This is a genomic window from Ulvibacterium sp. (assembly GCF_965248315.1).
In the GTDB taxonomy this organism is placed as follows: Bacteria; Bacteroidota; Bacteroidia; order Flavobacteriales; family Flavobacteriaceae; genus Ulvibacterium.
Genome location: NZ_CBDFIX010000002.1, coordinates 3,422,573 through 3,537,915 on the forward strand (window position 1 = coordinate 3,422,573; position 115,343 = coordinate 3,537,915).

Genomic DNA, 115,343 nt, shown 5'->3' on the forward strand with positions numbered 1-115,343 from the left:
TAGTATCAGAATATTATCTGGAGTACCGAAAAAAGACTTTTGAAGTACAATTGGATGCCAGCAAGCCCAACGATCTCTTTCTTTATGCCCACAATCTAGGTAAATTTCCACCTAATACGGTTTCTATTGAAATAGTGGATGGGGAGGACTCCGAAAATATTGTTCTCAATTCGGATTTAAAAAGTTGTGAAGCTGTTTTGATCAATGTGGAAAAGTAGGCCAGTTATTCAAAATCTAACTTGATTTTAGATCCGCATTTTCATAGGTTCTTCAAAATAATAGCGCAAATCACTAGTAAGGTACTGATTTACAGGTATTTTAATCAATTTTCAATGTATTGCTAGTAGAGTATTTAGGGTTCGATTTTAACAAAATAGGGGTTAAAACAGCACAAAACCTATGAATTTTTGTTAAGTAAGGGGTCGAGACATTTTGTGAACTTTGTCGGAGATTATTAACCCTTTATCGATCCACTATGAAAAATTCTACAACCCACAGCCGCATCTTAGGATGCATTCTACTCTTCTTATGTTGTTCATTATCCGCTCAACATTCCAACAAACCCAATTCTAACGTTCTGGACCTTTATAGTACCTATAAGCAGCTGGACAGTTATCTAGAAATGAAAAAAATGGGATATGATGACCAAGCGATTTTTGAAGACTTGGGAAACGCCAATTTTTTGGCCGAGAACTATGAGAATGCCGTTTTTTGGTACACCAAATTAAAGGATGTTAGCAAAAACGGCTCACTTAAAACGAGTTATCAAAAAAGGTACGAGCATGCACTCGTGAAGACCTCTGGAATTGCTACATCAGATCGGTCAGATAATGACGACTGGGTAGCTGATGTTAAGGCAGACTATCAATTGGAGGACAAATCGACCAGCAAATACTGGGATTTTGAATTCGGTCCGAACGGAGAGCTTATCACAAGTGCCGAAAAGCCTATGGACCATAGCCTTGAAGCTTTGTTGGACAATACAACAAACGATCCAAATACCTACAAGGCGCCCGTGGCCTTAACGGCCAATGGCACCGTTGCTTATTTCACCAAAGCCGTTTTAATAAAGCCAGAGTATGGTATTTTCTCCAAAAAAGAAAGTGTACAGAAAATATTTAAGGCAGAGAAAATAAATGGTCAATGGAAAAACATAGAGGAAGTCGCTTTATGTCCTAAGCATTACTCCGCAACGCATCCCACTGTTTCAGAGGATGGTAAACGTTTATTCTTTGCCTCAAACATGCCGGGAACCTATGGAAAATATGATATTTACGTTTCCACGATACACGAAGACGGCACATTTGGAGTTGCCAAAAACCTAGGGGAAAAAGTGAACTCCAAAAAGAACGACCTGTATCCTAACTTGGCAGCCGACAACACGTTGTTCTTTGCCTCCGACGGACGAAACGGTTATGGTGGCCTGGATTTGCATATGGCCCAAGTAGGTAGCAAAAAAGTCGATTGGTCCGTGAACCTTGGTAGCGATATCAATAGTAAGGAAGATGATTTTTCCCTGGTTCTTCCAACTCGGGATCGACAAGGCTATGTAGTATCCAATCGCGGAAAGGACAAGGACAATGTACAACGTATCGCTTTTACGTTAGACCATAAAAAATACAGATCGCATCTAAAAAGTGAAAATGATATTCTTGAGGCATTGTACAGCGAAAACAACATCGATTACTCTTCCACTGTTTTTGAAGACGAATAATAAATAAATTTTTTAACCCCTGCTATCCCCGATTATATATCGCGTTCAACGAGAATACCAGTACATGAACAAATCCATAAGATATATAGGGGATAGTAATTAAGCAATTGGATTTCACGGGTCCACTACCCAAACTCCAACTGTAGTAAACAAAGAAGGTATATCGGAACCTTATCCGATAGCACAACCATAATATTAGTCAAGATGAGCCGTATTATTAATTTGACAAATAAAATAGGTCTTCTGATTCTATTTTCCACAGTAATACAAATTCAGGCTGCCTACGGCCAGGAGGAAGAATCCACTCTGAGCTCCAGCAGTACTTATCACAATCAATTGTTTTTTAATAGGTTCCTGATCAATCCTACATTTTCATTGGTGAGGGAAAACAAGTCCTATATAAACTTGTTACATAGAAATCAATACGCCACTTTTGAGGATAACAGCCAAAATTACTTTCTTGGTTTTAGCAACAAGTTGAACGAGAATACCGCTTTGGGCATCAGTGCCTATACCCAATGGCTAGGTGTAGTGCAAGAGTTCGGTTTTAATGCCAACTATGCTACTTCAGTACGATTGAGCCCTTCGAGCAGACTTAGTTTTGGAACCAATATTACGTATTTTAACAAAGGACTGGATCAAAATCGAATTGTTGCAACGGAATCGGATGAAAGAATCAACGAGTCCAGAAAGGAGAGTAATCTGGCCATTCAGCCTGGAATCACACTTTCCCTTGGCAAGTTCGATTTTGGCCTATATGCCACAGATTTATTACGTTACAATCAGACTACCAATACTTTTTTAACCAGTCTTAATGATAAGAGCCTTAAGGCTTCCTTACAATACACACATTCATTTGATGCAACACGTGGATTATTTGAAGACGCCCGTTTAATGCCACTGGCACAATTGGGTAAAAACCCGGATGGAAGCTTAGCCTACGTGGGTTCCCTATTACTTGATTTGCCAAACTATGGCTGGTTGCAGACCAACTATGATAACACCTACGGATTAGCAATGGGGTTCGGGGTAAATCTGAACAAAAAAATGTCCATAGGCTATTTGGTGGAAAAAGATATCACCACCCAAGAAACGGATTTGGGCTGGAACCATGAAGTATCCTTGGCTTACACCTTTCAGGATCGCACTACCAGTCTTGGCGGTTTGGTAGATGCTTCCGAAGACCATAAGATAGACGGCATTGTTAGAAACTATGAAGAGCAGATTCTAAAACTGATCGAAGAGAACAAAAAATTGGCTCAAGGGAACACTCAGGATTTAACAAACCAGCTATCGAAGAGGAATAAATTAGCCAAGAAAGATAGGGCAAAGTCAAAAACCAAAGAGGAAGCGCATATAAGTTCGGCAGAGGAGTATACGGGCTCCTTGGCCTACGAAAACCGATTGATCTTGGATGAACTCATCCTAAGGCAAGATTCCATTGAGACAGCACGTACCGCGGCATTCGAGAAACGGTTCGAGACTATGGTACGCTTGTTGCGAAATGATGTAAAAAATAGTATAAAGGCCCTTTCACCGGAACCTAACAGTCCTGTACATACACAACTGGCTTCGACAACAAAGACTGAGAATCCGGTCAAGAAGAGTTTGAAAAACAAGGAAATCGTACGCCCTGTTAAAAATAAGATTACAAGAAATTACAATGACCCCATTGCTGTTTTGGAAAATACAAAACGGAAGGATTTTGAAGAGCTGCCTATAAAGGTATTGGATCAATCCGATGTAGTAGGTGTAAAATCCGGTTATTATGTAATAGCTAATGTTTATAAGAACAAGAAATACTTAAATGCCTTTATGAAGCGTTTAAAAGACCAAGGTCTGGATGCTAGGCATTTTTACAATAAGGAAAATGAACTGCACTATGTGTATTTAGCCGATTTCAATTTCAAGGATGAGGCGAGAACGGCCTTTGTATCTGATCTGGATGGAAAATACCAAGATGAGAAATGGATAATGGAGGTAGCCGATAACAATTCTGCCATAGTTTACAATTCATATTCGGAGTGAAATAAAGAGATTAAAAGAAATTATGATTAGTGGGTCCTAGTTTTTGTGGTTGGAAACTGGGTAAAAAAATAGCGGGGCTTGTCCCCGCTATTTTCTATTTAGGCCCACCAAATTTTTATCTCCTTTAGCACAATATATAGATCAAACCTACCGTTTGCATTATATAACAATACGTAACCCCCGAATTATGATTTCCTTACCCAATTTTGTGACCTTGCCCAGAGGCTGGTCCCTGCCAGATGCGATGGAATCGTTTTTAATGTAACTATTTTTCATCCACAAACCAATCGGTCGGTTCCTCGACCAACTGCATAAAAAACCCTATAAAGTGTGCATTTGAACGAAAATACGCACATCCTATATGTTTTTTTTAATTTTTTTATCTAGGTTTAGAATCAGATAAAAGCATAGAAAACTATTGTCTAACCCAAATCCCACTAAATGAAAACACGTCTACATTTTAGTTTCAGCCAAAAAAGTAGCGTTGGCCACCACCCAAAGACAAGGAGATATCCTAAAGTCTGTACAAAGGATGAACCGGCGCATTTGTAATCCCATTTATGTGCTTTAAGCATAGCTTATTGCACAAAGCACATTGATTCTTTTAGTGCAAAAAGGGATACTATTCCATTTAGGCTTTATGCCCTATTAAAGGAAAAGTCCACATTACAAGGTTCTATAGTATACCTTGGTCATGGACGTTACCCATAATTCGTATGGATTATAGGGCCATATCTACTTGTGCTATATTATTTTACGATTAAATATGATGTTACCAAGATTTTCAACCACAATTTCCCCACAACCACGGCTGCCCATGGCTGTAACAAGTTTCACGGGTATGTCACAAAACCCAAATCATTATGAACCAGGACCCACTAAAAATTGTTATTATAGACCATGAACAATTATTTCACAACACCTATGAAACCTACTTTGACTCGTTTCTGGAATATGCGTTAAAGGGCGTCTACCCCACCATAAAAGATGCCCTATGCGCATATGATCACATATTTCCAGATGTTATCTTTTCGGAAATAGCATTACCGGACCGGTGTGGAATTGAAAGTATTCCGTTATTTAGGGAAAAGGACCCCGATGTCAAAATTATAATGTTGAGTTCCAGTAATGATTTTGAGCTAATCAAGAAAGCATTTAAGTTTGGAGCCAATGGCTATGTAACCAAACCTTTAAATGAAAGAAGTCTATTCAATTCCCTGGACGCCGTAGAGCGTGAAGGCGCAACTTTAAGTAGCGACATTGCCAAAATGATTATTTCCATCTTCCAAAGAAAATCAAGGCAGTATTTCTCGGAACGGGAAAACCAGGTTATCGATTACCTTTGCCAAGGTGCCACATATAAGACTATAGCGGAAAAACTATTCGTTACGACCAGTGCGGTAAATTTTCATATACAGAACATCTACTTAAAACTGGATGTCAATTCCAAATCGGAAGCGCTTTCCAAGTTACAAGAATTGGAGTATGCATAAAAAAGACAAGTGAAAATGCAAACTCAAGTATCAAGCTCAAGTTTGATAGTTCAAAATTCTAAATCTTAAATTCAAATCTCAAGAAAATAACTACAATTCATCCCGATTGACATTTGAGGTTTGGTGCCTTCAATCGGCCATATGAACTTTTAAGCATCAACTATCAAAGGAGAAACGACTAATGGTGCCTTCCTTTATTTTTTCGTGACCTCTTTTTTATGTTTGTCCGCACCTTCTTTGGATACCACTAATATTTCCGGTTTGTCCTTTCTAAGGCTTACTTGCCAATCATGGAACACTTCCCAGGTATCGTTTACGAAAATCGGGGTTCCGTAGGCTTTAATTAAGGCTTTCCTGACTCTACTTTCCTCCTGTTTTGCCGTAAGGATCCAAAGTAAGTAAAGCTTACCCTCGGCATTGAATTTTGCCTCTATCTTCCTAGGGAAGCCGGCATATTCCATTCCAAAACAGTTGAACTGGGTTTCGCCATTGGGAAATTCCCTTTCATCTAAAAGAGTGGTCATCTTCTCAAGCCGAGGTTTAAGCTCTTGTATCGATGCCCCAAATTTGAAAATCTCTGGAATCTTACCCGACGCCGTATACTTTGTGACCATTTTCTCTGTAGTCAGGTATGGGTTTTTCCAGGCAAATAGATTGGTATGTAGCCCCTCCTCTGTAAGGAAAAAAGCTTCGTTTTCCTTTTCATTTACCACCATGTTATCCTTTCCCGTATAGAATTTGTATCCTTTGTAAAACTCAATATCGGAAATCTTGGAAACGCCATCCCCTTTTGCCGAAATGAAATTCAATTGGCCATCCGAAAAAGTAAACACTATCTTATCAAAAAAGTAGTAGTCGTACCTACTACAATCCGAACATACGAGATGTTGTTCGGTAAATTGGGCCAAAGGAAAAGCAATTTCTTCGGTGTTTATGTCTATTTGATATGCCGATTTACAAAGTTTATCCATACTCCTCTTTACCATTTCCGGACTATCGGACATTTTTACGCCATCAAAAAGTTCATTCATTTGCCCTAAGCAATCCAAAGGGGTTAAACTCATAACAATTGTCCCTATTACTACCATTCCTCGAAGAAAAAAATGGTATTTCTCTTTTTTATCTATCATTCTTTATGCTTTGGCATAAAGAGTATGGTAAAAAGCAATTGTTACAAAATTGTGGAAACCAGGTTTCTCTCTATTCCGTAGAAGTCGCGAAAATGGCAGAGCTAAGGGTCATTATATTGAGTTTTTGTATTATTTGATCAAGGCCTTCACCTTCTGCACGGTTCCCAAACTAACATCGCATAACCTGCTCGTATTTCGCATGGTATGGCCTTCCCTTAGTCGCCTAATGACGTGACTGTACTTGGCTAGAATCTCTTCCTTGGATTTCTTGGAACCTTTGGTTCTACCTTTATAGACGCCTTTGGCCTTTGCCAGTTCAATACCTGCCCTCTGGCGTTCCTGCAGGTTTCTGCGTTCCATTTCCGCAATATTGGTCAATACGCTTATTATGAGTTTAAAGGTGGGATCGGGCTTTCCAACAACTAGGGATTCCAAGTCAAGGTCATCCACTTTAAGGATAATCCCGTTGTCGTCAAAATACCGTAAGGTGGATAGAATATCCATTAGGTTGCGCCCTAACCTATCGATAGCACGGACACTGACATAGGTAATGTTTTTATCTTCCAAAAGTTCCTTTCCCCTCGGTCGCTTATGAAACGGAACCGAACCGCTGCAGATGTCTAGATACAGCTTTTCATGGCAGTACTTATTGTGCAACCAATGTTCCATCTGCTGGTCCGGGGCATCGATACGGATATACCTTGCATTCATAGAAATTGCTTTTCCAATCCCCGAATATCGCGATAAAAATAGAAGGGGCACTTCTAATACGGTTCTAAGGCGCATATTTTCGATTTACGGAAGGCGCTAATGCCCGAAGTGGGAAGTGAAAATATTTATTTACCCGTACTTGGTATTTTATGGAAATTCAAGAATCAAATTCCACGAATATGGTTCAAGTTCAAATGTTAGGTTGCGGGTTTCGAGTTTAAGTTGTTTTATTTTCCATACTTCATACTTCCAATTTCGTATTTCGTACTTCTAGTTTTGTGCTTGGAATTTGGGATTTCTTACGGAAGAAGGATTACATTCCTGTCTGTGATTAAGTTCACGTCCCTGCTGATCCAGAGGGTTGGGAGCTGACCACCGACTGATTCGGAGGTGTTTCGCCAGCGTGGACCCCAATAATCTCCTGAACGATATTGTAAAGGTCAGTAATCACGTGCTGGGCTATCCTGGATTGGTTATTCAACAGAACGCAAATACCCAGATCTTCATCAGGAAAGACCGCTATTTCATTGCGGAAGCGGTTAACACTTCCCCCATGGTGCCACATGGTGTTTTCGATCCCTGGATTACCTGATCTGTAGGTATGAATCCTCCAGCCAAAACCGTAATACGAGGCCATATGTCCGGGCCAGCGTTGATAGTACTTCAGTCTCCCAGGTATCTCAACAAATGGCGTAAAGGTTTCCTGTAATGCCTCGCTTGTCATTACATCGGGACGATGACCCAGCAAAAACTGCATCCATTTGGCCATATCCTCGGCATTAGAGTTAATACCTCCGGCAGCAACGGCATTAAAGTAGGAGTCGGTTAGCTTGCCGGATTTCCACCCACGCCTTGCTTTAACATGTGGTTTGGCCTTGTTCCCTGTCTTCCCGAGGGCTTCAAAGTCCATAGTGGTCGCGCACATTTCCAACGGTTTGAAAAAACGTTCTTCCAAGGATGTGGTAATCTCCTGTCCAGTAACCTTCTTCATCATTTCCCCGGAAAGCGCAAAAAGCGCATTTTGATAGCTATACATTTCCCCAGGCTTGCTTATAGGCTCTACCTCAGCAAATCTGCCTGCGATTTCGTCCAGGGATAGCCCAGCCTCCACCAGATTTGTGTAGCTGTGATAGGGTGCCCCTGAGGTATGTGATAATAAATGGGCCAAGGTGATGTTTTCAGTATTCTCGCGATCCCCTAACTCAAATTCGGGAATGTAGTCACTGACCCTGTCCTCCCAGGTCAACTTTCCTTCACTTTTTAGATCTGAAGCAAGCACTCCTGTAAATCCTTTTGAAAGCGAACCCAATCGGAAGACCGTTTGCCCGTCTACCTTTTTGCCTGTAAGGCTATTCTTTATTCCGAATCCGTCCGCCAAGAGTACTTGTTCCCCATTTACAATACTTACGCCGGCACCCACAACTTCCCCGGCGGCTATGGCCTCACTAAAATAGGAGTCAACGGCCGTTTGCAAGGCGGTCTGTAGTTCTTTATCAAAAACTGTATTGTCCTGTTTTATAGATATATAGATATTTTTATTCGAAGTTTCTATTGAAGAGTTTGTGGCTGTAAAGGAATTATTGCTGCATAACGTCAGAACAAATAAGAAAAGAAACAAAGTCGCCAAACCGGCGAAGATTTTAAATCGGTTCATGTGCAAAAATAGCTTTTGTCTTGATTTGGTAAGACATAGGACTTATGAATATTAAACCCATTAATTTGTTGATTATTATACGTTGCGGTATTTTTTTCGGGAACAGCCTAAAAATAAAGAAAATCTTTTTAATTAATACATAGGTAGAAATTCCAAATCTCAAAATCCAAAATACAAGGTTGAAATTCAAGCTCAGGCTCAAGTTCAAACACAAGGATTAAATGTTAAGTTTTGATTTTTTGGTTCTTGACGTTTAGCGTTTAGCGTTTAGCGTTTAGCGTTTGTAAAAAAGCTATTTTTTCAGCAATTCAAACTTCCAATTTCGTATTTCGTACTTCTAGTTTTGGACTTGTGATTTCGAATTTGTCATTTGGAGTTTGTTATTTTACAACTGGCCCAGCCAACTCTCTTAAACCAACCACCCGTATTGGATAGCTCAAAGGTGTAATTGGTGTTAATAGCTGACTTGTTTTAAATTATTTCAACGGTTTCAGAAAATTTTGACATGCGTATTCGCCTATTTTCACCCCTAACCTATTCCCCTCTTCTGAATCGTATCTAAAGTGGATTCCCAAATAAAGTCGAGACATGGCACCTTCAAGACCCGCCTTGGAGAAACTATTGAATGAACGTTCTGGCGGATCCATTTTCATTTTATCGGACATCGGCCCGGAGCTATCCACTTCCGGGACTACCATGGTGAAGGCATAATCATCGCCAAATCCCAACGTTTTTGCCAACACAGTCATGCCAGAACCACTTCCCGAGCCGTGCGCAGAAGGATATGAAGGAAACGGATAGGTGTGATTATGAAGCGTATTCCACGTTGTATCTGGATCCGTATTTGGGTTGCCATCATTTGCAGCCCAACGTATAGCGGTATATGGCCTCCAATGATTATAGAAAAACTTGTTATCAAAAACACATACATAGGCATCGTAAATAGTCATATTTAATAGAGCAAATGACCTTGTCGCCGTCCAAAGGTCAATTCCTTCCTTTTGTACAAGATCACCGGCTAATCTATTTAAGGATATTTCAATGAACTCCTTCCACCACATGGCAAAATGAGCCTGATCTTTAGTTCTCGTCGTGCTTACGGAGGCACCAACTTCTTTTACTTCATTGAAAGCTTTGGTATAATCATTACTAGTAATTTCTGGAGGTGGAGGAGACCTGAAATGATCAGAGCTCTTCAATAAAAATGTTTTTGCTTTTGACCAACCCGCACCAAATATGAACCCTTCGGGGGTGCCGCTATGCTCATTGAACTCAGCATAAACACCAGGAGCCATGGGATGCCACGTGTATTCTGACTGTTCATTCCAGGTATCATTATTGCGTATTTTTAAGATGGCATTCGCTGAAGCCTTACCCAGACTTATACCATCCTTCTGCGAATCTCCGTCTTCAACCATACTCAACCAGTAGTCTAACTCTTGGTCCAATTCATCCTTCCGATCAGGGAATTGATCGACAGCCACATCATAGGCTGCCTGTGCAACTGCTGCAATCGGATTGGCATCCGGCGCATTTCCCTTATAAGCATAAGTGGTATATTTGGGCGCTATAGCATTAAGTGCATCATGCATTGCTACATGCATCATTGATGTGGTTCGGACACCTTTTAGAGTAAATAAATTATCTTCGGCAATAGCAAAATCAATGACCTTCTTGTTCCAAATCGTTACAATCTCTCCAGAATAAACTGAAATATCCTTTTTTTGTGGTGCACAGCCCTGCAAAAATGAGAGAATCAATATAATTGCCAATAGGGTATTTTTCTGTAGTCTGCGTATAATTTCCATATCGCTTCTTATTAGATGAGAATACAATATTAGGAAATAGCTAAAAGTCAAAATATGCTCAGAATATCAAATGATATACTGAAAATCTCAGTCGAATGCCAGTTCAGACTTTGATTAGCCGTTGCTTTTTGAACGCCAATGGTGCACTGTGGAAGCGTTCTCTGAACGTGCGTATGAAATGTGATGTATTCTCGAAACCCGACTCAATGGTTATTTCGCTAATATTGAGGTCGGTTGTTTCCAATAGATATTTGGCGTAATCGAGTCGTTTCCCTTTCAACCATTTCCCAGGTGTTGTTCTGTATGTCTTTACAAAATCCCTATTAAAACTTGCTAGACTTCGGTTAGACAATTTGGCAAAATCCTTTAATTTCAAATTAAAAATAAAATTCTCCTCCATAACCAATTTCAACGATTTCTTTCCTGAGGCGGCAATTTCTTTGAAGCACTTTGTGGCAAGAGGGTTATGACCACTAGTCGCGATATTGACAATAAGCTCTTTGAACTTTACCTTGAGTAAGCTTTTTGAGGGTGGGGAAGCTTGTGAAAAGTAACCCATTAATGAATTGAAATAATGTATCAGGCTTTGATTCAACGCCAAAGGAATTACCGAATCTGTTTGCTCCTCAAGGGTTTCATTAATGAACAAATTAGTTTCATTCCTGAGAACCGAACTTATGAACTCATCTGGCATAAAAATTAGCAGGGCACAGAAATCGCCATTGAGTATTTTAAATACGCGATGCACTCCCTTTTTCAGAAACGCAGCATCTCCAGCCTTTAAAATATACTCATCGGTTGGGGTTTTCCATCTTCCTCCACCAACAAAAACATAACAGAAATAATTCTTTTCCGTGGAGTAGTCCACAGGTGATCCCTCTAGGGGGCAATCATATGCGGTAAACAAAACGTCATCCACTGACATCTGCCTAAAAAGAGGGTTCCCTTCAACGAATTTATAAAAGTTGATTATCTCCATAACCAAAGAATATTTTTGTTATCCAACAAGTATACTATGTTGGATGTTCAATATGAAGCATTTACCTCTCTAAGATAACAAATCTTAAATATTCATAAAGGGTTTTATGTACTGAAAACTATCCTAGCCAGCCCTCTCTATCCAAACTCCGATATTGAATTGCCTCTCCAATATGGTTGCCGTTGACATTGCTTTTGTTTTCCAAATCAGCTATGGTATGGGCTACCTTAGTTACTCATTTTCATTGTACGTAGATTAAACTACGGTTACTTAAAAGCAAGATACTTATACTCAACTGTGGACCAGCATATTAACCACACAGAATTAACAACTAATTATAAAGTGTTTAGGTAAGACACCAAGGAGTTTATTTCGTCTTCGTCCAAGCCGTTAAGCAATCCTGTATACATTAACGATTCCTCTAGCTGTTCCATTGCTTTAATATCATTTACAGGGATTGTTTTAATACTATTGCCGATCAATATTATTTTCACTTCAAATTCGCTTCGCGCTAAAACCCTTCCCAAAAACACAGTATTGTTTACGGTTGTTATTTTTGTCGGGAAGTCTCCGGGTTTCAATCTTTTCGAGGGATACTTGATTTCTTCAACCAGTTCTTCCCTATCATATACGCTAGAAATGTCCTTTAAATCCGGCCCCAACATTTCTGAGACTCCATCAATAGAATGGCAAGAACTACAGGCCCTTTCGGCAAATATAAAAGCCCCTTTTTCTATGGTACTTTTATCTACATTTTTTTGATTCAAATCTTTGTTCGCAATGGTTTTCGGCTTAATCCAATCTTGTCTGATAAGTTTATATATCGTTCCATCTTCCTCTTCTTTAGAAATGTACCAGTAATCCGTTTCGCCAACAGAGCTCACATAGATTTCACCTTTATCATTGATGGCCAATCCGGCAGCTTTAGGAATATCGGCAATAGGAGATTCTTGTATTTGAATCGAATCAGTGCCTAGCTTATTCACTTTTATCCTAGTTACACCTCCTCTTTTCCAATATTCTCCTGGGCCATAGTATGCAACGTATAAGTATTCTTCACCTCCATCTTGAACAAACTGCATTTCGGCAGGTGCGACTTCATAATTGAGATTTGCCAGGTGTTGTCTTACAGATACCTTACCATATTTTTCCTCATTGTGACCATAAAAACTGCCCTCTTTAAGTATGTGCAATTCCTCAGTTTGATTTTGGCCTCCTTCGTTATCAGAAAAAAAAAGTTCACCTTCTTTATCGTAAGCCATGCCAAAAACCGATCTTATGCCAGTAGCTACAATTTTGGCCGTTTTGCCATCTGGCGAAGCTTTTAATATGGCCCCTCTATATTTCAAAGGGTCTGGGCTTGCTCCAGCGTTCCACGAATCGGTAGTAAGTGTAAAATACAGCCAGCCGGCATCGTCAAATTTTAATCCAGTGGTGTATTCATAGGGATGGTCGCTAAAAGGTATTTGATCAAAGTACACAAAACTGGTATCGGCAACGTCATCATTATCCAAATCCCTATAAACTCTTATTTGTTGGGGCAATCCAACATATAAATCCCTTCCTTTAAACGCCAGACCTGTTGGGCTTCTGAACCCGTCTTTTTTAACATCACAAAATAGTTTGGCCTTGTCCTCTATTCCATCTCCGTTGGTGTCATGTAAGCTATAAATCTCACCTGTCAAATTAGCTGCGAAAAGGATATTGTCAGACCGAAGTTCCAAAACACCGGGATTCCAAACTTTTTGACCTTTATCCAGCGGCAACTTTACTATGGCATAACGATCATATACTGGAATGGTGGTATCCATATGCTTCCGAATGGTCTTTATGGCAATTGAATTAGAACTTGATCTGTGTTCACCTAAACAACCCATCAGCAATAGAACGAAGCAGTAGAACACCAATCTTATCAATTTCATTTTTTTCTTATTTAGTATCAAGTCAAGTCTAGAGCTGTGGCATATAATTTTGAGGGATTTTGAAGCGGTAAAATGTGGAAAGCACAATATGACAATATCTGCTCGGAATGTTTCTAAGACTATAGAGTGTAATATCCCAAACATGAATTATTACCAAACTTTGGGCTTAACTTGCCCTTAAAGCCTACTTTAAATATAATCTTATATTTGGAACGACCCTAATCAATACGAGTTTTAATTTTTTATAGATTGTTACTAATCAAATCCCAAGTTACATAAATATGGTTTTCAAGAAGTGATAATGTGAAGAAACCTTTAGGCTTCAGATATGGTAATAGCGTTTACAGATAAAAACAGGGGAATGTTCTAGAATCATCCTCTATTCAGGAATTTATCAACCCTGATTAGGGGTTTGCTGCTTTTGTGGGCCATTTCAGTATAACAAGAACCTTCTCCCATAAAGTAGGGCACAATTTTGGATATAAACATGATGCTGCTGACTTTTCCAGTAAGTTCATTAGATTCGCACTTGGTATGAATGTCACAGTAGTACCTATCAACCCAACCACCCTTCGCGGTCTAAGCTCCGGTATTGTATGGCCTCTCCAATATGGTTGCCGTTGACATTGCTTTTGTTTTCCAAATCGGCAATCGTTCGGGCGACCTTTAAGATACGATCATAGGCCCTGGCAGAAAGGTTCAATCGCTCCATTGCTTTTTTGAGCAGTTCCTTTGAGGCCTCATCCAACCTACAGAATTCCCGGATCTGTTTGGTATTCATCTGGGCATTATAATGTACATTGTCCAATTCCTCAAAACGCCGGGTCTGGATTTCCCGTGCTGCCGTTACCCTTTTCCGGATTTCTACACTACCCTCCCCTTTCCGGTCCTCGGACAATTTTTCGAAGGGTACGGGTGTCACTTCAATATGGATATCGATACGGTCCAGCAGCGGACCGGAAATTTTTCCCAAATACCGTTGCATCTCTGCCGGGGAAGAGGTGACCGGGGCATCCGGGTCGTTAAAATAGCCTCCGGGACTTGGGTTCATGCTGGCGACCAACATAAAACTGCTGGGATAGGTTACCGTAAACTTGGCCCGGGAGATGGTTACTTCCCGATCTTCCAGGGGTTGCCGCATCACCTCCAAAACGCCTCTTTTAAACTCGGGCAATTCATCCAGGAACAATACGCCATTGTGCGAAAGGGATATTTCCCCAGGCTGTGGATAGGCCCCACCACCAACCAAGGCTACATCCGAAATGGTATGGTGGGGACTCCGGAAAGGGCGTTGGCTCATAAGCCCCATATTCTTAATCTTGCCCACCACACTGTGGATTTTGGTGGTTTCCAAGGCCTCATGCAGCGTCATAGGCGGAAGAATGGAGGGCAAACGTTTGGCCAGCATGGTTTTTCCTGCACCAGGTGGGCCGATCAAGATAATATTATGCCCACCAGCAGCTGCAATTTCCATACAGCGTTTTATACTTTCCTGACCTTTGACATCCGAAAAATCAAATTCGGGAAAATCAAGGTTTTTATAAAACTCCTCACGGGTATCCACAATTACCTGCTCCAAAGGTTTTCCTGTGTCAAAAAAATCAATGACCGTTTTGATGTTGTCCACCCCAAAGACCCTTAAATCGGATACTATGGCCGCTTCCTTAGCATTTTCCATGGGAAGGATAAATCCGGTAAACCCTTCCTCCCTAGCCTTTATGGCAATGGGAAGAGCACCTTTTATAGGTTGTAGGCTGCCATCCAAAGACAGTTCGCCCATGATGATATACTTCTCTAAGTTTTCGGACTGGATCTGCCCGGAAGCGGTCAATATCCCAACAGCCAGCGTAAGATCGTAGGCCGAGCCCTCTTTTCGTAAGTCGGCCGGAGCCATATTGATGGTAATCTTTTTGCCTGGAATCTTGTAACCGTTATTGAGCAAGGCAGCCGCGATTCGGTAATTGCTTTCCTTAATGGCATTGTCCGGAAGGCCTACCAAGTGATACCCCACTCCCCTATCTACATTGACTTCCACTGTTATGGTCGTGGCCTCAACCCCAAAAACGGCACTCCCATAAACCTTTGTAAGCATATATGTTAATCTTGTGTAGGCTTAAATGTAAGTAAAGATTTTGAAGTTGCTTCTATTTCTTCCCGATTCATCATCATTTTTCGGAATTCACCATTAATGTACATTTGGGCCTGGTCTTCATAGTAGGGACTAAATGGATTCCCGGATTGACCGGTAGGCAGTATACTGATGCTATTCTCGATATCTGAAAAATCGATTATCCTGCGAGTGGAAGGCCCGGAACCCACATTATAACGTCCGGTTTCGTCAAAGTTGAACTTCATATTGTTTATGACCTCCCTTGTGCCATCTACAGGAAAAGGGCCTACATTGAAGAAGGAACGAAAAATTGCCACTTGGCCGATAGGATGACCATGCTCCACCGTATGCACCTTATCCCATGACCAGTTTCTTCTGTCGGAGCCAAATTCTTCTTCCAAGGATTCCAGTGCCTGTGCGAAGGACTGTTGTACAATCTCTTTTTTTGTCTCCAAGACCTCGGGTGTCCCGATATCATCCCACCAGACTGAATTTGATTTTGCCGCCATAGGGGCAATCAACCTTTTAAGGAAATGGGTCTCCAAAACCTGTTGGAATAATTCGTCCCCCAATTCATCGGCAAATGTATTTTTAAGGAAATGATAGATCCATAGTGTAAAAACAGTAGCCTCAGTGCTTTCCAAGGGATAGTCACCCTGCCAGGCAACCAATGCGTCCAACTCCTTAGTTTGCAGGTTATTTAGCTGTTTTAAATCCAAGGATTTTACCAAATTATCCACAATCTCGGGATGTGCCGGGGATGTGACATCGGTAATCATTTCGGCTACCGCTTCCCTGTCCCAATCATCTTTTTGTTCCAACAATTGAACAATTCTTCGTGCACGATTCTCGGGCAGGTAATATCCAGGGTATAACATCCCTGCAATGGAATCCGGTTGATTGTTGGCAGAGTACACATAATTCCATGGTGGGTTTATTGCCTGGGGGTTTTGCGAAAAATCCAAATATTCCCTTTCCAGAGGCAACCCGGCAAGGGGTTCATAAATCAATTTGGTCTGCAGGCCGTCAGGAATTTGATACAACTTGGCCGTAGCCCACCAAGCCACGTTTCCTTTTGCATCGCCATACATGATATTGAGACCAGGCGCATGGATATTGGTTAGGGCAGACTGAAACTCCTGAATATTGGAGGCGTGGATCATATCATACAGGGCATGCATTACTTTATTCTCTTCTTTTGTGTAAATCCAATACATGCTTATGGGGCGTTCGCCGGTTATTTGGTCAGCTATTCCGTTGAGTATTGGGCCATGGACCGTTTTTTTAAAATGAAAGGAAACATCGGAGGAATCCTTCACTTTTATGGTTTTGGAAACCTTTTCATAATCGGACCATCCATCGGACGTTTTGTATTTTGAGCTATCAGAGGGATGTGGTTCCTCAAAATAAAAATCCACATCGTCATTTTCGAACATGGTCATCCCATAGGCCAATTCGCGATTATGTCCCAAAATTGGGAAGGGAATACCGGCCATATGATAGCCGTACTTTTCATAGGTAGGTGTTACTACATGGGCCTCAAACCATACGGCGGGTTGCGCGAAACCAATATGGGGGTCATTGGCAAAAATGACTTTTCCGTTCTTGGTCTTCGTGGGTGAAATTACCCAGCCATTGCTTCCCTCAAAAAACGGAAGTGCTACTTGTTCCAGAGCATCCGAAACCATAGCAGTAATGGTGTTTTGCACAGAATCATTAGGAAATCCCATGTGATTTTTAATCCAAGTAGTACTGGTATCCACATCAATTTCCAAGTCTTTGAGGTATTCCGGGCCTAGCTGGTTTTTTATATTCGTTAATAAGGGATCTGTCTTATGGGCCATTGCAAAGCTAAAAGCCATATACCCAACGGTATTATAGATGTCCCTCAACGTAAAAGGCTCTTTTTTAAGCCCTGTAAGATAAAATTCCAAGGGCGTGGGCCCGCTTAAAATAAATTGGTTTACGCCTTCCAAATAGGCCTGGGCAAGCTGAACCATTTCATGGTCCATATCAAGCGAAGCCACAGTTTTCAAAGAGGCATCATCAATTCCTAGGGACAAAAAAAATTGATCGGTTTTTACCAAATCCCTTCCAAAGATTTCCGAAAGACCTCCCCTGCCTACCCTTCGTAATAATTCCATTTGCCATAATCGGTCTTGCGCATGTACATAACCCAATGCTTTAATGGCATCCTTTTTGGTATTGCCGTAGATATGTGGAATGCCGTAGGTATCGTAGTATACGTCTACTTCTTTGGAAAGACCAGAAAGTTGCTGCTCTCCTTCGTAGGTAGGGGTAAGTGAATTAATGAATATCCCTCCGCATAAAATGAAAATACCCAGGACTGTCAAAAGAATCCATCCAAGTATTTTAAATTTTCCCATCCGTACCATTTTTACAGTTAAGATAGGGGTATTCCCAACAATAAAAAACACCTTTAGAGGTTCATTTTGTTGTATCCATCAAAAGCAAGAATGATTTCAGAGCTGTGGAACTTTGGCAATAGCCCCTTTTGTTTGTTCAAAATTTCTCAACCCTTTCTGTAGCCAATTGCGATAGGTATTCTTATCGGTATATTGTACCGCCGAATTGAGTACTTCCAAATCTGAAGTCATAAGAACGTAATATGGCTGGGAGGCAGCGTTGAAGTTTATCGTCTGAAACGTACCCCATTTCTGACCTATGGTCTTTATGGACTTCACCCGGCCAGAATCGAATTTAAAATTGAACTGTTCCGATACCGGAAGCTCCTTACGGTCATCCACGTACAAGGAAATAAGGACGTAATCCTCCTTTAAAACGGAATATATATTCGGTTCGCTCCATACCTTTTCTTCCATCCTACGGCAGTTTACACAGGCCCAACCCGTAAAATCCAATAGTATGGGCTTATTGACCTCTTTGGCATAGGAAAGACCTTCCTCAAAATCCTTAAAACAATCAATGCCCAAGGGACAATCACTCTCGATGGACTTTACACTATAAAAATCCGGAGGTGGAAAACCACTAAGCAATTTTAAACTGGAGGCATTGAACAAGCCTAAAATTAGATACAAGGAAAATCCCACGCTTACCACTCCTGTGCTTATTCGTAAAGGCGATAATTTCTGCCTAGGTCCGTCATGGGAAAAGCGAAAAATTCCAAAAAGATAAAGTGCTAAGAGCAGGAACAATACAATCCAAATGCCCAAGAAAATCTCTCTTTTAAAGATTCCCCAATTCCCAACCAAATCGGCATTGGAAAGGAATTTAAAGGCTAGGGCCAACTCCAAAAAGCCCAATACCACTTTCACCGTGGTCATCCATCCCCCAGATTTGGGCAGCGAATGCAGCCATGCCGGAAAAAGGGCAAAAAGGGCAAAGGGCAAGGCCAGAGCCATTCCAAAGCCCAACATTCCTGCGGATAGATTGGTGGCCACATCACCTTCGGCCAAAGTGGTACTTCCCAATAATCCACCTAAAATGGGGCCTGTACAGGAAAAAGAGACAATAGCCAAGGTAACCGCCATAAAGAAAATCCCCAATCCACCACCCACCTTGTTGGAAGCAGAATCCATGGCATTGGCCCATGAACTCGGTAAGGTAAGCTCATAATAACCAAAAAATGAAAAGGCAAAGAACACAAATACCAAGAAGAGAAAGAGGTTGAGCCAAATATTAGTGGCTATGGTATTCAATATTTGGGAATCGATGGAATCAAAAAGATGAAAAGGAACGCTCAATAAAAAGTAAATCAATATGATAAAAAAACCATACAATAATGCATTGGCCACTCCCTTGGATTTTTTTTGGGACTGTTTTGTAAAAAATGAGACCGTAAGCGGTATCATGGGAAAAACACAAGGGGTCAACAGCGCAATTAGTCCACCCAAGAAACCGAGACCAAAAATAGTCCATAGGCCGGATTTGGATTCCGAAGTCCCAATCTCGACATCTCGCAGAAGCTCTTTGTTCTTTAAATTCAATCGTAGCGAAGCACTTAAGGCTTCACTTTTTTCGTCAATTATCTTCTCTTCAGTAGTGACGGCACCTCCATCCAAAGGAAATGAAAAGTCCGCTTCAGCAGGAATACAAACTTCCTTGCAGACTTGATACCAGAGGTTTACATCAATTTGTCGAACATCTGGATTTAACAATCGAATTCTTTGGGTAAATACAACTATTTCCTTAAAAAAGGTTTCGTCGACCTCAAAAATATCACTGTATTCGGTAATTGTTTCGCTCTCCTCGGTTTCTCCGACGAGTTCATAAGCTTTGCCGGACCCTTCATATTTGAATTCGCTAGGAAATGCACCCCCTTCAGCTGTATGTTGGGAATATACATGCCAGCCCTCATGGATTTTTCCCGTAAACACAAGCTCATATTCGGTATCCGAGATTTTGTTGGCTTCATGGGACCAAAGCACAGGGTTTTCGTCATCCTGTGCAAAGGACAATAAACCGTTAAAAACCAATACTATAAAAAGTACTATGTTTTTCATGTCTTCAATTCGAATTTTACAATCTCACAGGTATTTTGCACAACCTTAAAACGTTCGTCAGCTCTTTTTCCAACCACCCAAACAATAGCGTCCCCAGAACACAGCAACCACTGTTTTTCTTTGGAAATGGCATCCATTTTCTCATCCTTGAAGAATTTGGAGACTTTTTTTTTGCCCTTCATTCCCAAAGGATAAAAATAGTCGCCTTTTTGCCATTTCCTTAAGGTCAGTGGATACTTTAACGTTTCCTTGGCCACATATAGTACATTCTTTGAGGTTTCCTTAACATGCAGTACTTGGCTTACCTTTAAGTGGATCGGGGTATGGATTTCCTCTACATCATTCGAAATGTTATAATCCTTTGTATTTTCTTCCTTGATTTCAGCCAACAAAAGAAAATCCCGGTCCTTTACCATTCTATGCGTCTTAGAGCGTACTTCTTTTCCACTCATGGCGGTAAGCAAGGATTTTACATCGTTCCATTCCGTAAAACCATATCCCTTGAAGAGAGCGAACAAATGGGTGTCCAAAGGCTCTAATTCCAATACGGAGGCCACACTGATCCGAGTTATCCCATCTTCATGCTGAAAAATAGCCCTCCTGATCTGATCTATGTATAACGCGGCCAACTTGGAGGTACCTTTGATATATTGTTGGGTATTTTTGAAGTTTTCCAAAAAAGTTGGGTGCAACTCTTTTAGTTTGTGTACAATTTCATGCCGGATTTTATTCCGTAAATATTTGGTGTCCGAATTGCTATTATCTTCACGCCATGCCAAGTTTTCAACTTTGGCATATGCTAGAATCTGGGATCTGGTAAAAGGCAATAAAGGTCGTGCCAAGGTATCCGTCTTTTCGGGAATACCGGTAAGACCATCAATTCCCGTACCTCTGGAAAGGTTGATCATAAAGGTCTCCAAATTATCATCCGCTTGATGGGCCGTCATCAAAATTTCAATATGGTTTTCCTGCATTACCTCAGCAAACCATTGATACCGAAGTTCACGTGCAGCTATTTGAACTGATACTTTATTTTTTTCAACATAATCCATTGTTTTAAAACGAGTTGAAAAAAAAGATTTAGATATTCCAAAAGCCAAATCCCTTACAAATACTTCATCTAGGTCACTTTCCGGGCCCCGTAGCTGAAAATTACAATGGCCTATGGCAAAATCCAATTCGGCATGGTGACAGAGATGGGTCAATACAATACTATCCACTCCCCCGCTACAAGCCAGAAGAAATGGTTTCCCTAGCAACTCAGGAAATTTTCTTTTGATATGTTTCTTGAATTTTGCTAACACAAAACAAAGGTAGCGGAAAAGTTTATAGTTGAGATTTACCGCAAACAAAGGCTACTATTCACCTTTGCCAGACTTTTTTTATAGCTTGGCCTAATCCTCTAGCACTTCCCGCATGGCTTTGGCCTTAACAAGGCACTCCTCATATTCTTTTTCAGGGTCCGCCATAGCCGTAATGGCACTGCCTACGGAAAAAGACACATATTGCTTCGAAGCATTGTACAAAATGCTACGTATGACTACATTAAAATCAAAATCCCCCTTTGGTGTAAAATAACCCACTGCACCGCTGTAGAGACCTCTCTTAAAGGACTCCAACTCCTCTATAATCTTCATGGCCGAAATTTTAGGCGCCCCGGTCATACTACCCATTGGAAAGGTTTCCTTAATGATTTCCACAGCATTTTTAACAGAATCCACTCTTGCTGTTATTGTTGAAATCATTTGATGTACTTGCTTGAAGGTGTATACTTTACCAAGCTCTTCTACGGTAACACTACTTTTTTTTGCGCTCTTGGACATGTCGTTCCGGACCAAGTCTACGATCATAACGTTTTCAGCGCGTTCTTTTTTATCATGAACCAAGGAAACTCTTAGGTTTTCATCTTCGGTCATGTCCTCAGAACGCCTAGCGGTACCTTTAATGGGTTGGGAAATAATTTTGGTTCCCAACTTTTTAAGATAGCGTTCCGGCGAAGCCGAGAGCAAATACTTATCGTTAAGCTTTAGATACACCGAAAAGGGAGCGTTAGAAATATAATTTAGCTTTTGATAGGTACGCAAGGGGTCAATTTGTGTGTCCGTTGCATAAAACTCCTGGCAAAAATTGGCTTCATAGATATCACCTCTATGAATATGGCCCAACATCTTCTCCACTCTCCTAAAATACTCATCCTTGAAAATGCGCATACGTATATGGATATTCTCGGTAGTTTGGATAGCCTTGCTATTTGCAAAGCCCCAATCGGATATTGCGTTAAAATCTTGCTCAATTTCATCATCCAATATATTCAGGTAGATGAAATCTGCTACACTTCCATTTAATCGGATAATCTTCTTGGGCTGGAAAAAAAACAATTCCGGAAAATCCAATCCGTCCGGATTATCGGAACTAAGTTGTTCCACATCATTTTTAAGGTCGTAGGCCAGATACCCGAACAGCCAATCCTTTGTTTGGGATTGGTATTCCTGTAGCTCTTGAAATGCATTGTTAAAATCACTTTGGATAGAAGTAAAGGCGTCAACCGCGAGGATTGCATCGAAAGATCCGTACGCATCAGGATGATCATTGCCTTCCAGCCAAACGGCCTCCCTAAACTGCTGAGACCAACGTAACAGGGAGTCCTTAAATTTTTGGATGTTGGATACCGCGTAGGAAACCTTTTTTCTCAAGCTTGAATTTTGGATAAGAATTCCGCTATTTTCTCTTGGTGTAATTTTGCAAGCCCGTCGTTTACAATGCCTTTGCTTTTGTCAAAATTAGCCTTAAAACTGGGCAGGGAAAAGGTCAAAACCTCGGAAGCACCAAACCTGACCAAGGTTTTTTCCGCAATCTCCAAGGCTCCCAGGCCTCCCCTTTTACCTCCCGAAGTAGACATGAGCAATATAACCTTGTCCTGCAAAAACTTGCGCTCCAAACGGGACAGCCAATCAAGTAAGTTCTTAAAATAGGCGGATATATTACCATTATGCTCATTTGCGGAGATAATAAGTCCGTCCGCTTTATTGATATCGTTCTTTAGTTCAACCAGGGAATTGGAAAACCCCTTCTCCCTTTCATGGTCAATGCTATACATTGGAAAAGGAAAATACGCCATATTCAATAATTGAACGGCCTGATCGCCCACAATTGAGGCGCTATATTTTACCAATTGAAAATTAATGGAAGTTGAAGAATTGCTCCCAGCAAATGCCAATATTGTAGCCATTTAAGCGTTTTAATCGTTATTTGGCGAAAATAGGGCAAATGCAATTGAATTGCGAGTATTTTACCTAATTTTGCGTCGCAAAACATCCAAACCCACTGTTGCACAAGTATATAGACTTAGGTATTGAGGGTTCAATGTGTACAAAGGGGCTATAAATAGATATGGAAAAGAAGTCCGCTAGATTATATTTCATCGACGCTATGAGGGCCTGGGCCATCCTAATGATGCTCCAAGGACATTTTGTAGATGGCCTCTTGGATATGGGGTACAGGGATAATTCCGTTGAAGGTTATACTATTTGGAAATATTTTAGGGGCATTACCGCCCCTGTATTTTTTACGGTATCGGGATTTATCTTTACATACCTTTTTATTCGGGCGCCACAAAAAGGCTTTGACAACCCGAGAATAAGAAAAGGTATAAAACGTGGATTGCAGTTGTTGCTTATTGGTTATCTACTTCGCTTGAATTTATCCGGACTGTTGCAAGGCCAAATCTATGATACATTTTATTTGGTAGATGTATTGCATTGTATTGGCCTGTCTCTTTTGGGGATAGTAGGCATTTACTTATTGACTTACAACAGAAAAAGGTGGTTATTTCCTGTGACTTTGGTTGCTATCAGCTTCCTGCTATTCTTGTTTGAACCTTTTTACAAACAGTTTACGTATTCGTTTTTACCGGATGCCCTGTCCAATTACTTCACCAAAACCAATGGCTCTGTCTTTACGATTTTTCCTTGGTTCGGTTACGCAGCTTTCGGAGGGTTTTTATCCCTATTGTTTACCCGATTTAAAGACTTTAAGTATTTATATCCAGTAGCCATTGTAGCAGCTACGGTTTTTGGAATTTCACTTATTTTTTATTCATCAGATTTATTTTTATTTATATCAAAATTAACTGAAATACAGTTATTTGCAGATATTTATTTTAATAATTACTTATTCATTCGATTGGGTGATGTTTTTCTGGTATTTGCTGTATTTATGCTTTTTAGAAGTTTCCTGACCCATAACGCTTTAATAAAAATCGGACAAAGTACATTATCCATTTATGTGATTCATTTCATTATTCTTTATGGAAGCTTTACCGGGCTGGGATTATACCGATTTTTCCATCACTCTTTAACACCTCAGGTGGTCATTCCCAGTGCATTGATCTTTATGGGCATTTGTACGTATACCGCTTTATTGTATGAAAGGCATAAGGCGACCTTAAAGCCGAATCTTCTTTTGGCCGCCGGGTATGTAAGGACCAAGGTTGAGCCTTCTTATCTTAATGCAAGTAAGCTAGTTAGGGTCTCTTTAGGCCGATTACTTCGGCTATTTGGATTGGTTAAAAATTAAGACCTCTCTTTTCCTCTAATATCCTATTACGTATTTTCGTTTAAAAACAATTGGATATGAGCGATACTAAATACTCCCCTATTCCTGTAAATCTTGAATCTGGAAAGCGCTATTCATGGTGTAGCTGTAGCTTCAGTAGCGAACAGCCCTTTTGTGATGGATCCCATAGGGCCAATAAGGCTACGCCTCCTTTGGTCTTTGAAGCGGAGGAGACCAAGGAAGCATGGTTATGTACTTGCAAACAGACCGGCACCCCGCCCTTTTGCGATGGCTCCCACAATGGATAATTCTTTTCCGGATACCCTTAATGGTACTGTAGATACGGCAAATGACATATAGGTGACACCTAAATGTCGTGATAAAGACCGGATTTGGCAGGTAGTTTTGTAGTGAACTAAAATCAGAATTATGGAAAACAATTCACTGGCCAAAAATCTAACCTATCAACGTAAGCTTAAAGGGTATTCACAAGAGGACTTGTCCGAAAAGACCAATGTGGCCGTACGGACCATACAACGTATTGAGAAAGGCGACACCAATCCGCACCTGCAAACCATAAAGTTGCTGGCCGCAGCCCTTGAAATAGAGGTTGAAGATCTTCTTGAACTTGAAAACCCCAAGACAGAAAATCTACAAAAAAAATGGTTGTTGTTATTACATGGCACGCCTATTTTGGGCTTAGTGCTTCCGCTGTGCAACATACTGTTTCCCTTATTTCTTTGGATTCATAAACGGGAAGACAATCCTATTTATGAGATGCATGGTAGATCGGTCATAAATTTTCAGATAACGATGACCTTTTTGTTCATCTTATCGTTTATCGCACTTGTTACCATAGAAGGTTTGGGCTTTTTCTTTTTTGTCGCCGTAATTCCTTTTACCATAATCGTTACGGCGTTCAATATTGTACTTGCGATAAACTCACAAAAGTGTTACTATCCATTAGCTATTCCCTTTTTAAAGAATAAACGCAATAGAAATTCTAAAAATTTGGGAATCGTGTTAGCTTTTGGCCTTATTGGCTTAATGGGTTGTAACTCTAGTATTTCCCAGGACATATCCCGCTTATCCGAAACTACCATCGCGAAGGACTCCTTAGATAGCAAAATTGAACAATTAATGTCCGATGCCCAAGTCCATGGTATGGCAGTATCCGTCTTCAATGGTGATACCACCACTTACCAAAAGACTTTTGGCTACAAGGATTTTAAAAATAAATTGCCATTGACGGATTCTACGAATATCTATGGGGCTTCCTTTAGCAAAGCTGTTTTTGCGGTGTTGGTCATGAAGCTGGTTGAAGAAGGTATCATTAATTTGGATACACCGTTGGAATCCTATCTGCCTAAAAAAATCTATGGGTACGAACCTTTAACGCGATGGCATGATAATTTTTCAGATTTAGCCTCGGATACCTTATACCATAAAATCACCGCTCGAATGTGCCTGGCCCATACTACAGGTTTTCCCAATTGGAGATGGTTTGAGGCCGACAAGAAATTGAAGGTAAAGTTTGAACCCGGCAGTCGTTACCAATACTCGGGAGAAGGAATGGTGTATCTACAAGTGGTTTTGGAGAAAATCCTCAATAAAAACCTAGAGTCTTTAGCAGAAGAACATATTTTTAAACCACTTGGTATGAAAAACTCAGGTTATCAGTGGTATGAGCGTTTTGAAAAAGATTTTGCCTATGGCCATTCCAGTTCTGGAGAACTATACCACAAGGATACTGATAATGAGCCCCGGGGGCCTAGCACCCTGGAGACTACTGCATCGGATTATACGCAATTTTTGGAAGCCGTATTAAGGGGAGAACTTATTTCCAAGGCATCTTGGGCAGCGTTGTTCACGCCACAAATCCGGATACGTTCCACAAGGCAATTTGGACCGTTATCCAATGAAGAGACCACACGTTATGATGCCATCCAATTAAGCTATGGGTTGGGTTGGGGTCTATTTAAGACTCCATACGGTTTTGGGGCCTTCAAAGAAGGGCATGGTGATGGATTTCAGCACTACTCGGTCATTTTTCCACAGGTTGGAAAGGGTATTATGATTATGACCAATAGTGATAACGGGGAAGGTATTTTCAAGGAGTTATTGGAAGTTGCACTTGGTGATACCTATACTCCCTGGGAATGGGAAAATTATATGCCGTACAATCAAAAATGAAAATGGAGTGAAATCCTTTTTGGATTATTAAATTTTCAAAATAGTAATTCAATTCTTTTGTTATATTTTCGTCCATAAGGTCGAATACAATGAGAATTGGAACACTGATTATTTACATTCTTTTTTTATCAAGTTTTTACCTTAGGGCCCAATCCAAGGTAGAAAAATGGGATGTTTTCGAATTGCGGTTGAAAGGTAAGAGGGAAGGCAATCCGTTTGTTGAAGTTGATTTGACCGCCAAGTTTTACCAAGGTCGAGACACCCTAAAGATATCCGGGTTCTATGATGGGGATGGTATTTACAAGCTACGTTTTATGCCCTATAAGGAAGGAAACTGGCAGTATTTAACCGCAAGTAACGACTCCAAGCTTCACCAGCAAAAAGGTACATTTGAATGCATCCAGGCCAAGAAAGGAAATCATGGGCCTGTGATGGTAAAGGATACATTTTATTTGGCCTACTCGGATGGGAAACCTTTTTACCCATTGGGCACTACAGCCTACGGATGGATACAACAAAACAAGGAAACCCGTGAACGAACCTTGGAATCACTTAAAAAATCCCCGTTCAATAAAATTAGGGTAGCGCTACTCCCCCATGCCCCGAGCGGTACCAATTACGATCTCTATCCCTTTGAAGGCGACGGGAAAGACTGGAATTTTTCCCGATTCAACGTAGCTTATTTTGCCCGATATGAGCATTACATTAAGGAAATGCAGAAGTTGGGCATTCAGGTAGATTTATTTGTTTTCCATCCCTATGATAAAGGGGTATGGGGATTTGACGCTATGAACAAAGAAGAGCAATACCTGTTTTTAAAATATGTAAATGCCCGGTTCGGTGCATTCCGTAACATTTGGTGGTCCATGGCCAATGAATTCGATTTAATGCCCGAAAGAACAACCGAGGATTGGGACGGGTATTTTCGTTTTTTCCAAGAAAACGACCCGTACAGCCACTTGCGATCTATTCACAATGCTGCAAACTGGTACGATCATAGCAAGCAATGGGTAACTCATGTAAGCGCTCAGAGCGAAGCCTGGTGGAAAAGCAGTGCACTCCGTGATACATTTAAAAAGCCAGTAATATTTGATGAATTCTGCTATGAAGGCAACGGGGACAATCGCACCGTAGCGCTCAATGGGGATATGATTCGACATCGTTTTTGGCTTATGACCATTCTTGGGGCCTATGCCACACATGGTGAAGCATTCAAACAAAAGGATACAGGTTACCAATTTTTCCGTCAAGGAGGTACTTTTAAAGGCAGTTCGGCCAAAGAGCTCCATGTATTAAAAAAAGTACTCGATGGTATCCCGGGGCACTTGAAACCCTTGGGAACGGATTGGCGATTGAATTGGATTCGCGCTGGAGTAGATGAGCACTATTTTTTATATTACTTCGGTGAATATCAAAATAACAGTTGGACCTTTATGGAGTTGCCCGAAAACCTCAAATATCAAGTCGATATTATTGATACCAAAAACGGTACAATCGTTAGGCAGGAAAACACTTTGGGCAAGGGAGATACATTAGCTCTACCCGGAAAACCCTATATGGCCGCGGTACTCCAACTAGTTGCGCAATAAATGATGCTGATGACGTACCTTAAGACCTTTTTTCATCTATTTATGACCATCTCGTTTTTTCTGATGATACTTGGCTGTTCGGAGAACAAATGGACTCCGATCTATCAGGGAGAGGATACGCTAACGTTTAAACATTACTTGGGCATTCCGGACTCCTCAGTAAATGTTCAAGGGATTAAGAAGGACAGCTTGGGTAACTATACGGAGGGATTGGGATATAATGACCCCTTGAACGTATTTACCATTGACACCCTTGATCAAGAAAACGTAATTCGCATATCGGGCGAGGTAATCGGCGGATTAATTCTTAAGGATAGTTTGGCCAACTATCATCTTAAATTGAAGTTTAAATGGGGTGACCTAAAGTGGAAATGGATGGAAGGTCGGCCCAAAGACGGGGGCATACTATACCATCAGGGAAAGGTTCGGCATGAATTGCAAATCCATGAAGGGGACGTAGGCAGCTATTGGGCAAAAAATGTGATTTTAGATATTCCAGCCACTTCAACCACGGCTATTCCCAAGGCCATCAAAAAGGCCAAACCCTATTTAGAACATTTGGTGAGCACCTTAAAGGACACGATGTTGCTATTTGATGAAAATGGAGGGCTGCATCACTTTGAAGGTAAGAACGAATGGCAAATTGTAATAGCAAATCCGTACAACGAAAAACCGCATGGGGAATGGAACACCCTAGAGCTCATCTGTTGGAGAAATCATGCCGTTCACATGATCAATGGGGAAGTAAATTTGGTGGTTCTAAATTCGTTTTACAGAAACGGCTCGGAGTTGGAGCCTTTAATTTCTGGTAGACTAACACTCCAATCCGAGGGTGCCGTTGTTTATTTTAAGGATATAGTATATCGGAAATTGGAAAAAACTCCGGAGGTTTTATCCAAATATCTGGAATAGGACTTTTGTGCTTTGGAATATACCACTAGAACAAATACGAATATTTGATGGAAGAAAACAAAAAGAATGCGATAGCCTTTTATAAAATGGCCTACGAAGGAAATCCACGAAAAGCGGTTGAATTGTATATAGGCAAAACCTATATTCAACACAATCCGGATGTAGCCGATGGTACGGAAGGGTTTATTACCTACTTTGAAAGAATGCAGGCAGAGTATCCGGACAAGTCCATCGAGTTTGTCCGATGCATCGCCGAAGGTAATCTGGTGGCGCTACATACGCATCAGGTTTGGCCAGGGAACGATGAATATGTCACCATGGATTTTTTTAGATTCGATGCTGAAGGAAAAATATGTGAGCACTGGGATGCCATACAACAGATTCCGGAGGTTTCCGCCAATCCAAATACGATGTATTGATGCCCAACAGCTCCTATTGAATAGTGTCGGATACATCAAACACATGTCACTGAAATCAAATTATTTTAAATACGCCTCATATTCTAGTAACCCCTTAACCGTAAGGTAAGGCATTAGCAGATTGTTTACATAGGTAGTATACTTGGTCTTCAGTTCCAGATCTGCAAAATTTTCCGGACGAAGGTTAAGAAAAAAGAAAGTCCTCATGGCACCGCTTAAATCCATTAGGTAATTCAAGTCATCATGTGTTAGTTCCTCTCGCAATATTCCTTGAATTTGTAATTGTTCTAAAATCTTCATGAAATTCATTTTTCTAAAGGCATTATTTTCTTCGGCCTTTAAATAAACGGCAGTATAACTCCTCCTGATCTCAACATAATCTACATAGAAGAATAGGTATTTCATTGAAATGTCAAATGTTTTCTGGGGCGCATCCAAAATTCCATAAAGCAAATTTTGAAACTGAAATGATTTCATAATTTCTGTGGTTTCAATCGTCATGTCCTCGAACAATTCAAGAATAAGGTCATTTTTAGTTTTGTAGTGATAGGTAACATTTCCATAGCTCTTTTCCAGAGCTGAAGCCACCTCTCTCAACGTGACATTTTTAACGCCCTTCTCGTTGAACAGATCCGTTGCTTTACGCTTTATTCTTTCTTTGGTATCCATGTTATTTCCAAAAATAGGCCAAATGGACTAAACTTAGGATTTTTATTCTATATTTGATGCACAATTTAATAGTATGGGAACCATATACAAGAGTGAGCAGGCCAAAAATGGTCTGATGAAACTGTACGAAGAAAAATTGGAAAGCTTACACATCGAGTATTTGGAAGTGGATGTCGATACCCAATTTGGAAGAACCCGGATAATCCAAACCGGCAATCCAAATGGCAAACCAATTGTTCTGTTTCATGGGTTCAATGCTGGGGCGCCGCTTACCTTGGAAGCTATTAAGGAATTAGGCAACCTATATTCCCTTTTTGCAATTGACACCGTAGGACAGGTTACAAAAAGTGAAGAAACATTAATGAATACAAAGGATAACTCCTACGCCATTTGGGCGGATGAAGTTTTGGAAAAACTGAACATTGAAAAAGGAAATATTATTGGGATTTCTTATGGTGCATTCATTGTTCAAAAACTAATTACCCATAAACCCGAAAGAGTAAAAAAATGCATTTTTGTAGTTCCCAGTGGCATTGTAAATGGTGATATTTGGGATTCGATTACGAAACTTACCATCCCCCTTTTACGCTTTAAGATAACCAGAACAGATAAGCACCTTAGGGCCTTTACGAATGCCTTTGCGCCAGAGGAGGACAAGTTTTTATTTCAACTGTTAAAGTCCCTGATGTTGGGCGTGAAGCTCGATACAAAAATACCAACTTTGCTAAAAAGAAGAGACATAGCTCATTTTAACAAACCGGTCTATGTAATTGCAGCTTCGGATGATGTTTTCTTTCCAGGTAAAAAAGTGGCGAAAAAAAGCAAGTTGCTTTTTAGCAATTTGAAAGGGGTACATTTTTTAAATGGCTCAAAACATATGCCTCCCAAAAATTCATATCCCGAAATACAATTAAAAATCAAGGAATGGGTTAATTGAGGCTATTAATACTACTCGTCTTAAATACTAGTGCTAAAGCAAACACACAAATGCGCTTACCACACCAGCCTTCGGTAAGTACAAAAAACACTCAATAACACGCTCTAAATATGCAAAGCACGATCCGCCGTGGCTGCCAAAGCAGCTTCCTTAACGGCTTCTGCATAAGTGGGGTGTGCATGACTCATCCTCGCGATGTCCTCTGCAGAAGCACGGAATTCCATAGCGGTTACAGCCTCTGTTATCAAATCTGCACAACGTGCTCCGATCATATGTACACCTAATACTTCGTCCGTTTTTGCATCGGCCAAAATCTTTACAAATCCATCGATGTCCATACTGGCCCTGGCACGTCCCAAAGCACGCATCGGAAATTGACCAGCTTTGTAGTCCACTCCAGCTTCCTTTAACTCTTCTTCGGTCTTGCCTACGGCAGCCACCTCTGGCCATGTGTAGACTACCCCTGGAATAAGGTTGTAATTGATATGTGGTTTTTGACCTGCCAAAATTTCCGCGACCAATGTTCCTTCCTCTTCCGCTTTATGGGCCAACATGGCGCCACGGATAACATCGCCAATGGCATAGATGTTCGCTGCGCTCGTCTGCAAATGTTCATTTACCTCTACTCTACCCCTATCGTCAATCTTAACTCCGGCCGCCTCGGCGTTTAGTCCATCCGTGTAGGGGCGCCGGCCAACGGAAACAAGACAGTAATCACCCTTAAATTCAACTTCCTGCCCTTTTTTATCATCGGCCTTTACAATCACTTCATTGCCTTTACGCTCAACGGCCTTGACCTTATGGGATAGGTAAAACTTTGTCTTTTGCTTTTTCATCACCTTCATAAGTTCCTTGGAGAGGGCACCGTCCATTGTGGGAATAATTCGATCCATATATTCTATAACAGAAACCTCCGCCCCTAGGCGTTTGTATACCTGGCCTAATTCCAATCCAATAACACCCCCTCCGATAATAATCAAATGTTTTGGGATTTCCTTTAGTTTCAGGGCTTCCGTAGAGGTAATAATACGCTCCTTATCAATTTTGATAAAAGGCAGGGTAGAAGGTTTGGATCCCGTAGCTATAATGCTATTCTTGGTTTCTATGGTCTCTGTTTTTCCATCACTCTTCTTGATAGTAATATGGGTGTTGTCCTTAAAGCTACCGAGACCCTCATAAACATCAATCTTGTTCTTGTTCATTAAAAACTCGATGCCTTTGGTGGTCTGGTCTACCACACCCTGTTTTCGGGCAATCATCTGTTCCAGGTTCACCTTTACTTCCCCAGGAATCTCTATCCCATGTTCCTCAAAATGCTTAACGGCATCCTCATAATGATGGCTTGAATCCAATAGGGCCTTTGAAGGTATGCAACCTACATTAAGGCAAGTTCCACCCAAGGTGGAATACTTTTCAATAATCGCGGTCTTCATTCCTAATTGTGCGCAGCGGATGGCCGCAACATAACCTCCGGGTCCAGAGCCGATAACGGCCACATCATATGAATTCATAAAGTAATCTGCTTTGATTTGAAGTACAAAAATACCACGATTTTTTGGGTTGACCATAGCCCGGAAACAGATACTCTAGCACATTTAGAACAGGACATCCATGCCCCAACTTGCATAGCCCTTTGTAAAGTCGTAATATTACCTGACTACTCAAACATAAAGTATGAAGGACCCGAAATCCGGTAAGCGTAAAAAAGATGCACGAATTCTTGAAAATAAGGAACTTAACATTTGGGAGGCCCTAATTCCAGTTATAGCCTTGGTAGGTATGCTGGCCTACAATGTCTATGTTTTTGGAGACGATGCACTTAGCGGTTCCAATCAATTTATCCTTTTGCTGGGTGGCGCAGTGGCCGCCATTGTAGGTTTCTTCAATAAAGTCTCCTACAAGACCATGTTGACCGAAGTTGCGGAGAATGTAAAATCCACCACGGGAGCCCTACTCATTCTTTTAATGGTAGGTGCTTTGGCAGGGACCTGGCTGATAAGTGGAATAATCCCTGCTATGATATATTATGGATTACAAATATTGAATCCCACTATATTTTTGGCGGCGTGTGTAATTATTTGCGCTATTATCTCCATTGCCACAGGGAGTAGTTGGACAACTGCGGCCACGGTGGGTATAGCCCTTATTGGTATCGGGGATGCTTTAGGTATTTCCTTGGGGATGACCGCCGGCGCAGTACTTTCGGGCGCCTATTTTGGAGACAAGCTTTCGCCCTTGAGCGACACCACCAATCTGGCCCCGGCCATGGCAGGTGGCGAACTATTTGACCATATCCGATATATGTTGTTTACAACGGTACCCACTATAAGCGTCACTTTGATCGTATTTATTATTATCGGGCTAACTTTAGATACCAGTGGAACCGCTGATATCGATTCAATTCTAACCTCCATTGATGCTACATTTAATATCAATGGATGGTTGTTCCTAGTACCTCTGATAGTCATTTTCCTTATTGTAAAAAAGACCCCGCCCTTGGCAGCCTTGTTGATCGGAACACTTTTAGGGGCTCTTTTCGCACTTTTGTTTCAGCCTGAAATAGTGGCCGGGATTACAAATGCAAAGAGCTTATCATTTCAATCGGGTTATAAAGGAATTTTAAAAGCGATTACGGTACAAACTTCCGTTCCTACGGATAATCCCGCACTTAATGATCTCTTTTCGGCCAAAGGCATGTCGGGCATGTTGGGTACAATTTGGCTTATTGTTTGTGCCATGGTCTTTGGGGGTATTATGGATGGTATTGGAGCCTTATCCCGTATCAGTAGTTCGTTATTGGCCATGGCCAAATCTGTTTTTGGGCTTTTTGCCAGTACGGTAGCCAGTTGTTTGGCATTGAACGTCACTGCTTCCGATCAATACTTGGCAATTGTTGTGCCCGGAAAAATGTTTGCCAAGGCCTATAGGGATCGGGGATTGGCCCCGGAAAATCTGAGTAGGACCCTTGAGGATTCCGGTACGGTAACTTCGGTTTTAATTCCTTGGAACACCTGTGGCGCCTATCATAGTGGAGTACTTGGTGTGGGTGTGGGTGAATATTTCTTCTATGCCATATTCAACTGGTTAAGTCCGTTTATGACCTTGTTTTTTGCATTATTCCGAATTAAAATAAAGCAATTGACCACTTCTCCAGTCTAATAAGGCGCTTTTGGAATCACTTTTTTTGTCCTTAGAAAATTTCGATATTTTCTGTAGATATCGTTTACATTTCATTTCAATATTTCATAATTTCACACAAAATTAAAATCGACAAATTCATGGCAACAGTAACGCTTAAAGGAAATGAAATACATACTATCGGCAACCTACCTTCCAACGGAAGCAAAGCTCCCGATTTCAACTTGACAAAAACGGACCTATCCGATGCTTCTTTGTCCGACTACTCCGGAAAAAAGGTGGTATTGAATATATTTCCCAGTATTGACACGGGAACATGTGCACAATCCGTACGGCAATTCAACGAGGAAGCAGCGGAATTGGAAAACACCGTAGTGCTATGCATTTCCAAGGACCTTCCTTTTGCCCAAAACCGTTTTTGTGGTGCCGAAGGTATTGAAAATGTTGTAATGTTATCCGATTTCAGGGATGGGGATTTTGGCAAGGACTATCAGGTAGAGTTCACCGATGGCCCTCTACGTTCTCTACACTCCAGATCGGTGGTAGTGCTAGATGAAGGCGGAAATATCCTTTATACGGAACAGGTACCGGAAACCGTGGACGAACCAAACTATAAAGCGGCACTTGAAGCCTTAATGGATGCCTAAGGAGTCCTTTCTGCGCAATCGGTTGAATGGAGTGGGTTATGCTCTAAAAGGGGCTTTGCTTCTAATCCGGACAGAGGCCAGTATTAAAATCCAAATATTTTTAACCCTAGTAGTAACCGCAGCGGGATTCTACTTTGAGATTTCCGCTACGGAATGGATTTTACAAATTCTGGCCGTTGGACTAGTCTTGGGTATTGAAGGTCTTAACACCGCCGTCGAAAAACTTGCGGATTATATACAACCGGAGTTCGATCCTAAAATCGGTTTTATCAAGGATATTTCGGCAGGAGCGGTCATGTTGGTTTCCATAGCGGCTTCCATCGTTGGGCTTATCATTTATGTACCCAAGCTTTTTTGACTCCAGAATTGGAAAGCCTTCGCTTCTAAATTTGTATTTTAGCCCCTAGAATTAAAGATTTCATGGCAAAAAAGGGAAGAAAATCCAAGCCCAAATCGGTTAAAAAAAGAATATCCCTAAGGCTCTCCAAGCAAAACAAGATTATCCTGGGAAGTTTGTTGATTCTTCTCAGTATAGCCCTATGTTTTTCATTCATTTCATTCTATTTTACTTGGCAGGACGATCAAAGCCTTTTGACCGAGTTTGCCGATCGCAATGAACAGGCCAAAAATCTGTTGAACAAATTTGGCGCCAGCACAAGTCACTTTTTTATGTATAAAGGTTTTGGGGTGGCCACTTTTGTGTTCCCTTTCCTTCTTTGTATTACCGGCCTGTATCTGTTCTTGGGAATTAAAGGGCAAGGACTTTTAAAAAAATGGATCTGGGGGTTTATCTTCCTTATTTGGTTTTCAATAGCGTTGGGCTTCTTTGCTAATGAGAAGCCTCTGTTAGCAGGTCTTGTGGGGTATGAAATGAACGATTTTCTGCAAGACTATACGGGAAAAATCGGTGTACTTCTTCTCCTACTTTTTGGTCTGGTCTTTATTTTAGTTCGTCTTTTTAATTTCTCCCCTGAGGAGATTGGCATTTTTTTTCGAACAAAGACAGCTTCCATAGCTTCGGAATTTAAGAGCAAAAAGAATGACGATACTGTAGAGATGCAATTGAGTGTGGAAGATGAGAAACCCATAGTTATAGACACCTATACCCATAAAGAAAACATTCCCCATTTGGAAAAGGAACCCGTGGACGATTTTGAAGTAGCCATTCCGGTTGAGGAAGATCTAAAGGATAACCTTGCCATGGAAGTGGAAAAAATTGTTGAGGAAAAGGAGGAGAAGAAAAACATAGCCGAAAAATTAGTGGACGATTTCGGAGAATTCGACCCTACCTTGGAATTAGGCAACTATAAATTCCCTACAATTGAGCTTTTGGACCAACATGGGGTAACTGGAGGCATTACCATAAACCAAAAAGAGCTTGAGGAGAACAAAAACAAAATTGTTGAAACACTAAAGAATTATAAAATTGGCATTGCTCAAATAAAAGCGACCATCGGCCCCACGGTTACCCTGTATGAAATCGTACCGGAGGCCGGAGTTCGAATTTCCAAAATAAAGAATTTGGAAGACGATATTGCCCTTTCGTTGGCGGCCTTGGGTATTCGGATCATTGCCCCTATTCCAGGAAAGGGCACTATTGGAATTGAGGTTCCCAATAAGAATGCCACCATAGTCTCCATGCGTTCAGTAATCGCATCCAGTAAATTTCAGAAGGCGGAGATGCAACTTCCCATCGCTTTTGGCAAGACCATTAGTAATGAGACCTTTGTGGTAGATTTGGCAAAGATGCCCCACTTGCTTATGGCCGGTGCCACAGGGCAAGGTAAATCAGTTGGACTCAATGCAGTTCTTACTTCCCTGCTATATAAGAAGCACCCTGCCGAGGTGAAATTTATTCTTGTGGATCCCAAAAAAGTTGAACTTACCCTTTACAATAAAATAGAGCGGCATTTTTTGGCGAAATTACCGGACTCGGAAGAAGCTATTATAACGGACAATACCAAGGTAATCAACACCTTGAACTCCCTCTGTATTGAAATGGACAACCGGTATGAATTGTTGAAGTCCGCCATGGTACGAAATATCAAGGAATACAACACCAAGTTTAAAACACGGAAATTGAATCCGAACGACGGCCATAAATTTTTACCCTACATTGTTTTGGTCATTGATGAGTTTGCCGATCTGATTATGACTGCCGGCAAGGAAGTAGAGACTCCTATTGCCCGTCTGGCCCAATTGGCGAGGGCCATTGGCATTCATTTGATCATCGCCACACAACGACCCTCCGTAAATGTAATAACCGGTATCATTAAGGCCAATTTCCCGGCGCGTATTGCTTTTAGGGTGACCTCCAAGATAGATTCACGTACCATTTTGGATGCCCAGGGCGCGGATCAATTGATAGGACGGGGAGACATGTTGTTTACCCAGGGAAATGATGTTACACGCTTGCAATGTGCATTTGTGGACACTCCGGAAGTAGCTAAAATAACGGAATACATCGGTTCACAACGTGCTTACCCGCATGCTCATGAACTTCCCGAATACGTAGGCGAGGATTCTGGCACAAGTATTGATTACGATATCCAAGATCGGGATGCCATGTTCCGCGAGGCCGCGGAGGTTATTGTAACCGCACAGCAGGGCTCCGCCTCGTTGATACAACGAAAGTTGAAATTGGGCTATAATAGGGCGGGGCGTATTATAGATCAATTGGAGGCTGCGGGCATTGTAGGTCCCTTTGAGGGTAGTAAGGCCAGACAAGTGTTGGTTTCCGATATGTATGCCCTAGACCAATTATTGAACAATGAATAAAATTAAGGTAGCATGAAGAAGTTTTTTTTGTTTGCGATAACCATTTTAATATGTACTGCTGGTTTTTCCCAGAATTCAGATAAAGCAAAGACTTTGTTGGATGAAGTATATACAAAGGTTAAGGGCTATGGAAATATCCATGTGGATTTTAAGTATGTATTGGACAATACCGAAGCTGCCATTAACCAGGAGACCCGGGGCGATGTTACCTTGGAAGGAGACAAATACCTGATCAATTTTATGGGCTCCCAACAATTGTACGATGGCAAAAAAGTATATACCATTGTTCCCGAGAACGAGGAAATAACTATTGAGAACCGAATTGATGATGAAAATACGGTGACTCCCTCAAAAATGCTTACGTTCTACAAACAAGGACATAATTATGAATGGGATATACTTCAGAATGTCCAGGGCAAAAAAATACAATATGTGCGGTTAATCCCCATTGATACCAATACGGAGATAAAATCCATCTTACTAGGTATAGATATAGAGACCAAACATATCTATAAATTAATAGAGACCGGTAAAAATGGCACCACCACTACCTTCATTGTTAATTCTTTTAAAACAGATCAGCCATTATCAAAAACCTTATTTACCTTTGACGAGGACAAATACGAAAACGAGGGATACTACATAATAAGGGAATAACACATTGAGAATTCTAGACGGATACATCTTATCGAGGTTCCTATTCAATTTTTTTAGTTCGTTTGTCATATTGATGTTTATCTTCATTTTTCAGACGATATGGCTCTTTATTGATGATTTTGCGGGTAAAGGCCTGGACTTGGTCATTATAGGAAAGTTTTTCTTCTACATGATGCCCAATCTTACGGAAAAGGTACTGCCCCTTACCGTTCTTTTGTCTTCCATTTTAACTTTTGGAACTTTTGCCGAGAACTACGAGTTTGCTGCGATGAAGGCTTCCGGTATTTCTCTACAACGATCCATGTTGAGTCTTGTTGTGTTTATGGTCATACTAGGAGGGGTTACCTTCTACTTTGCCAATAGCGTCATTCCGGCATCGGAACAGAAAATCTACAATATGCGAAGAAATATAGCAAAGGTAAAGCCTGCGGTTGCCATTGCAGAAGGTGTTTTTAGTGATTTTGAAGGAGCTGATATGAATATCAAGGTTGAGAAAAAATTTGGCGAAAACGACCGGTTTCTTGAAAATGTAATCATCCATAAAAAAACAAAGACCAGCGTTAATAATACGGTTATTAAGGCCGAGACCGGGGAACTTAAGAGTAACGAAAATTCTGACATCCTTCAATTGGTACTTAAGGACGGCCATTACTACGAGAATGTTGTCAAAAAGAAAAGTGAAGAAAAACGGAAATATCCCTTTGCCCAGGCTGAATTTGAGACCTATGTTATGAATATTGACCTTTCAGAATTCAATAATGTGGATTTGGAGGAGGATCTCAATACCACTACGGACAAGATGAAGAACGTTTCGCGTTTGATCAAGGACATAGATTCCCTGGAGGAAAACAACCTGCGTATTGTGCAATCGTTTTCCAAAAGTATTTCCAATAGAGTCGGGGCCTTTGTTCCTCTGCAGCCTGTAGATACCAATTTGCATAAATCCAGGGCGAAAAATAGTGTGGACACCCTGACCCTATCAAAAATGGAAGAAATTCCGAAAAAAATAAATGATTCAATGTATTCCATTGATATTGTTGGCCTATTCGAGAATTGGCAGAAAGTACAATTGATCAACAGCGCAAAGAATAATGCGTCGAATATTTTAACCTCTGTACAGGGTAAGAAAAAGGAATTGCAAAAGCGATATGAAATCTATAACCGTCATATCCTTTCCCTTCATAAAAAATATGCCCTGGCCCTTTCCTGTATCATTTTATTTTTTGTAGGTGCCCCATTGGGGGCTATTATTCGGAAAGGGGGTATTGGACTTCCTATGGTCATAGCCATTATGCTCTTTTTGGTGTATTATTTTATTGGGGTGTTCGCGGATAACTATTCCAAGAAAAATGAAATTCATCCTATATTAGGGGCATGGTTGTCTACCATGATAATGTTACCTTTAAGCATATGGTTGACCAAAAGGGCCACCGCGGATAAGGGGCTTATGAATTTTGCCAGTATTTTGGACAGGGTCAAAGATTTTTTCAAGAAGAAGACCTCAAAACCTAGTACCTCATGATAACGACAATGGAAAAAAATATTCAACTCAATACGATAGAAGAAGCCATTGAAGAAATTCAAAACGGAAAGGTAATTATAGTAGTGGATGATGAAAACCGGGAAAATGAGGGGGATTTCATTGCCGCTGCAGAAATGGTGACTCCGGAGATGATAAATTTTATGGCCCAACACGGCCGTGGACTTATCTGTGCTCCCCTGACCGAGGAACGCTGTGATCGTCTTCAATTGGACATGATGGTACAGAACAATACCGTACTCCATCAGACCCAGTTCACGGTATCTGTAGATTTGATAGGACATGGTTGTACCACAGGGATTTCGGTCCAGGATCGTGCAAAGACTATCTTGGCCTTGACCGATGAAAACACAAAGCCCCATGACCTGGGTAGACCTGGGCACATATTTCCTTTGCGATCCAAGAGCGGTGGTGTTCTAAGACGTACCGGACACACGGAAGCGGCCATAGATTTGGCCCGTTTGGCCGGTCTAAAACCTGCAGGGATTTTGGTAGAAATCCTGAACGAAGACGGTACCATGGCCCGCTTACCAGAATTGATTGGAGTTGCCAAAAAATTTGACCTGAAGATTATCTCAATCGAGGATTTGGTGGCCTATCGCATGCAGCATGATTCCCTAATTGAAAAAAAGGAGGATTTTCAGCTAAAGACCCGTTTTGGGGATTTTAGGCTTAGAGCCTACAAGCAAACCACGAACAATCATGTACATATTGCATTGACCAAAGGGACTTGGAAAGAAGGCGAACCTGTATTAACCCGTATCAACGCGACCTTGGTGAACAGTGATATTTTGGGGACTCTTACCGACAAACCTGAGAAAAAATTGGAGGATATGTTCCATGCCATCAATTCCGAAGGAAAGGGTGCCTTTGTCTTCATCAATCAGGAGTCCCAATCGCTTAACCTGATCAAACGTTTAAGCGAGATGAAGGAATTGCAAAAAAAGAATATTTATCAAGCTCCTAGAATACGCATGGATAATAAGGATTTTGGTATTGGGGCCCAAATCTTACATCACTTGGGTATCAGTAAATTAAGGCTGCTAACAAATTCCGAACACTCTCAACGGCGCGTTGGCATGGTGGGTTATGGTCTCGAAATTGTGGAGTATGTTCCCTATTAAGACTACTTTAAAAAGCGCCCAATAATTTTGGCGATTTTTTGGGCTCTGGCCTGTACTTCACTTTCCGTCCACCCCAGTTTTATAAGACAGGAAATGTTTCGACCGATCCATTGATCGGACTTGGAAAAATCAGATTTCGAATAATCGGGCAACTGTTCGTACACTTCCTTTGGTAGCCTTCCCAAGGATTTTTTATGAATAAGATGTTCCCATTCACGATAATAGTGCCATTTATTATCGTACCAATAGAAACATCCATCTACACCTTCTTCTCCCAAAGCTGTATGAACTTCTTTTGCCATCTTTGCATTTGGAAGAAAGAAACTTAAAAAAGCATAGCTTTCCTCCCCACCTTGGGGAACGCGCCTAAAAGTAATCTGGGGAATGCTCTCCAAAGTTCTGCGCAAAATTAAGTAGTTGCTTTTTTGAATGGCCAAGAATTCGTCCAATCGCCTGATTTGTGCCAATCCCACAGCCGCATTAAGTTCCGATATTCGAAAGTTATATCCTAAAAAGGGATGTCCCTCCGCTCCCCTATCTTTTCCAATGTGATCATGTCCATGATCGGAATAATGATCGGCATTTGTATAATACTTCTCGTTATTGGTAATAATAGCACCGCCTTCGCCACAGGTAACAGTCTTCACATAATCAAACGAAAAACAGCCTAAATCCCCATAGCTGCCCAAAGGTTTTCCTTCAAAAGTACCACCTATGGCCTGGCAAGCATCTTCCAACAACAAAAGTCCATGGTCTTGACAAATGGATTTCAAAGCTCTTAAGTCGGCCATAGATCCACACATGTGTACAGGCATCACTGCTTTGGTTTTTTTGGTAATGGCATACTCTACCGCCTTGGGATCCAAAGTCAGCGTATCATCCACATTGACCAAAATGGGAACAGCTCCCACGGCCAAAATGGATTCAAAACTGGCTACAAACGTAAATGTGGGCATAATAACCTCGTCGCCCGCCCCTATTCCGGCACTCGCCAGAGCTATGGTAAGGGCCGCTGTACCACTACTCACTACTTGGGCATAGTCCACTCCCATACGTTCGGCCAAGGCTTTTTCCAACGCTAGGGCTTTCCAATGTCCGTTACGCATTGCGTCAAACCCGTAGCGCATTAACACGCCTGAATCCAAAACATCGTTTACTTCCTTTCTTTCCTTATCACTAAAAAGCTCAAGTCCTGGCATATATTGTTTAGGGTTTAGGGTTTAGGGTTTAGGGTTTAGGGTTTAGGGTTTAGGGTTTAGGGTTTAGGGTTTAGGGTTTAGGGAAAGTATGCTAAAATATTTCGATAATACTGTCATCTATCTCTTTTCGAACTTTTTTAAAGCCGGAGAACATATCATCTTTAGCCCGATACCCTACGGGCAAAACCAATACGGAATTCAGACCCTTTTCAGGAAGCTCCAATAGTTTGTCATAACCTTCTGGATTAAAACCTTCCATGGGACAGGAATCGATTTTTTCCATAGCACACACCGTCAAAAGGTTGCCTAAGGCCAAATACGCCTGATTGACGCACCATTGCCGAATTTCCGAAGTCTTTTTCTTTGAAAAACTATCTAGGAGCGATACCAAAAAGGGCTCTAAAATCTCGTCCGGGGTGTTGCGAATTCTTTTGACCCTTTCAAAATAGTTCTTAATGAAATCGGCGTTAATTACATTTTCAATACAAATCACAAGAATATGGGACGCCTGGGCTACTTGTTGTTGTCCAAAGGAATGGGGCACCAATCGGTTTTGAAGTTCCTTGTCCTTCAAAATTACCATTCTAATAGGCTGTAGCCCATAGGAAGTGGCGGTAAGATTGAAAGCCTGTTTTAGCAATTCAACTTTTTCTTGGATGAGTATCTTCTCCGAGTCGAATTTTTTTACGGCGTACCGCCATTCAAGATTTTGGATACTGTTAGACATCGTATTATTTTAAATTTTCCACTACAATGGAAAGTGCAATTAATTAAAATGCATTATCCAAAAAACCACAGTTTTATGGACATGGCAATGACCATTATGACCAAAAACGTTTTGATAAAACCATCCCCTTTTTTTACGGAAATCCTACTGGAGAACCAAGCTCCGGTACCATTTCCAATAGCCAAAATAAGACCCACTTCCCAATTTACCTTGTCGTTAATAACGAATACGATCAAAGCTGCTATCGTATAGATGAGCACCACGGCCACTTTTGTGGCATTGGCCCTTACAAGTGTCATTTGGTTTACATAGTGCAAAAATAGAATAATTATAAATCCTAGACCCGCGTTGATGAATCCGCCATAAATTCCAAAAAAGAAAAAAGCCAAGACCCCTATCCAAAGATATTTACCGGTTATCCTTTCCTGTAGCTCCATTAATTTCATCTTGGGCTTAAAGACAATGATAAGGACAACTATGACCATAATAATGGCCAAAATTCTATTAAAGGTCTCCCCCTTAATGTCCACAGCGATGTAAGCGCCAATAATAGCGCCTAATAAAGCAGACAGGCCCAAATACAAATTAAATGGAAATGTGGAGACTCCCTTACTTTTAAAACCAACAGTGGCAAGGCTGTTTTGAATGACCACGGCAACCCTATTGGTTCCGTTGGCAACACTTGGAGGCAAGCCTAAGAAGATCAATACGGGTAACGAGATCAAGGATCCTCCCCCAGCTACGGTATTGATGAATCCCACGGCGAAACCTACAATGACCAATAATGGATAGTGGTACCATTCTTCCATGGATGTAAAAATAGTTCCAAAAATAGAATTTACAGGGATTCGCATTCAAAAAACACGAAAGCGGTAGCAATGGATGTTACTTTTTCTTCAAATGGCGTTTAAAGTGAAGGACATAGGTCATGTTGAAGCCAAAATTTAGATTGGGGTTTCTAAAATTAAAGTTATTCCGTGTCTGGGTTATAAAGGAATCTTCTACCATTCGGACGGCATTGGTCAACATGAATTGAAGCATAACATCACCAATTTCCCAGTTTACACCCAAGGCAAAGGGGCCATAGGTATCAAAGGATTCTATGGGATTTGCGGTATAATAATATTCGGACACTACGGAAACATGATTGCCCAATTTATATCGTCCCCCGAAACCTATAGCAAAATGGCTTTGAGGGTCTTCGGGAGAATATTCTAGTCCCCTATGGATAAAGGAGGGTGCTATTTGAAGTGAGAAATTGGAAGAAATCTTCTTACCTATCAGCAATTGAGACGTAAATGATAGCCTGTTTGAAAAATCATCCTGTATCGATGAGGAAATCAGGCCTTCACTAAAATAACTCGACCCCTGGAAAAATGTAATGCTTACGGGAGACCCTTTGCCATCGCTACGTTGTTTGACCAATTTGTACTTCAGGTAAGCATCGAACAAACCATCATAGGTAGTTCCGCCAAACCCGACTGAAAGCCGATCAGAAATACCATATTCCAGCGCAATTCTGGAACTTAGACGATCAGCGGCAAAACTTTGGGTTCTATCTGCTGGCGTGTTCCAAAATCGGTTTGCCACAAAGACATCCAAAATTCCTTTTTTTCGGGTTTCTATGGAATGTCCAAAGGCAATTCTGGTGAATTTAAAAGTAGCCTGGGTATATTGGGGGGTATCCGCATATTCCTTATCGAGTATACCCAGAAGGTCTTGCCCCATTGCTGCCGTCAAAGAGCAGAACCAAACCAAACACAAAACTTTTATTTTAGCTTTCATAAGGCCGATATTCAAATCTAAAATCCACCGAAATTGTTTTCGCAATATTACCTGCCAAAAGTGGAGGTATTTTAATGCTATAATCCTTAACAAAGGCCTCAAAAGTCCCGGACACTATATACTTGCCTTTGATATTCTCTATTTTGGTCTTTATCTCCAATTCCTTGGACACTCCGTGCATAGAAAATGTACCCCTTACCATCCTGGTTTGTTCACCTTCCTGTGAAGGGTCAAAATCCGAAATCTTGCCTTCAAAAGTAGCTTTCGGATAAATATCCGATTCAATATAGCTTTCGTTGAAGTGCTCGCGCATCAAGGCTTTTTCAAATACAAAGGCGTTCATGAGCATGCTAACGGCGATGTTGTGGGTAGACAAATCTATGATACTCAATACTTGATTGTTCTCCGCCTTTATGTTTTCCACGGAAGTATATGAAAAAAAGGACACCTTCCCCTGCCGAGCAATAATTTTTTCTTCAGTAGGTTGCTGTCCATAAAAAATAAACAGGAAAAAAAGTGAAATCACTTTATTCATTGATTTTTCTTTGGGAAATAATACAGTTTAGAAAAATGGCATCCTTTAAAAACCCCTTGAAAACTCCTTTTAACCGTATGGTATCCTTTGGTCCAAAATTTTCAATCCCTATGGTTTGGTCGGTCTTCATATCACATATTACGCAGGCGGATTCATCGGAACCACCTTCCAGCAATATGGTAATCCTATTATTTATACTATTGATTTCTTTTATGGTACCTTCTATTTCAACAATTTTTTCCGGTTCAAGATAATAATCATCTTCTTTTTTAAAGTGCGAAATAAGCGTTTCAGCATTCAAATGGAGCTCAGGTTCAGCCTCTAAAATGTTCACATCGTCTGAATCATACATTCTCCATAGCAAAAAGAAACTTCCTAGAAAAGCTGCGAGAATCAATAGCCTTATAAATTTACCCAATCTTTTCAATATAAATACTGTGGATTAGCATACAATTACAAATACTCCCTCCCTATGTCCCTTTAGATTTAAAACCTAGGGTTTCGTTGGAAAACCCTAGGCTCAAAACTAACAAAAAAACATAATCTCCTTTTTCAATCTATTATCGTAAGGGTTCCTGTCATGGGACTGTGGAACTCGCAATTGTAAAACAAAGTATTGGGCGCATCATTTGGAACGGTGAATGTTACGGTTCCCGATGCCTCTCCGTTATTGGTTACTCCATCATTGTACGCGTTTTCTGTACCAGTGCTTTGAACACTTTTGATGATGAATGGATGACCTGGTGCGTCTACATTAAATTCGTAGGTGTCCCCTCTTTTTAGGGTCAAATCCGGATTTATGGCATTGTTTAGCCCTTCACCAGAAAGAATATAGGCCGAAGCTCCCTGATTGGTAACATCGTATACTTTATTGCCCCCTCCTGCATCCGGGGCGATTTCCGTATCTGGATTAAGAATAGGCCAGACACCCGCCACTGGGAAGCCTACGCCAAAGTTATCGCCCCGTTGGGCATCCTGTCCGAAATAATAAAGCGGCCATCCCTTATAGGTGAGCTGCTGCCTCCCAAAAACATCAATAGAACCAAAATCCGATTCATCCAAAATACTGGGGATGTTCTGTAAAGTTTCCTCAAATATGGGCCATACCGCATCGTTGGAGAAGTCGTCATTTGTAAAATTGTTTACTCCGTTGGTGTCGTTGATGAAAAGGTACAAAGTGTTGCCCTTGGCATCGGTCATGTAGAACGTCTGTGCATCGCCTGGCTCATAGGTGTCCGTAAGGTTTGTCTCGATTCCACCGGAATCCCTTCCCACCAATTGGGCCTGGACCATCATGACCGAATAATCGGGCTTGGCCACGTACCAAACATCGCCTGCACCATCTCCATTTACATCACCGGCAGCACCATCATTCGCGAAAAGATAAAGTGGCCAACCCTTGTACGTAGTCTGCATTTCCCCATCGCTTCTGGTAATGGTACCAAAATCAGCAGTATCAAGACCGTTATCCAGCGTAAGGTCCGCTACATAGAATATAGGCCAGGCGTCAATACAACCATCAGTACAATTAGAATCACCCGTACTGTCCAGCGAAAAGAAATAGAGCGAAAAGCCGTCTTCGTTGGTAAGGATACTACCAAAAGTTGCATCATTCCTTAATTGTACAGAGATGACTTCCGCTGGAGGTGGATTACCATCGCCTGGACCGTTATCTGTGGAACCGTAATCATCACTGCTACAACCTAGCAGCGCCAAAAATGTCAGGGATACTAAAAAAAACTTTTTCATTTCAATTATTTTAGAATTAATGTTATGTCAAAGCAACTAGATTTCAGGACCTTATACCACAAAATGTTCATGAAAGGGAATTACGGACCGTAAAAGGGAATTAAAGTCCCTAAAAAATTTGCAGTATATATTTGTTGTATTCATCGGACTATATTCAAATATGATTCTTAACCCGTTGTAGTTATTCCAGCATTCACTTGGGGGCGGTGAACGAAGGCTTCCCTCTTATTTGCTGAACATGTACATATGCTTAAATAACCGTTTTTGCCGATTCTTTCTCCTTTTTGGGGGTGTCCCAATGCTGTTAGGGTGTTCAATGCTATGGAAAGCTCATTGGCCTTTATAAAGTTGAACACCACTAAAGAATCAAAAGGATAGAGATATACATTGGTGATATTTTCAATTTTTAATAGCTCCATTTTTATCCTTGCCGCGCACTTTGCACAAAATGAACTTTGCACTTCAATTTTCGCCATACCTGATTTCATATCCGTTCGCATTGATCAAAAGACTCTTGAAAGGTTAAATCCAAAGAAAACATCCCCATTGCCCCAATCCCCTGTAGCTTGCCCTAAAAATGTATTGGTATTCATGGGCTGGGCATTGGTGAAGTGCAATTGAAATACATGGCCTCCGGTTTCCAGATCAAAGCCAATAGAAAGCGGGTTTTTAAAATGTGAATTGGTTGCCCTGTTCAGGTGCAAACCATAATCAATATTGATGGACCATCTTTTCGTCAACTTATGTCTTCCGCCAATGCCAATGGCATATTGTGAGTTTTCTTGCCCGTCAAAGGCAACGAGGTTATCATGAAAAAAAGTAGGAGCCAATTGTAAGGACAGATTCTTGTTCAATTTTTTGGAGATGAGGGCCTGTGTAGAATAGCTCAACCTATGCTCGAACTTTAAGCCGGGTAAAATATCCTCTTCCAAAGAAGTGTTCATCAATATATTGCTGAACAATACTATCGTAAAGGGAGAACCGCCCGCCTGTTGTCTCAGCAACCTCAATTTTAATGAGCCTTCATAGGTCTTCTGAAATGAGCTACGTGAAATGCCGATGTTTATACCGTCCGAGATCCCATAGATGAAATTGAGTCGGGTAACGGCTTGATCTAGTCCAAAGAAATCTTCTATCCCTGTTTTTATAGATCCAAATCTATGGGACACTACAAAGAACAGCTGTTTTTTGGAAACCATTTTCGTGGATTCAAAATTTACGATCTTCAAGCCCTTAAAGGCGGCAATTTCGTATGTGCCCTGTGTGTTGACATTGTTTATTTCGCCTAGTAAATCGTCCTCCTGTGAGAAGGCAAAAAAGGGTAGTACTATGATTAGAATACTCAGTTTTCTCATTTTTCAATTGGTTTATAATGAATATTAGTTAGTCTGGATCAGGGTGGCCTGGTCAATTTTAACAAGCTCTAGAAGGTCGTCATAACCCACGCATCTTCCTTTTATGGTTATTTGACCGGCTATGGATAAATCGTTTGGAGCATCAGTTATAAAACTGACCTGTACTTTATCATCGATAACTATGGCATTCTGTTCAATTGCCGTAATATTTCCATGAATTTGCACCACCTGGTCCACATACTTTGCTATTTTATCCTCCTTGCTAAAATCCATATGTATTTCTGTGGCAGATATGGAATAGGCGACCCATTCCGTGGCAATATCCCTATGACCTTTATAGATGTAGTTATATATAGAGACTGCAAGAATTAACGACACGAACACACTGGCCAAAACGGTATATAATTTTTTGCCCCTCATTTTTTTGCCAACTTAAAATCCAGTTTCACAAGAACTTCCTTGGCAATTTTGCTCCGGACTATTTTGGGTATTTCAATATCAAAATCGCCCGGAGTAACTATGAACTCTCCTGTTATGGAAATGATATCCCCAATTTTCTGTGTTTTCAATACGGTATGTATCTCTTTCTGCTTTCCCCTCACCTCGAGTACACCCTCGACCGAAACCTCGGTTACATTTTCATCGAGTTCAACCATATTTAAATCAATTAAATTACCCTTGAACTTGGCCTTTGGATAGGTATCGGATTCTATATAATTTTCATTGAAGTGCTCTTCCATCAAGGAGTTTTTAAAATGGAAGCCTTTAATAAGGGCCAGAGAAGCGATCTGGTTTGTCTCCGTGCTCAAAATAACGGTTACCGATTCGTTGGTCGCTTTCACCTCTTCAAAAAGCTGTTCGGAGGCCTCAAAAATTACGATCCCGTTTTTATCAATGTATCTATCCTGTGCCCAGAGTGAAGCAACTGCTCCATGTACAAGAACAAGAATTAGTAATGAAAATCTAATGTTTACACTTTTCATGACAATATCCCTTTACCGTGTCCTATTGTTCCAAAAAACCTTCGTCTATCCATTGGTCTATCAAATCAATAGTGGTTTGGGGCAACCTGCCACCGGGAGGCATGGCACCCGAATCCCCGGTCTGTTTATTGATAGCCCTGGACAAGGAACCATTTTCTGCGCGGGTGCTAACTTGTTGGAAATTCGTCAGGGAAAAGGGCGCACCATTCCGTGTGGGGTCGGAATGGCAGTTTAGACAGTTACTGCCAATGATCGCCCTAATGTTTGAGTTATAGGTCACAGGCCCTCCAGGTTCTTCCATTTCCATCAAATCATCTTCGCTATCACTTGTACAGGCGATAAGTGTAAGAGCCAATAGAGGCAACAAAAATTTCAGGTTCCTTTTCATAGTGCTTAATTTTAGGTTATTAAATCGCTTGATCAAAAGTTTAGGATTTATCCTATTGACTTCGCCAATTTTGATTTCCTAAACTTTGTTCAAAGCAACTACTTGCCAGTAGTTTTTGAAGACAAAACCTTTCTGAAAGGGAAGAATGAGGTTTAATAGGGAAAAACAGACCTTAAAAGGAATTTGATAAAAATGAAGAAAGCAACATTGGTCCCAAAGAATAACGTCCAAACCGTTTTGGTGAAAATCAAATTGTTATATTCGAGAAAAAATTGCCCTGAAACGCAATGCGAAAAGACAAACTCTACTTCCTAACCTTTCTATCAATTTCGGTAATTTATACAGCGATTGCCGGTGTCGCGCTACATTATTTGATCAAGGCCAGCACCCATGAGTTGCTTGAGGCCCATTTGGAATTTAGCAAGAAGGAAGCCAAAACCTTTGCCACACTTCTTAGCCATCAATTGGCCAATGGTATTACCAAGGACTCTACCATTAGCTATACGCAAACGAGTTTAAAAGGCACCGATTTTGAAAGAGGTTTTTTAAGCGTCTATGATTGGTCCGGGAGGGTCATATGCCACCCAGATATTAAAAATGTTGGACAACCGGCAAGTGCCAATAAATCGTTTGTATCATCAGTGACCGATGATTTGAGCCCTGAAAATTTTTATGACCTGTTAATAGCGAGTCAAGAAGAACTGGTAGAAAATACTTCGGAAAATACGGGGCAGCAATCCGAGGTTATACATCTATTTCCTGTTCAAAATTCGGACTGGATCGTGGCGGCACATGTTAACATTACCAATATTTCTTCGGAGTTGGACGAAATAAAAAGAAGGTTCTATCTCATTTTTTTGATAATGGGCCTTATCGTAATTCTTTCCTACGTAATCACAGTTCGATTAATAGGGAGCTCCTATGAAAAGAGATTAGAGCTTAAAAACCAACAATTGGAAGATGAAGTTATTAATCTTTCAAAACTGAACAGGGCCGTCGGGGACTATCAACAAAAGGTAATCGAGAAAAAACCACAGGCCCAAACCAACGATGGCAATACCAAAAAAAGAATACTTACCTATATCCGCAATGAGCTCTTGCCCATTCCTATAGGGGAGATTGCCCATATTTATACAGAAAACACAATAACCTATGTGGTCTGCTTTAACGGTAAGCGCTCTACCTCAAATTTGAGTCTCGATGAACTTTTCTCCAACCTCGATAATAGCTACTTCTTTAGAGCCAATCGGCAATTCATCATTGCCATATCCGCAATAAATAAAATTGTGAAATATGGTAATAACCAGCTAAAAATATTGGTGAACCCAAACTCTGAGGTAGACATCATCATAAGCAAAAATAGAGCCGCCGAGTTTAAGCAATGGCTTAATTTGTAAACACATTCCTGTTACCGAGCCTCATCCATTTTTCTTATCTTTTGTTCTCATAGGAAAGTATACGGATGTACCGAACGGAAATATGTCCGTTACCGATTTCCTACCCATTAGTAGTGAAGTAATGATTTCATAATCATGATAGATAGCATTCTTCAGTTCTTAATAGGCATAGGCATTGTGCAGTCCCTACTTTTGGGATCTGTGCTCCTCCTTAATTATGGTAAGGACAGATTGACCTCAATAATCTTGGGAACTATACTTCTACTCACCTCCTTTTTACTGTTATCCGAACTATTGGATCTACTGGATATGGGACAAGGCTTCAAGAAACTTCGAAAGTATTCCATTTTGTTGGATTTGGTATTGGTTGTGCTTATATGGTGGCTTACCTTAGCCATTACTGGCAAAAAGGCCAAGTTTTTAAAAGCGGATTTTATACATCTTTTTCCCTTTGCACTAGGGCTGCTTTGGTTGGAAACCGGGTTTAATTGGTATGGGAACGAAAGTCCAGGAACATTTTCCCATATTCCGGATGCCATCGGAATTTTTTTAGCCTATAAAGGGGTTATCTGGGCCATTTATGTTGTGGGTTGTATACGGATTATTTCATCAAAAAAACTACAGATCTCCGACGTTCCCAACAAAGTAAGGAAAAGACTGTTGCAAAAGCTGATTTGGCCTTTTATTGCTATTTCCTCCATCAGTTTTTTTTGCTTTTGGCTGATGTTTTTTGGAATCGACCTGCCCATTGATTCCGATTACTTGGGAGCCGTCTTAATAACTGCCTTTACCTATTTTCTTACACTTTCAATTCTCTGGGAACCTCATCTTTTTATACGAACCGGACGAGAATCCATATGGCCCAAATATCACAGATTAAAAATTGACAGGAAGCTGGATTCGGATTATTTACAGCGATTGAGAAATTATTTGGAACAAGAGAAACCCTACCTTGATCAAAAACTAAGTCTGCACGCACTTGCACAAACCTTGCGTATTTCCCCAAATACGATTTCCCGAATCATTAACGAACAGTTGGGTCAAAACTTCAATGATCTCATCAATACTTATCGTTTACAGGAAGTAAAACAAAAATTAATCAATCCGGAACACGACCATAAAACCATTCTTGCCCTGGCTTTTGAGTCCGGTTTTCAAAGCAAAGCCTCCTTTAACCGGGTTTTTAAAAAAATGGAAGGGAAAACCCCTTCGGAATACAAGGAAAGTTTCAGGTCTCATCCTACCCTTTAGGTCGATTCGCATACTCCAAGCTTCTAGTTTTGCGTCCTATTCATCAATCGAATCCATTATGAAAAAAGTATGTAATCTTCTTGTTGTATTATTCGCCCCTTACCATTTAGTTGCGCAACCGCTAATAGAGGTTGCAAAATTGCATTACACCCATGAATCCTGGGAATTGGCCTACACATCCTATAAAAATGTATTGGAAATCAATCCCTATAATGATATGTATTGGTATCGCTATGCAAATGTCGCCGAAAAGATCAATCATCTTGATGAGGCCATAGAAGCCTACCGTAAAACGATTACGTTAAACACGGCCCATGGCTTGGCCATGTACAGACTGGCCAGCTGTTATGCCCGGAAAGGGGATACAAAAAACGCCCTTATGTGGTTGGAGAAGGCCTACCATACCGGTCTTTATGATATTCAAAGTGCGATTGAGGACCAAAACTTTAAGAGCCTTCATTCTGACAATCAATTTAAAACTCTTACCCGACAATTGTTCCAACCGGCCACAAACCAAATACAGGCATGGCGGCAAGACCTGGAATACCTTGTGGAACAGGTAGAAAAAGAGCATAAGAATTTTACGCATTCCATTTCCTCGAAGGAATGGCAAAATGCAGTACAAAAAATCCATAACGGGATTCCTCAAATGACAGATTTAGAAATCATAGGCGCCTTTATGGAATTGTTGGCCAAAATTGGGGACGGCCATACCCTGCTTTATCCTCCTTTTCAAGGAACCTATGCATTTAAGGCCCTGCCTTTGGAGTTTTATTTTTTTGAAGACGAATTGTATGTAAGGGCGGCCGAACCCGAGTATCGATCGTTAGTAGGTGCCAAGGTCGAAAAAGTGGGATCAATGTCTATTAAAGCTATCATGGATGCCTGCAAGAACTATTTGGGCCATGATAATGATATGCAGTTAAAATGGATTATGCCTGTTGCATTGGGTTTTGGCGATATTTATGAATTGATTGGGGCCAGTAAGAATAGGGATTCCATTGCATTTACCTTACAATTCTTGGATGGACACAGAAAGACTGTCTCCGTAAAATCAGGATCTCTTACCCGAGATCCCATGGCCAGATTTGCCCCATCCCACTGGGTAGATCTACAAAACTCCAAAATTCCGTTATGGAAAAAGGATCCTGAAAACCAGTATTGGTACGAATACCTTACGGACAGGAAAATTGTATACTTTCAATTCAATCAGGTACAAAACAAACCCGAACAGAGTTTAGCCGACTTTGTTAAGGAACTGGTCCAATTTATTAATAAAAATGAAGTAAAGGCCTTGGTACTGGATATACGCCTTAATAACGGGGGTAACAGTTTTTTAAACCGTTCATTGATCCATGAAATTATTAGAAACAAAAAAATCAACACCCATGGAAAGCTCTTTACCATTATCGGCAGACGGACCTTTTCCGCAGCCATGAATTTAACCTCCGATCTGGAAAAGAATACGGCCACACTATTTGTCGGTGAACCCACAGGATCCAGCCCAAACTTCTATGGAGAGGATAACGAGTTTACACTCCCCAATAGCGGCTTGACCGGTAGTATTTCCAGCAGATATTGGCAGGGTGGGTATACTTCGGACGATACCAGAACCTGGATTGCCCCTCATTTGGCGGCCAGTTTAAGCCTGGAGAACTATCGGAACAACGAAGATCCGGCATTGGAAGCTATCTTCACCTATCTTGAGGCTTCAAAAAGCGAATAGACCGTATCCCTAAAGTGGTATTGGAAACAAGACTTATGGTGTAATCGGCATTCGTTTTTTCTCTATTTTTATAGAGTCTGAAGTTATATTATTTCAGATTGACCAATCTAAACTATGAGTGCCATGAAAATAACCCGATTTGTTGCGATTGTACTTCTTACATTTTCGTCAGTTGGCTGTTCCTCCTATCTGACCAGTTCTGAAAACGTCAGCAAAACAAAAAAAACCTATGAAAAGGTTTTGGTATTGGGACGTTCAAAAGATAATACGACCCGATTAAAATTTGAAAACCAAGTTGTGGAACAGCTCAAGGCAAATGGCGTTAATGCCATTGCCTCGTTTACCATTGATGGAACCAAGGACCTAAGCCGCAAATTTTCTGAAAGTGAAGTTCATGATGTAAAGAAAAAATTGGTCTCGGAAGGGTTTGATGGCGCTATTATTACCAATTTGGTAAATTCCGAAGAGTATACCGATGTTATCCCGGGAAACTCTTCCACGACCTATATCCCGGCCAGGTATGGGCGTTTTGGTCGCTATTACGCCTATTATCCCGTAACTACTTGGGCGCCCGACCAGTTGAAGACCGGGATAAAATATGTCCTGGAAAGTAGCCTTTATAACATCAAGACCGATGATGGGGATAACTTACAGTGGGTAGGTAGGTTCGAGTTGAAAGACCCGACTTCCTTAGAAAGAACATCTTCAAATTACGCCAAAGAACTTGTCGGAGCTTTGTTAAAGCAAAGTATCGCCACCAACTAATAGGTTACCTCAATGAAAATTAAAGGTCTAATCCATTGGATAGGACTTTTTCATTTCTTTTACTATTAATGAGTATCTTAAAACTCAATTCACAGTTTTCGTTAAATGGCCTTGGGCAAAACATCAAAATTGGCAATAGGTGCCGTTCTCTTGGGAATTGTTATAGCTCTGGGAATAGTATGGGCCAAAAAACGGATACGTAATTTGATTCAAGCAGAAATCGCTCATTTTAATGATACCAAACCCTATACTTTTACATTCGATAATCTTGACTTCTCCTTACTTAAAAGTTCGGCCAAATTTCAAAATCTGACTATTACCCCAGACAGTGTGTCTATGACGGGGGACGTACTGGATAGTTTTGACCATCCCCATGTTTTCGTTCAAAGTTTACAAATGGAGGGACTTGATGTATGGGCCATACTTGTCCGTAAACATCTAATACTAAAGGATATTGCCATTAATGGCATTGAAATATTGTACCAAAAAAATGCCGATACCAAAACCGGACCGTCCCAACCCGCCAAAAACAGTACTCCAAAGACCATTCTGCTCAATAAACTAAAGGAAATTAAGTTAGGTAGATTTTCTGTGGATGATTTCTCCTTTACCCTTACCGGGGTCAATAAAGATACCCTGGCATCCTATACGTTGAAGGAATTTGAGGTTGACGGCGTCCAATTACAAAGGCAATCCAATGTCCCAGGCTTATTCAATATTAATACGGACGATTTGAGCTTGAGACTTTCAAACCAAAGACTTGGCCTTGCCCAAAAGGAATATGACCTTCAGTTGGGCAATGTACAATTCAATGCCAAAAAGGGATTGTTAAAAATGAGTGATGTGTCCTATGCCCCCATGCTTTCCAAAGAGGATTTGGGATCCAAATATCGTTACAATACGACAATTATGGAATCTCGGATACCCAAGGTGTCCATTTATGGCTTGGCTATCGAAAAACTATTCTTTAATAGAGGAGTACATTTTGACAGTGTTATTTTAGAAAATCCGGAGTTTATGGTTTATAAGGATATGAGCAAGCCTTGGAACAAAAATAAGAGGCCAAAACTGCTATCGGAATTGTTAAGGGATATTGAGGATCGATTTCATTTTAAATCAATAATTCTTAAACAAGCATCCCTGGACTATACGGAAAAAACCGAAAACCAGGGAAAGCTATTAAACGTGCCCATGAGAAACCTGGATCTGACCATGAGCAAAATTGAACAAACAAAGAACGGTAGTGCTTTGGATATTTCCATGGGTTGCACGGTTTTTGAAAATTTGTCCTTAGCATTGGCCCTTTCCTTCCCAAACCCTAATTCCAGTGATGATTTTTATTTTAAAGGTTCGACGGGCAGTACCACCTTTCAATCCTTCAACCCGGTATTGCTTCCTACCTCCGGCATTAAGTTTGAAAAGGGAGACCTCATGGGGATGACCTTTAATGGCCACGCAAACGCTTCTCGCGCAGAAGGAAGTCTTACTATGTTATACCATAATCTAAAAGCTACTGTTTTGAAGAAAAATAAGACTGAAAAGAATAAAACCATTTCCTTTTTGGCCAATCAAGCGGTTAGATCATCAAACCCTTCAAGGAGTGGAAAGACCATGGTAGGAGCCATTGATTTCGATCGGGTGAAATACAAGGGATTTGGGAACTTTCTCTTTAAATCGATTGAATCGGGAATAATAAACTCGGTCTACCCTTTTGGAAATCGAAAAAGGAAGAAACAGCGGCATCATTAAAATACTGTTATTTCTGTTTTTTATTCATGATGTATTTTTCCACTACCACCGCGGTAACAATTACAATGTAAAATTGGCCAATTAACCCTGCAAGAACAGTTGCTTTTTGTGCAATGGGGGTAAGCGGTACAATATCGCCATAGCCAATAGTAAGCAAAGTGATATAACTAAAATATAGCAAGGCATCCGATTTTTGTTCAATGGTACCTATTACTGCACTCCCTGAAAAGGAGGAAGGATGAATAAGTTCAATGGACAAGAACATAAAAAAAGCTAATAATCCCAAGGAAAGGTAGGCGCTCATTAAACCTATTATGACGTTTTTCCCGACTTTTTTGGCGTGCCAGACCTGCCGAATTATTTCTAAGGTAACCAAGGTATAGAAAAGGGTATAAATGGCAAGCCTAACCACTTGGTAATCGGCCTCAACACTTAATTTTTGTACAAGGGTATATGCAAAAAAAGACGCACCTAGTATGAATAGAATCAAGTAGCCCAATAAAAATTTTCGGGTCTTCGATACCAAAAGAATACCTGAAAGAATATTCACAAGAAAAAATATGTGGATTATCTCTTCCTGAAAAATGACCACAGGAAAAAGTAAGGACCCGAACAGAATGAAGAGCATACTTAGAAAAAATAGCTCAAATCGGATATGATATAATTTATCGATCACTAGTCTTCCATTAGGGCCGGGTCAAAGTCGTAGTTCTTATACTCTACTCTGTAAACGGCGCTGTAAAAAGTGGGAATAAAAATCAAGGTAATAACCGTTCCGAAAAGTAGACCAATCATGATACTTACGGCCATGCCCTCCCACATCTCACCGCCACTCAAGTATAAGGGGATTAAGCCCAGAACCGTAGTAAAGGTTGCTAAAAGGATGGGTCTAAATCGTTGAAGGCATGCCGTTATTACGGCATCTTTTTCACTCCTTTTTAATACGCTCTGTTCCATTTCCATTCGATCAATGAGTACAATGGCATTATTGATTACTATTCCTGCCAAGGAGATTACCCCAAGAAAGGGCATAAAACCAAAAGGTTCCTGAAAAATCAATAACCCAATCACCACACCGATAATGGCCAATGGAATGGTTAAACAGACCATGGTCATTTTTCGGAAAGAATTAAATTGAATAATCAACAAAAGGAGAATAATAAAGCCGGAAAGCGGTAAATACCGTACTACAGCACCCATATTTTCTGCCGTGTTTTCCGCATCACCGCCAAATTCATAACTGTAATCCGAACCCCATGTGGTTTTTTGTTCGTCCAACCAAGGTCTTATCTCATTGGTAATAGCAGAGGCGTTGGCATCTTCCCGAAGTTCGCTGGACACAATTACGGTCCTATAAATGTCCAACCGTTTAATCTTACTGTATTGCCATTGGGGCACAATACTGGCCACTTGAAGCAAAGGTATGCTCTTTCCTGTGGATTGGGAATAGACGTTTAATGTCTCCAAAGACTCCAAGGTTTGTTGTTGACTGGCCTCACTTCGCATTACAATGGGTATGGATTTATCATCTTCCCGATATTCACCGGTTTGAAATCCATCCAAAACTGTTTGTAGGGAAGTGGCAATATCTTGGTTGGAGACTCCTGCTGTTTGGGCCCGGTTCTGATCAATGTCGATAACGAATTTCTTACTTTTTGGACCCCAATCATCCTTTACATTTTTCGTGCCATTTACTTCGGTAAGCCTTGCTTTTACGGAATTTGCAATATTCGCTAGAACATCAGGTTCAGGGCCCGATACCTTTACTTCTATAGGGGTACCACCTCCCCCTGAACCCAATAAGCCTACCTTGATATCCGCATTGGGAAAATGTTCAAAACAGTACTCGTCCAATTTGTTGACCATCTCATTGTTAAAAACAAAGTTAGAGGTGTTTACCAATAAATGCGCGTAACTTGAGTTGGCCTCATCCGGTGTATAGCCCAAATCGTAGGATTCAGGACCTTCCCCTATGTAGGACGACCAATCTACAATACCATCCGGTCTATTTTCATTTACCTGTAAGGAATCGGAAATGTATTTTTCAATCTCCAGTACCACATCCGAAGTGGTCTCTATTTTTGTGCCCAAGGGTAGATTAATGTCTACGGTAATCATATTTCTATCACTATCCGGAAAAAAGACAAAGGCAATCTTGGTAAAACCGTAGAGAGAAAGAAAAAAAGCAACGAAAATTCCGATCAATACTACCCATTTATGGGCTAGTGCCTTAAGAATTAGATTCTTATAATATCCTTTAAGGGTATTGATAATGCGATCTATGAAGCTTTCCTTCTTTTCTGATTTCGGCGTGATTTTCAAAAAGAGGTAGCAAAACAAGGTAATTACGGTAAGTGCTATTATCCAAGAGGACAGGAGCGCCATGGAAATTACAACAAAAATAGGGCCCACAATATCCCCCATGGTCGATTCGGCCAAATAAAAAGACAGAAATGCCGCCGAAGTAGTCAAGGTTGAAATAAGTAAAGGGGTAAACAGTTCCGAACAGGCATCTATTGCAGCCTTTTTCTTGGGCACACCTTGCTCTAGTTTAACCATAATGGTCTCGGCAACTACAATGGCATTATCCACCATCATACCCAATGCCATAATCAAGGCCGCTAAAGTAACCTGATTTAAACCCATACCGATAATCCCCATGAGCATAAGGGTCATGACCACCACTATGGGGATCAAGCTTGCAATAATGGTCCCCGATCGCAACCCTAAAAATACAAGCATTACTATAAGGACAATGCTGATGGACTGTAGCAGGTTAACTACAAAATCACTGATTTTAACATCGATATAAGTGTCCAGAGAGGAAAGTCGACTTAGCTCCAAGCCCACCGGTAATTTTTGTCGCCACTTGGCTAGGGTCCTATCTATATCCTCCCCCAATTGAATAACATTGGAACCATCTTTTAGACTTACATGAAGCGATATGGCATCCTTGCCATTTACCCGGACTTTTTGTTTGGGCGGGTCAATATAGGATTGTGTGATCTTGGTAATGTCCCCCAGTGGTAATAATTGGGTGCCGTTGGCCCCTACCGGAATCAATGTCTCCTGGATATCCTCCAAGGAGTTGAAATTACCCGTGGGTTCCAAAATAATGCGCTCATCGTTTAGATTTATTTGGCCACCACTACTTAAAATGTTGGTCGATGCAATAATATTCTGCAACTTACTGGCGGAGAGACCATACTCCTTCAATTGCGAATTATCAAATTCTACAAAGATCCGTTCATCCTGCTCGCCTCCTACCTCAACTTTTGCCGCATCAGGAAGCTTGATCAAATCGTCCTTGATATCATCAACGTACTCCTTCATTTGGGCATAAGAAAAACCATCGGAAGTCATTCCTACCACAATACCATAAACTTCCCCAACACCATCATCCTTAAGATCAGAGGTTACACCTTGTGGCAAGCCCTCTATAGCGTTCAATTTTCTTCTTAGCCGATCCCAAACGGCCTGCATATCCTCAGGTGCTACTTCATCCTTTAAGGTTACCGAAACTACGGAGAGCTCGGTTCTGGAGGTACTGGTAACTTCCTTGAGCTCCGGAAGTTCTTGGGCCACCTTTTCTATCTTATCGGTTACCAAAAGCTCCACACGCTCCGGACTTGCCCCTGGAAAGAATGAGACCACCGTTGCCACTCGCACCGTATACGGAGGCATACTATCCCTAGGCAATGACTGATACAAGGTTATGCCCAAAAGCATAATGGTACCCAGAATGGTAAACGTGATTCTATTTTTATTTATCGAAAATTGGGTAAGGTTCATAGGTCACAATCGTTAGTTGAAAATACATCGCCTTTTTGGCAACAGCACTTCCGGTCTCTTGTCATTTTCGTATTCCCGGAATTGATTGGTTATTTAGTTTTTGGTTAATGGTTGTACGGTTTTAATGTCTTCAAAATCAACAACCCAGTAACTTTTTGATGTTTCTTTGTTTTTAAAAATCCATAGATATCGCCTACCTTGCCCCAAAAAGTGTCCGTACTTTACGGTAAGGAAACATATTGTCCGTCCAACAATGTTTGCAGGCCTGCAGTGGCAATCCTTTGCCCCTCTTTAAGTCCCTGAACGACCTCAAATCCATCGGAATTTAAGCCCCCCACTTGTATCGGATTTTTTTTGACGACGGATTTTTCGCCCTCTTCAACAATCACATAAACAAACCTTCCCGAGCTATCCTCCCCTACGGCATGTGCAGGAATACGCAGCGTACTACTTTCATTTTTGTTCTCATCCAATTCAAAAGTAACGTTGGCCGCCATCCCCGTTTTAATATCCTCTGTGGCCTCATCCAATTTTACCCGTGTGGGGTAGGTCGCTGTATTCGTATCCACTGCGGGCGACAGCTCTGTAACCTTTCCTATAAAGGTCTTGTCCGCCACCGAAGGTAATGTAATGCGCACGGGCATGTCCAAATGTACTTCGTTGATGATGCTTTCGGGAAGACCGAGGGCTATCTGCATTTCGGTTCCGGCATTTAAGACCCCAACGGTTTGGCCCGGACTTATGTTCTCATCTACTTCTGCGGTTACTGAGGTGATTACCCCATTTTCCGGTGCATACAAATACCCATAATTGACCTGCTCCTGTTGTATGGAAACACTTCTCTTGGCCGATTCATAGCTTTGTTGTGCTGTTTTATAAGAGTTCTTTGCCGATTCAAAATCGGTTAACGAGGCACTTCCCTTTTCATACAAAACCCGAAATCTGTCCAAGGAAAGTTTGGCTGTATTCATTTGGGATTCTGCACTATTCAAGGAAGAAACAGATCGTTCATAATTTAACCGGGATTCCACATTGTCCAATTTTCCCAGCAATTGTCCTTTCTTTACCGTTTGGCCCAATCGCATATCCAATTGCATTAAAATACCTGTGTTCCTAAAACTAAGATTAATAATTTTTTCCGTCCTTGCGGTTCCACTAAAGGATCTTTCCTTACCCCCATTGTCATAGGAGACTTCAATATATTCCACTGGACGTACGAATTCTTCTTTCACCTGTTTTTCGCCCCCACAGGATAGAATCCCAAGGAAAGTTACCAAAACAACTGTCTTTTTAAATTGTCGGTATAGTTTCATTTTCTTTGTATATAGCTTATTCATATTAATCCAAATTGGCATCAAGAAATTCTGCAAATCGTTGCCTAAAGGCATTGTTTTCCTCTTCGGTATGCAATAAAAAGTTATAGCCCATAAAACGTTCCAATTGAATGGCATTCAACAAAAAATTATAGGTGGCACTGGCCTGGGCCAATTGTGCTTGTAAGTAATTGTTCTGGGCATCGATCAACTGAATGATACTAACGGCACCCTCAGAATACGAGGTTTGCACCAGTTCCAAAGCATCTTTCGCGGCATTCACGGATACCTCGGAAAGCCGTATGTTGGAAATTTGGTTGAATAGATTTAAAACCCCAACACTTACATTGCTCTCAATGGCCAATTCCGTGTTTTGTATGTTGATTTCCAATTGATCCTGTTGGATTTTGGCGGTTTGTTTATTGATGTTGTTCCGGAACTGATTGAAAATGGGTAATGATATATTTACGCCCACGTTATAATTGTTGGCCGGGTCAAGGTCCGTACTCCCTACTCCCCATTGATTGAAGTTCTGGTTATAGTTGCCCTGCAGGGCCACAGTAGGTATCAAACGTCCAAAAGAATTTAGTCTAAAATTGCGCTCTACCGCTTTTAGGTTATGGTCCAAGGATACTAGTTCCGGGGAATTATTTTTGGCCTCATCGATCAAAAAAGCAACAAAAGGGTCTTTCAATAATGGGTTATCCAATATTTCGGCGAGTTGATTATAATTATACTCTGCAAAAACACCTTTACCTAATTCTGCATCTACTACGTCCAACTCAAAATCTATGGGATTGTTCAACAATTGATTGATACTTATAAAAGCTTGATCCAATTGATTCACTGCTTCTATCATAGTTTGCGTATTTTGTGCCATTTGACTCTCAAAACGCAACATATCGGATTTACCGGACTGGCCGGCTTCGTAGTTCTGTTTGGCCAGCTTTAAGTTCTCCTTGGTCAGTTGTAGGTTCTGATTCTGGATTTTTACATTTACCTTACTGATCAAAGCATTGAAATACAGATTGGAAGCTTCCAATACAGCATCGAGTTGGGCTGCACTAAAATTGGCTTCCTGAGCCTTTTGGAGATTCCTTTGAACGGTAATGTTGGCATTGGCGGCCTCTGAATAAACCGTCTGGGTCAATTGTATACTTCCATCGGTTGAGAACTCCGGGGAAAGCGGTGCAAAGGCCACACTTTCATCTATATTGGTAAATGATGCATTTGCGGTGATATCCGGGTAATAATTGCTCTTTGCCGTTTTTACATCCTGCTGGCTAAGTTCAACATCTTTTTGTTGGGACTGTAGGGAGAGGTTTCTTTCAAAATTCTCGTTAAGAATATCCAGCAGCGAATAGGTTTTTTGGGATAACGGGTTTTCGAATTTCCCTACAAAATCGGTTTGTGCTATAAGACTATATCGAATAGGTATGCCTAATTTTTGCATCGTATTGAAGTTTGCGGTCAAGCGCTGTTCAAAATCGATAAAGACACTTTGTTCAGATAAAGGATTTCCATTTACATAAGCTTCAATGGTTAGTGCGATACGCCTAAAGAATTGATTAATATTGTCATCGCTGTTATTGGTTGCCATAAGGCCAATTTCAACATCCCTTGGGCCAGTACCTGTAAATGAAGGAATTCCCTTTTCAATCAGCACCTCACTTAGCGCTTTTATCTGCTCGTCCAAAAGAAAAAATCCTCCGGCCAAATACAATGCATCTAGATTGTCAATTTTGGAAACGATATCCTCCACATTGGTAAAGGGAATAATGGTATAGTTGGCCCCGCTCCCTTTTAAAATATCGCCTACGGTCTTATCCAAGGGTAATACCGCAGCTATTCCCGACTCTATAGCGAAACCTACATGGGTAAAATCTGTTAATTCCTTTAAGGTTTTCAAATCTTGTTCAAAAGATTGAATCCCCATCAAATAGGTCAAATTTTCAATACCTGAGGTATTGTTTTCCAAATCGATGGTGGTCATATCGGAGTCAACGGAACCAAAAAGAATCGTAGGTTTCGCATGACTCGTTTGACCTTGAATTACAATATTACTTGCCGATCCAAAAGCAATGATGATATCTACTTCGCTATTTAACAAACTCTGGTAGTTTTTGCGCGCGATGTTTACATCATAGTTGTGTACCAATTGGTATTCCATCGGAAAGATAATCTCGGCGTCTTCGCCCACAACAGCGCTTACTTCGTTCTTTAATCGTTCTAACAGAACTTCGGTCTCAGAGGTGCTAACATCCACGAGCATTCCTATCTTATAGGTTTTCTTAGTTTGGGACCAGCAACAAAAGCCGGTCAAAAACAGTATAAAAACCAAATATTTTCTCATAATCTATATGCTTTAGCTGCACTTTAGCAAGGTTGATGTCAATTTAGTTTAAGCTTTTTTATCAGTTTCTCTACTGTAAGTCCTTGGACTACAATGGAGAAAATAACAACAATATAGGTAACTACCAAGAATAAATCCCGTTCCATGGTATCGGTTAGGCCTAAGGCCAATGCAATGGAAATGGCGCCCCTAAGTCCGCCCCAGGTCATAATGAGATTGGTATTGGGTACAAAATCCAGTTTTTTCTCGAACAGCCGTACGGGTAAAATAAGGGATAGATAGCGACAGATCAGTCCTATGGGGATAACCAAAAGACCGGCTATGATGTATTTTGTCTCCAAATCCAACACCAGAATTTCCATTCCTATAAGCACAAAGAGAACCGTATTGAGCAAAATATCTATTAGTTCCCAGAACTTGTCCACATACTCCTCCGTTAACTCGGACATGGCCGCTTCCCTTGTTTTGTTACCCCCTATTATCAAACCGGCGACTACCATGGCCAAAGGAGCGGAAACGTGGAGGTATTGTGCCAAAACCGTACCGGTCATCACGGCTGCAAGGGTAAGGATCACTTCAATATTGTAATCATCTATACTTCGCATAAGCCGGTAGGTAAGCCATCCCAATAAAGTACCCAACAATACACCTCCAAAAACTTCCACAACGAACAATTCCAGCACCTCATTAAGGGAGAAACCGTTCCCCGTTCCACTGGCCAGTCCAAAAATGGTCAAAAAAATCACTACCCCTACCCCATCGTTGAATAGAGATTCCCCTACTATCTTGATTTCCAATTTCTTTGGAGCTCCGGCTTTTTTTAGGATGCCAAGCACGGCAATGGGGTCAGTTGGGGAAATCAACGCCCCAAATAACAAACAATATATAAACTTCACTTGGAGATCAATGGCCAAAAATACATAGTAGACCGAACCTCCAATTAAAAAAGTGGATACCAAAACGCCAAAGGTGGCAAAGGCAAGTACGGGCCAACGTTGTTCCTTAAGCTTTTGTAAATCGGTATGCAAGGCTCCGGCAAACAGCAAGAAGCTCAGCATTATGTCCAACAATACCGTCTTAAAGTCAATATGGGTAATAATAAAACGTTCCGCATTGAGCAAGGTGTCGTCTACATAGCTTAGCAAAAAAATGATTATGGTAAAGAAAATAGTAATTACGGTAAGCCCTATGGTATTGGGTAATTTTATAAAGCGAACATTGATGTAGCCGAAGAGGGCCGAAATGAAAACAAGGATACTTGTAATTACAAAATAATCCATCCAAAAGAGAAAATTTGGTTCGGCGTAAAAATATGTTAAATTTATCAAAAGATGGGCTGCACCCCTAAAAAAGATTGGCCTTTTAAAGGGATTCCCTATATTAATCCCAATAGCCTCTTTGGAGGTGTTACAGTTTGTCAATAGTGTAGTAGACAAATAAGCTATCCGGGAAATAGCTTTTTCCTAAATCGTATCTTAAAACAAGCCTAATCCGCATTGGAGAGAATCATGATGAAGAGCAATATAATCGTATCCATTTTATTACTATCGATATCATCTTTTGGTCAGCAAAAGATTACGCTGAAGCATAGGGTAAAGGAAAGCATTCTTAATAGCAACACTGGTATTGTTTTGATCAAGACTTCAGAATCGGTCTATGGGATAGGGCCCGAAAAGCAAGATATTATATGGGAGAATAAGAGTATTGGAGATTTGGATTTTAATCGATATGCGGAGATTCCCCTTACACATTATGCATTTTTCGAGGATAAGCCCTTGATCAATTCCGAAATCCTGTCCAAAACGCTTAACGCAAAAGGTATTTCACGAGCCATCGTGGATGTTACTACTGGAAATATTGTTTTCAATTCCAGCGAACAGGGATTTCATGCTGTGTTCAATACCTTACTATTGCCTGAGCAAGGGGCGGTTTTAGTGGATGGCAAAACCGAGGAAGGGTTTGGCATTGGTCTCTTCGATTTCAAAACGGGAAAGGAAATATGGAAAACCCAAGTGGTCAGTGATTTTTTCACTCGGACGAAAGGCGCTCTCTTAAACGAGGAGAAAGTCCTTTTGGATGCCAATCATAACATTTTTTGGTTGAAAAATCGCCATTTGCTAAAAATAGATGCCAAAACGGGAACTATTACCTACAACAAAAAGGGAATAACCAGTATTTTATTGAACGACCAAGGAAATAAACTCTATATATCCTCCAATAGCATAAATACCAAAAAACTGAATCAAGAAACCGTTATTTATGCTATGAATCCCAGAACAATGGATAGTCTATGGCCAGGGTCACCTTTAAATGTTGTTGGAAATATAATCGAAACTAACTTGGATAAGAACCAGCTAGTAGTGATTACCTCCAAAGGTTTCGATATCGTGGACACGAAAAATGGAAAGAAAAAATGGGACAGATCGGATCCCTTGCCCTTGATAAAAAAAATAGTCCCTACCAAGGATAGCTATTTGGTGGTTCAGGAAAATCAGTTGACAAGGATTGATAAGTTAGGGCACAAGGCTTGGGATACTCCGTTGAAAATCACCTATTCGGACGATGAAAATCCTGTCCATATTTTTGATGATGATCCGTATGCCCTTTTTATAACACCTTCAAGGGCCAATAGAATTGAAATTGAATCGGGAAGGAAAATTTGGAAGGAAGACCTTGCCCTATTCGATGCGGATTTTATCAATAGAAATTTAAAACTGGAAGTTCCGTATCATCGCGTATGGTTTAATCCAAAAACCGAACAGTTTCCGGTTTATAGTGAAAACAACTTCTATCTGTTCAACAATAAAGACATTACGGCACCGAAATCTTTACAGCGTTTTGATTTTGGAAGAGAATTTCCTGAACTAAAAATTAGGAAAGATGCCTATTTTTTGTATCAAGGCAATCGGTTTTACCTGTTCGATTTTTCCGGAAAGCTAGTTTATAAAAAGGAATATGCTCCCGTGAAGTCCGGATCCTTTGTACGTAGGTCTTTTCGCGACTCCTTCTATTGGCTCAAAAGAGGGCTTCAAATAACGTCAGCTACTTTACTGTTCGCCCCCACCCAGGCAAACCGAGCAATAAGAAGTACCATCGTATCAAATAATTTGGGCGCTTTGGGTACAGGGGTTTCCGGTATTTATGGGACGTATCGTTCCTATACCCAAGGGATAGACGACTTTAAAGATTTTGACGTTGATCTAGATTCCAACTTGGAGTATGTTTTTAAAAGAATCCGAAAAAGTCGGAAAAACAATGAAGCCATGATAATCACGGTCCCAGGTAATGGGCAAATACAGATAATCAATTTTCAAATCGACACCGGAAAAGAAGAGCTAATAAAGGAAATAGATGGAAGACAAGGTACTTTTATCATTGATGAGATCGAAAGGGTATTGTATATTTTTGATGGTAAGGAAGTTTCCATTGAAAAGTTATAACTGATCGACAATGTTTACCTATCAGGATTATTGGTCTTCCAAAGCAAAACTGCAATGCCGGGTAGACTACTTTAAACGATTTCCGATTCGTCTTTGTCTAGATTGTAATCTAGCTTCTGCCGCTCCTCAAGATCAATGGCATGGTATAGGGCGGTAAAGGCTGCACCGATCCACATAACTGAAATAAAGGCCCCTATAAGAAAACAAACTAGACCTGCTATGAAAATAGGGATTGCCAGCAGGGCCATACCAAAAATCCTCCAACCATGTCCTTTGGTCATTTCCCAGCTCTTTTCAACCGCGGCAATGGGCTCCATGTTTTTATCCATAACCAAAAGTGAAACAAAAGCCAGTCTACAGGCTAAAATAATCCCCGGGATTATGAAGAAAACAAATCCTATTCCTATAATTGCAAACTTCAGCAAGTGTGCCAAAACAATATTGAAGTAGTTGTTTTTAAATCCTTGGAACAACACTTCAATTTCCATTTTCTCGTTCCGGATACCGTGTAAATACAGTAAATTACCTCCATAGTTGATGACGGGAAATAGCAGGAAAAAATAGGCCGCCGCAAAAATTTGTAGCATAACGGTCAATGGGGTGATATTCGTCTCGGAATCATGAGCTATCGACACCGGACTTTCAAACAAAGCAACAACTAAGGTCACCAAAAAGAAATATAAAAAATAGCGCCATAGTTGTTGCCAGGCGTATCCATAACTTCCAAAAGTTGTCGCCTCGGGAACTCTTCCTTCGTATACTCTTTCCATAATCCTTGGTACTTTAAAGTTTATATAAAAGTAAGGGGATCTAGAAACTATTCCTTCCAACTTTGGTAGTGTTTTCAAAATCACTACTAAGGTATTTATCCTTTTCAAAGACATTTACATAATTTTAAGCCTAAAAGGAGGTTTTGTTAGGTCTCATATACATTGTTGTATTTTTATTTTGCCTTGCCATTGCAATGGCAAGTATCTGGATATCCCATCAATCTATCCAAACATACAACACCGATTTCCATCGAAATTATTTCTATTACCTGATTACCTTTTATGCCTTCGCCTTCTATGGAATCTGGGGGCAAATTTTGATGCGTGTATTACTTTCCTTTATGGATACGGATATGGGTGTAACCACTATGGTCGCCAACTTTTTACCGGTATTGGGCGTACCTTTTTTATGTATATCATGGATAATGCTCGTAAAAATGGGATATTCCTTAGTTGAAACGTCAATTCGTAAAAAGGTATCCTATTTTCATGCCATTTTCCTTGTAGGCCTTGTACCATTGGCTTGGGGACTATATGTGCTTTTTTTTCAGGACGATTGGCTTTTGGGCAAACAATTGGCCCATGCAGAAATTGGATTGATACTCTTTGTGGAACTGGCATCCATGGTTTTATTTGCCGTACCAGTTTTGGGTCATTCCAAAAAGTACAAAAGGCCGAAAAGAAAAATAATGAATCTATTCGTAGTCCTAATGGTATCGGCCTTTTTGTTTCGAGGGACTTTCATACCATTCGTATTTTCTGGTACATGGTTCGTCCTACCTATTATACTGATCTATTTCTTATCCAACTTCATTCCGTTGTTTTATCTAAAGCTAAAGTCGGATATTGCTTTTATCCCGGTATATGCCGGACACCCAAACGCCGAAAAAAAAATGATGCTCTATGAGAAATACGGGATTACAAAACGGGAAAGGGAAATTGTGGATGGAATTTGTGAGGGGAAGACCAACCAGCAAATTGCCGATGAACTCTTTATCAGTCTTCAGACCGTGAAGGACCATACCCATAGAATCTATACCAAAATTGGCATCAACAGCCGGATGAAACTAGTGCAATTGGTGAATGGGTAAACAATTTTCAAAGGAAAATCGAAATCGACGTTTTAAGCTATGAAGTGATTTGGTCTTCAATAACTTTGTAGGTCAAATAGGTTACAAAAGCCAAATAATCAAAATCTACGGTTTCAAAGGTATCGGTAGGTTCATGCCAATGCGGGCTGGTGTCGCCATGCTTATACTCCTCGGTAATGCCAACCGCGTTGTAACCGGCCTCTCTCCATTCCTTATGGTCGGAAGAGGTTACATTGGTCGTGTATATCGTAATTCCAAAAGGTTTGGCATGCTTCTCATATATGGATTTTAAATAATCCGTGGGCAGTTCGAGCTCAATATTACGGTCGCCGTCCTGGTCCCATCCCACTTGATCTGCGGTATGTACGGAGTGAACGTTATAGGCCTTTTCCTTCGCTAAGTTTACAAAAGCAAAGCTTCCGGCATGACCGGTTTCCTCTTGATCAAAAAAGACAACGATCAGATTTTTCTTCCGACTTTCCAAACCTGAAATTAGTTTGGAAACTCCATAAACCAATGCACAACCTGTTGCATTGTCACTGGCCCCGGGACTTTCTTCCACAGTATCATAATGCGCCCCTAGAACAATGTATTCGTTACTTGGAACGGTAGAAGGAATAATGGCGTACAGGTTGTTGCCTATGTAAGGATTGTGTTTGGACATACTGTTGTAATCGGGCAAATTAACCTGATAGGGATGTTCCTGAACCACTAACCCAATATTCTGAAGCGTACGCTTCAGAACATTTCTTGCCAGAAGTTTTTCTTCTTCATTCCGCCTCCGTTTCAATGATCGATTTTCATTAATTTTCGATGCTCCAGTCAATATGGAAATGAGTTGCCTCTGTTCTGGTTGGATTATCTCCAGTATTCCGTTAGGTATAGTCTTATGGGAAATCGTATCTGATTGGGAACCCATCTCTGTTTGCCGGATAGGTGTATTTTTTTCCGGTTTGCATCCAAAAATTGCGCAAAGCAGTAATCCGGTTATTATTAGTATCCTTAGGGTCATTTAATTGTCCTTATTGACCTTTATGTTTTTAAAACGGCCTTCATCACTATCTACCCATAGGCCCAGCCTCCCATTTTTGCGTTTACTAATTTGCTCTACTTCCAAAGTGGGGTCCGTAGAATCGTTTAGGTAGACCGAAACATTGGGGTACTTGATTTCAATTTTAACATGAAACCAATCATTGGGGTCGGGAACCGGCGAAACCTTATTCTCATATTTTCCTGGGAAACGTTCCCTTAGATTGTCCCAGTGATATTCCGGTGGACTGATGTATTGAATAGAATTCTCTTTTTTCTTTTCACTTTTAAAATTGAAGGGCCGAAAATAAACAGCCTCATAATGGGTATTATCCTTTCCATGAAATGCAAGCCCTAAAAAGCTATTGCCGCCTTCGTCTTTCCCTTTAACATCCAATTCCACAGTTCCATTTTTAAACGTTAGATCGTTAATCCATAACAAAGCACTCCCCTTACCTTCATTGATAATATGCATTTCTCCCTGGGTATAGGATACTTTACAATTATGCGCTTCCCATTTTTTTGGTTCCGCGTCGATTTTTTGGGCATTGCCCTTGCCCAATGCTATGAGAGCCAGGGTGATTGAACATAGTATTGATTTCATGCTTTGTATTTTCGGGTAAAGATATTTTACCAGTGAAAAAGCCACAATCCAAAGCAGGTTTGAAGTAAGGTCAAAGTAAGGTCATTCTAGGGAATGGGTACTTTTTTGTTCTCAATTGTGTTAATTTTATGGTTGTATGAGTCAGTCGGAACGCGATTATATCGAATTGTGTAAAAAGCAACTGGAAGAAAAGTTTTCCTTTGGAAACGGACAGGGGTATTCCCAAAAGGATCTGGAGCTTCTTTCGAACTATATAGAAGAAGAAAAAGGATTTTATATAAGCCTTTCTACGCTTAAGCGACTTTGGAAAAATAGTTTCAAACAAGGTCCGCAATTGGCAACGCTCAATGCTTTGGCAAAGACCTTGGATTATGATAACTGGCAGGATTTTAAACTAAAAAATAAGGGTGACAAGGTTGCACATTCAAATACTGCCCTCAATTCCAAGCAGGACACCGATGTTTCCTCAAAACCCCGTAAATTGGGTGCGGTTTTCCTTTTTGTAGTACTAATTTTAGGACTAATCCTCTTTGTTTATCGTCGAAAGGAAAATACATCCGTGTTAAAAGGCGATATTTTCATTAACGGTCCCGTTGTTTTCAAAGCAGACAAAACACTCTCCCGCGGTGTACCCAACACTTTTATTTTTGATTATGACGTTTCCCAAGTAAAGGCAGATAGTTTTTTTGTTCAACAAACTTGGAATGACAAAAAAAAGGAAAGAATAGATCCAAAGGGAACAGTTTTTACCAGTATTTATTACGAATCTGGATTTCACCGGGCTCGGCTTATTGCCAATGATAGTGTTATTGCTATGCAACCTGTTCATATTTTAAGCGATGGATGGGAACCTCATGTTTATTATGATTCCTCCGACGAGCGCTTTGTAGATTTCAAAGGAGAATCCTTTGTTACCAGGGGCAAGCTCCATTTATCAAAGGATTTATTATTGAAGAAGAATGTGGATACCAGCCAATATTTTATAACGCGAATAGGCCATAGCAAGAAATATGAAGTTTCTTCCGATAATTTTGAATTCAATGTCCGTACAAAACTGGACACCATGAACAATTCAAATTGTCCTTGGTTGAATGTTTTGATCATAACCGAGAAAAATGCTTTTAACATAGAATTGGTGCAAAAAGGATGTGAAGCCTATGCCTCCTACCATATTGGGGAAATACGTAGAAACGGAAAGGATAACGACCTTTCCCTATTGGGACAGAATATTTTTGAATGGCAGGAACTGAACCTTTCTGTAAAGGAAAAGAATGCCGAGATTGGAATAAATGGTGAATCCAGCTATTTCGAAACTTTTAAAGAGGATTTTGGAAAGGTCATGGGCCTGATATTTATTTTTGAAGGTAAGGGGTCCATTGACTATGTAAAACTTTCGGATGCTAAGGGCACTATTGCATTTGAGGATACTTTTGAAAGATAATCGATGTACATCTTTTACCTATAACTTGGAGCACTTTTGGAAACAAAAGAAAAAAGTAGTTGACAGGGAATTGGGTAAATTTTCCCAATAGGCTCAATTCATCTCTTCCCTCTCTTACCATTGCTTACAACCAAAACTGGTTTTTACTATTACTAGTTCCGATTTAATAATTTAAAAAAACACTTGACTCTAACCTTGCGTCATAGTCTACATTTGCCCATGTGATTCGTAAATAAGATCAAAAAATGAAACGATACAATGTCAGTAAGCTTTCCAAATTGTCAGGTGTAACCGTCAGGACCTTACACCATTATGACAAAATCGGAATCCTAAAACCTTCGGACCGAAGTGATGTGGGCTACCGGTATTATGGAGAGAGTGAGCTATTACGCCTACAACAAATCTTATTCTATAAGGAGCTCGGCTTTTCCCTAAAGGAAATAGAAGCTGTCTTGAATGACCCGGACTTCGATCTGGTTACAGCACTAAAGGGTCACAAGGAGCTATTGAAAAAAAGAAGGAGCCGTATCGCTAAACTCCTCAATACTATTGATCAGACAATAACATATTTAACTAATGATAAAACAACTATGGAACCTAAAAAACTTTATGAAGGGCTTCCCAAAGAAATGGGTACTACCATACGCCAGGAAGCTATTGGAAAATATGGCCTGGAGGCCATTACCAAATCAGAGCAGGAACTATTGCAATTGAACAAGGCAGACTATGTTAGACTTAAAGAAAAGTTGGAAAAAGTTACCCTAGAACTCTTTAAACTAAAAGATAAAGAGCCAAAAAGTACCGAAGTCCAGTGGCTTATTAAGCAACACTATGAAATTATCAGAAAATTCTGGGGAACGGAAACCCTGGAAGATAAGCAAGCGGATACCTATGCCGGGTTAGGCCAAACTTATGTGGACGATGAGCGGTTTACGGTTATGGACAACAAACCACAACCGGAATTTGCCCAATTCCTAAAGTTGGCCATGGCACATTTTGCCCAACGTTATTTAAAGTAATCCATCAAAAATCAACAGTCATGATTATACCTATATTAAGGATTTTACTAGTAATTTTTTTGAACCATATATTCGTATTCCCTAAACCCATGCAAATGGAAAATAGCGGCCAAAAGTTGGAAAGTAAGGAATTACATACCTCAAAGGGTACGTGGCACTATCAATCGGGCCATTCAGGAGAAAAAGCGATTCTATTTATCCACGGGGCAAGTTCAAGCAGTCGCATTTGGAAGTATCAGCAAAACTTGGAAATCGAAGGTTACAAAACTATTTATGTAGATCTTTTGGGCTATGGCAATAGCGATAAACCCCAAGAAGGGTATTCGTTACAAACATGGTTAGATGGGATACATGCCATTTTGGAACAGGAAGGAGTAAAAGAGGTTGTACTTGTTGCCCATAGTAACGGTGTTATCCTTGCCAAGGAGTTTTATAGAAAGTACCCCAAATCGGTCTTAAAAATGATTTTGGTGGATGGCATGCTAAAACAAATGATCCAACCTTCCATGTTGGAATGGATGAAATCGCAACTGGAACGTACGGATTATGAAAGTTTTATGCAAAATAGCATTCAAAACATGCCTGTACAAGGACTTGGGGAAAGTGATGTAAGAATACTCAAGGAGGATGCCCTAAATACGCCAAAATACGTAACCCGCGCCGAATTTGATATGGTCAGCAATCCAAATACATGGTTAGAATTGACCATTGAATGCCCCACCGTCATTTTGCATAGCAACAATCCACTTTGGACTGAGGACTACACCCTTGGTTTAAAAAGTATGATTTCAAAGCTCGATTTTAAGCAATGGATTGATTCCGGACATTTTATTCCGATGCATTTCCCCGAAAAGTTTAATACGCTGATTCTAAAAACCTTGGAACCACGTTGAACTAATCCTCTTTTGAAAAAAATGGGCCGCTTTTTGCCGATACCAAATTGAGTCGGCTCTTTTTAGATTTCCATTCGCATCGCGTACTGATCTATGGTATTTACCAATCCGATTGCACTTAACTGCTCAAGTTTACCGGTCAATCTTTCGTCAACGTTGTTGACCTTTATGGTATTTGAAATTTGACGTATCCCGGAGAACAGTCGGTTCCAAGCCTCCTTTCCTTCATTTAGTAAATCAAATTGTACCAAATAACCTGTATTGGGCTGTATGATAAAAAAGGATTCCGGCGATGTCTCGATTAAGACATGAAAAAACCGATAGTTACTCCGGAGTATGGATTCCTTCTGATGGTCCCAAGAATAAAAATGTTGATTGGGTAAATTCGCCCAGTCAACCTTTTCCAGTTCTACTTCTTTTAAGGTCAGAGTTTCTATATTTTCTGGGTCAATAATGCCATTAAAACATTTGTATGTTCGGTAGGTTTTAAAGCCGATACCCTTATAGGACCGAATCGCCCTTTCATTCTTAGTAATTACCTCCAACGCACAATTAGTTATCCCTATGCGCTTTAAATCGGTGAAAGCGTATTCGTAAATAGATTGCACTATTTTTTGCCCTCGGTAATCCGGGATTACCCCGGTACCTGTATTGAAAGCCGTCAATTTTCCATCCCTATGGTCAATGGCGTGTATCACAAACCCGACCAGTTTCTCCCCATCAAACATACCGTAGGAAAAATTAAAATCGACTTTGGCGACCTTCCAACGTTCCTTATAATAATCGCCATTAGTGGGTACCGTCACAAAATAGTTTTGAAAGGCGAGCAAAAAGCTCTCCAATATCCTGTTAAAATCCGTATTTCCCAGATTCTTAACTATCATTTTATCAGAAGAGGTCTATAAAAAATCTTCGTTTATAATAGGGCATAGCCCAAATAGAGTTGAAATCCATTATTTCGAAGACTATTGATTGTGCTCAACCCTAAATTATAGCGAAGGCCAAAGTTCAGCCTATCTGTGGCATTGAAGGATAGTTCAAAATTTCCAGAAAGACTTACGTTGTCAATGGGTTCATTTTGGGTAAAAATAATACCGTCAATGACCAAAAACCGGTTCTGGTCGGAAATCAACAAACCCAATTGAGGGCCGATCAGAAAATCTAACTTCCTGACCAATCTGGTCTTGAATAGAACAGGGAAAATCAAATATTGATCCCTCACCTTTTGGTTCAATTCCACTGTTCCAATCCGTGTACCGTTTCCGTCCCCAATTCCATAGGACTCCATATGTATATTCTGAACGGAATACAGGACTTCCATTTTTAACCCGATATGGCGGTTAAACGTAAAATCCGTAAAACCCCCGAAATCTGGGCCAAATTGGTTGTTGAATTCCATGCTTTCCAAATCCACCATCTTGGGTAGGGTGTAATTCATTCCAATTTTTAATCCAAATGCGACCTTGAAATCCCTTTGGCCCATCAAAGTGTGGCAGCCTATGATAAAAACCAGAAGTATAAGATGATATTTCTTTAATTTATGATGTCTTAATAGGGTAATTAAGGTTTGTAAGAATAGAGGTCGAAGATACTAAAGTACATTGGAACATGTTATTTATTCGTGTTATTTTAAGCGTTCCAGAATCCCCTTTCGTTTGTAGATGTTTTTATAATCCCATTGGATTCTCCGAGCTTTTTCCAACCATCTTTTTAAATCCTCTTCCATGATTTGATCAGCAGGGGAATACAAAATAGAGGTATCCTTAAATTTACCGGTCCCTTGCTTCAGGGACTCTTCTTCAAAACTCGCCCCGCCCCAGAACATCAGACGAATTCCGGCCCTTAACTTGTTATAGCCCACGATGGGATTCCCTTCCTAAAAACGAAACCGGATGTTCGTGCCATATTCTATTCTCCGCTTCTGGTAGGAATCTGTTGATCAAAACGCCAATTTTGTACATATTTCTTGTTCCCCTGGTACCTGATTTTCGTTAAATGCCTCAATATCTTGATTCATTTCATAGGGTAATCTATCATAAACGAATATTTTTTTGGTCTTCAATTGCATTTTAATCCCACAACTAAGATACTGGATTTTTGATGTTTGTAAATGTCCCATTTCTCGATCCGATGCGCTCCAAAATCTTATCACCTGTCCCTGGGTATTTATGTACGCCCCATTTCGGTTAAAACACTCGGAACCTCCTGTTTTTTATAGAATTTATCCTACAAATGTATTTGTAGATTATTATCTCTTTTGTTGATTTTAGAGTCTAATTATATAAGCTATTCCTAAACCAAAGCAAGCACCACACTCTGGAACCAAAAATAGATGCTGATTGGGAAAAATCATATATTATATAAGGGTTAACAAGCAAAAAAAATTTGGTTACTAAACAACATATCCGTCACAATTGGCGTTGTAGCTATTATTTAACACATAAAATCCCTCGAATTGTGAAAGAAAAAAATCAAAAATCAAAAGATCGAGTATTTACTATATTCTTGTTTCTGGGCCTATCGTTTACCGTTTTTTCCCAGACCGATCCTACGGTCGTGGCCACCGCCCCGACCGCCAATGCCTTGGGTGTGGACAATACCGCTCCCATTGGCCTTACTTTCAGCGAAACCATGGATGCCGCTACCCTTACAGCGGACAATATAAAGATCTCCGGCAATTACGGCCGGCCCTTTGGTTTCCCTATTCCCAGTACAAACATCACCACGGTGGTCCTTGGCCCCAATCGGGACTTCTTCCCCGGGGAGGTGATCACCGCCACCCTTACCACTGGTGTGGCAAGCAGCGCGGGACCCCCACTGGCCAACCCTTTTACCTATCGCTTTACCGCAGGGGTAAGCCCCGATAGCCCCGGGGAATTCCCCAATGGGCAAAACACCATTAGCACATTGGCAGAAGGTGCTCAAAGTATGACCGTTGCCGATCTGGACGGCGACGGGGACCTGGACGCACTCTCGGCCTCTAAAGATCGTATCTCATGGTACCGGAACGATGGGAGCGGGAACTTTGGTAGCCAACTTAACATTAATACGGCAGTAAATTTAGCCATAGATGTGGCCACCGGTGACCTGGACGGCGACGGGGACCTGGACGTAATCTCGGCTTCTAGAGGTGGGATCAACATTGTCTGGCATGAGAACGACGGGAGCGGGAATTTCGGCGGCCAACGGACCATTACCGCGAGAGTAAGTGAACCTAGTAGTGTGACCACCGCCGATCTGGACGGCGACGGGGACTTGGACGTACTTTTGGCCTCTAGTGATGATAACCGGGTGGCTTGGTACGAAAACGATGGGAACGGAGACTTCGGCGACCAACGGGCCATTACTATGGCAGGAATTAGAGCCACAGATGTGACCACCGCCGATCTGGACGGCGACGGGGACCTCGACGTACTCTCGTCAATCTCTTTCAATAATAACGCTCCCGTTGTCTGGTTCGAGAACGACGGGAACGGGAACTTCGGCAGCCAACGGACCGTTACCACGGCGGCAAGCGGAGGGATTCAAAGTGTGACCACTGGCGATCTGGACGGTGATGGCGACCTGGACGTGCTCTCGGCCTCTCTTAATAATAGCGCCCCCATTGCCTGGCACGAGAACGACGGGAACGGGAACTTCGGCGGCCAACGGATAATCCCTGGAATAGCTAATTCGGCTTACAGTGTTACTTCAGGCGATTTGGACGGCGATGGGGACCTGGACGTGCTCTTGACTTCTTTCGCCGATGCACGTATTGCTTGGAATGAAAATAGCGGGGGCGGAAACTTCGGCGCCCAACGGACCATTACGACAGCCGCAAATGGAGCCATCCGAGTGACTACCGGCGATCTGGACGGCGACGGGGACCTGGACGTGCTTTCGGCCTCTCGTTTTGACAATCGTATTGCCTGGTACGAGAATGCAGTGCGCTCTTCCCTTACGGTAACGGCCACCGATCCGGCCACCAATACCCTGGGCGTGGAAGATGCCGCTACTTTGGGCATTACCTTTAACGAAACTATCGACGCCGCTACCCTTACGGCAGATAACATAAAGATTACCGGAAATTACGGCCAACCTTTTAGTTTCGCAGCTCCCAGTGCAAATGCCACCATGGCGGTCTTCGATCCCGACCGGGACTTCTTTCCCGGCGAGGTGATCACCGCCACCCTTACCACAGGGGTAACAGGCAGCGCGGGGAACCCCTTGGCAAGCCCTTTTACCTACCAATTTATCGCAGGCGTAAGCCCGGATAGCCCAGGGGAGTTTCCCAATGGGCAGAACACGATTTTCGAAGGGGGTCGGGAGTCACCCGAAAATAATGTGACCGTTGCCGATCTGGACGACGACGGCGACCTGGACGTAATCGCCGCCTACGAAACCAATAGCGGAGGCGCTTGGTACCCCAATGACGGGAACGGGAGCCTTAGTGCCCCACGGCCCATTACCTCGGATGAGGGTTCATTCAGAGGACTGATCACCGCCGATATGGACGGCGATCGAGATTTGGATGTACTGGCGATCACCGATCTTGATGCTCGAGTTTCCCTATACCTAAACGACGGGAGCGAGAACTTTACTAAGGGTATGGGTTTTAGTGCTAGCCCTACTCGCTTCAAAGATTTGACTATCGGGGACCTGGACGGTGACGGGGACCTGGATGTGCTCGTGACCTCTTTTAACAAGATTTCGTGGTACCCCAATGATGGACTGACGTTTTTTGGCACCCAAAGGATTCCAGCCATTTTCGGTGCTGAACGAATTATTAATGGATTTTTAACTGGAGCCAGTAGAGTGGCCGTTGCCGATCTGGACGGCGACGGGGATCTGGACGTGTTATCGGCCGTTTCTTCCATTGACCTTATTGCCTGGTACCCTAACGATGGGTACGGGAACTTCGGTAGCTCACAGACCATTTCCCTAACGGCAACGGGGGCCGAAAAAATAATCACGGCCGATCTGGACGGCAATGGGTACCTCGACGTGATTTCGACTTCCATTGAAGATAACAAGATTGCGTGGTACCCTAATTTTAACGGTAGATTCGGTTCCCAACAGACCATTACCACGGCGGTGGACGGAATAAGGGACGTGACCGTTGCCGATCTGGACGGTGACGGGGACCTGGACGTACTCTCCGCCTCTTTTGATGATAATCAAGTTGCCTGGTATCCCAATGATGGAAACGGGAACTTCGGTGATCAACAGACCATTATCACAGCGGGATCGGGCGATGGATATACTGCAGTTGCCACCGGAGATCTGGATGGCGACGGGGACCTGGATGTCCTCTCGGCCCGTTCCAATCAAGGCCGCATTGCCTGGTACGAGAATGCAGGGGCCACTACCCTAACGGCGAACTGCACGGACCCCTTTACGTTACAACTCGACGCCAGCGGTACGGCCAGTATCACCGCAGAGGATATTGACAACGGTTCCATGGGAGCAACCGGTATGGACATCGATATCACCGATTTTGATTGTTCCCACCTGGGCGAGAATACCGTAACGCTTACGGTGACCGATGCCTCGGGAGCTACGGAAACGTGTACGACGATCATCACCGTGGAGGATGCCATGGCCCCTATTGCCGATAGGGCCGTACTACCGGATGTAAGGGACGGATGCGGGGCAACGATTACATCAATGCCCACCGCGACCGACAACTGTGCGGGGACCATCACCGCCACTACCGACGACCCCTTGGCCTATCCAGATCAGGGGACCTATACCATTACATGGACCTATGACGACGGCAACGGGAATACCAGTACACAGGAACAGACGGTCATCGTGGAGAGTTCCATCACCTCCGCAACGCCCGATATGGACGTCCTACCGGATGTAACGGGCGAATGCAGCGCAACGGTAACCGCGGTGCCCACCGCCACCGCCGATTGCGGGGGGACCGTAAACGCCACAACGGACGATCCCCTGGAATACGACCGGCCGGGAACGTTCACCGTTACATGGACCTACGATACCGGCGACGGGAATACAAGCACACAGACGCAGACCGTGATCGTGGAGGATTCCGTGGCCCCCGTTCCCGATATGGCCGCCCTGCCCGATGTGACCGGCGGGTGCGGGGCGACGGTAACCATATTGCCCACGGCTACCGATAACTGTGTGGGGACCGTTACCGCCACAACGGACGATCCGTTGACCTATCCCGAACAGGGAACCTATACCGTAACCTGGACCTATGACGATGGCAACGGGAATACCAGCACACAGGTGCAGACCGTCATCGCGGAGAGTTCCATCGCCCCTCCGATACCCGATATGGCTTCCCTACCGGAGGTAAGAGGAGAGTGTAGTGCAACGGTAACCGCGGTGCCAACGGCGACGGACAACTGCGCGGGGACCGTTATAGGGACCACGGACGATCCCCTGGAATACGACCGGCCGGGAACGTTCACCGTTACCTGGACCTACGATACCGGCAACGGAAATACAAGCACTCAAATGCAAAACGTTATTGTGGAAGATGTTGTTCCTCCAATGGCCATTGCGCAGGATATTACCGTTGAACTGGACGAAAACGGACAGGCGACCATCACCGCGGAGGATATCGACAACGGGAGCGCGGACAATTGTGGTATCGCGGACCTTTCCTTGGACACGGCCATTTTTGATTGTCCGGAACTAGGAGGCACAGACGTAGAACTGACCGTTACCGATGTCAGCGGCAACAGTAGTTCGGCCACGGCCACGGTTACCTTTACCGCACCGGACAGCGATTCGGACGGCCTGGCCGATGTATGCGGTACCGAAATATCCATTGTCCCCGGACAGGGGGTCTCCCCCAACGCGGACGGTATCCACGATACCTGGGTAATCGAGAACATCGCCGACCATCCGGATGCGCTGGTCAAGGTGTTCGACAGGAACGGCAGGGAGGTCTTCAGCACCATCGGTTACCGGAACGATTGGGGGGGCACCGAAGGAACCGGTAGCGGACTACTCCCGGTAGGGTCCTACTACTACGTCGTCCATCTCCGGCAGCCAATTGCCCGGAACATTACCGGATGGCTATACCTTAATTATTGATCTATTGCAATTTCCCCCAACAATCCAAAAAAACAACCATGAAAAACATACATTTATCAATTCTTCTATTCCTGTTCTTGATATTGGGCAACTTCTCGGCAAGTGCACAGCAGGAACCCCTGTATACGCTATACAGGTACAATACCAACTTTTTCAACCCGGCGGCCTTCGGGCTCAACGATAGGGTGGAGTTCAGGTCCAACTTCAGGAACCAGTTCTCGGGCATCGAACAAGCGCCCGAGACGTTGGGCCTCTACTTCGGGGTCCCCGTAAACGAGCGTATCGGTATCGGGGCCACCGTTGTCTCGGACAAGGTGTTCATAGAGAGTACCACCTCACTGTTCGCCAGCTTTGCCTATGGGGTACAGCTCGACCGATGGACCTGGCTCCATTTCGGGGTACAGGCGGGAGGTACATTCGTCAATATCGATTTCAATAGCCTGGACCAGGCCATAGATCCCGTGTTCGCACAGAACGTGAACGACTTTAACCCGAACGTGGGTGCCGGGGTGTACCTGAAGGGCATGGACTATTTCGTGTCCCTTTCCTCCCCGAAAATATTGACCACGGACAGGATCGACGATGAGAGCGGGGTGCTTACCGTGGCCCGTAGCCGCCCACAGTTCTACCTGAGCGGGGGCTACCACTTTGCGATCGGTGACAATGTCGTATTTACCCCGTCCACATTGTTGCGCTTTTCCAACGAGCAGACCATTGCAGACATTACCGCCGCCTTTAAAATTTTAAATACCATAGAGGTGGGCGCCAACTACAGGGTGGACAGGGCATTCGGGGGGCTCTTGTACCTGACAGTACAGGAATGGCTGGAAATCGGCTACGCCTACGAGACCAATTCCGGGGCCATAAACGTATCGGAGGAAGGGACCCACGAGATCGGGGCCACCCTCAAGTTTTGATATACGATAAGGAACGGTAGTTGAAATCTATTGGGTTAGTAGTCTCTCAACATTCCGTATCCGGTAAGAAGGCCCTAAACAATGTAGGTGGTTTGGGGCTCTTCTTAGATTTAGTAAACCGCTTTGTCCAAAGTGTATTTAAATTGCGTTCAGACTATTAGTACGAAAAAAAGATATCATTTGTTATGATCTTTAATCCAAATGCGACCTTGAAATCCCCTTGTCCCATAATGGTATTCAAGTTTATACTAAAAGCCAGGGGTATAAGGTGGTAATTCTTCAATTTATAATGTTTTAATATATTGATTGAGGTTTGTAAGAATAAAGGTCGAAGATACTAACATAACATTCGAACATGTTATTTATTCGTGTTATTTTAAGTGTTCTGGAACTCCTTTTCTTTTGTAGATATTTTGTAGTCCCATTGGATTCTGCGCTTCTGGCAGGAATCTGTTGATCAAAACAGCCAACATATTACATATTTCTTGTTCCCCGGGAACCTGATTTTCGTTAAATGCCTCAACATCTTGATTCATTTCATAGGGTAATCTATCATAAACGAAATTTTATTTGGTCTTCAATTGCATTTTCATACTACAACCAAGATACTGGATTTTTGATGTTTGTAAATGTCCCGTTTCTCGATGCGATATTCCCTTAAATCTTTCCACTCGATTCCAGATATTGACATAGGCTATTTTTTTTGAAACGCCCGAAACCCCTTGCTTTATTTAGAATTTATACTATGATTCAGATTATAGAGTATTATCTCTTTTTTTGCTTTTGGGATGGACCGTATTAATCTGATCGGAAACCAACGGTCAGCTCGGTTTTCAAGAATGTTATTTAGATAATTATCAATTAAAAATATAGTATATAAAGGGGTTATCAAATAATTTTTTTTGGTATCCTAAACAACATATCCATTCTATTTATCGTTGTAGCTATCGTTTAATACATTAAATCCCCCGAATTGTGAAAGCAAAAAACCTACGAACAAAAGATCGAGTATTTACTATATTCTTGTTACTGGGCATATCGTTTACCGCTATTTCCCAGACCGATCCTACGGTTGAGGCTACTGCCCCTTCCGCCAATGCACTAGGTGTGGACAATGCCGCTACCCTAAGTCTTACTTTTAGTGAAACTATAGACACCGGTACCCTTACGGCGGACAACGTAAAGATCTCCGGTAGTTATGGCAAACCCTTTGGCTTCCCTGCCCTTAGATCAAATACGAACACAGCGGTCTTTGACCCCGATCGGGATTTCTTTCCCGGAGAAATGATTACGGCGACCTTGACCGTGGGTGTGGCAAGCAATATGGGAGCTCCTCTGGAAAGCCCTTTTACCTATAGCTTTACCGCAGGGGTAAGCCCCGATAGCCCCGGGGAATTCCCCAAGGGGCAGAACATTATTTTCGAAGGGACTCAAGAGTCGCCCAGAAATGATGTGACCGTCGCCGATCTGGACGGCGACGGCGACCTGGATGTGCTCGCGGCCCACGAACAGAGTATCGGAGGCGCGTGGTACGAGAACGACGGGAACGGGAACTTTGGTGCCCTACAATCCATTGACTTTGGTAATGGTTCGCTTAGAGATATAATAACTGCCGATCTGGACGGCGATGGGAATCTGGATGTGCTTGCACTAGCCAACTCTGATACTCGAATTTCCTTATACCTAAACGACGGGAGCGGGACCTTTACCAAGGGTATAGGTCTTAGAGCTAACCCTTTATTCGAAGATTTCACTGTCGGCGATTTGGACGGGGATGGGGACCCGGACATACTCGCGGCCTCTCCTGGCAAGCTTACATGGCACTCCAATGAGGGTTTAACGTTTTCTGGCACCCAGAGGGTTCCGACCATTTTCGGTACTGAACGAATCATTGATGGACTGTTAACCGAGACCGGTGCAGTTGCCATAGCCGATCTGGACGGCGACGGGGACCTAGATGCACTCGTGACCACTTTTGACAAGATTGCTTGGTACGAAAACGATGGGCATGGGAACTTTGGTACCTCACAAACGATCACCCTATCCGCAGATGGAGCTGAAGATATGATTGTGGCCGATATGGATGGTAACGGGCACCTTGACGTAATCTCCACTTACAGTAATGATAACCAGATTGCCTGGTACCCAAATTATGGAAACGCAAATTTCAGTGGCCATGGGAACCTTATTACAGCAGATGCCGAGGGCGGGGCCAGCATAGTGACCATTGCCGATCTGGACGGTGATGGGGACCTGGACGTGCTCTCGACCTCTATCAGTAATAACTCCTCCATTTTCTGGTACGAAAACGACGGGAGAGGGAACTTCGACGGCCAACAGACCATTACCACCGAAGCACTTGGAACTTTAAGTGTTTCCACCGGCGATCTGGATGGGGACGGGGACCTGGACGTACTTTCGGCCCATTCCGATAACGGCACTATTGCCTGGTACGAGAACGCAGCCTCCTCTCTTACGGTAATAGCCACCGGGCCAGCTGCCAATGCCATTAGCGTAGACAATGCCGCTACTCTAAGTCTTACTTTTAGCGAAACTGTGGACGGGGCTACCCTCTCTGCGGATAATATAAAAATCTCTGGCAATTATGGACGGCCCATGGGCTTCGGTACTCCCAGTGTAAATGCCAACACGACGGTCTTTGACCCTGATCGGGACTTCCTTCCCGGCGAGGTGATCACCGCCACCCTCACCACGGATGTAGCAAGCAGCACTGGAAACCTCTTGGCAAGCCCTTTTACCTACCAATTTATCGCAGGCGTAAACCCGGATAGCCCAGGGGAGTTTCCCAATGGGCAGAACACGATTTTCGAAGGGGGTCGGTCGTTACCCAGAAATGATGTGACCGTTGCCGATCTGGACGGCGACGGGGACCTGGACGTTATTGCGAACCACGCACCCAGAGGGTCAATAGGTAGCGCCTGGTACGAAAATGATGGGAGCGGGAACCTTGGTGACCCTCAGTCCATTGACTTAGGTATACAATCGTTCACAGGAATAACCACTGCCGACCTGGACGGCGATGGGAACCTTGAGGTGCTCGCGGCCACTACATTTGATGCCCAAATTGCCTGGTACCTGAATGACGGAAGCAAGAACTTTACTGAGGGCAAACCAATTACATTTAGTCTTGAACGACTTGATGATCGCGTCAAGGATTTTACTATCGGGGACCTGGACGGCGACGGGGACTTGGACATACTCTCGGCCTCTTCCAACAAGATTGCCTGGCACCCCAATGATGGACTGACGTTTGGTGTCGCACGGAATCCGCTCATTTTTGGTGCCGAACGGATCATTAGTACGGCTGCGGTCGGGGTCAGCGGAGTGGCGGTCGCCGATCTGGACGGCGACGGGGACCTCGACGCGCTCGCGGCCTCTGCCAACGATAACAGGATCGCCTGGTATCCAAACGATGGGAGCGGGAACTTCGGCACCCAACGGACCATTACTACGGCTGCAGCTGGAGCCCTGGATGTAATCGTTGCCGATCTGGACAGCGACGGCGACCTGGACGTAATCTCTGCCTCCGCCAATGATAACAGGATCGCCTGGCACCCCAATGATGGGAGCGGGAACTTCGGCGGCCAACGGACCATTACCACGGCGGTGGACGGAATAAGGGACGTGACCGTTGCCGATCTGGACGGTGACGGGGACCTGGACGTACTCTCCGCCTCTTTTGATGATAATCAAGTTGCCTGGTATCCCAATGATGGAAACGGGAACTTCGGTGATCAACAGACCATTATCACAGCGGGATCGGGCGATGGATATACTGCAGTTGCCACCGGAGATCTGGATGGCGACGGGGACCTGGATGTCCTCTCGGCCCGTTCCAATCAAGGCCGCATTGCCTGGTACGAGAATGCAGGGGCCACTACCCTAACGGCGAACTGCACGGACCCCTTTACGTTACAACTCGACGCCAGCGGTACGGCCAGTATCACCGCAGAGGATATTGACAACGGTTCCATGGGAGCAACCGGTATGGACATCGATATCACCGATTTTGATTGTTCCCACCTGGGCGAGAATACCGTAACGCTTACGGTGACCGATGCCTCGGGAGCTACGGAAACGTGTACGACGATCATCACCGTGGAGGATGCCATGGCCCCTATTGCCGATAGGGCCGTACTACCGGATGTAAGGGACGGATGCGGGGCAACGATTACATCAATGCCCACCGCGACCGACAACTGTGCGGGGACCATCACCGCCACTACCGACGACCCCTTGGCCTATCCAGATCAGGGGACCTATACCATTACATGGACCTATGACGACGGCAACGGGAATACCAGTACACAGGAACAGACGGTCATCGTGGAGAGTTCCATCACCTCCGCAACGCCCGATATGGACGTCCTACCGGATGTAACGGGCGAATGCAGCGCAACGGTAACCGCGGTGCCCACCGCCACCGCCGATTGCGGGGGGACCGTAAACGCCACAACGGACGATCCCCTGGAATACGACCGGCCGGGAACGTTCACCGTTACATGGACCTACGATACCGGCGACGGGAATACAAGCACACAGACGCAGACCGTGATCGTGGAGGATTCCGTGGCCCCCGTTCCCGATATGGCCGCCCTGCCCGATGTGACCGGCGGGTGCGGGGCGACGGTAACCATATTGCCCACGGCTACCGATAACTGTGTGGGGACCGTTACCGCCACAACGGACGATCCGTTGACCTATCCCGAACAGGGAACCTATACCGTAACCTGGACCTATGACGATGGCAACGGGAATACCAGCACACAGGTGCAGACCGTCATCGCGGAGAGTTCCATCGCCCCTCCGATACCCGATATGGCTTCCCTACCGGAGGTAAGAGGAGAGTGTAGTGCAACGGTAACCGCGGTGCCAACGGCGACGGACAACTGCGCGGGGACCGTTATAGGGACCACGGACGATCCCCTGGAATACGACCGGCCGGGAACGTTCACCGTTACCTGGACCTACGATACCGGCAACGGAAATACAAGCACTCAAATGCAAAACGTTATTGTGGAAGATGTTGTTCCTCCAATGGCCATTGCGCAGGATATTACCGTTGAACTGGACGAAAACGGACAGGCGACCATCACCGCGGAGGATATCGACAACGGGAGCGCGGACAATTGTGGTATCGCGGACCTTTCCTTGGACACGGCCATTTTTGATTGTCCGGAACTAGGAGGCACAGACGTAGAACTGACCGTTACCGATGTCAGCGGCAACAGTAGTTCGGCCACGGCCACGGTTACCTTTACCGCACCGGACAGCGATTCGGACGGCCTGGCCGATGTATGCGGTACCGAAATATCCATTGTCCCCGGACAGGGGGTCTCCCCCAACGCGGACGGTATCCACGATACCTGGGTAATCGAGAACATCGCCGACCATCCGGATGCGCTGGTCAAGGTGTTCGACAGGAACGGCAGGGAGGTCTTCAGCACCATCGGTTACCGGAACGATTGGGGGGGCACCGAAGGAACCGGTAGCGGACTACTCCCGGTAGGGTCCTACTACTACGTCGTCCATCTCCGGCAGCCAATTGCCCGGAACATTACCGGATGGCTATACCTTAATTATTGATCTATTGCAATTTCCCCCAACAATCCAAAAAAACAACCATGAAAAACATACATTTATCAATTCTTCTATTCCTGTTCTTGATATTGGGCAACTTCTCGGCAAGTGCACAGCAGGAACCCCTGTATACGCTATACAGGTACAATACCAACTTTTTCAACCCGGCGGCCTTCGGGCTCAACGATAGGGTGGAGTTCAGGTCCAACTTCAGGAACCAGTTCTCGGGCATCGAACAAGCGCCCGAGACGTTGGGCCTCTACTTCGGGGTCCCCGTAAACGAGCGTATCGGTATCGGGGCCACCGTTGTCTCGGACAAGGTGTTCATAGAGAGTACCACCTCACTGTTCGCCAGCTTTGCCTATGGGGTACAGCTCGACCGATGGACCTGGCTCCATTTCGGGGTACAGGCGGGAGGTACATTCGTCAATATCGATTTCAATAGCCTGGACCAGGCCATAGATCCCGTGTTCGCACAGAACGTGAACGACTTTAACCCGAACGTGGGTGCCGGGGTGTACCTGAAGGGCATGGACTATTTCGTGTCCCTTTCCTCCCCGAAAATATTGACCACGGACAGGATCGACGATGAGAGCGGGGTGCTTACCGTGGCCCGTAGCCGCCCACAGTTCTACCTGAGCGGGGGCTACCACTTTGCGATCGGTGACAATGTCGTATTTACCCCGTCCACATTGTTGCGCTTTTCCAACGAGCAGACCATTGCAGACATTACCGCCGCCTTTAAAATTTTAAATACCATAGAGGTGGGCGCCAACTACAGGGTGGACAGGGCATTCGGGGGGCTCTTGTACCTGACAGTACAGGAATGGCTGGAAATCGGCTACGCCTACGAGACCAATTCCGGGGCCATAAACGTATCGGAGGAAGGGACCCACGAGATCGGGGCCACCCTCAAGTTTTGATATACGATAAGGAACGGTAGTTGAAATCTATTGGGTTAGTTTTTCCCCGACGTTAAGTATATAATAGTAAAGCTCTGAACTGCTTATAGGGTTTGGGACATTTCTTTAATTTAAGTTGTTTTGTAATACAGGTATGGGAGTATTGCAAAATCAAAAAAGCCCGATTTCTTAGCGAAATCGGGCTTTAGTATGCGGAGGAAGAGAGTCTTTTTTAAATTGGATGATGCGACTGTTTTGGGACTTTTTCAAGCTAACCAAATTCCATGATTCCTTGTTCAAGTCAGGGTATGATGAAGTGTTTGATACGGACTGACTAAAGGTCTTTGCCGATATTATATAGTGTTTACGATTCGTTAGAAAAATGTTTTGAAATCTATAAGGAGCCGATTTTTCCTATTCAATTAAATACCTTTGTTGAGAGCGATGTAATACAAGAATTTTCTGTACAAAGCGGCACTAACCACATTACAGGTCCGGGACATAGAACCCTATAAGCATACCATGGAAGATAACTACAAAGACTATACTCGAAGGCATTTTATAAAACAATCGACCCTTACTTCATTGGCGTTGATGGCATTGGTCAATTGCACGAATAGAAAAAATAAGAATGAGGGAATGCCAAGTAAGGATGAGGGAATTCAAAATAATAAAAAGGGCACGTTGGATTTAAAGACCGACCCAAACGGATATCTTGATCTCCCCGATGGATTTTCGTATAGGATTATCTCAACATCTTGCGAAAAAATGTCCGATGGTCTTTTAGTACCTGGGAGACCTGATGGAATGGGAGCTTTTCTTAATGAGATGGGAAAGACCGTCATTATCCGAAACCATGAGAACAGTCCCACTCCATTGGAGAACAGTCCCTTTGGCCCCATGAATGAATTGTTGTCCAATGTAAATCTAAATAGACTCTACGACTCTGGAAGTGGAAAGAATCCAGGATTAGGAGGTACAACGACTTTGATATACAATGAGGATACGCAAGTAGTTGAGGATCAGTATATGAGTTTGGCCGGTACCTACAGGAACTGTGCCGGCGGGGTCTCACCTTGGGGAAGTTGGATCACCTGTGAGGAAGATGTTACCAAAGCGGACGGGGAGCAAATACTTAAAGACCACGGTTATGTATTTGAGGTGCCTATGGATTCCAAAGAAATGGTTACGCCAATACCTATTAAAACAATGGGGCGTTTTAACCATGAAGCAGTAGCCATTGACCCTGATTCTGGTTGTATTTATCTTACCGAGGACAGGCACGATGGACTTCTCTACCGGTTTATTCCGAAGGAGAAGGAAAATCTCTTGGCCGGTGGAATACTACAAGCTTTGGCCATACACAACAAAAAAGGCCTGGATACAAGAAATTGGGAAACGCCAACTGTTCCCAGAAATGAGCCTATGGAAGTATTCTGGATAGATTTGAACGATGTGGATTCGCCGAAGGATGACCTCAGATATCAGGGATTTGAAGCTGGAGCGGCCCGCTTTGCACGTGGTGAGGGAATATGGATGGGAACTGGGGAACTCTTTTTTGCATGTACCAATGGAGGGCCTGAAAATTTCGGGCAGGTATTCAAATACAAATTGTCTCCAAAGGAAGGAACCGAGGATGAGAAGAAAGAGCCGGCCCTATTGGAACTTTATGCAGAGTCTAACGATAAAACCGTATTGCACATGTGCGACAACCTAATAATAGCTCCCTGGGGAGACGTTCTTTTGTGCGAGGATAACGGTGAATTGAATCATATAAGAGGTATTGACAAAGATGGAAACATCTATACTTTAGCATGTAATAAAAGTTCTAAATCGGAACTTACCGGACTTGTCTTTTCACCTTCAGGAAAGACCCTATTCGTAAACGTACAGGAGAATGGTGACACGGTAGCCATAACCGGCCCTTGGGAAAGATTGGATAAATCAAATGTTTAGTGATTTAGTCAAGTGCAAAAAATAAACCTGCTTACCAGTCACTTACAGGTTTCTTTGTAGTGATTTGAATAAATGAGCACTTTTTGTCCGTAGGGCTTCTTTTGTAGAAAAACGTCTTGAGTGCTTAAATCAGTGTGGTATATACCGGTGCTTATAAGTTTTTGAGCAAGACCAAAATCGGAATCCTTCTTAAAGTTCTCAAATTTTGGGATCGCCTTACATTTGGAGATGTCGGAATTAAAAACCAATTTGAGATGCATGTAATCAATAGCATCTCCAATTTGGTAAAGCAGTAGTTTTACTCCTGAGGCCTCTGCTTCAAGGCTTTCCATATTCTTATTGACCTTCTCATTAAACTTAACATTATAAAGTAAGATTTCCTTGCCAAGTTTAGACTGAGCGGCCTTTAGTAAGGTAAAATTTTAGGTCATCCCTAAAGGGACAATATTTTAGCAATTTTGATGGGCTGACCATACCCTTTTTGGTACTTCAAGATGACAAAGACTAAATTATATCAACTAGTTTCAAGAAATGAAATCAGCAATAATGAGTAATACATTAGTATCCTTTACCGGTATTTAACTTGAGGGAATTTCAAGAATTAAGATAATCCCATTCTCGGACAGTGCCTCCATTTCCAATCTCGAAACATTAGTTAACAAAAGGGCATCCCTGGATTCCAACAAGCGCTCCTGTACCTCAAAGGCACCGTTTATTACAAAAACCAAATTCTGGTATTTTGGTTTTTGCATATCGAGCCGGGCCTCCTTTCTGCCATCAAAAACCCCAAAATGCACCCTTGTAGAATTAATTTGATAAATGGTATTCAAACGGTTGTGCACATAATCACCATATGATAAATGTTTAGGGAAAGCATTGATTTTAAACCAAATTTGAATATAATTGGCTAGGTCTGAATTACTGGAGTTGGTAATGGTATACGCCTCCCCCTGGTGAAGAGGGAACACAAGGAGCTCCTCAGGAGCTATTTTTTGGTGGTGTCCCCTGTTGAGGCATTCAAATTCGATGGTCCCGACCAAGGGTAGCAACAAAATAAGAACACTACTATCTGCCACAAAAGACCTTGTTCTACCTTGTGCCAGGGTGTCATCGTACAACATCTGTACTTCTGACGGTACTCCCTTGTTGGAAATTTCCGTCCGTAGGGTCCTATATTCTGATGTTTGGTATCTATACCTTCTATCGGCCAAAAAGATTTGGGCTCTTTCTTTTTCTATTATTTCCATCAGTTTCTTATTATGCACGGACATAGATATCATGGGTCAGGACAAAGCCTTCATCAATGCTACCGCTAACATTTGAAAGTTCTTCTTCAACCCCATCGCTAAATACGTTGTCATCTGCATGGTACGTGTATCCACCCATCCCTTTGGTATATCCATACTCGTCAGCAGCGTTCACACGCACAACCGCACTGTTTTCACCTTCCGGGAAAGCAATCTGCGTAACCAGAAGAGAGATACCGTCGTTATCGTAGATATGGACATGGATATGTGTGGAACGGCTTTGGTACCACCCTGGAAAAATAGAGGAGAATTTGGCAAGACCGTCGGTGTCAGTTAACTGTCTCCCCCTTAAAAAATGATTGTCCGAGTAGTCAACAGACTGCATCTGTGTACCACCGTATTCAGAGTAGTATCCATCCTTGTCACAATGCCAAATATCCACTATCGCCCCAACAAGGATATTACAAGAGTCGTTAACATTGCGTATGGTAATGTTAATGTCCAGGCCTATCCCTGTCCTATCACCTACTATGTTCACCCTTTCCAGGTCCTCCGGATCTTTTGTTGGAAAGGGACCTTCGGTCTCACCGGGGGTCTCAGAACAATCCCCTGATGAATCCGTGTTAGAGCTTAAGTCGCCATCACTACCATTGGATGTGGTCACTTCGTCCTCCAATAAATAATTATCACTATCCTTTGAACAGGCCAACTCGGCCAAACTTACTACTGATAGGCCGGCTAGCCCCAGCCCTTTAAGGAATACTTTGCGCTTCATAATTTTGTTTTTTAGAATTTTGGTTAAAACTATGTGTGCTAGGCTGTTGAAGGTAACTTATGAGGTGAATGCCAAAAATCTTGCGGTAAATGAAGCGAAACCGTTAAATTTTTTTTAAAAAAGAATCCCTATAGGTTTTGCTTATTGGGATGGTAAATCCTCCTATTTTAACCGTATCCCGATATACACTTTTAACCTTTCGCAGCGAAACAATATAGGAACGGTGGACTCTTTTGAACTCCCTTTCCGGTAGTTTTTGAAGTATTCCCTTCATTGTTTGGCGTACCACCAACTTGGTCATGTCATCTAAATGAATCTGTACGTAATCATCCAGTGCTTCAATCATCAAAATGGCATCAAATGCGACACGATGCAACTTAAAATCCGCTCTAACCGACAGAAAACCGTCTGTGGAATTTGCCAACTCAAGGTCCAATAACTTTTTGGCTTTTTGAACCGCAATTAAAAAACGCTCATATGAGAATGGCTTTAGTAGATAGTCTATGGCATCCACATTAAAACCATCAACGGCATACTGGCTATATGCTGTGGTAAAGATAACTTTGGTTTTCTGTTTGAGCGAATTATATAGATCCACTCCGTTCAACTCCGGCATCCTTATATCCAAAAAGAGCAAATCCACATCAAATTTATTCAAATATCGGATGGCCTTGGCCTGTTCGGTAAAAACATGGGGCAAATCAATATAGTCCACCTGCCCACAATAGGCCTGCAGGACCTCCAAAGCCAACTCTTCATCATCCAATGCAACTGCTTTTATCATACCAGTTCTATATAAAGTTTAACCGAGTGGTGTGGTGGGCTATGGTCTATCTCTAGCTCATGTTTACCGGGGTAGAAGTAATCCAGGCGTCTTTTGGTATTTAGGTTTCCACCTTCTGTTGATTCCAAAAAGGAGGACTGTTGTACGGTTATCTTATTATCAACTTGAAGTTCGACCCCATTTTCGTCCATGGAAATAAGGATGTTTATTTTGGAAGGTTTATCCGGATTCACTCCGTATTTGAAGGCATTTTCAATATAGTTCACCAAAATAATGGGCGTAATCGATTTGGATTCGGGAAGGCCATTTACCTTGAAGTTAACTTCCACGTTTTTTCCGATTCTTAGTTTCTGAAGTTCTATATAATCTACAATATACTGGATCTCATGGGCCAAAGGAACTTTTTCCGAGTCACTCTGTGTAACCACATACCGCATTATTTCAGAAAGCTTAAGCACTGCATTAGGGGCCTTTTCCGACTTTTTAAGGGTAAGCGCATAAATACTATTAAGGGTATTGAACAAAAAATGCGGATTGATCTGCGCCTTTAGGTAGTTGACCTCGGCTTTTAGTTTTTCATTTTTAATTTCCTTTACCCGGTCATCCAACCGCAATAAAAACGAGAGCAGAATGACCATGGTGAACTGAATGACAAATGTATCACGAACGTTAAAAATGCTGATAGTGGAGGGTGGTTCTGGTGGAGGGGCGGATGGGTTTCCTCTCAAGTCCATGGGAACGGGTGCTCCTGATGGGGGTGCAGAGGGTTTCCCTTTCAAATCCATGGGAATGGACGGTTCCAGATCAATACGATCCATTATGAAGGAGGGAAGGTATGATATCAATAATAGGCAAACGATCAAAGCAAAAAAATACCAATGGTATTTTTTAGTGGCATAAAAACTTGGTACCAGCCAATGATAGTTTAAGTAAAAAAACATCAACAGCAACGAATATCCCAAGAAATCCCTCTGGAATCCAGGTATGCTTAGCATGTTGTTGGATAAACCCAGGTCAGGTGAGGTTAAAATGGGAATACTAAGGATACCAAGGCCTATTAGAACGTTTATCCAAATTTTCCTGTTTTCAAACATATGTTTGTGCTCAAATTCTAAAGCTAGATAAATTTAGAAAGACAATAATAAAAAAGAGGTGAAATTAGATTTTGATGAGGCAAAAGAGGTTATCCTGAAAATGATAACAGGATATAGTTAAATTCCAAATAATCCTAAAGTGACCTTACCTTTATATAAACCTGCACGTTGAAAGACTTAAGTCGCTTCTCCAGATTCCCAACCCCGTAAATAAAATCAATTCCATTAAAATACTTGACTTACAGCCGTTGATATTTTCTTTCTTACCCAATACCCCTTTGGTATTGAGAATGAGTATTGGTGAATTAGTGATTGCCTTTTCAATTCGCATTTTAGGTTGATAAAAAGCAATAGCGATTGAATTTTAAACCCCAACCGCTATTACTTATATAGAGTTTTTGGCTTGGGTTATCTTACATTACAAAATTTCCTTTTTCCTTTTCGTCTACCCATCGTGAAATGGAAATATTATTGGAATGGTGGTAACTTGACTGATGGGCAATTATCTTATCATTTTCAATAACGATCATAAAATTCAGCTTGAAAGATGTTCTTGAACCATTATTGTCCCAAGTTATTTCATAGATTCCTGAATCTATTCGTTGCCCCTCGGTTTTATTAAGATAAATCTCGTTTTTTGAAAGGACCAAATTGTCTACTTTAAAAAGTGTTTCATAATAGTCTTTTATCTCTTCCTTATTTCGTCTTATCCTACTGGAAAAAGAAGGTACTAAGACGGCATTTTCATGATACAGGGAAAGTATACCATCAATACTTTGGGTGTTTACGTTGTGCATGAGTTTGTTGTAAACAGGAACCTGGGGGTCTGCTTTTAAATCTTCACTTTCCAATTTGAAGACCGGTTTTTCCGTAAATGAACTTTTAAACTGACCCCAGATTTCTTGGTTCGACTTGCCCAATCGCTTCATAAAAATGAACTGTATGATGGCGTGTGCAGTCAACACAATGAGCAAACCCTCAAATATTCCAAGTTTAAAAACCAATAAACCGCAGACCCCTGCTAGTATTAATGCATATCTACCTTCGGCCCTTACGTGCGAAATATTGGCAATCATTTTCCAGCCGGAGTAAACCATTATTATTCCAAGGGCATATTCTGGCAAGGTTGTGATGACAACGGGAAAAAGGACAACAAGAAACAAAAAAGCAGAAGTAAACAAATTTGACAATTTTGTTCTGGCCCCGGCCACAGTGTTTGTAGTACTTTTTGCCAGTCCATCCAAATTGGTCATACCTCCAAAAAAAGTAGCTCCTAAGTTTGCGATCCAAATGGCAAATAAACTGTTGTTGGTATTGCATTTTCTTCCTAAGGGGTCCATTTTTTCAATGGCGACATTGCTCATTACCTGCTCGATTATATCTATCGTACCCAACATCATTGCAAAACCAATCATTTTGAGAATGAAGAGCCCCAATTCTGAACCATCCATTCCCTCAAAATGTGGTAGGGGAAGTGATAATTTAAAAGGGATGGATTCTATCGTAATTTTTGGCAAATCCATTAAAAATGTCATGCCAATTGCTGTAATCATGATAATAAAATAGGGTAATGCAGGCATTTTCTTTTTGTAGAATTTATATAGTAATACAAAAAGTCCAAATGAAACAAGTGAAAGCAGTATTACTTTGTCTCTTTCAAAATTTAGCCAATCTATATGTATCCAATCACTAAAGTTATGTATCTCTCCAGCTTGTAGTTCAAACAAAAAAGGAACAAATTTGAGGGCAATTTTAAGTCCAACGCCCGCCAATAAGCCTTCTACAAGATAGTGGGGAACAAGGCGTAAAATATACTTTTCCAGTTTAAATCTCCATATGATCATTTGAAAAATTGAAGTAAGTACGATTACAAACGGCATATTTTTCATTCCGAAAGTAACCACCCCCAAAGCCAGAGCGGGCGCAAGACCCGCTGCTACACCAGGCATTCCGGTATAGTTGCCCGGTCTGACCAAATAAGTTATGAAGCTTACAATTCCGGCGAAAATTGCAGTGTACAACCCAGTCATAACAGGGTAGTCTGACATTAGGCATATACCCAATGTCAATGGAACCGCCATAACTCCTGTTACGGTTCCCGCCAAAGCATCTCTTTTGAGATACTTAAATATGTTTCTAATATTCATTTTGCTACTAAAATTGATTGTTGGAATTATCTTGTTCAAAGGCTGTTTGACACAAGATTTGAAATTGGAATCTTCGTTACATCAGAAAATTACCAATTGATATAGGGTGCAGATGTTAAACCCCTAACAATCAAGTTTTAAGCAACAATAGAGAATAAAGAGGTGTGGTTTCTGTGATAAATCCTTTGATTGAGAGTACCGTAAATCAGATCTACCACTTAAAGGAATCTTTATAAGTGTATTTTGAGCGGAAACAATCGCACTCCCTCCAGTGCCAGAGTCGGAATCCGATAATTCTATTTCAAAATCAACTTCATCAATTTCATCTAGAGATTCTTCTATTTCCGTCTGAATAAATATATTCGGATTTGTAATGCAATCAGATAAAACATACAGAAAGGAGAAAACTCCAAGAATTAAAAGCAGTAGGTCCTTATGTATGTATTTAAATCTCATAAAGAAGTCGCAAGTTTAATGCTTTTCAAACAAAAAATTGTTTTATTAAAGATTTTTTAATGCATGGCAAGGTTTCGTTAGCTTTTAAAATGAATTGATGACAGTAACCCCTCTGCTTCTGAATTTATTCATATCTGGTAGGATATTCACGCTATCTTCAAGAGATATCCTTTTTTCCAAAAGTTTTTCCGGAGACCAAATCATTTACCAAAACACCCCAACATAAAAGAATTGGATCATCAATTGGCCAATCTAAACAAGGTAAGAATCGTTGGTGTTTTTATAGATTCAAATAAAAACCTTTAAGGGAAATCCGAATAGACCAAAAACCCCCACTTCTGTCAACTTCAAAAAAAGAACCCCGTAAACACTTAAGCTAACGGGGCTTATTGCGGAGGAAGAGGGATTCGAACCCCCGGAGGTGTGACCCTCAACAGTTTTCAAGACTGCCGCATTCGACCACTCTGCCATTCCTCCAAAATAGATTTGAGCCTTTGCCGACCCCAACCTGATTTATAATATTTTTCCTTTTTCCGGGCTTCAATTGAGTTCTCCGCCCGTTCCATATAAAACTTTTGCCATGGCACATATTGCCTCGTAAAACTACTCTTCCCTGCATTGTGCTCCTTCAATCTTCTGTTAGGTTCATTTGAAAACCCAACATAAATCTTGTCATGCTCCTCGCTCCACAATGCGTAAACGTAATACATCACTCCCTCTTTTGCCGTATTCGAGAACGTGATTCGCCAAAGCGAAAACGTTCCGGGCCACTTCACCACGTTTCACGTGGTCTGCCATTCCTCCAGTACTTTGTCTTCTATCTCAGAGGGCTGCGCCCTCCGAAGCTCCGCCTCAGCGGCGCGAAGGAGGGTGCAAATATAAAAACCTTTTTCCGTTCTTTAAAGATTTGTCTCCTTTATTATTTACATTCTTCCCAGGATTACCACAGACCTCTTTTCCAATAAGCTATGGAGGGAAAAGGGGCAAAAATAAAGCAAGAAAATGTCATACTTCAGGCAACCAAAAGAGGTATATGGTATCTCTACGTTGGTCCTTGTTAAAACCCTCCAAAAGCATATCATTTTGTATCTTTAAATTTGCAAGGGACCTGAATTCTAATCAATTAAGCGAATATAGTGGAACTAATTGGCCACAAAGAGACAACAATTGCCGTATTGCCCTTTCGATTTTTAGGGGACACTATGCGTATGAATCCTATTATTAAAGGATTTACCGAGGATCTTATCATCAATTTTTCAAAGTTTATTGGACTTTCGGTGATCTCTCAATACTCAACACAATACATAGCAGATGCTGCGGATACGGGGGCCATATCTCGGTTAGGAGCAGATTACATTATAACAGGTACTTTTAGGGCCCTCGGTGATAACTTCCGTATTGGGGTACAACTCATCCGCACCCGGGACGACAAGGTGGTTTTTGCGGGCAATCATGATGAGACTTTGGAAGCTATTTTAAGTACCCAGGATGCCATAACCCAACAAATGGTAAGTGTGCTTCAGCGACAGATAGACCACGATCTGCTTTCCTACTCGTATAAGAAGTCTTCGGTGGATTTGGCCGCTTATGAAAATTGGCTTTTGGGAAAACATCTGTTAAAAAAAGGTACGGTTGAAAGCGATGCAGCGGCACGCGAGCACTTTGAGGCCGCATTGCGCATAGACCCGGGATTTGCACGGGCTTATTCCGGAATTTCCTTGTCCTATTTTAACGAATGGAGTTGCCAGCTGTGGGATCGTTGGGAGGTAAGTCAAAAAGGGGCGCATAAATTTGCGCTCAAGGCCATAGAATTGGATGAGAACGACTATATTTCCCTTGCGGTCCTGGGAAGGACTTATCTGTATTTGGGGGACTACGATAAGTCTGAACTTTTTCTAAGAAAGTCCTTGAGAATGAATCCCAACGATGCCGATAACCTTATCCAAATTGCCTTTTACCTAGCCTACTTGGGCCATACCAAAGAGGGCGAACAATTGTACCTAAGGGCCAAAACCCTGAATCCATTGCACCCCGAGGTATATCTCCCCTATGGCTCTTTTATCTACTTTGAATTGGGCGATTTTAAAAAATCCATAGCACTGGGTGAAAGAGTAAAGGATACTTCCGTTTGGACTGATTTTTCGGCCTATATGGCGGCAGCTTATTATCACCTTGCCGAATGGGATAAAATGCAACAGTATTGGCAAAAATACTTAGTACTGTTTGCGAAAAACATCAACGGAGGTAAAAGTGCCACGGACAAAGAGGCTTTGGATTGGCAAATAACCGTTAATCCATATAAGGGAAAATCCAACTTGGAACCCTTTTGGGGGTTTATGGACAAAAACGAACTCGTTCCCCAAAAACCCCGATCTTCACAACAAATCGCCACTGGAAGTTTTATACATAACGGTGAGCTATGGAACTTGGAATATGGAAACCAATCTGTTATAATAAAAGATGCCAAGGGGCTTCATGATATTGCGAAACTCCTGCAATACCCGGAAAAACAAATCCACTGTTCGGAATTAATGGGAACCATTTTGGACAGTCCGGGCGATAAAATGTTGGACTCCAAGGCAATTGACAATTACAAGAAAAGGATAAGGGAGTTACAATCACAAATGGAAGAAGCGGAAGATGTTGGGGATGGTATTTTGCACAACGAGCTTCGCGAGGAATATGAATCGTTATTGGCGTATTTATCAAAAGCCATGGGCATGGGAGGACAAGCAAGAAAAACTGGGTCTTCCTTGGAAAAGGCAAGATCTGCCGTTACCTGGCGCATTCGTACTACGATCAAAAAAATTGAAAAAGCCAATCCTCAACTGGGGAAACATCTTTCAAATTCCATAAAAACCGGCACCTTTTGCAGCTATGTTCCAGAATCTACCCATAATTGGACCATTTAAGAAACTTACGAGGAAAACTTACATTGTAAGGTGAGAACTTTTGCCTTAAGAAGTGTAAACCCTTTAAAAACAAAAAATGGAAACTATTTTACAAAACATGCCAACACCATGGGAAATATTAATCGATCCCATTTCACTTATTGTATTGGGTATGTACGGTGCCTTAATGCTGTGGGAGGCCATTTTACCCGCCAGAAAGTTGCCTCAAATGAAGTATTGGAAGCTAAGGGGCCTAACCTCCTTTGCCGTGTTTTTCTATTTGTCCTCGTACCTACCAATGATTTGGGACACCTATTTAGTAGATTATCAGGTTTTTGACATGACCGCCCTAGGAACGTTTTGGGGAGCATTTGTGGGTATTATGATCTATGAATTCGGCCTATATGTTTGGCACAGGAGCATGCATAAAAATAATGCGCTTTGGAAGGTATTTCACCAAATGCACCATAGTGCAGAGCGAATGGATAGTTACGGTGCATTTTATTTTAGCCCTATGGACATGATCGGTTTTACCTTTTTGGGCAGTCTCTGCTTGGTGGTTGTTGCTGGTTTTACACCTGAAGCTACCACATTGTTTATCCTAATTACTACGTTCCTAGGTATTTTTCAACACAGTAACGTGAAGACCCCTGCCTGGTTAGGCTATATCATCCAAAGACCGGAGGCACATACGGTACACCATGCGAAGGGCATACATGCCTATAACTATTCGGACATTCCGCTGTTCGATATCCTCTTCGGAACCTTTAAAAACCCTAAGGGTTATACTCATGAAACTGGGTTCTATCACGGAGCATCTACCAAGGTTTGGGACATGGTACGATTTAAAGATGTTAATAAAGCAAATTAGGTAGGGCATGATGCCACGAATAAACGGAAAAATCCAGGTGCAAATAGTGCTTTGCACCTGGATTTTGATTTCCTCCTGTACTAAAGATAGCATAACAACCACTCCAATAACACCGGAGCCGGTAGAGGATATTGTATTTCTTCCCGTGGTGGTGCATGTGATCCATTCGGGTGAAAACCTTGGAACAGGGCCTAACCTTTCCAAGGAGCGTATTATAAGACAAATGGAAATACTAAACGAAGACTTTAGAAGGAAAAAAGGGACTAGGGGTTACAATGACCATCCAGATGGCGGAGATACAAAAATTGAATTTGTTTTGGCGAAACAAACCCAGGATGGCAAGCCCACTACTGGTATAAACCGGATTGATACCTCTAAAGTCAAAATTCCCGATTTAGGGTATAATCAAAACCATTATGCACAATACGCCTATTGGGACCCAAGCCAATACATCAATATTTGGACCACTCCATTACCTGAATCATCTAAGTGCCTGGTCTTGGGCAATGCCACAGGGCCAAAAACCGATCTTCCAGGAACCCAATATTTAGCATTACCGGGTCCGAATGATTCTGAGGGTATATTGATCAATTGGATTCATTTTGGGGAGTCCGATATCGACTGTCATGCCAGACACGGCCGAACTTTGACCCACGAAATGGGTCATTATTTAGGGTTGCTACATACTTGGGGCGGGAAGGATTGTACTTTCAATGACTATTGTGATGATACTCCCGCTGTAGACAAGGAAGTTTTTGGTACCACCCCTTTTATTGGTTGCGCAGGAGAAAAAATAATGCTCGGAAACTATATGAACTATACTCATGATGAAGTGATGAATATCTTTACCCAAGATCAAATAGCCAGAATGCATTATGTCCTGAAAAATCATAAAGGGCGCAAAGCCTTGACACAAAGTGTTGGACTACAAAATCCTTAAAATACTGCCTAACATGTCCTGTACAAGACCAAATTATAGTCATAGCGTACCCTTGATAAGCCACTATCAGTTTGATGATGTCACGTTCGAAAGCAAATTTGAAAAAGGGAACCTCCCTCCTTCCCTTTTTACCCATGAGGCACATTTAAGATTGGCCTATATCTATTTAAGAAAATACGGGGAGAAAAAAGCTGCCGAAAAGATAAGTCATGAAATAGAACAATTTGACAGACTGCACGGTAGAGGTGATAAGTTCAATAAAACAATTACCGTTGCCGCAATCAAAGTAGTCCATCATTTTATTGGTAGATCAAAGTCCAAGGATTTCAAATTTTTTATTCAAGAATTCCCAAGATTAAAAGCGGCTTTTAAGGAGTTGTTATACGCACATTATAGTCCGGACATCTTCACATCCAAGACAGCAAAGGTTCAATTTATAGATCCCGACCTACTTCCGTTCCAATAACTGTAATGATCGGATACCATGGATTTTGTATAAATTGCAGCTCATGCAGGATCCTTTGGTAAGCATACTCATTCCCTTTAAGGACACGGCCCGTTTTCTTCCTGAATGCCTGGATTCAATTTTGAACCAGGAATATGCCCATTGGGAGGTTTTGGCCATAAACGACCATTCCACGGATGATAGTTGGGAAGTAGTAAATACTTTTGTAGAAGAGGATTCGCGAATCAACGTTTTTGAGAATGAGGGTGAAGGCATCATAGATGCTTTACGGACGGCCTATACAGAAAGTCAAGGGCTCTTGATAACACGCATGGACTCTGATGATGTTATGGGTCCGAACAAACTACAAGTGCTTGTACAATCCCTTTTGAAAAAGGGGAAAGGTCATTTAGCCGTTGGGCAAGTACGTTATTTTTCGGACAGGGGCATTAGCAATGGGTATGAACGTTATGAACAATGGCTTAATGGGCTTACCCTAAACGGAAGTAACTATTCCGAAATCTATAAGGAGTGTGTAGTCCCCTCCCCTTGCTGGATGGTATATCGTGAGGATTTGGATGCCTGTGGTGCTTTTGACGCAAACCGATATCCGGAGGATTATGACCTTACCTTCCGGTTTTATGAAAAAGGACTTGGCTGTATTCCCTGTGATCAGATTTTGCATTATTGGCGTGACTATGACACCCGCACTTCCCGAACCAGTGAGCACTATGCCCAGAATTACTTTTTGGAAATCAAATTACACTATTTCCTAAAACTGGAATATGATACCGAACGTCCCTTGACCATTTGGGGTGCAGGGAACAAAGGCAAAGAAATAGCCAAAGGCCTTTTGAAACGAAACATTGCGTTTTTTTGGCTCTGTGACAATCCAAACAAAATAGGAAAATCGATCTACGGAAAGGAAATGTTACATTACACTACATTGCAAGGTTTGAAAAACCCCCAAAGCATTGTTACCGTGGCCAATGAAAAAGCGCAAAAAATGATTCGAGATTACTTTTTGGAACTGGGACAAAAAAGCGGAAAAGATTACTTCTTCTTCTGTTAGGAATGGTTCAAAATGAGCCAAAGGAGGGTTATCCCTTTATGCTGCAAGTAATTGAACAAAAATTAAATATACCTTAAACTTTCAACTTTCAATCTTGGAATTCCTTATATTTGCCCAATCAAATTAAGGAATGCAGTTTAAGTATCCAGAACTCCTTTGGGCCCTATTTTTACTACTGATTCCGATTTTCATCCATCTTTTTCAGCTACGCAGGTTCAAGAAAACGCCATTTACCAACGTAAAACTTTTGCAGCGGGTTGTAGCGAAATCCCGCAAGAGCAAAACGCTAAAGAAATGGTTGTTGCTCCTTACCCGATTGTTTCTTTTTACTGCCTTGGTTTTGGCATTTGCGCAACCCTTTTTTGCGAAAAGAACCGCATTCCAAAAAAAGGAAATCGTTATTTATTTGGATGACTCCTTTAGTATGCAAGCCAAAAAGGAAGGGAATTCGTTGCTAAACAATGCTGTTCAGGAATTGATCAAATCCATTCCCGAAAGCCATAGTTTCACACTTTTCACCAATGAAAGGATATTTGAGGACGTTACAATTTCCGGCATTCAAAATGACCTATTGACCCTCTCCTACTCAAAAAATCAGTTGCAATTGGATGAAATTTTACTAAAGGCCGGAACTTTTTTCAACACGGACGGTGAAACCATTCAAAACATAATTGTCATTTCGGATTTTCAACAAAGAATGGCGTTGCCCCAAAAGGATTCTCTCCGCGATGCCAGAACACATTGGGTACAAATGTCTCCGGACAATTCCAAAAATGTATCCCTGGATTCGATTTATGTGGTAAATCAGGGGTCGGAGAATTTGGAGTTGGCCGCAACGCTGACCGCAGATAGGGAAACCAAAGATATCCCTGTTTCCTTTACAAATGGGGAAGACCTTGTAGCCAAAACAGCGGCTATATTTGATGACAAGGGTAAGGCCACGGTTAATTTTACTTTGGGAAAAGGTGAAATAATTCAAGGTAGGTTGGAAATTATGGATTCTGACCTTATCTATGACAACCAGCTTTTTTTTAACATTGATGAAAAAGAAAAAATAAAGGTTCTGGCCATAGGTCCAGAAGACAATCGGTATTTGAGACGCATTTATAGGGAAGATGGGTTTCTATTCACTTCCGCCACATTGCGGACCTTGGATTATGGAATTTTGGAGAATCAAAACCTAATCGTCCTCAATGAGATAAAAGAGATTCCATCTGCCTTGTCCACCAGTTTACTTTCATTTACGGACAATGGAGGATGGCTGGCCATAATTCCCGCTGCGGATATGGATGTAGCCTCTTATAATGCCTTGTCTTCCAATTATTTTTCCACGAATTACGGTCAGAAAATCAATTTAACACGGAATATTACCACTATTGCTTTTTCCCATCCGTTGTACCAAAACGTGTTTGAAAAAGATGCCACCAATTTTCAATATCCCCAGGTAAGTTCATTTCATAAGATAAACACGTTTGCTCCAACGGTTCTTAGCTTTGAAGACAATACCCCTTTTTTACTGGGCAGTAATGGGACATACTTTTTTACGACTTCGATTTCTTCGGAAAACTCGAATTTTAAGAATTCTCCTTTAATAGTGCCTACTTTGTATAATATGGGAAGTAATAGTCTAAAACTGCCCGAACTCTATATGTGGATGGACGGACGGATTCAGGTTGATGTTTCTACAGCACTACAAAAAGACGAAATACTAAAGGTGGCCAAGGATAATTACGAATTTATTCCCCTCCAAAAATCATCGGCCAATAAGGTCTCCTTAACATTTCAAGAAAATCCGGATACGGATGGAATCTATCGTATCCATAAAAATGGTGAGACCCTAAAAACTATCAGTTTTAACTACCCAAGAGCAGAAAGTGAACTGAATTATTTAGACGTGAATGTCTTGAGCGAAAGCTCAAATGCGTCTTCCATAAGCTCGTTCTTTGATGCAATGGAAAAAGACAGCAGTGTAAAGGAGCTTTGGAAATGGTTTGTTATTTTAGCACTGCTATTTTTATTGGTTGAAATACTCATCCAAAAATACTTCCCATGAATATACTTTTAAAGTCCGTTAAAATACTGGATCCCAGCAACCCAGGTCTTCATACAAAAAAGAGGGATATCCTAATAAAAAATGGCAAAATTGAAAAAATAGCGGTCAAAATAGATGCGGAAAACAAGATAAAGACAATAGCCGAAAAAAACCTACATGTTTCCCCAGGTTGGTTTGATGGTGGAGTGAATTTCGGGGAACCGGGATTTGAGGAAAGGGAAACCATTGCCAATGGTCTTTCCACTGCCGCTAAGAGCGGATTTACAGATGTAGTCCTAAATACGGGTACAAATCCGGTACCGGATGGCAGCCCTGATATTGCATTTCTAAAAAATGCAGGGAAAGGCGAGGCTACCAATCTACACCCTTTGGGGGCTTTGACCGTAAAAAGCGAAGGAAGGGATTTGGCGGAGCTCTATGATATGAAAAATGCAGGGGCCATAGGGTTTTACGATTTTAAAAAGCCACTATCCAATGGCAACCTTCTAAAAATTGCGCTCCAGTATGTTCAGAGTTTTGATGGATTGGTATATTCTTTTCCATTGGATACTAAAATTGCTGGGAAAGGGAATGTAAACGAGGGGGAAGTATCCACCAAATTGGGGCTTAAGGGAATTCCGTCCCTTGCCGAAGAGCTTCAGATAGTCCGGGATCTTTTTATATTGGAGTATACAGGAGGGAGATTGCATATCCCCACCATATCCACGGCCAATGCGGTGAAACTGATCTCGGATGCAAAAAGAAAGGGGTTAAACGTAAGCTGCAGCACCGCGGTTCACAATCTTTGGCATACCGATGCCACATTGAAGGATTTCGATTCCGATTATAAGACCACTCCGCCACTTCGCAAGGAAAAGGATATCAAGGCACTGATCAAAGGCATTAAGGATGGGACAATAGATTTTGTGGTCACAGATCATATGCCCATGAATATAGAGCGGAAAAAAGTAGAGTTTGACCATGCGGCCTATGGCACCATTGGCCTGGAAAGTGCCTTTGGGGCATTAAATTCAATTTTTGGAGCCGAGGCCACGGTCCATATATTGACCCGTGGAAGAGAATATTATGCTCTTGAAAGACCGGAAATAAAAGAAGGTGCAATGGCTTCAATCTCTTTGTTCGATCCGAATGAAACCTACATTTTTGCACGGGAACATATAAACTCTACTTCCAAAAACAGTATCTTTTTGAACAGTGAGTTAAAAGGCAAGGTTTATGGTATCATCAACAATGGACAATTGATATTTTAATTAACTTTAGATTATTAAACCAGCAACCTTAATTTTTAAAAGATGAATCAACAAACAAAAGAAGACGGAAAAACGATCGCCATAATTGCCTACATAACCATTATCGGATTGATTATCGCATTTATTATGAACAATTCCAAGAATAATCCTTTTGCTAAATTCCATATTGGCCAATCATTTCGAATTGCGGTTTTGGGAATCGCCAACTCTGTTCTAAGCACTATGCTACCTTCTTCCCTGTCCATTGTTTCTACCATAATTGGATTAGGCGTTTTGGTCCTATGGATACTTGGGCTAATAAATGCCATTAATTTAAAGGAAGAGCCTGTTCCTATAATCGGGAAAATAGGATAATCCAATTTCTGATTTTTTTACATGCCTAAGGCCCATAGGGTCTTATTTTTTAGAACTAATCCGTTGTAAAGTGAAACAAACAAACGAAGGAAAGACCACGGCCATCGTGGCTTACTTAACCATGGTGGGGGCTTTGATCGCAATTACCATGAACGCAGAACCTAAAAATAGTTTTGCCAGGTTCCATACCAGACAGGCCTTTGGTCTCCATTTGTGTTTTTTGGGTTTTGCTCTTTTTCTGAGTGTTTGGTTCAACCCTTATGCCTGGTATGGGCTCTATATCTTTTATCTTGCACTCTGGTTTTATGGATTTTTAGGTGCCTTAAAAGGAGAGGAAAAAACGATACCGATCCTTGGTCTTTATTTTCAAAAATGGTTTACTTTTATTCCCTAGATGACGACGGCCCCCTTATCATTGGAACATCTTATTAGACCTTCTTCCATAACGGAAGGTATGGCTCCTGTACTTTTCATGTTCCATGGCTACGGAAGCAATGAAGAAGACTTGTTTTCCTTTGCATCGGAACTTCCCGAAGAGTTATGCATTATATCCGTTAGGGCTCCATATGCCCTACAACCCTTTGGTTTTGCTTGGTACGCTATTAATTTTGATGCGGAACAAGGGAAATGGAGCGATGATGACCAAGCTAGGTCTTCCCGGGAAAAAATCCTTCATTTTATTGACGAAGCGTGCAAAACATATTATCTAGATACGGATAACATAAATTTATTGGGTTTTAGCCAAGGTACTATCCTTAGCTATGCCGTCGCCCTCTCCTATCCCGAACGAATAAAGAATGTAGTTGCCCTTAGCGGATATATCAACCAAAACATTTTGGCAAAGGGCCATGAAAATAAGAAATTTGATCACCTAAAAATTTATGCATCCCACGGACAAGTAGATCAAGTAATTCCACCGGAATGGGCCCAAAAAGTGCCAGGATTTTTGGAAAACCTTGGGATAGAACATATGTATGAGGAATTTCCCGTGGGACATGGGGTGTCTCCCCAAAATTTTCATTCATTCAGGAAATGGTTGGGTGAACGAGTCTAAAAAGTACTTGAATATAACAAGTGATTGGATAGCGTGAAGTCTATTCCCATATCATCCTTTAGTTCATACTCCAAAATTATTTCCCCCCAATGTTTACCATCGGTAAACTCTGCCAAGATCCAACGATGGTTCAGTACATTGATTTTGTTGATTTTGAAATCGCCCTCCATACCTTCATAAGGTATCAACGGATTATCGCCTTTTCTTTCATTGGTCTCCAATAATTTATCGGCAATATAGCGCTCCGGATTCACAAGATTTAAATGGTCATAGTACTCCAAGGCATAATCATTGTTCTCCAAGGAAAAATGTTGTACATCAAAAATTTTAATATTCAATTTCTGAAGGGAATCCTGGAGCCGTGCGGTCTCTGTCTCCAACTTTTCAATTTGGGTATCCTTGGCCTTCTGCATATTTCGGCTGCTTACAAAAAGATACAGACCGATTAGGGCCATAAAAACAAATAAGTAAAGAAAGATTTTATTTTTCATCCTCAGGGTTAAAGGTTTACGACCAAATTGTCATAGGCCAAAAGTACGCCTTTTGGTAATTTTTTTTCCACATCTTCATGAAAACCCAATAAATGACTTATATGGGTTAAATACGTTTTTGGGGCACCCACCTTTTCCGAAAAAGAAATAGCTTCCCGCAAGTTAAAATGGGAATGATGGGGTTCTTCCCTAAGGGCGTTCACTACCAAAACTTGGGATCCCCTTATTTTTTCCAACTCTTCATCGGCAATGGTCTTAACATCTGTCAAATAGGTAAAATCATTTATCCGATACCCCAATACGGGCAGCCTATTGTGTTGCGCCTCAATGGGCATAACCATAGTATCACCAATTTTAAAGGGCTTATCTTTTTCTACAAGGTTAACTTCAACCGCCGGAGCACCAGGGTATCTATTGGCATCCGCGAAAATATAATCGAACCTTTGCTTCAGGGACGCTATTACCCGTTCGTGGGCATAAATTGGGATATCCCCCTGTCTAAAGAAAAAAGGCCGTATATCATCTATACCGGCCGTGTGGTCCGCGTGTTCATGAGTGAAAAGAATACCGTCCAATTTGGAAACTTCATGGGTGAGCATCTGCTGCCTAAAATCAGGGCCGCAGTCTATAACAAAACTATAATCGCCCCAAGATAAAAGCACGGAGACGCGCAGTCTCTTGTCCTTGCGATCTTCGCTAAGACAGACGGGATGGTTACTCCCGATTACCGGGATTCCCTGAGATGTTCCCGTGCCTAAAAACGTAATTCTCAACGCTTGGTCTATTTATTTCAAATTTATAACTTATTTATTTATTAGATTACCCATTCTTTTTAACTTTGTTTAAAGCAAAATCCTTAAAATGGCATCAGTTCTAAAACGGGACACCGCATTTGAGAATATACCTTCCATAAAGGCCAAAACCCTTAGAATCAATTTGAACCCGGATATTTACGGAACCTTTGCCGAGATAGGTGCTGGCCAGGAGACGGCACGGCACTTTTTCAGATCAGGGGGTGCCTCAGGCACCATTGCCAAGGCCATGAGTGCCTACGACAAGGATTTTAGTGATGCCATTTATGGAGATGAAAAGGATGGTAGATATGTGACCCAATCTAGGCTCAAAAAGATGCTTTCGCATGAGATGCGACTTATGGAGGAGCGAATTAGTCGCGATACCCATCCGGAACGTTTGTTTTTTTCCTATGCCAATACTGTTGCCACAATAGATTTTTCAAAACGCTATAAAGGGCATGGCTGGGTAGGTATCCGATTTCAATTGGATCCAAACCAAAAGGAATTTGATGAGATAATCCTGCACATACGCTTTAAGCAAAATGAGGCGCGGTTGCAACAGGAGACCTTGGGCATAGTTGGAGTCAACCTTATTTATGGGGCGTTTTACAAATACCATAAACCGAGGAAACTTCTAAAATATTTATACGATCATATTGACCAGGATACCATTGAAATTGATATGGTGAACTTTTCTGGCCCAAGTTTTAAAGGGGTGGATAACAGACTTATGAGCTTACAACTCATACGAAATGATATGACGGATGCCGTAATGTTCGGACCGGATGGCAACAATCTTCTGCCTGCCGCAATCCTTTATAAAAAGAATATTTTGGCATTGCGGGGAAGTTTCCGACCTGTGACCAAGGTAAACATGGATATGTTTGAAAAATCCTATGATATCTTTGTTAGGGATCCAGCCGTAGATGTTGATAAAGCCATTGTAATATTCGAGATTACACTTTCCAACCTTAAGGCCTCCGGAGAAATAGATGAACAGGATTTTATGGATCGTGCCGAGTTGTTATGTTCTTTGGGACATACCGTGATGATATCCAAATTTCAGGAGTACTATCGTCTAGTGGAATACCTTAACAGTTATACCAAAGCACATATTGGTTTAACCATGGGTGTAAACAACCTAGTGGATATTTTTGACGAAAAATATTATAGACATTTGAGTGGTGGTATCTTAGAAGCTTTTGGAAAGCTATTTTTCAAAGAACTGCAGGTCTATCTTTATCCCATGAAGAACGCCGAAACTGGCCAGATTATGACCAGCAACAACATCAAGGTACACCCACGAATGAAAGAGTTGTACAAATTCTTCAAGTATAATGGGAAGGTTATGGACATTATTGACTACGACCCGGAAATCATGCATATTTTCTCCAGGGATGTACTAAAAAAGTTGATCAACAACGAAGAAGGTTGGGAGGATATGCTACCTGAAGGAATTGCCGAAACGATAAAGGATAAAAATTTGTTTACCCGTAAAATGGTAAAACAAAAGGAAGAGGCCAAGACATAACAAAGGCTTTTGAATAACAACATCCCTTTCAGTTTATAAAGGAATGTAATTTTCTTTTCCCACAACTCAAACCAGTAAATTAACTCTACGGTTCCAAAAAAATATAATCGGAAAAGCATCCAAAAACCTAAAACAGAAAACCAAAGGGCATGTTTTTCAGGTCAATATTTTGATGCTTACATTTCATATGGGCAACAAAAAAGCCCTTATTCAAGGGCTTTAAGTCTCTAGGAGAATCAGCCGTCCAGTAGCTGGGCCGCATGGTCCTTTGTCTTCACCTTATCTATGACCCTTGAAATATTTCCCTCCTCATTGATTACAAAGGTTTTCCGGTGTATACCATCGAATTCGCGGCCCATAAACTTTTTAGGTCCCCAAACTCCAAAAGTATTGATAACAGTGTGATCTTCGTCCGCCAATAAGGGAAAAGGGAAGTCGAATTTTTTCTTGAAATTGGATTGTTTCCTCTGTGAATCCTCACTCACCCCCAAAAGTTCATACCCTTGGGCCTGTAGCTCGGCATAGTTGTCCCTCAAATTGCATGCTTCCGCCGTACATCCAGGGGTATTGGCCCTTGGATAGAAAAAAACGATCAGTTTTTTCCCTTTGTAATCGGATAAATTAATAGTATTGCCATCTTGATCTTTTGCTGCGAACAAGGGAACTTTATCCCCTACCTGTAATGTGTTCATCTAGTAAGTAATGTATTTGTGTTTAAATATTTTTAAACAAAGTTAAACAAAAAATGACGAAAACGGAAAAAGTAAATTTTGCTATAAACAAACTTAAGGAGCTATATCCTACCATACCGGTTCCCTTGGAACATAAAGATCCCTATACCCTGTTAATAGCGGTTTTACTATCAGCTCAAAGTACAGATGTACGAGTAAACAAAATTACACCTTTGTTGTTCAAAAGGGCAGATAACCCTTATGACATGGTAAAATTGACCGTAGAGGAAATTCGCGAAATTATAAAGCCCGTAGGGCTTTCACCTATGAAATCCAAAGGGATATATGGGCTTTCCCAAATTTTAATCGACAAATACCAAGGACAAGTTCCAAGAAACATCCATCTTTTGGAAGAGCTTCCTTCGGTGGGGCATAAAACGGCAAGCGTAGTAGTGTCCCAAGCCTTTGGAATACCGGCTTTTCCTGTTGATACGCATATTCATAGGCTCATGTACCGGTGGGGATTTTCCAATGGAAAAAACGTGGTCCAAACAGAAAAGGATGCTAAAAGATTGTTTCCCAAAGAATTGTGGAACAATTTGCACTTACAGATCATTTGGTACGGTCGTGACTATTCTCCAGCGCGAGGCTGGAATCTGGAAAAGGATGTTATAACCAGAACAATTGGAAGAAAAAAAGTTTTGGAAGAATACTATAAAACTAAAAAGACCCGCAAGTAGCGGGCCTTTATCTAGTTTAGAATGTTTTCGAACGTCAGTTCTTTGTGCTTTACTACATGTAGGGCTTTGGAATAATCGAGTAAAAACTTTACCGTTTCCGCGCAAGCCTCAACAATGCGATAATCTTTTTCGTGTTTAGAGTAGATTTTTTCCATATTAGATGTATTGTTATCATAAATAACGCAACTAAAATGGAAATATTGTTTAAGCTGTCCTAAGTCTATTGATTAGTGAGAACAATGTTGTGCTTATCTATAATTTTTCGAAGGTTTATCAATGCATAGCGCATCCTTCCCAATGCAGTGTTTATACTTACACCTGTGTTTTCGGATATTTCCTTAAAACTCATATCCTTATAGATGCGCATGATTAAAACCTCCTTTTGGTCATCTGGCAATTCCTCTATAAGATGTCTTAGGTCCGATGTAATTTGATCCTGTATAATTTGCTTTTCAGCATTTAGTTTGTTGTCCCCTATTACAGAAAAAATATTGAAGTCGTCACTCCCTTCGAACATGGGCATTCTTTTATTCTTCCTAAAGTGATCAATTATAAGGTTATGGGCTATGCGCATTACCCAGGGCAAAAATTTACCTTCTTCACTATATGTCCCTTTTTTAAGGGTCTTGATAACTTTTATAAAGGTATCCTGGAAAATATCCTCGGTAATGTCCCTGTCCAGCACTTTTGAGTAGATAAAACTGGTAACGCGTTGGTTGTGACGGTTGATCAATATTTCCAGAGATTTCTCATCTCCGCTAATATAGTCTCTTACTAGTACTGAATCTTCTATTTGTAGTTCCATAAAGATTGATTTTTTGGTTAAGATTAGGGGCTTCCGAGTGGTAAGCTTCTAAGTTGTTAGATTAATTAGTTTGAGTGTTTTTGATTCTTGTTTTTAATTATGACCTAAAACTAGATAAATCGGCTAGAGCGTAAAAAACTATGTTGTCAAACACGCTCATTTTGATGTGAAATCGCATTTTTTTGGTTTTGGCCACAATAAAACCAAATATTAACAGTTGCACGATCAAAACACACTGGGAGCGGCGACATAAGTTTCCTAAAGGGATAACAAGGGGAATGGGCAGTTTTAGGAACTGCATCAAAAGAAAAACCCCCAAGGCAAAAAGTCCTTGAGGGTTTTATATGTTTGTTTATTCTACTTAGTTCATATTACTTTCGAACGATATTCCTTTTGCCTTTGTTATTTTTAACGATTTGGAATAATTTAATAAGAATTCCACTGTTTCGGGTTTGGCTTTAACAAGTTTACACTTGTTGTGGTTTTTTGCGTAAAGTTTTTCCATGTTATTTTCCGTTTGTTTCAATAGAGAACGCGGCGGAAATAAATATAGTCAATACGCTCGACCTACGGCCTATTAATTCGTTAAAACAATGTTATTCTGGTCTATCAGCTTCCTCAGGTTGATAAGGGCGTAACGCATACGGCCTAAAGCGGTATTAATGCTTACCCCGGTATTTTCCGATATTTCCTTAAAACTCATGTCCTTATATATACGCATGAGCAATACCTCCTTCTGTTCGTTTGGAAGTTCTTCTATAAGCAAGGTAAGGTCGCTATCAATCTGGTCTTTAATAATCTGTTTCTCAATATTTAGTTTTTCGTCACCGATTACAGAGAAAATATTGAAAGTATCGGCTCCTTCGAACATAGGCAACCTTCTGTTCTTTCTAAAATGATCGATGATGAGGTTGTGCGATATGCGCATTACCCAGGGCAAAAATTTGCCTTCTTCACTATAGGCACCTCTCTTTAAAGTTCTGATCACTTTCATAAAGGTATCCTGAAAAATATCCTCGGTCACTTCCCTATCGTTTACCTTGGAATATATAAAACTACTAATGCGCTGGTTGTGACGGCCAATTAATGCAGCTAGAGCTCTTTCGTCTCCGTCAATGTATCTTTTAATGAGTAGGGAGTCTTCAACTTGATGTTCCATAACGACTACTTTTATTAGTTAAAATTAGCGACCTATTTGGGGAAAAGGCCTTGTGGGTTATTATTCTAATTCTAAAAAAGTAGTGTTGTTGCTATAGGCGTTTTAACATTTTGTTGAGTTCAAATATAGAAAAAATTAAGTGACCGAAAAAAAAATGTGCCGTCATACACACAATTTTTGATACAGAGTATACAATATTGGCGATTGAAAAATGCATGTCTTATCTTTATGGTCCTAAAAATAAATATGGCAACTCTTTTAGATATCAACCCAAAGGAAAACATCATTATCAAAGGTGCCAAGTTGCACAATTTGAAGAATATAGATGTTGTAATCCCTAGAAACAAGCTAGTTGTAATCACTGGTCTTTCCGGTTCCGGGAAGTCGAGTTTGGCCTTTGATACGCTATATGCGGAAGGCCAACGAAGGTATGTGGAAAGTCTTTCTTCCTATGCACGCCAGTTTTTAGGAAAATTGGACAAGCCCAAAGTGGATTATATCAAAGGGATAGCCCCCGCAATTGCCATAGAGCAAAAAGTAAACTCAACCAATCCCCGGTCTACCGTTGGCACCACTACCGAAATTTACGATTATCTTAAGTTGTTATATGCCCGTATCGGCAAGACCATATCACCAATTTCCGGGAAGCAGGTCAAAAAAAATACGGTTACGGATGTCATACAACACATAAAAGGGTATGCCGAAGGTGAAAAACTTTTGCTATTGGCCCCTGTACAAATTAAACC

Annotated in this window: 97 protein-coding genes, 1 tRNA gene and 1 pseudogene (2 of these 99 running past the window's edge); 46 read left to right on the forward strand and 53 right to left on the reverse strand. The window is 41.8% G+C overall.

Annotated features, from left to right (window positions below):
• The 4 genes from ACP2AF_RS16250 to ACP2AF_RS16265 form a co-directional block, all read left to right on the forward strand.
• Positions 1–218: the 3' end of a hypothetical protein gene (locus ACP2AF_RS16250; RefSeq protein ID WP_425237205.1), read on the forward strand. It extends 625 nt beyond the left edge of the window; the window shows 218 of its 843 coding nt (coding positions 626–843); its start codon lies off the left edge, out of view; its stop codon occupies positions 216–218.
• Between the two features lie 257 nt (positions 219–475).
• On the forward strand, positions 476–1,714 hold the full coding sequence (locus tag ACP2AF_RS16255) for a cell envelope biogenesis protein OmpA (RefSeq protein ID WP_425237206.1): 1,239 nt from the start codon (positions 476–478) through the stop codon (positions 1,712–1,714).
• Between the two features lie 204 nt (positions 1,715–1,918).
• Positions 1,919–3,742, forward strand: coding sequence for a PorP/SprF family type IX secretion system membrane protein (locus tag ACP2AF_RS16260; RefSeq protein ID WP_425237207.1), 1,824 nt, complete (start codon positions 1,919–1,921; stop codon positions 3,740–3,742).
• 863 nt (positions 3,743–4,605) lie between these two features.
• Positions 4,606–5,235 carry a response regulator gene (locus ACP2AF_RS16265; RefSeq protein WP_425237208.1) on the forward strand — a complete coding sequence of 210 codons (630 nt, stop codon included), beginning with the start codon at positions 4,606–4,608 and terminating at the stop codon, positions 5,233–5,235.
• Positions 5,236–5,429: 194 nt separating this feature from the next.
• On the opposite strand, the gene ACP2AF_RS16270 is transcribed toward ACP2AF_RS16265, so the two are convergent.
• The 13 genes and pseudogenes from ACP2AF_RS16270 to ACP2AF_RS16330 all read right to left on the reverse strand — a co-directional run bounded on the left by ACP2AF_RS16270 (position 5,430) and on the right by ACP2AF_RS16330 (position 23,262).
• The gene (locus ACP2AF_RS16270) at positions 5,430–6,365 is read right to left on the reverse strand and encodes a hypothetical protein (protein WP_425237209.1); all 936 of its coding nucleotides are present in this window, start codon (positions 6,363–6,365) and stop codon (positions 5,430–5,432) included.
• A 129-nt stretch (positions 6,366–6,494) separates the two neighbouring features.
• The gene (locus tag ACP2AF_RS16275) at positions 6,495–7,076 is read right to left on the reverse strand and encodes a recombinase family protein (RefSeq protein ID WP_425237210.1); all 582 of its coding nucleotides are present in this window, start codon (positions 7,074–7,076) and stop codon (positions 6,495–6,497) included.
• A 337-nt stretch (positions 7,077–7,413) separates the two neighbouring features.
• A complete protein-coding gene (locus tag ACP2AF_RS16280; protein ID WP_425237211.1) occupies positions 7,414–8,730 on the reverse strand; it encodes a serine hydrolase domain-containing protein in 1,317 nt (438 codons plus the stop codon).
• Positions 8,731–9,206: 476 nt separating this feature from the next.
• Positions 9,207–10,538 (reverse strand): vanadium-dependent haloperoxidase, encoded by a 1,332-nt coding sequence (locus tag ACP2AF_RS16285; RefSeq protein WP_425237212.1) that lies wholly within the window; start codon positions 10,536–10,538, stop codon positions 9,207–9,209.
• A 103-nt stretch (positions 10,539–10,641) separates the two neighbouring features.
• Positions 10,642–11,517, reverse strand: coding sequence for a helix-turn-helix domain-containing protein (locus tag ACP2AF_RS16290; protein ID WP_425237213.1), 876 nt, complete (start codon positions 11,515–11,517; stop codon positions 10,642–10,644).
• 118 nt (positions 11,518–11,635) lie between these two features.
• Positions 11,636–11,752, reverse strand: a pseudogene (locus ACP2AF_RS16295) (hypothetical protein); the annotation flags it as partial.
• 100 nt (positions 11,753–11,852) lie between these two features.
• Complete coding sequence (locus tag ACP2AF_RS16300; protein WP_425237214.1) at positions 11,853–13,439, reverse strand: DUF7133 domain-containing protein; 1,587 nt, start codon at positions 13,437–13,439, stop codon at positions 11,853–11,855.
• A gap of 556 nt (positions 13,440–13,995) precedes the next feature.
• Positions 13,996–15,531 carry a YifB family Mg chelatase-like AAA ATPase gene (locus tag ACP2AF_RS16305; protein ID WP_425237215.1) on the reverse strand — a complete coding sequence of 512 codons (1,536 nt, stop codon included), beginning with the start codon at positions 15,529–15,531 and terminating at the stop codon, positions 13,996–13,998.
• Positions 15,532–15,536: 5 nt separating this feature from the next.
• Positions 15,537–17,936, reverse strand: coding sequence for a penicillin acylase family protein (locus tag ACP2AF_RS16310; protein WP_425237216.1), 2,400 nt, complete (start codon positions 17,934–17,936; stop codon positions 15,537–15,539).
• 96 nt (positions 17,937–18,032) lie between these two features.
• Positions 18,033–20,033 (reverse strand): cytochrome c biogenesis protein CcdA, encoded by a 2,001-nt coding sequence (locus ACP2AF_RS16315; RefSeq protein WP_425237217.1) that lies wholly within the window; start codon positions 20,031–20,033, stop codon positions 18,033–18,035.
• Positions 20,030–21,292 (reverse strand): tRNA lysidine(34) synthetase TilS, encoded by a 1,263-nt coding sequence (gene tilS / locus ACP2AF_RS16320; RefSeq protein ID WP_425237218.1) that lies wholly within the window; start codon positions 21,290–21,292, stop codon positions 20,030–20,032. Before tilS ends, ACP2AF_RS16315 begins: the two co-directional genes overlap by 4 nt.
• A 135-nt stretch (positions 21,293–21,427) precedes the next feature.
• Complete coding sequence (locus tag ACP2AF_RS16325; RefSeq protein WP_425237219.1) at positions 21,428–22,726, reverse strand: anthranilate synthase component I family protein; 1,299 nt, start codon at positions 22,724–22,726, stop codon at positions 21,428–21,430.
• Complete coding sequence (locus ACP2AF_RS16330) at positions 22,723–23,262, reverse strand: NADPH-dependent FMN reductase (protein WP_425237220.1); 540 nt, start codon at positions 23,260–23,262, stop codon at positions 22,723–22,725. Before ACP2AF_RS16330 ends, ACP2AF_RS16325 begins: the two co-directional genes overlap by 4 nt.
• 161 nt (positions 23,263–23,423) lie before the next feature.
• On the opposite strand from ACP2AF_RS16330, the gene ACP2AF_RS16335 reads away from it, so the two are divergent.
• From ACP2AF_RS16335 to ACP2AF_RS16360, 6 genes are all read left to right on the forward strand, one after another.
• A complete protein-coding gene (locus tag ACP2AF_RS16335; protein WP_425237221.1) occupies positions 23,424–24,608 on the forward strand; it encodes a heparan-alpha-glucosaminide N-acetyltransferase domain-containing protein in 1,185 nt (394 codons plus the stop codon).
• Positions 24,609–24,664: 56 nt separating this feature from the next.
• A complete protein-coding gene (locus tag ACP2AF_RS16340) occupies positions 24,665–24,895 on the forward strand; it encodes a CDGSH iron-sulfur domain-containing protein (RefSeq protein ID WP_120711489.1) in 231 nt (76 codons plus the stop codon).
• Between the two features lie 121 nt (positions 24,896–25,016).
• Positions 25,017–26,780 carry a serine hydrolase gene (locus tag ACP2AF_RS16345; RefSeq protein ID WP_425237222.1) on the forward strand — a complete coding sequence of 588 codons (1,764 nt, stop codon included), beginning with the start codon at positions 25,017–25,019 and terminating at the stop codon, positions 26,778–26,780.
• 89 nt (positions 26,781–26,869) lie between these two features.
• Positions 26,870–28,369 (forward strand): DUF5060 domain-containing protein, encoded by a 1,500-nt coding sequence (locus tag ACP2AF_RS16350; protein ID WP_425237223.1) that lies wholly within the window; start codon positions 26,870–26,872, stop codon positions 28,367–28,369.
• 9 nt (positions 28,370–28,378) lie between these two features.
• A complete protein-coding gene (locus ACP2AF_RS16355) occupies positions 28,379–29,281 on the forward strand; it encodes a 3-keto-disaccharide hydrolase (protein WP_425237224.1) in 903 nt (300 codons plus the stop codon).
• 47 nt (positions 29,282–29,328) lie between these two features.
• The gene (locus tag ACP2AF_RS16360) at positions 29,329–29,700 is read left to right on the forward strand and encodes a nuclear transport factor 2 family protein (RefSeq protein ID WP_425237225.1); all 372 of its coding nucleotides are present in this window, start codon (positions 29,329–29,331) and stop codon (positions 29,698–29,700) included.
• A gap of 60 nt (positions 29,701–29,760) precedes the next feature.
• Here the strand turns inward: ACP2AF_RS16360 and ACP2AF_RS16365 are convergent, their stop codons facing one another.
• Entirely contained in the window at positions 29,761–30,369 is a 609-nt protein-coding gene (locus tag ACP2AF_RS16365; RefSeq protein WP_425237226.1) for a TetR/AcrR family transcriptional regulator, read from the reverse strand.
• Between the two features lie 73 nt (positions 30,370–30,442).
• On the opposite strand from ACP2AF_RS16365, the gene ACP2AF_RS16370 reads away from it, so the two are divergent.
• Positions 30,443–31,306, forward strand: a complete 864-nt coding sequence (locus ACP2AF_RS16370) for an alpha/beta fold hydrolase (RefSeq protein ID WP_425237227.1) — start codon at positions 30,443–30,445, stop codon at positions 31,304–31,306.
• A gap of 104 nt (positions 31,307–31,410) precedes the next feature.
• Here ACP2AF_RS16370 and lpdA read toward each other — a convergent pair whose 3' ends face one another.
• A complete protein-coding gene (gene lpdA, locus ACP2AF_RS16375) occupies positions 31,411–32,817 on the reverse strand; it encodes a dihydrolipoyl dehydrogenase (protein ID WP_425237228.1) in 1,407 nt (468 codons plus the stop codon).
• 163 nt (positions 32,818–32,980) lie between these two features.
• Here lpdA and nhaC point away from each other — a divergent pair, with 163 nt between their 5' ends.
• From nhaC to ribB, 7 genes are all read left to right on the forward strand, one after another.
• Positions 32,981–34,465, forward strand: coding sequence for a Na+/H+ antiporter NhaC (gene nhaC, locus ACP2AF_RS16380; protein WP_425237229.1), 1,485 nt, complete (start codon positions 32,981–32,983; stop codon positions 34,463–34,465).
• A gap of 119 nt (positions 34,466–34,584) precedes the next feature.
• The gene (gene tpx / locus ACP2AF_RS16385) at positions 34,585–35,091 is read left to right on the forward strand and encodes a thiol peroxidase (RefSeq protein ID WP_425237230.1); all 507 of its coding nucleotides are present in this window, start codon (positions 34,585–34,587) and stop codon (positions 35,089–35,091) included.
• Positions 35,084–35,449 carry a diacylglycerol kinase gene (locus ACP2AF_RS16390; RefSeq protein ID WP_425237231.1) on the forward strand — a complete coding sequence of 122 codons (366 nt, stop codon included), beginning with the start codon at positions 35,084–35,086 and terminating at the stop codon, positions 35,447–35,449. Before tpx ends, ACP2AF_RS16390 begins: the two co-directional genes overlap by 8 nt.
• A gap of 62 nt (positions 35,450–35,511) precedes the next feature.
• On the forward strand, positions 35,512–37,869 hold the full coding sequence (locus ACP2AF_RS16395; protein ID WP_425237232.1) for a DNA translocase FtsK 4TM domain-containing protein: 2,358 nt from the start codon (positions 35,512–35,514) through the stop codon (positions 37,867–37,869).
• Positions 37,870–37,881: 12 nt separating this feature from the next.
• On the forward strand, positions 37,882–38,526 hold the full coding sequence (locus tag ACP2AF_RS16400) for a LolA family protein (protein WP_425237233.1): 645 nt from the start codon (positions 37,882–37,884) through the stop codon (positions 38,524–38,526).
• A 25-nt stretch (positions 38,527–38,551) separates the two neighbouring features.
• Positions 38,552–40,048 (forward strand): LptF/LptG family permease, encoded by a 1,497-nt coding sequence (locus ACP2AF_RS16405; RefSeq protein ID WP_425238039.1) that lies wholly within the window; start codon positions 38,552–38,554, stop codon positions 40,046–40,048.
• Positions 40,045–41,190 (forward strand): 3,4-dihydroxy-2-butanone-4-phosphate synthase, encoded by a 1,146-nt coding sequence (gene ribB / locus ACP2AF_RS16410; RefSeq protein ID WP_425237234.1) that lies wholly within the window; start codon positions 40,045–40,047, stop codon positions 41,188–41,190. Before ACP2AF_RS16405 ends, ribB begins: the two co-directional genes overlap by 4 nt.
• Before the next feature lie 2 nt (positions 41,191–41,192).
• Here the strand turns inward: ribB and ACP2AF_RS16415 are convergent, their stop codons facing one another.
• The 12 genes from ACP2AF_RS16415 to ACP2AF_RS16470 form a co-directional block, all read right to left on the reverse strand.
• Entirely contained in the window at positions 41,193–42,389 is a 1,197-nt protein-coding gene (locus ACP2AF_RS16415) for a DegT/DnrJ/EryC1/StrS family aminotransferase (RefSeq protein ID WP_425237235.1), read from the reverse strand.
• A 91-nt stretch (positions 42,390–42,480) separates the two neighbouring features.
• On the reverse strand, positions 42,481–43,116 hold the full coding sequence (locus ACP2AF_RS16420; protein WP_425237236.1) for an NAD(P)H-dependent oxidoreductase: 636 nt from the start codon (positions 43,114–43,116) through the stop codon (positions 42,481–42,483).
• A gap of 53 nt (positions 43,117–43,169) precedes the next feature.
• Positions 43,170–43,925 (reverse strand): sulfite exporter TauE/SafE family protein, encoded by a 756-nt coding sequence (locus ACP2AF_RS16425; protein ID WP_425237237.1) that lies wholly within the window; start codon positions 43,923–43,925, stop codon positions 43,170–43,172.
• A gap of 76 nt (positions 43,926–44,001) precedes the next feature.
• On the reverse strand, positions 44,002–44,901 hold the full coding sequence (locus ACP2AF_RS16430; protein WP_425237238.1) for a DUF5777 family beta-barrel protein: 900 nt from the start codon (positions 44,899–44,901) through the stop codon (positions 44,002–44,004).
• Positions 44,891–45,436 (reverse strand): YceI family protein, encoded by a 546-nt coding sequence (locus ACP2AF_RS16435; protein ID WP_425237239.1) that lies wholly within the window; start codon positions 45,434–45,436, stop codon positions 44,891–44,893. Before ACP2AF_RS16435 ends, ACP2AF_RS16430 begins: the two co-directional genes overlap by 11 nt.
• Positions 45,429–45,854, reverse strand: a complete 426-nt coding sequence (locus ACP2AF_RS16440) for an OB-fold protein (RefSeq protein ID WP_425237240.1) — start codon at positions 45,852–45,854, stop codon at positions 45,429–45,431. Before ACP2AF_RS16440 ends, ACP2AF_RS16435 begins: the two co-directional genes overlap by 8 nt.
• 134 nt (positions 45,855–45,988) lie before the next feature.
• Entirely contained in the window at positions 45,989–47,185 is a 1,197-nt protein-coding gene (locus ACP2AF_RS16445) for a hypothetical protein (protein WP_425237241.1), read from the reverse strand.
• A gap of 167 nt (positions 47,186–47,352) precedes the next feature.
• Positions 47,353–47,673: a hypothetical protein gene (locus ACP2AF_RS16450; RefSeq protein ID WP_425237242.1), complete on the reverse strand. Its 321-nt coding sequence runs from the start codon at positions 47,671–47,673 to the stop codon at positions 47,353–47,355.
• Between the two features lie 15 nt (positions 47,674–47,688).
• On the reverse strand, positions 47,689–48,540 hold the full coding sequence (locus ACP2AF_RS16455) for a DUF5777 family beta-barrel protein (protein WP_425237243.1): 852 nt from the start codon (positions 48,538–48,540) through the stop codon (positions 47,689–47,691).
• A 24-nt stretch (positions 48,541–48,564) separates the two neighbouring features.
• Positions 48,565–48,960: a hypothetical protein gene (locus ACP2AF_RS16460; protein ID WP_425237244.1), complete on the reverse strand. Its 396-nt coding sequence runs from the start codon at positions 48,958–48,960 to the stop codon at positions 48,565–48,567.
• Positions 48,957–49,523 (reverse strand): YceI family protein, encoded by a 567-nt coding sequence (locus tag ACP2AF_RS16465; protein ID WP_425237245.1) that lies wholly within the window; start codon positions 49,521–49,523, stop codon positions 48,957–48,959. The genes ACP2AF_RS16460 and ACP2AF_RS16465 overlap by 4 nt, the downstream gene beginning before the upstream one ends.
• Before the next feature lie 22 nt (positions 49,524–49,545).
• A complete protein-coding gene (locus tag ACP2AF_RS16470) occupies positions 49,546–49,911 on the reverse strand; it encodes a hypothetical protein (RefSeq protein ID WP_425237246.1) in 366 nt (121 codons plus the stop codon).
• Positions 49,912–50,198: 287 nt separating this feature from the next.
• Here ACP2AF_RS16470 and ACP2AF_RS16475 point away from each other — a divergent pair, with 287 nt between their 5' ends.
• From ACP2AF_RS16475 to ACP2AF_RS16495, 5 genes are all read left to right on the forward strand, one after another.
• Complete coding sequence (locus ACP2AF_RS16475) at positions 50,199–51,308, forward strand: LytR/AlgR family response regulator transcription factor (RefSeq protein WP_425237247.1); 1,110 nt, start codon at positions 50,199–50,201, stop codon at positions 51,306–51,308.
• Between the two features lie 135 nt (positions 51,309–51,443).
• Positions 51,444–52,559, forward strand: coding sequence for a helix-turn-helix domain-containing protein (locus ACP2AF_RS16480; RefSeq protein ID WP_425237248.1), 1,116 nt, complete (start codon positions 51,444–51,446; stop codon positions 52,557–52,559).
• A gap of 58 nt (positions 52,560–52,617) precedes the next feature.
• Positions 52,618–54,285, forward strand: coding sequence for a TPR end-of-group domain-containing protein (locus tag ACP2AF_RS16485; protein WP_425237249.1), 1,668 nt, complete (start codon positions 52,618–52,620; stop codon positions 54,283–54,285).
• A gap of 123 nt (positions 54,286–54,408) precedes the next feature.
• On the forward strand, positions 54,409–55,050 hold the full coding sequence (locus tag ACP2AF_RS16490; protein WP_425237250.1) for a hypothetical protein: 642 nt from the start codon (positions 54,409–54,411) through the stop codon (positions 55,048–55,050).
• Between the two features lie 105 nt (positions 55,051–55,155).
• Positions 55,156–56,799 carry a hypothetical protein gene (locus ACP2AF_RS16495; RefSeq protein ID WP_425237251.1) on the forward strand — a complete coding sequence of 548 codons (1,644 nt, stop codon included), beginning with the start codon at positions 55,156–55,158 and terminating at the stop codon, positions 56,797–56,799.
• A gap of 7 nt (positions 56,800–56,806) precedes the next feature.
• Here ACP2AF_RS16495 and ACP2AF_RS16500 read toward each other — a convergent pair whose 3' ends face one another.
• The 5 genes from ACP2AF_RS16500 to ACP2AF_RS16520 form a co-directional block, all read right to left on the reverse strand.
• A complete protein-coding gene (locus tag ACP2AF_RS16500; RefSeq protein WP_425237252.1) occupies positions 56,807–57,475 on the reverse strand; it encodes an ion channel in 669 nt (222 codons plus the stop codon).
• A complete protein-coding gene (locus ACP2AF_RS16505) occupies positions 57,475–60,591 on the reverse strand; it encodes an efflux RND transporter permease subunit (RefSeq protein ID WP_425237253.1) in 3,117 nt (1,038 codons plus the stop codon). The genes ACP2AF_RS16500 and ACP2AF_RS16505 overlap by 1 nt, the downstream gene beginning before the upstream one ends.
• A 221-nt stretch (positions 60,592–60,812) precedes the next feature.
• Entirely contained in the window at positions 60,813–61,928 is a 1,116-nt protein-coding gene (locus tag ACP2AF_RS16510; protein WP_425237254.1) for an efflux RND transporter periplasmic adaptor subunit, read from the reverse strand.
• A 1-nt stretch (position 61,929) separates the two neighbouring features.
• Entirely contained in the window at positions 61,930–64,257 is a 2,328-nt protein-coding gene (locus ACP2AF_RS16515) for a TolC family protein (RefSeq protein ID WP_425237255.1), read from the reverse strand.
• 38 nt (positions 64,258–64,295) lie between these two features.
• Complete coding sequence (locus ACP2AF_RS16520) at positions 64,296–65,537, reverse strand: cation:proton antiporter (RefSeq protein WP_425237256.1); 1,242 nt, start codon at positions 65,535–65,537, stop codon at positions 64,296–64,298.
• 228 nt (positions 65,538–65,765) lie between these two features.
• Between ACP2AF_RS16520 and ACP2AF_RS16525 the strand changes: the two genes are divergently transcribed.
• Positions 65,766–67,697, forward strand: coding sequence for a PQQ-binding-like beta-propeller repeat protein (locus ACP2AF_RS16525; RefSeq protein ID WP_425237257.1), 1,932 nt, complete (start codon positions 65,766–65,768; stop codon positions 67,695–67,697).
• Between the two features lie 71 nt (positions 67,698–67,768).
• On the opposite strand, the gene ACP2AF_RS16530 is transcribed toward ACP2AF_RS16525, so the two are convergent.
• Complete coding sequence (locus ACP2AF_RS16530; RefSeq protein ID WP_425237258.1) at positions 67,769–68,467, reverse strand: hypothetical protein; 699 nt, start codon at positions 68,465–68,467, stop codon at positions 67,769–67,771.
• Positions 68,468–68,787: 320 nt separating this feature from the next.
• On the opposite strand from ACP2AF_RS16530, the gene ACP2AF_RS16535 reads away from it, so the two are divergent.
• Positions 68,788–69,558, forward strand: coding sequence for a helix-turn-helix transcriptional regulator (locus tag ACP2AF_RS16535; RefSeq protein ID WP_425237259.1), 771 nt, complete (start codon positions 68,788–68,790; stop codon positions 69,556–69,558).
• Positions 69,559–69,595: 37 nt separating this feature from the next.
• Here the strand turns inward: ACP2AF_RS16535 and ACP2AF_RS16540 are convergent, their stop codons facing one another.
• Both ACP2AF_RS16540 and ACP2AF_RS16545 read right to left on the reverse strand, forming a co-directional pair.
• Complete coding sequence (locus ACP2AF_RS16540; RefSeq protein WP_425237260.1) at positions 69,596–70,477, reverse strand: M28 family metallopeptidase; 882 nt, start codon at positions 70,475–70,477, stop codon at positions 69,596–69,598.
• Between the two features lie 93 nt (positions 70,478–70,570).
• Positions 70,571–71,191: a family 16 glycoside hydrolase gene (locus ACP2AF_RS16545; protein WP_425237261.1), complete on the reverse strand. Its 621-nt coding sequence runs from the start codon at positions 71,189–71,191 to the stop codon at positions 70,571–70,573.
• Between the two features lie 136 nt (positions 71,192–71,327).
• On the opposite strand from ACP2AF_RS16545, the gene ACP2AF_RS16550 reads away from it, so the two are divergent.
• From ACP2AF_RS16550 to ACP2AF_RS16560, 3 genes are all read left to right on the forward strand, one after another.
• Complete coding sequence (locus ACP2AF_RS16550; protein ID WP_425237262.1) at positions 71,328–72,632, forward strand: hypothetical protein; 1,305 nt, start codon at positions 71,328–71,330, stop codon at positions 72,630–72,632.
• A 245-nt stretch (positions 72,633–72,877) separates the two neighbouring features.
• Positions 72,878–73,651: a MerR family transcriptional regulator gene (locus ACP2AF_RS16555; protein WP_425237263.1), complete on the forward strand. Its 774-nt coding sequence runs from the start codon at positions 72,878–72,880 to the stop codon at positions 73,649–73,651.
• Positions 73,652–73,746: 95 nt separating this feature from the next.
• Positions 73,747–74,544 (forward strand): alpha/beta fold hydrolase, encoded by a 798-nt coding sequence (locus ACP2AF_RS16560; RefSeq protein WP_425237264.1) that lies wholly within the window; start codon positions 73,747–73,749, stop codon positions 74,542–74,544.
• A gap of 62 nt (positions 74,545–74,606) precedes the next feature.
• Here ACP2AF_RS16560 and ACP2AF_RS16565 read toward each other — a convergent pair whose 3' ends face one another.
• The 3 genes from ACP2AF_RS16565 to ACP2AF_RS16575 form a co-directional block, all read right to left on the reverse strand.
• Positions 74,607–75,428 carry a GNAT family N-acetyltransferase gene (locus ACP2AF_RS16565; protein WP_425237265.1) on the reverse strand — a complete coding sequence of 274 codons (822 nt, stop codon included), beginning with the start codon at positions 75,426–75,428 and terminating at the stop codon, positions 74,607–74,609.
• Between the two features lie 32 nt (positions 75,429–75,460).
• Positions 75,461–76,027, reverse strand: a complete 567-nt coding sequence (locus ACP2AF_RS16570; RefSeq protein ID WP_425237266.1) for an outer membrane beta-barrel protein — start codon at positions 76,025–76,027, stop codon at positions 75,461–75,463.
• A 141-nt stretch (positions 76,028–76,168) separates the two neighbouring features.
• A complete protein-coding gene (locus ACP2AF_RS16575; RefSeq protein WP_425237267.1) occupies positions 76,169–76,405 on the reverse strand; it encodes a hypothetical protein in 237 nt (78 codons plus the stop codon).
• Between the two features lie 596 nt (positions 76,406–77,001).
• On the opposite strand from ACP2AF_RS16575, the gene ACP2AF_RS16580 reads away from it, so the two are divergent.
• Together ACP2AF_RS16580 and ACP2AF_RS16585 are read left to right on the forward strand one after the other, a co-directional pair.
• Positions 77,002–81,597: an FG-GAP-like repeat-containing protein gene (locus tag ACP2AF_RS16580; RefSeq protein ID WP_425237268.1), complete on the forward strand. Its 4,596-nt coding sequence runs from the start codon at positions 77,002–77,004 to the stop codon at positions 81,595–81,597.
• Positions 81,598–81,635: 38 nt separating this feature from the next.
• A complete protein-coding gene (locus ACP2AF_RS16585; RefSeq protein WP_425237269.1) occupies positions 81,636–82,514 on the forward strand; it encodes a PorP/SprF family type IX secretion system membrane protein in 879 nt (292 codons plus the stop codon).
• Between the two features lie 371 nt (positions 82,515–82,885).
• Here ACP2AF_RS16585 and ACP2AF_RS16590 read toward each other — a convergent pair whose 3' ends face one another.
• Positions 82,886–83,050 carry a hypothetical protein gene (locus tag ACP2AF_RS16590; protein WP_425237270.1) on the reverse strand — a complete coding sequence of 55 codons (165 nt, stop codon included), beginning with the start codon at positions 83,048–83,050 and terminating at the stop codon, positions 82,886–82,888.
• 439 nt (positions 83,051–83,489) lie between these two features.
• Between ACP2AF_RS16590 and ACP2AF_RS16595 the strand changes: the two genes are divergently transcribed.
• From ACP2AF_RS16595 to ACP2AF_RS16605, 3 genes are all read left to right on the forward strand, one after another.
• Complete coding sequence (locus ACP2AF_RS16595) at positions 83,490–88,121, forward strand: FG-GAP-like repeat-containing protein (RefSeq protein WP_425237271.1); 4,632 nt, start codon at positions 83,490–83,492, stop codon at positions 88,119–88,121.
• A gap of 38 nt (positions 88,122–88,159) precedes the next feature.
• On the forward strand, positions 88,160–89,038 hold the full coding sequence (locus tag ACP2AF_RS16600) for a PorP/SprF family type IX secretion system membrane protein (RefSeq protein ID WP_425237269.1): 879 nt from the start codon (positions 88,160–88,162) through the stop codon (positions 89,036–89,038).
• Positions 89,039–89,539: 501 nt separating this feature from the next.
• Complete coding sequence (locus ACP2AF_RS16605; RefSeq protein ID WP_425237272.1) at positions 89,540–90,973, forward strand: alkaline phosphatase PhoX; 1,434 nt, start codon at positions 89,540–89,542, stop codon at positions 90,971–90,973.
• Between the two features lie 38 nt (positions 90,974–91,011).
• Here ACP2AF_RS16605 and ACP2AF_RS16610 read toward each other — a convergent pair whose 3' ends face one another.
• From ACP2AF_RS16610 to ACP2AF_RS16645, 8 genes are all read right to left on the reverse strand, one after another.
• Positions 91,012–91,305, reverse strand: coding sequence for a hypothetical protein (locus ACP2AF_RS16610; RefSeq protein WP_425237273.1), 294 nt, complete (start codon positions 91,303–91,305; stop codon positions 91,012–91,014).
• Positions 91,306–91,551: 246 nt separating this feature from the next.
• On the reverse strand, positions 91,552–92,220 hold the full coding sequence (locus tag ACP2AF_RS16615) for a hypothetical protein (protein WP_425237274.1): 669 nt from the start codon (positions 92,218–92,220) through the stop codon (positions 91,552–91,554).
• Between the two features lie 10 nt (positions 92,221–92,230).
• On the reverse strand, positions 92,231–92,995 hold the full coding sequence (locus ACP2AF_RS16620; protein ID WP_425237275.1) for an intradiol ring-cleavage dioxygenase: 765 nt from the start codon (positions 92,993–92,995) through the stop codon (positions 92,231–92,233).
• 103 nt (positions 92,996–93,098) lie between these two features.
• Positions 93,099–93,779, reverse strand: a complete 681-nt coding sequence (locus ACP2AF_RS16625; RefSeq protein WP_425237276.1) for a LytR/AlgR family response regulator transcription factor — start codon at positions 93,777–93,779, stop codon at positions 93,099–93,101.
• Entirely contained in the window at positions 93,776–94,597 is an 822-nt protein-coding gene (locus ACP2AF_RS16630; protein WP_425237277.1) for a sensor histidine kinase, read from the reverse strand. Before ACP2AF_RS16630 ends, ACP2AF_RS16625 begins: the two co-directional genes overlap by 4 nt.
• A 689-nt stretch (positions 94,598–95,286) precedes the next feature.
• Positions 95,287–97,020: a SulP family inorganic anion transporter gene (locus tag ACP2AF_RS16635; RefSeq protein ID WP_425237278.1), complete on the reverse strand. Its 1,734-nt coding sequence runs from the start codon at positions 97,018–97,020 to the stop codon at positions 95,287–95,289.
• Positions 97,021–97,868: 848 nt separating this feature from the next.
• Positions 97,869–97,953, reverse strand: a tRNA-Ser gene (locus tag ACP2AF_RS16640).
• Positions 97,917–98,186: a GIY-YIG nuclease family protein gene (locus ACP2AF_RS16645; RefSeq protein WP_425237279.1), complete on the reverse strand. Its 270-nt coding sequence runs from the start codon at positions 98,184–98,186 to the stop codon at positions 97,917–97,919. The genes ACP2AF_RS16640 and ACP2AF_RS16645 overlap by 37 nt, the downstream gene beginning before the upstream one ends.
• Positions 98,187–98,612: 426 nt before the next feature.
• On the opposite strand from ACP2AF_RS16645, the gene ACP2AF_RS16650 reads away from it, so the two are divergent.
• The 10 genes from ACP2AF_RS16650 (at position 98,613) to ACP2AF_RS16695 (ending at position 108,406) form a co-directional block, all read left to right on the forward strand.
• Positions 98,613–100,388, forward strand: coding sequence for a hypothetical protein (locus ACP2AF_RS16650; protein ID WP_425237280.1), 1,776 nt, complete (start codon positions 98,613–98,615; stop codon positions 100,386–100,388).
• Positions 100,389–100,464: 76 nt separating this feature from the next.
• A complete protein-coding gene (locus tag ACP2AF_RS16655) occupies positions 100,465–101,238 on the forward strand; it encodes a sterol desaturase family protein (RefSeq protein ID WP_425237281.1) in 774 nt (257 codons plus the stop codon).
• 7 nt (positions 101,239–101,245) lie between these two features.
• A complete protein-coding gene (locus tag ACP2AF_RS16660) occupies positions 101,246–102,178 on the forward strand; it encodes a M43 family zinc metalloprotease (protein ID WP_425237282.1) in 933 nt (310 codons plus the stop codon).
• Positions 102,179–102,191: 13 nt separating this feature from the next.
• Positions 102,192–102,644, forward strand: coding sequence for a hypothetical protein (locus ACP2AF_RS16665; protein WP_425237283.1), 453 nt, complete (start codon positions 102,192–102,194; stop codon positions 102,642–102,644).
• Between the two features lie 43 nt (positions 102,645–102,687).
• Positions 102,688–103,695, forward strand: coding sequence for a glycosyltransferase (locus tag ACP2AF_RS16670; RefSeq protein ID WP_425237284.1), 1,008 nt, complete (start codon positions 102,688–102,690; stop codon positions 103,693–103,695).
• 130 nt (positions 103,696–103,825) lie between these two features.
• The gene (locus ACP2AF_RS16675) at positions 103,826–105,748 is read left to right on the forward strand and encodes a BatA domain-containing protein (RefSeq protein ID WP_425237285.1); all 1,923 of its coding nucleotides are present in this window, start codon (positions 103,826–103,828) and stop codon (positions 105,746–105,748) included.
• Complete coding sequence (locus ACP2AF_RS16680) at positions 105,745–106,998, forward strand: dihydroorotase (protein WP_425237286.1); 1,254 nt, start codon at positions 105,745–105,747, stop codon at positions 106,996–106,998. The genes ACP2AF_RS16675 and ACP2AF_RS16680 overlap by 4 nt, the downstream gene beginning before the upstream one ends.
• 42 nt (positions 106,999–107,040) lie before the next feature.
• Positions 107,041–107,352: a hypothetical protein gene (locus tag ACP2AF_RS16685; protein WP_120711564.1), complete on the forward strand. Its 312-nt coding sequence runs from the start codon at positions 107,041–107,043 to the stop codon at positions 107,350–107,352.
• Positions 107,353–107,422: 70 nt separating this feature from the next.
• Positions 107,423–107,746, forward strand: coding sequence for a hypothetical protein (locus tag ACP2AF_RS16690; protein ID WP_425237287.1), 324 nt, complete (start codon positions 107,423–107,425; stop codon positions 107,744–107,746).
• Positions 107,747–108,406 (forward strand): alpha/beta hydrolase, encoded by a 660-nt coding sequence (locus ACP2AF_RS16695; protein ID WP_425237288.1) that lies wholly within the window; start codon positions 107,747–107,749, stop codon positions 108,404–108,406.
• On the opposite strand, the gene ACP2AF_RS16700 is transcribed toward ACP2AF_RS16695, so the two are convergent.
• Positions 108,403–108,897 carry a hydrolase gene (locus ACP2AF_RS16700; RefSeq protein WP_425237289.1) on the reverse strand — a complete coding sequence of 165 codons (495 nt, stop codon included), beginning with the start codon at positions 108,895–108,897 and terminating at the stop codon, positions 108,403–108,405. The two genes, ACP2AF_RS16695 and ACP2AF_RS16700, sit on opposite strands and share 4 nt — an antisense overlap.
• Before the next feature lie 8 nt (positions 108,898–108,905).
• On the reverse strand, positions 108,906–109,670 hold the full coding sequence (locus ACP2AF_RS16705) for an MBL fold metallo-hydrolase (protein ID WP_425237290.1): 765 nt from the start codon (positions 109,668–109,670) through the stop codon (positions 108,906–108,908).
• Between the two features lie 88 nt (positions 109,671–109,758).
• Between ACP2AF_RS16705 and ACP2AF_RS16710 the strand changes: the two genes are divergently transcribed.
• A complete protein-coding gene (locus ACP2AF_RS16710; protein ID WP_425237291.1) occupies positions 109,759–111,222 on the forward strand; it encodes a TonB-dependent receptor in 1,464 nt (487 codons plus the stop codon).
• A gap of 236 nt (positions 111,223–111,458) precedes the next feature.
• Here ACP2AF_RS16710 and bcp read toward each other — a convergent pair whose 3' ends face one another.
• Positions 111,459–111,914, reverse strand: coding sequence for a thioredoxin-dependent thiol peroxidase (gene bcp / locus ACP2AF_RS16715; RefSeq protein ID WP_425237292.1), 456 nt, complete (start codon positions 111,912–111,914; stop codon positions 111,459–111,461).
• A 53-nt stretch (positions 111,915–111,967) separates the two neighbouring features.
• Between bcp and ACP2AF_RS16720 the strand changes: the two genes are divergently transcribed.
• The gene (locus tag ACP2AF_RS16720) at positions 111,968–112,633 is read left to right on the forward strand and encodes an endonuclease III domain-containing protein (protein ID WP_425237293.1); all 666 of its coding nucleotides are present in this window, start codon (positions 111,968–111,970) and stop codon (positions 112,631–112,633) included.
• Between the two features lie 11 nt (positions 112,634–112,644).
• On the opposite strand, the gene ACP2AF_RS16725 is transcribed toward ACP2AF_RS16720, so the two are convergent.
• The 3 genes from ACP2AF_RS16725 to ACP2AF_RS16735 all read right to left on the reverse strand — a co-directional run bounded on the left by ACP2AF_RS16725 (position 112,645) and on the right by ACP2AF_RS16735 (position 114,597).
• Positions 112,645–112,788 carry a hypothetical protein gene (locus ACP2AF_RS16725; RefSeq protein WP_170158839.1) on the reverse strand — a complete coding sequence of 48 codons (144 nt, stop codon included), beginning with the start codon at positions 112,786–112,788 and terminating at the stop codon, positions 112,645–112,647.
• Between the two features lie 65 nt (positions 112,789–112,853).
• Positions 112,854–113,438, reverse strand: a complete 585-nt coding sequence (locus ACP2AF_RS16730) for an RNA polymerase sigma factor (RefSeq protein WP_120711571.1) — start codon at positions 113,436–113,438, stop codon at positions 112,854–112,856.
• 577 nt (positions 113,439–114,015) lie between these two features.
• Positions 114,016–114,597: a sigma-70 family RNA polymerase sigma factor gene (locus tag ACP2AF_RS16735; protein WP_425237294.1), complete on the reverse strand. Its 582-nt coding sequence runs from the start codon at positions 114,595–114,597 to the stop codon at positions 114,016–114,018.
• A 246-nt stretch (positions 114,598–114,843) separates the two neighbouring features.
• On the opposite strand from ACP2AF_RS16735, the gene uvrA reads away from it, so the two are divergent.
• Positions 114,844–115,343, forward strand: the 5' end (the start) of a protein-coding gene (uvrA, locus tag ACP2AF_RS16740; RefSeq protein ID WP_425237295.1) for an excinuclease ABC subunit UvrA. The gene runs 2,278 nt beyond the window's last position; only the first 500 of its 2,778 coding nucleotides appear in the window; it begins with the start codon at positions 114,844–114,846; its stop codon lies beyond the right edge, outside the window.

Excerpts from the sequence above, each read along its gene's own strand:
- ACP2AF_RS16300 (WP_425237214.1), bottom strand. The coding sequence starts at position 13,439 with ATGAAATTGATAAGATTGGTGTTCTACTGCTTCGTTCTATTGCTGATG.
- ACP2AF_RS16290 (WP_425237213.1), bottom strand. The coding sequence starts at position 11,517 with ATGGAGATAATCAACTTTTATAAATTCGTTGAAGGGAACCCTCTTTTT.
- ACP2AF_RS16395 (WP_425237232.1), top strand. The coding sequence starts at position 35,512 with ATGGCAAAAAAGGGAAGAAAATCCAAGCCCAAATCGGTTAAAAAAAGA.
- nhaC (WP_425237229.1), top strand. The coding sequence starts at position 32,981 with ATGAAGGACCCGAAATCCGGTAAGCGTAAAAAAGATGCACGAATTCTT.
- ACP2AF_RS16365 (WP_425237226.1), bottom strand. The coding sequence starts at position 30,369 with ATGGATACCAAAGAAAGAATAAAGCGTAAAGCAACGGATCTGTTCAAC.
- ACP2AF_RS16550 (WP_425237262.1), top strand. The coding sequence starts at position 71,328 with ATGAGTCAGTCGGAACGCGATTATATCGAATTGTGTAAAAAGCAACTG.
- ACP2AF_RS16400 (WP_425237233.1), top strand. The coding sequence starts at position 37,882 with ATGAAGAAGTTTTTTTTGTTTGCGATAACCATTTTAATATGTACTGCT.
- ACP2AF_RS16610 (WP_425237273.1), bottom strand. The coding sequence starts at position 91,305 with ATGGAAAGCCTTGAAGCAGAGGCCTCAGGAGTAAAACTACTGCTTTAC.
- ACP2AF_RS16330 (WP_425237220.1), bottom strand. The coding sequence starts at position 23,262 with ATGGCTACAATATTGGCATTTGCTGGGAGCAATTCTTCAACTTCCATT.
- ACP2AF_RS16310 (WP_425237216.1), bottom strand. The coding sequence starts at position 17,936 with ATGGGAAAATTTAAAATACTTGGATGGATTCTTTTGACAGTCCTGGGT.
- ACP2AF_RS16420 (WP_425237236.1), bottom strand. The coding sequence starts at position 43,116 with ATGTCTAACAGTATCCAAAATCTTGAATGGCGGTACGCCGTAAAAAAA.
- ACP2AF_RS16620 (WP_425237275.1), bottom strand. The coding sequence starts at position 92,995 with ATGAAGCGCAAAGTATTCCTTAAAGGGCTGGGGCTAGCCGGCCTATCA.
- ACP2AF_RS16670 (WP_425237284.1), top strand. The coding sequence starts at position 102,688 with ATGCAGGATCCTTTGGTAAGCATACTCATTCCCTTTAAGGACACGGCC.
- ACP2AF_RS16485 (WP_425237249.1), top strand. The coding sequence starts at position 52,618 with ATGAAAAAAGTATGTAATCTTCTTGTTGTATTATTCGCCCCTTACCAT.
- ACP2AF_RS16460 (WP_425237244.1), bottom strand. The coding sequence starts at position 48,960 with ATGAGGGGCAAAAAATTATATACCGTTTTGGCCAGTGTGTTCGTGTCG.
- ACP2AF_RS16535 (WP_425237259.1), top strand. The coding sequence starts at position 68,788 with ATGCGTGTATTACTTTCCTTTATGGATACGGATATGGGTGTAACCACT.
- ACP2AF_RS16635 (WP_425237278.1), bottom strand. The coding sequence starts at position 97,020 with ATGAATATTAGAAACATATTTAAGTATCTCAAAAGAGATGCTTTGGCG.
- ACP2AF_RS16630 (WP_425237277.1), bottom strand. The coding sequence starts at position 94,597 with ATGGATCGTATTGATCTGGAACCGTCCATTCCCATGGATTTGAAAGGG.
- ACP2AF_RS16505 (WP_425237253.1), bottom strand. The coding sequence starts at position 60,591 with ATGAACCTTACCCAATTTTCGATAAATAAAAATAGAATCACGTTTACC.
- ACP2AF_RS16270 (WP_425237209.1), bottom strand. The coding sequence starts at position 6,365 with ATGATAGATAAAAAAGAGAAATACCATTTTTTTCTTCGAGGAATGGTA.
- ACP2AF_RS16510 (WP_425237254.1), bottom strand. The coding sequence starts at position 61,928 with ATGAATAAGCTATATACAAAGAAAATGAAACTATACCGACAATTTAAA.
- ACP2AF_RS16685 (WP_120711564.1), top strand. The coding sequence starts at position 107,041 with ATGAATCAACAAACAAAAGAAGACGGAAAAACGATCGCCATAATTGCC.
- ACP2AF_RS16430 (WP_425237238.1), bottom strand. The coding sequence starts at position 44,901 with ATGAAAGCTAAAATAAAAGTTTTGTGTTTGGTTTGGTTCTGCTCTTTG.
- ACP2AF_RS16370 (WP_425237227.1), top strand. The coding sequence starts at position 30,443 with ATGGGAACCATATACAAGAGTGAGCAGGCCAAAAATGGTCTGATGAAA.
- ACP2AF_RS16435 (WP_425237239.1), bottom strand. The coding sequence starts at position 45,436 with ATGAATAAAGTGATTTCACTTTTTTTCCTGTTTATTTTTTATGGACAG.
- ACP2AF_RS16275 (WP_425237210.1), bottom strand. The coding sequence starts at position 7,076 with ATGAATGCAAGGTATATCCGTATCGATGCCCCGGACCAGCAGATGGAA.
- ACP2AF_RS16700 (WP_425237289.1), bottom strand. The coding sequence starts at position 108,897 with ATGAAAAATAAAATCTTTCTTTACTTATTTGTTTTTATGGCCCTAATC.
- ACP2AF_RS16710 (WP_425237291.1), top strand. The coding sequence starts at position 109,759 with ATGGCATCAGTTCTAAAACGGGACACCGCATTTGAGAATATACCTTCC.
- ribB (WP_425237234.1), top strand. The coding sequence starts at position 40,045 with ATGATAACGACAATGGAAAAAAATATTCAACTCAATACGATAGAAGAA.
- ACP2AF_RS16735 (WP_425237294.1), bottom strand. The coding sequence starts at position 114,597 with ATGGAACATCAAGTTGAAGACTCCCTACTCATTAAAAGATACATTGAC.
- ACP2AF_RS16335 (WP_425237221.1), top strand. The coding sequence starts at position 23,424 with ATGGAAAAGAAGTCCGCTAGATTATATTTCATCGACGCTATGAGGGCC.
- ACP2AF_RS16730 (WP_120711571.1), bottom strand. The coding sequence starts at position 113,438 with ATGGAACTACAAATAGAAGATTCAGTACTAGTAAGAGACTATATTAGC.
- ACP2AF_RS16425 (WP_425237237.1), bottom strand. The coding sequence starts at position 43,925 with ATGGAAGAATGGTACCACTATCCATTATTGGTCATTGTAGGTTTCGCC.
- tpx (WP_425237230.1), top strand. The coding sequence starts at position 34,585 with ATGGCAACAGTAACGCTTAAAGGAAATGAAATACATACTATCGGCAAC.
- ACP2AF_RS16415 (WP_425237235.1), bottom strand. The coding sequence starts at position 42,389 with ATGCCAGGACTTGAGCTTTTTAGTGATAAGGAAAGAAAGGAAGTAAAC.
- ACP2AF_RS16470 (WP_425237246.1), bottom strand. The coding sequence starts at position 49,911 with ATGAAAAGGAACCTGAAATTTTTGTTGCCTCTATTGGCTCTTACACTT.
- bcp (WP_425237292.1), bottom strand. The coding sequence starts at position 111,914 with ATGAACACATTACAGGTAGGGGATAAAGTTCCCTTGTTCGCAGCAAAA.
- ACP2AF_RS16530 (WP_425237258.1), bottom strand. The coding sequence starts at position 68,467 with ATGGAAAGAGTATACGAAGGAAGAGTTCCCGAGGCGACAACTTTTGGA.
- ACP2AF_RS16480 (WP_425237248.1), top strand. The coding sequence starts at position 51,444 with ATGATAGATAGCATTCTTCAGTTCTTAATAGGCATAGGCATTGTGCAG.
- ACP2AF_RS16615 (WP_425237274.1), bottom strand. The coding sequence starts at position 92,220 with ATGGAAATAATAGAAAAAGAAAGAGCCCAAATCTTTTTGGCCGATAGA.
- ACP2AF_RS16560 (WP_425237264.1), top strand. The coding sequence starts at position 73,747 with ATGGAAAATAGCGGCCAAAAGTTGGAAAGTAAGGAATTACATACCTCA.
- ACP2AF_RS16265 (WP_425237208.1), top strand. The coding sequence starts at position 4,606 with ATGAACCAGGACCCACTAAAAATTGTTATTATAGACCATGAACAATTA.
- ACP2AF_RS16475 (WP_425237247.1), top strand. The coding sequence starts at position 50,199 with ATGCGAAAAGACAAACTCTACTTCCTAACCTTTCTATCAATTTCGGTA.
- ACP2AF_RS16305 (WP_425237215.1), bottom strand. The coding sequence starts at position 15,531 with ATGCTTACAAAGGTTTATGGGAGTGCCGTTTTTGGGGTTGAGGCCACG.
- ACP2AF_RS16490 (WP_425237250.1), top strand. The coding sequence starts at position 54,409 with ATGAAAATAACCCGATTTGTTGCGATTGTACTTCTTACATTTTCGTCA.
- ACP2AF_RS16515 (WP_425237255.1), bottom strand. The coding sequence starts at position 64,257 with ATGAGAAAATATTTGGTTTTTATACTGTTTTTGACCGGCTTTTGTTGC.
- ACP2AF_RS16585 (WP_425237269.1), top strand. The coding sequence starts at position 81,636 with ATGAAAAACATACATTTATCAATTCTTCTATTCCTGTTCTTGATATTG.
- ACP2AF_RS16680 (WP_425237286.1), top strand. The coding sequence starts at position 105,745 with ATGAATATACTTTTAAAGTCCGTTAAAATACTGGATCCCAGCAACCCA.
- ACP2AF_RS16555 (WP_425237263.1), top strand. The coding sequence starts at position 72,878 with ATGAAACGATACAATGTCAGTAAGCTTTCCAAATTGTCAGGTGTAACC.
- ACP2AF_RS16590 (WP_425237270.1), bottom strand. The coding sequence starts at position 83,050 with ATGAATCAAGATGTTGAGGCATTTAACGAAAATCAGGTTCCCGGGGAA.
- ACP2AF_RS16545 (WP_425237261.1), bottom strand. The coding sequence starts at position 71,191 with ATGAAATCAATACTATGTTCAATCACCCTGGCTCTCATAGCATTGGGC.
- ACP2AF_RS16665 (WP_425237283.1), top strand. The coding sequence starts at position 102,192 with ATGTCCTGTACAAGACCAAATTATAGTCATAGCGTACCCTTGATAAGC.
- ACP2AF_RS16260 (WP_425237207.1), top strand. The coding sequence starts at position 1,919 with ATGAGCCGTATTATTAATTTGACAAATAAAATAGGTCTTCTGATTCTA.
- ACP2AF_RS16285 (WP_425237212.1), bottom strand. The coding sequence starts at position 10,538 with ATGGAAATTATACGCAGACTACAGAAAAATACCCTATTGGCAATTATA.
- ACP2AF_RS16280 (WP_425237211.1), bottom strand. The coding sequence starts at position 8,730 with ATGAACCGATTTAAAATCTTCGCCGGTTTGGCGACTTTGTTTCTTTTC.
- ACP2AF_RS16540 (WP_425237260.1), bottom strand. The coding sequence starts at position 70,477 with ATGGGTTCCCAATCAGATACGATTTCCCATAAGACTATACCTAACGGA.
- ACP2AF_RS16465 (WP_425237245.1), bottom strand. The coding sequence starts at position 49,523 with ATGAAAAGTGTAAACATTAGATTTTCATTACTAATTCTTGTTCTTGTA.
- ACP2AF_RS16600 (WP_425237269.1), top strand. The coding sequence starts at position 88,160 with ATGAAAAACATACATTTATCAATTCTTCTATTCCTGTTCTTGATATTG.
- ACP2AF_RS16340 (WP_120711489.1), top strand. The coding sequence starts at position 24,665 with ATGAGCGATACTAAATACTCCCCTATTCCTGTAAATCTTGAATCTGGA.
- ACP2AF_RS16495 (WP_425237251.1), top strand. The coding sequence starts at position 55,156 with ATGGCCTTGGGCAAAACATCAAAATTGGCAATAGGTGCCGTTCTCTTG.
- ACP2AF_RS16445 (WP_425237241.1), bottom strand. The coding sequence starts at position 47,185 with ATGAAAAAGTTTTTTTTAGTATCCCTGACATTTTTGGCGCTGCTAGGT.
- ACP2AF_RS16350 (WP_425237223.1), top strand. The coding sequence starts at position 26,870 with ATGAGAATTGGAACACTGATTATTTACATTCTTTTTTTATCAAGTTTT.
- ACP2AF_RS16255 (WP_425237206.1), top strand. The coding sequence starts at position 476 with ATGAAAAATTCTACAACCCACAGCCGCATCTTAGGATGCATTCTACTC.
- ACP2AF_RS16605 (WP_425237272.1), top strand. The coding sequence starts at position 89,540 with ATGGAAGATAACTACAAAGACTATACTCGAAGGCATTTTATAAAACAA.
- lpdA (WP_425237228.1), bottom strand. The coding sequence starts at position 32,817 with ATGAATTCATATGATGTGGCCGTTATCGGCTCTGGACCCGGAGGTTAT.
- ACP2AF_RS16355 (WP_425237224.1), top strand. The coding sequence starts at position 28,379 with ATGACGTACCTTAAGACCTTTTTTCATCTATTTATGACCATCTCGTTT.
- ACP2AF_RS16720 (WP_425237293.1), top strand. The coding sequence starts at position 111,968 with ATGACGAAAACGGAAAAAGTAAATTTTGCTATAAACAAACTTAAGGAG.
- ACP2AF_RS16390 (WP_425237231.1), top strand. The coding sequence starts at position 35,084 with ATGCCTAAGGAGTCCTTTCTGCGCAATCGGTTGAATGGAGTGGGTTAT.
- ACP2AF_RS16645 (WP_425237279.1), bottom strand. The coding sequence starts at position 98,186 with ATGTATTACGTTTACGCATTGTGGAGCGAGGAGCATGACAAGATTTAT.
- ACP2AF_RS16360 (WP_425237225.1), top strand. The coding sequence starts at position 29,329 with ATGGAAGAAAACAAAAAGAATGCGATAGCCTTTTATAAAATGGCCTAC.
- ACP2AF_RS16675 (WP_425237285.1), top strand. The coding sequence starts at position 103,826 with ATGCAGTTTAAGTATCCAGAACTCCTTTGGGCCCTATTTTTACTACTG.
- ACP2AF_RS16660 (WP_425237282.1), top strand. The coding sequence starts at position 101,246 with ATGATGCCACGAATAAACGGAAAAATCCAGGTGCAAATAGTGCTTTGC.
- ACP2AF_RS16565 (WP_425237265.1), bottom strand. The coding sequence starts at position 75,428 with ATGATAGTTAAGAATCTGGGAAATACGGATTTTAACAGGATATTGGAG.
- ACP2AF_RS16625 (WP_425237276.1), bottom strand. The coding sequence starts at position 93,779 with ATGATAAAAGCAGTTGCATTGGATGATGAAGAGTTGGCTTTGGAGGTC.
- ACP2AF_RS16345 (WP_425237222.1), top strand. The coding sequence starts at position 25,017 with ATGGAAAACAATTCACTGGCCAAAAATCTAACCTATCAACGTAAGCTT.
- ACP2AF_RS16455 (WP_425237243.1), bottom strand. The coding sequence starts at position 48,540 with ATGAGAAAACTGAGTATTCTAATCATAGTACTACCCTTTTTTGCCTTC.
- ACP2AF_RS16725 (WP_170158839.1), bottom strand. The coding sequence starts at position 112,788 with ATGGAAAAAATCTACTCTAAACACGAAAAAGATTATCGCATTGTTGAG.
- ACP2AF_RS16655 (WP_425237281.1), top strand. The coding sequence starts at position 100,465 with ATGGAAACTATTTTACAAAACATGCCAACACCATGGGAAATATTAATC.
- ACP2AF_RS16315 (WP_425237217.1), bottom strand. The coding sequence starts at position 20,033 with ATGAAAAACATAGTACTTTTTATAGTATTGGTTTTTAACGGTTTATTG.
- ACP2AF_RS16525 (WP_425237257.1), top strand. The coding sequence starts at position 65,766 with ATGATGAAGAGCAATATAATCGTATCCATTTTATTACTATCGATATCA.
- ACP2AF_RS16520 (WP_425237256.1), bottom strand. The coding sequence starts at position 65,537 with ATGGATTATTTTGTAATTACAAGTATCCTTGTTTTCATTTCGGCCCTC.
- ACP2AF_RS16450 (WP_425237242.1), bottom strand. The coding sequence starts at position 47,673 with ATGAAATCAGGTATGGCGAAAATTGAAGTGCAAAGTTCATTTTGTGCA.
- ACP2AF_RS16570 (WP_425237266.1), bottom strand. The coding sequence starts at position 76,027 with ATGGGCCAAAGGGATTTCAAGGTCGCATTTGGATTAAAAATTGGAATG.
- ACP2AF_RS16695 (WP_425237288.1), top strand. The coding sequence starts at position 107,747 with ATGACGACGGCCCCCTTATCATTGGAACATCTTATTAGACCTTCTTCC.